The organism is Roseibium limicola (genome assembly GCF_017313085.1).
GTDB lineage: Bacteria > Pseudomonadota > Alphaproteobacteria > Rhizobiales > Stappiaceae > Roseibium > Roseibium limicola.
This window is the reverse complement of record NZ_JAFLNF010000007.1, coordinates 1-111,770: the sequence shown is the minus strand read 5'-3', so window position 1 is coordinate 111,770 and position 111,770 is coordinate 1. Positions and strand designations below refer to the sequence as shown.

The following is a 111,770-nucleotide window of genomic DNA, read 5'->3' as shown; positions in this document are numbered from 1 at the left end:
CGGCGGTCCTGCCGGCCGGTGCGGCCTTTGCCGAATACCCCGAAAAGCCGGTGACCATGTACATCGGGTTCAATCCAGGTGGTGCCGTTGATACAACGGCGCGACTGATCCAGAAGAACCTGGAAGAAGCCCTTGGTGTCCCGGTGATTGCTGTTCAAAAGCCGGGTGGCGGCGGAACCGTCATGGCAACCACCATGATGCACGCCAAGCCGGATGGCTACACGATCGGCATGGGCGCCAGTGCAGCCTATGTTTTGGCTCCGCTTCTGAATTCAGACATTCAGTACACGCTCGACGGCTTCGATCACATCGCCACCGTTTCCTATCCGCAGGATGCCTTGGTCGTGAAGGCCGATGCGCCTTGGGACACCTATGCCGACCTGATCAAGGACGCCAAGGAAAACGGCAAGTCGCTCTCCCTGTCTTCTCAGGTGTCCGTCTCCCGCCTGATGGCGATTGCCATTGAGGAGAAGGAAGACATCAAGATCAACGTTGTTCCAGTCAAAGGCGGGTCTGAAGGCATCAAGAATGTACTCGGTGGTCACACCGACATGACCTGGGGCGCCTCCGGATGGCACGCACAGGTGAAGGCGGGCGAGATGAAGCCGATCCTGTCCCTGGGCTACAAGCGCAACGAAGACTTCACCGACGTGCCGACCATGCACGAGCTCGGCATCGACTATGCCTTCGTCGACACCTTCATGCTGTCCGCGCCAAAAGGGCTTCCGGCTGATGTGAAGGCCAAGCTCGAGGCTGCAGTCATGGCAGCCATCACGCCTGAGTTGGCTAAGGAGCTGCGCGAGAAAATGTATCTCACGGCCGATTATCGCGGCTCGGTCGATACGTTGGAATACCTCGAGATGCAGCGTGAGGAAGTGCTGCCTTTCGTCGAAAAGATGCTGGCCGAATAAAACCGGCCTGACACCATGCAGTGCGGAGGGAGGGAATCTTGCGCAAGAGCGATATCATCAGCGGAATTCTGCTGACCTTGTTCGGGCTGGTCAGTCTCTGGGTGATCATCCCGGATCAGATCAGCGGTCATTCCGATTACGGCCTGGCCCCGGACTTCTTCCCTCGCGCACTCATGTGGATGTTCACGGTGCTGTCGGCGTGTCTCGCCGGCAGCCGGTTGAAGCAGGTTCTCCAGAATGCCGGAGCGACCTATTTTGACGAACGGCCGCCGATGGTGTGGGCCGACTGGATGTTCATTGCCGGTGCTGCCGCAGCACTCTGCATTGCCTATAACCTGATGGACCGGTTTGGTTTTCTGTGGGGCGGTGGCTTTGTCATCCTCTGCGCCGGCGCTGCGATGGGCAATCTGAAGGGGCATCCGATCCGTCAGGTGGCGATGACCTTGGTCGCACCTTTCGTGATCTATTACCTATTCCGCCATCTCTTTCTTGTTTTTCTGCCGCTTTGAGCGCTGAGGACCCATCATGGATACCGTTCTCGCTGGCGTTTCAGACGCTTTCACTCTCATCAACATCACCTACATCGCCATGGGCGTGTTCATGGGCATCATGGTCGGGGCGATCCCCGGGCTGAATGGCCCGATGGCGATCGCGGTCGCCGTGCCTCTCACCTATTACATGAGCCCGCTTGGCTCGATTGCCTTCCTCATCGGCATCAACAAGGGCGGGACATACGGCGGATCTGTTGCTGCGATCCTGTTGAACACACCAGGCTCGCCTGAATCCACCTCCACCGCTTTCGACGGCTACCCTCTGGTCAAAAAAGGCAAGGGTCTCAAAGCGCTGAAGATGGCGCTCTATGCCTCGATCACCGGCGACATCTTTTCCGATATCGTGCTGTTCACCGTGGCTGCTCCGCTTGCCATTGTAGCGCTGCGGATGGGGCCGCCGGAAATGGCCGCGGTCTTCGCGTTCTCCCTGACAATCATTGCCGGCTTGAGCGGCAAGTCGATCCTGCGCGGGCTTCTGGCTGCGATCTTGGGGGCGTACATCTCGTGTGTCGGCCTGGATATCGAAACCGCCCAGCCGCGCCTGACGATGGGCCTGAGCGACCTGATCGAAGGGGTGCCGATCATCCCGATGACCATCGGTTTGCTGGCGCTGTCTGAAATCCTCATCCAGATTGAGACGACGCTCCTGGGACGTCAAACCGACAGCGGTCAGTACCGGGTGTTCGGCAAGGATATCCCGAAGGAAGACAGGACAGTTTCCTGGGTGGAATACAAAAGCTGCTTGAGAACAATCGTCCGCTCGGCGCTGATCGGCACGGGTGTCGGTGCGATCCCCGGGATCGGGGCCATCGTCGCGGGGTTTCTCGGCTATGGAGCTGCCAAACGGGCCTCGAAAAACCCGGAAGAATTCGGCACAGGCAAGCTGGAAGGTGTTGCGGCAACAGAAGCCGCGAACTCGGCTGTGGTCGGCGCCAACCTGATCCCGCTCTTGGCGCTGGGCATTCCAGGCAGCTTATCGGCGGCAATCCTGATCGGTGCATTTTTGATGCATGGGGTCGATCCGGGGCCGTTGATCTTCCAGGAGCACGGTCAGCTGATCTACGGCATCTTCGCTGCCATGTTCATGGCCAACTGGATCAACTTCGGCATCGCCAATCTCGGGCTGCGGTTGTTCGCCATGGTGGTTAGCGTTCCGAAGGGCATCATCCATCCGATCGTTGTGGTGCTGTGTATTGCCGGGGCCTTTGCCAATGGCAACGCGATGTTCTCGGTCGCTGTGATGATGGTCTTCGCAGTGCTTGGCTACTTCATGCGCAAACTGGACTTCTCGTTTGCCACCTTCATCATCGGTTTTGCCTTGGGCGGCACGTTTGAACAGTCCGTCCGGCAATCGGTGATCCTGTTCAAGGACTCTCCCTGGACGCTCCTGACGCACCCGATCGTTATGCTGTTTGTTGCCCTGACCATCTTCGCGGTCTGGCGCATCCTCAACGGGCAGATGTCGGTCAAAAAAGTCGTGGCCGTTGCGCCGGATAGTCCTTCTGTTTCGGAGACCAAGTCATGACCGTTTCCCCACCTTTGCCTGTGACGCTGCCGGAAAAACGCGGGCTGTTTTACGGCGGTGACTGGCACGCGGCAAAGTCGGGGAGCGTCCAGGAGTGCGTCAGCCCTGCCACGGGCGAGAGTTTCGGCTCGGTTGCTTTCGGACAACCGGAAGATATGGTCGCGGCGATCGAAGCGGCTCATGTGGCCTTCCCGGCCTGGCGCGACACAGCGCCTCTGCAACGCGCCGGATATCTGAAAAAGATCGCCACTGTAATGCGGGCACACAAGCAGGAGCTGGCGCTGGTTGATGCAGCCGACAGCGGCAATCCGGTCGCTGCCATGTTGAAGGACATCGACATTGCGACAGGTCAGCTCGACTTCTTTGCCGGACTGGTGACGGAAATGAAGGGCGACAGCATTCCCATGGGTCCGGATGCTGTGAATTTCACCGTTCGCGAGCCCCTGGGTGTGGTGGGACGTATCGTGGCGTTCAATCACCCGCTGATGTTCTGTGCCGGCAAGATGGCGGCACCAATTGCAGCAGGCAACACCGTGGTGATCAAACCGGCGGAGCAGGCGCCCTTGTCGGTTTTGCGGTTTTTGGAATTGGTCGGCGATATTCTGCCGCCGGGGGTCTTGAATGTGGTCCACGGTGGGCCTGAGGCAGGCGCGGTTCTTGCCGGCCATCCGCTGGTGGCCAAGGTCGGCCTGATTGGCTCCGTGCCGACAGGCCGGGCCGTGATGCGGGCCGCCTCTGACACGGTGAAGGATGTGATGCTGGAGCTGGGTGGCAAGAACGCCTTGATTGCCTGTGCCGATGCGGACATCGAAAAAACCGCGCGCGGTATCATTGCAGGCATGAACTTCGCCTGGTGCGGCCAGTCGTGCGGTTCGACCAGTCGGGCCTTTTTGCATAGCGACATTCACGACGCGGTTCTGGCGCGGGTGCTGGAACTGGTCGCCGATTTCAAGCCGGGCAATCCGACTGCCATGTCCACGACCATGGGGGCCCTGATCAACGCCCGACAGAAGGCAAGAGTGCTGGCCTATATCGACACGGCAAAGGCCGAGGGCGCACGTCTCGTCTGTGGCGGCAAGGCGCCGGAAGGGGAGGGCATGTCGAATGGCAATTTTGTTGAACCGACGATCTTTGCCGATGTCACGCCGACCATGACCATTGCCCGCGAGGAAATCTTCGGGCCGCTTCTGGCTGTCTTGCGCTGGGACGAAGAAGCCGACGTCATGCGGCAGGCCAATGCGGTGGATTATGGGCTGACATGCTCCATATGGACACGCGATCTCAGCCGCGCCCACCGGATGGCACGGCAGGCGGAGGCGGGCTTTGTCTGGGTCAACAAGTCCGCAGCGCACTTCCTCGGCGCACCGTTTGGCGGCATCAAGCAGTCCGGCATCGGACGCGAGGAATGCATCGGAGAAATGATCGCCTTCACCCGCGAGAAAAACATCCATATCGCACTGGACTAATGCACTTTCCGGGCTGCCTTGATCCTCGGCAGGGCGACTTGTCGAGGGTTATCTGAGAACGGCACCTGCCAATAGAAGACTATGGTGAGCCTAGGGCTGACATGGAAGTTGGTGGATCTTGTTGGCAAGAGTGTTAGTTTAATTTTTAGGCTCGCTTTTTGTGAGGCATGCGCCATATTTTTTGATTGTTTTTCAAATGGTTGTCCAATTTTTGGAACTTTGACTGCTCAAATTCAGGTCAAAATCTTAACAAGCTATGCGTTAGGCGCATGTCTGATGTTGCAACTGCACAATTGTTCTATGTGCGTCGCAGCATTATTGTTTGTTTCAGAGAGAATGCTCAAGACCAGAGGAAATGAGACAATGTTCAAGCAATTGCAGAAACTGCGCCGCGCCTTTCACGTTCCAAGCCAGCAGGAACGTGCCAACAACTACCTGAACCAGGCGACTGACCGGATCGACCTTGAATACCGCATGCGTCAGGTTGACCGTGGTGTATTCCTTTAAGTGGTTCTGACGACCGGGGCTTTCATGATAGAAGCCCCTTGCAGCGAAAGCTGGCTTAATAGAAAGGCGTTCCGGGTTTGACCGGGACGCCTTCTGTCGTTTGCGGGCTAGGTGTGGTCTGAAGGCAGGTTTTGGAGCGAAAGTCGGCAATGCGGATATGCTCGAAAGCGCAGATGCGCAAACAGGTGATACAGCGCCTGGGCGATCTGATACGCGATGGGCAGCCGCAGCAGGCGCGCCAGGGCTTTCCAGCCGGGAAACTGGTCCCACAGGGCAATGAAAGCGTCCACGCCGCTGTGCACGGTGCCTGTGTCATCGCGCACACGCATGAACAGGAGGGCTTCGGACTGGCTCAGACCTGTTCCTCCAAGGGCCGCGGGAGTGTGGGCGATATCGTGCCAGACAATGTTCTGGGTGTTCTGGCGTTTTTGGAAATGGGCGATCTCGCGGCTACATAGACCGCATTTTCCGTCGTAAAAGACCGTAAGCATGTCGCTCCTCTTGCATTCGCCTTGATAGATGGCGGTGTGAGGGCGCAGGTCAAGCGGAGCCGATGCTGCGTCGGTTTTCTGATCGCGGGAAGCCAACCGTTCTGGTTCAAGGTTCAGTCCTCGAGCAGATCTCGTTTGATGGCGAGAAAGACTTCCTGATAGATTTCTTCGGCCAACGCAGCTGATGTCCCGCCCTGTCGGTGCAACTCGGCCAACCCCGGTGCGCTGTTGATTTCCAGAATATGGAATGGCGCATCGACGTGTTCGGGAACCTGAGCGATGAGATCGACGGCATAGTAACGCAGGCCGAATGTCCGCCCGGCACTCAGGCAGGCTTCTTTCAAGGAAATGGAGAGCTTGTCCGGGTGAAGCAGTGTCGCGGTTCCCCCGGCAGACAGATTGGTCAGCGGAAGAAGCGTTACGTCTTCCCCGGCCTCAGGACATTCGGTGAGGGCACGCCCCGTCGACATCAGATGGCGCTCGATGCGCGCTAGATCTGCATCTGTCCGCTTCTTCTGCTGCACCAGGGTGCGTAAATCAGTAACGCCGTCTCCTGTCAATGTGGCAGGCTGGCGCAGAAGTGCGCAAAGGATCCGTCCATCAAGGCAGACGAGACGCAGATCCGCGCCGGTCACCGCCTGCTGAAGGAGCAGCGTTTCATGGGTTTCGGAAAGCCGGGCGAGGGCCAATGACAAGGCGCTGCTGTTGTCGACCCGTTCCACATCCTTGCCGCCGCTGCCGGTGTTGGGCTTCAGATAGAGCGGAAAGCCGGTTTTCGTGGCAAAGGCTTCGGCCATATCCGGACCCTGATAAGCCCCGGCGAGATACTCCGGACGGGCGCGATACAGACGGTCCCGGTAGGCAGCAGCGAGTAGCAAGGTATCGTCAGGGGTGGGAAGTCCGTTACGACGCAGGAACTCGGCGGTATAAGCCTTGTCTTTCACCAGCTCGCTGGCGCCCATCGGGTTGAGATCGAAGCGGGTGCCGATGAAGCAGCTGCGACGCCCGTTTGGGGCCTCGATGTACCCGGCATGACCGAGGCCAGCGTCAAGCTGGAGCGCCAGGCCGTGGTCATGGCAGAAGCCGGACAGAAGGCGCGCCACCAGGGGCAATGAGGAACCTGACATGGCGCTCCAGTCGGCTGCTGGGCCGGATCAGTTCGGGCCTTTGCGAGAATTTTCGCGGTAGTCGATCTTGAACCAGTCGGGATCCGTCGCGCCATTCCGGTTGACGTTATAGATGGCGACGGTCGTGTCGTAGCCTTGGGTGTCGGTGACGGTCCATTGCTTCAACTCGTGGGAGGTTGCGTCGAAGATCAGGGTCAGAATGCCGGAATTGAAAGCGGTCTCGTCCGAGATTGTGACGGTAATCAGATCGGGTTCGACGCTGATGCCGGTGACTTTGGTATCGCGGCGCAGGTCCAGATCGTCGGCCAGCAGGAAGCGAAGCGGCGTCTGGCTCAGGGGCCAGATGTCCTGTGTGGCGAGCTTGCGGTCGCGTACGGACACCGATTTTCCGTCGGCGATGATGTCGAGCCGGGCCGGGGCCGCATAGTGGAAGCGCACCTTGCCCGGGCGGGCCATGAAGAACTTTCCCTCGGCCTGGCTGCCGTCCGGTCCGAACTGGATGAAGTCCCCATCCATGGTTTTGATCGAACTGAAGTACTTGTTCACACTGGCCAGAGATTCCGCTTCGTCCATGGTCATTGGCACGGTTTCGGCATGCGCCTGGGTCGAGCCCCCCGGCAGAAGTGTCATGGATACACCAAGAGATAGACCTAGGGTCATCCCAAGCGTCAGGCCGGTCGTGGCCAGTGCGGACATCAGTTTCTTCATCACCATCGGTGCGTCTGCTCCTGTTGGACCTTCAACGAATACATCACGTAGGCATCTCTTGTGGCAAACCTGTGATGCGGTCTTCAGATTTCGTCGTCATTGCCGTTCTGCACAAGGATTTCGCGTTTGCCAGCGTGGTTGGCGGCGCTGATCAGGCCTTCCTGCTCCATCCGTTCGATGAGTGAGGCGGCTCGGTTGTAGCCGATGGACAGACGGCGCTGGACGTAGGATGTCGAGGCTTTCTTGTCCCTCAGAACAATGGCAACGGCTCGGTCATAAAGATCGTTCCCTTCATCGCCGCTGCCGCCTGCACCGCCGGCGTCATAGGGACTGTCGGGGGCCTCATCTTCTTCCGTAACGGATTCCAGATATTGAGGTGTGCCCTGGACCTTCAGATGGGAGACGATTTCTTCGACCTCTTCGTCGGCGACGAACGGTCCGTGGACACGCTGGATACGGCCGCCACCGGCCATGAACAACATGTCACCCATGCCCAGAAGCTGCTCGGCACCCATCTCGCCAAGGATTGTCCGGCTGTCGATTTTCGATGTTACCTGGAAGGAAATACGGGTCGGGAAGTTGGCCTTGATCGTTCCGGTGATCACGTCCACCGAAGGACGCTGGGTTGCCATGATCAAGTGAATGCCGGCGGCACGCGCCATCTGGGCCAGACGCTGGATGGCGCCTTCGATGTCCTTGCCGGCGACCATCATCAGATCTGCCATCTCGTCGACCACGACGACGATATAGGGCATCTTTTCCAACGGCATTTCTTCTTCTTCGTAGATCGGCTGACCGGTCTCGCGATCGAAACCTGTCTGTACGGTTCGGGAGAAGCTCTCGCCTTTTTCCAACGCCTGCTTGATGCGGGTGTTGTAGCCGTCGATATTTCGGACGCCCATCTTGGACATCTTCTTGTAGCGCTCTTCCATCTCGCGGACGGTCCATTTGAGCGCTACCACGGCCTTCTTCGGATCGGTGACGACCGGGGTCAGAAGATGGGGAATGCCGTCATAAATGGAGAGCTCGAGCATTTTCGGATCGATCATGATCATTTTGCATTCGTCCGGCGTAAGCCGGTAGAGCAGCGACAGGATCATGGTGTTGATCGCCACCGACTTACCCGAACCGGTGGTCCCGGCGACAAGCAGGTGTGGCATGCGGGCCAGATCGGCGACAACGCTTTCGCCGTTGATGGTCTTGCCCAGACCCAGTGCCAGCTTGGACTTGGATTTTTCAAAGTCCTGTGAGGCCAACAACTCGCGCAGGTAAACCGTTTCGCGGCGTGCGTTCGGCAGTTCGATACCGATGGCGTTCTTGCCGGGAATAACGGCCACACGGGCAGAGATGGCGCTCATGGAACGGGCGATATCATCTGCGAGGCCGATCACACGGGAGGATTTGATCCCCGGCGCGGGCTCCAGCTCATACAGGGTCACGACCGGACCGGGACGCACTTCGATGATTTCGCCGCGCACGCCAAAGTCTTCCAGGACGCCTTCGAGAATGCGGGCGTTCTGTTCCAGGGCGTCGGCCGACAGGCCCGGCAGCTTGCCGGCGACTTTAGGTTCAGACAGCAGACGCAGCGGCGGCAACTCGTAGTCATCTCCGGCTCCAAGCAGGGAAGGCTGGCTTTCCTCCTGGGCGCGCTTGCTTTCCTTGGCGCGCGGGGCCGGCGGAATGACGCGACCTGCGGGCGTGGCCTGCCTGCCGATATGGGCAGCGGGGCCGGCACTTGGCGCGGCAATGCCAACAGGCTGGCGGGCCAGACGGGTCTCACCCTTGGAACTCATCAGCTCTTCAGGAGCGAAGCTTTCGCCATCATCCTCATAGGGGTCTTCATCCACCTCGAAGGGAGGCTCCTCGTCGCCGTATGACACCTCATCGGCGTATTCCGCCTGGTCATCTTCCTCATGAGCAACCGGCTGACGCTCGCCCTTGTCGTAGAAGTCGGACAGGCCGTCGTCATCCTCGGGCATCAGGCGGCGGGCCAGGGTGCGGCGGAAGGACTTCAGCGCTGAATGATGCTTGTCATCTTCTGGCTCATAGGCTTCGTCATCTTCTTCCCAAACTTCCTCGTCTGCCCGCTTGCCGCCAAGGCAGGTGGCCCGGCGCAGCAGGGACAGGCCCATCAGGGTGCAATGGCCGGCAAGGCCGAGCGTCGAGCTGACCATAAGACCGAGGCGGCTTTCACTCTCGTCATCGCCGTAGTCATCGTCCTCATCCGCTGCATGTCCATGTCCGGCGGGCATCGGCCGGGTCTGGGCATTAAGAGATTCGACGGCTTCCATGTCTCTGGCTTTGCTCAGGATCCCGGTTGCGGCCACCAGGCAGACGATGGCGGGAAGGCCAAGACCCAACGCGCCCAGGAACATTGCTGCCCCTTCGGTCAGATTGCCGGTGATCATGGCAGGAACGGCATGAACCGCATCGCCGATAAATCCGCCAAGGCCTGTCGGCAGAGGCCAGCTTTCCGGTATGGGAAGGGCGGCGAGGGCTCCGGCTGCAAGCATTGAGCCTACAAGCCAGAACATCAGCCGCTTGCGCTGGATGCGCAGAGCCTGCCCGGACAGAAGGCGCCAGCCCCACAGTACCACCGGGACCAGAAAGACGGATGTTGCCAGTCCGATGGACTGCATCAGAACGTCGGCGATGGCCGCGCCTGGCCAGCCAAGTGCGTTGCGCGCCGGCTCCGCCGTGGCGTGGTTGAAGCTTGGGTCGGATACCGACCATGTTGCCAGACTGGCGGCGAGTGCTGCGGCGATCGCAATCACCCCCAGACCGCCAAGACCCACCAGATTGCGCCGCAAGAAGCGCTTCAGGGGACTTTGGGTGTCGAGGAGATCGACCGAGTTGCGGCGGTTGCTGTTGTGCACGACAGATGCCCGTCTCATGCGGATTCTCCCAACCAGGTGGCCAAACGATCGAGGGCCGTTTCCGTTGTTTCTTTGGGGGCGCACAGGCCAACGCGGATATAGGCCGCGCCGGGATTGCCGCCGTCAGATTGTGATGATGCCAGATAGGCACCAGGCAGAACCTTCACGCCGGTCTCGGTGAACAGCGCTTTCGCAACCTCTTCCGAGGTGCCCCAGCGGCTGATGTCGAGCCAGAGGAAGAAGCCTGCTGGCGGCGTGACCGATCCGAGAACCGGAGAAAGCAGACGCTCTGCGATCGCGTATTTCTCATTATAGAGGCGGCGGTTTTCTTCGACATGGGTCTCGTCTGAATAAGCGCGCGCGGCGACAGCCTGATGCGGAACCGGCACCTGTGGGGCGGCCAGCCCGCGAAAGCGTGTCCAGGCGCTCAGGAAAGCCGGGTCACCCGCCGCGAAACCGCATCGCAAACCAGCCAGGTTTGATCGCTTGGAAAGTGAGTTCAGTACCACGACCTTGTCGAAGGCAGTTGTCTTGTCGCCTCCCAGCGCCTTGGCAGCTTCAAGGATGCCGGGCGGAGGTGTGTCGCGGTAGATCTCGGAGTAACATTCGTCGGCGAAGATCATGAAGTTGTGCTTGCGGGCCAGGTTGATCAGCGCTTGCCAATAGTCGAGGGACGCGATCGAGCCTTCCGGATTGGAGGGCGAGGCCACATAGAAGGCGACCGTGCGCGTCAGAAGATCTGGGTCGAGCGCCTCAAGCCGTGGCAGAAAATTGCCGTCTTCCCGAGCGTCGAGCAGCACCGGCTCGGCATCAGCGATGTGCGCTGCTGCAGCATAGGTCTGGTAAAACGGATTGGGCAGGATCACGACCGGCTTCAGCTCGTGCGGCTTGAGCTGGTCACGGGCGGCGATGGCGCCAAATGACAGGCCTTCGCGTGAGCCATTCAGTGGCAGTACGCCCTTGTCCACATCGATCAGTCCATCAAGTCCATAGCGCTTTTCAAGCCAGGCGGCGACGCTGGCGCGAAACTCGGGCGTCCCGTTGATCGGCGGATAGCGACGGAAGTCGGCGAGATTGGCGACGAGCACATCTTGCAGAAAGTCCGGAAGCGCATGCTGCGGTTCGCCGATCGTCATGGCAATCGCATCTTGTGCGGGGCTGATCCCGTCGAGCAATTGCGCCAGACGCTGAAAGGGATTTGAGCTCGGCAAAGCGCTGCCGCGTGTGAAGTCAGGTTGGCCAGTCATGGGTGTCCCGGGGACTCAATACAAAAGTTTGGACATGTTCTGTCCGCAGACTAGCGTGGCCTTGGTAAAGCGGCTGTTAACCAGAAGAGCATCGTGTTCATTTCATCGGGTGAATGCTGGGGTTGCTCCGGGCAAAAAACGGGTTTTGCCTTGGCCTCGTGTTGGGAAGGATTTATGACTTTTAAAAACGTGTCAGCCGAATGAGGACCAGAATGAGCCTGCCACATGCGCCACTCTCCGTCGTTTGTTTCGGTGATAGTCTGACCTGGGGGTTCAATCCGATCGACCGCAGTCGTTATGACCATGGTGTGCGATGGACGCGATTGATGCAGGAAGAGCTCGGGCCAGAGTTCTATGTGGTTGAAGAAGGCCTTAATAGCCGAACCACGGTCTTCGAAGATCCAGTGATGGGGGACAAGAACGGTCTTGCTCATCTGGCGACAGTTCTGGAAAGTCACAAGCCGATCGATATTCTGGTGATCATGCTCGGCACCAACAATCTGAAGCGCCGCTTCAACATGAGTGCGGTGGAAATTGCCTTGTCGATGGAGCGGTTGATCGCTCTGGCGCTTGCCTCGGGTTCCGGCCCTCGAGGTGCGGCGCCGAAGATCCTGTTGATGTCGCCACCGCCAGCCAATGATTTCTCCGGTACTGCCTTTGAAGAACAGTTTCTGGGCGAGGTGACGCAAGAAATCTCGCGGCGGCTGGCACCGCTTTATGCAAGCATGGCCGAGACTTACAGCATTGGCTTTTTTGAAACCGGCTCTGTGGTGAAGACCAGCGCCGTTGACGCCATTCATCTGGACCCGGACACCCAGCCGGTCCTCGCCAGGGTCATTGCCGGCAAGGTACGAGAACTGGCTGGCTAAATGAGTGGCTTAGCCGCGTCCGCGGTAGTTGGCCACACCTTGGTCGGGGATCCAGACATCGGCTGGTTGCGGGCCGGTCTGCCAGAAGACATCAATCGGAATGCCGCCGCGCGGATACCAGTAACCGCCGATGCGCAGCCAGGTTGGTTCCAGAAGATCGGCGATGCGTTTGCCAATGGAAACGGTACAATCCTCATGAAATGCCCCGTGATTGCGGAAGGCGCCGAGGAATAGTTTCAGCGACTTGCTTTCCACCAGCCATTGGTTGGGCACATAGTCGATCATCAGGTGTGCGAAATCCGGTGCGCCGGTGATCGGGCAGAGCGAAGTGAATTCCGGCGCAGTGAAACGCACCAGATAACCGGTGCCGGCCTGTGGATTGGGAACGCGCTCCAGAACGGCGTCTTCCGGCGTCTGGGGAAGCTCGGTGCTGGCGCCCAGCTGAGTCAGGTTTTCATAAATGCTTTTGTCACTCATGGGTGTCTCCAAGGTGTGCCGGGGGCATTGAGAGGTGCTGGGGCATTGCGCAGGGCTTAAACGCCGCGCAAGTTGCCCCATAAAAGGGTGTGCAGTTGAGGCAGGACAGTCGCGGAATGCCAGCCGTCCCTGACGGTTCGGTCCACCAGCCAGCGCATGCGCTCGAGGATGCCTTGCATATCTATCTCCGCCGCGGCTTTGCCAGTCTCGCTGGCGGGTGGGGGCGTGTGATTGCCGGGCTGCAGATACACCGGCAGGTCCATGAAAAGGCGACCTGCCATCTGAGCGTATTGATAGTCTGCCTCGTCGAAGACGACGATTTTCAGGATGATGAGCGGGCTTTGCCCCGGACCGGATCGTGCCGCTTCAACGCACTCCTTGAGAGTGTTCCAGTCTGTTTCCATGCCACTGGACGGCGGTTTCGGGCTCAAGGTCAGGACGTTGAGCTTGGAAAACCAATCCTTGGCGATGGACCCTTGGGTCTCCAGGCAAAACTGATAGCCTGCGGCGTTCCCGAGCTCGATAAGCGACTGCATTGGCTGGATGGCAGGGTTGCCGCCTGACAGAGAGACTGTGAGGGGAATTCCGCCGGACAGGTGTTGAACCTCCTGCAGGATCTGCTCAGGTGTCATCTGGGTCCAGTCGGCGCGGTGCATGCTGTCGACGGCATACAGCGTGTCGCACCAGGAGCAGCGGTAGTCGCAGCCACCGGTGCGCACGAAAACGGTCGGCCTGCCGATCAGGGCGCCTTCACCCTGGATGGTCGGACCGAAGATTTCGCTGATGCGGATCAGCTCCTGATGCTGGGTATCGTGGCTCATGTCGCGTTTCCGATCACCGCAGGCGCCGGGCGATACTCGGCGCAGGTCTTCGGCGTTTCCTTGACTCGTACAGCGCCAACCTCCGGCCAGCGGGCCTTGCACCACTCATAGAAATGCCGGGCCAGACGCTCGGCGGTGACACCGTCGTCACCAAGAATATCGTTGAGGTGGCGATGGTCGAGCTGATCATCGACATAGGATTTGAAAGCGCTCAGGTCGCGATAGTCCCGAACGAAGCCGGTGGGGTCGAGATCCTTTGCCTGAAGCTCGACCTCAACGACGTAATTGTGGCCATGCAGCCGCGCACAGGGATGATCTTCTGCCAGTCCGAACAACTGATGAGAGGCGGAGAAGTGGAATTCTTTCCAGATCCTATACATCGCAAGCTGCCTTCCAGAACTCTGCGTCTTCATAGGACGTCGGATCGGTCACGTTGGCAAGGTGGAAGGCTTCCCGGCGTTCGACGCAGGTTCCGCAGCGTCCGCAATGATTGTTGCCACCCTTGTAGCAGGACCAGGTGGTGCGGGCGTCGACGCCAAGCCGGCCCGCTTCCGTTGCAATATCCGCCTTTGAGTCGTGTACGAACGGCGTGTAGAAGCGAATGTCGCCCATGCCGTCAAGCGCGTGTTGCTGCATCGTCTGGAAAGCGTCGACAAAACCGGGACGGCAATCGGGATAGATGAAGTGATCGCCACCGTGGACGGCCGCTGCAACGGCCTCTGCCCCACGGGAGGAGGCAATTCCGAAGGCGATGCTGAGCATAATCGCGTTGCGGTTGGGCACAACGGTGACCTTCATGCTTTCTTCGGCATAGTGGCCGTCGGGCACGTCAATGTCGTCTGTCAGGGCGGAGCCTGACAGCAGGCGCCCGACATTGGAAATGTCGATGAGCGTGTGTTCGGTGTCGAGGGCATCGGCACAGGCCTTGGCATAAGCCAGCTCCTTCTTGTGCCGTTGGCCATAGTCGAAGGAGACGAGGCCTATCAGTTGATGCGCGCGCGCGACCTTGTGCGCAAGCGTGACGGAATCCAGTCCGCCGGAGCAGATGACAAGTGTTTTCATGTTTGACCCTTGTTTTCGCGTGAGCCGCAGAGGTGATCCCCTTCGACTGCCACCGGGTAGGCTGCGACCGGTGTCTTGCCTGTTGAAGCAAGTGCGGGCCTTCTAGACAGTCATCCATGAAAAGAAAAGGGGGTAATTGGATAGCGCCTTGCCAGGGTAAAGACTGGTGAGCGTGGGGGCAGGCGCATGGCAGTTCGCGTTGGCTGCACATGGAGCAAAGGTTCTTGACGTTTGATCGCATTGCGCTGCAGCAATCGAGGGTCTAGTCTCCGGGCCTTCAAGATCATCGGTGCGACATTCACGAATGCTACAGCCAGCCGCGAGCCACGAAGTCCTGACCTCAACGTTTCAGTGGCAGATCCCTACGACCTATAACATCGCCACAAGCGTTTCCGACCAATGGGCCGACCGCACCCCGGATGCCTTGGCGATCCGTCATGTTCATCTGGACGGTAATGTGAGCGACTGGTCGCATCTGCGTTTGAACCGGGCGGCGAACCGGTTGGCGAATGGCCTGATTGCAAAGGGCGTGGAGCCGGGCGACCGGGTGGCGTTGCTTTTGCCCCAGTCGCCGCAGACCGCCATTGCCCATCTGGCGGTCTACAAGATCGGGGCTATCGCCGTCCCGCTTGCTGCGCTTTTTGGACTGGAAGCCCTGCGCTACCGGCTGACGGATTCCGGCGCGAAGGCACTGGTCTGTGATGTGGCGGGCTTTGGAAAACTCCAGGATATCGGGTTTGAAAACACCGATCTGATGCAAGTGATCGTAGCGGGAGATGTGCGCGAGGGATCGGGGGTGTCCAGTCTCGACCGGCTGTGCGACCAGGCTTCGGATCAGTTTGAAACCCGCATGAGCAGGCCAGATGATCCGGCTTTGATGATTTACACCTCAGGTACCACCGGCAATCCGAAGGGCGTACTGCACGGTCATCGGGTGCTGCTTGGGCATTTGCCCGGCATCCAGATGTCGCAGGATTTCATGCCGCAGAGCGGGGACCTGCTGTGGACACCGTCCGACTGGGCCTGGGCTGGCGGGCTTCTCAATGCGTTGTTTCCCGCCTTGCACTGCGGTGTTCCGGTGCTTTCCAGCGATGCGCAGAAGTTCGATCCGGAATGGGCGTTTCGATTTTTGGCACAGCATGGGGTTCGCAATGCCTTCATTCCGCCAACCGCTTTGAAGATGATGCGCTCCGTGCCAGACCCCGTCCGACATTTCGGCCTGTCGTGGCGCAGCGTCGGCTCGGCAGGTGAGATGCTGGGGCGCGAGACCTACGATTGGTTTTCCGAGGAATTCGGCTTTTCGGTCAATGAGTTCTACGGACAGACAGAGTGTAATGCGGTGTTGGGCTCGTGCCGCGCGGCCGGGATAAGTCGGGCTGGGGCCATCGGTCGGGCAGTTCCCGGTCATGAGGTCGCTATCATCGATGCTGACGGAGGACGGCTTGGACCGGGAGAGCAGGGCCAGATTGCTGTGAAACGCCCGGATCCGGTGATGTTTCTGGAGTATTGGGGCCGCCCGGACGCAACGGCGGAGAAGTTCGTAGGCGGCTGGATGACCACAGGTGATCAGGGCGTGATGGACGAAGACGGCTATGTCTTTTTTGTCGGGCGGGATGATGATGTGATTACCTCGGCTGGCTACCGCATCGGACCTGGCGAGATCGAGGATTGCCTGTTGACTCATCCGGCGGTGGCCTTGGCTGCTGTTATCGGTAAGCCGGACAAATTACGGACCGAAATCGTCAAGGCCTATCTGGTAGCTTCGCCGGGATTGGTTGCAAATGATACCTTGCGCGAGGACATCAAGGCTTTCGTGCGAACGCGGCTTTCTGCTCATGAATATCCGCGAGAGATCGAGTTCGTCGACAGCCTGCCTTTGACCACCAGCGGCAAGGTGATCCGGCGTGAGTTGAGGGCGCGGGCGGAGCAGGACTTGGACTGAGCTGCTGGTCAGGCGCCGCGACGCAGCAGTCGTTTGGCCGTGCTGCGCAAATTTCGGTTGAGCGTCTGGTCTATCCGCAGGAGTTTGCCGAAGCTTCGGTCCAGCGGTGAACTGGCAAGCTGGGCATGGGCGTAAGCCATGCGCCCACGCCAGAGCGGATCGATCATGCTATGGCCGGGAACGGCCAGACTGTCGGCGCTGGTCAGCAAAGGGTTGGCCAGATTGCGCTCAAACGAAAACAGCGCAAGATGAGCCCCCGGTGAGAACCGGGCGAAGGCCTCGTCGTATGCGATCTTCCATGAAAATGCTGCATTGCGTTCGATCAGCAACACCAGCATGGCAAGCGGCTTTGCGTCGAGGCTGATGCTGTCGATGCGGATGCCGCCGGTACGGGTGCGATTTTCCACCATGGTACGGGCAAAGCGGGCGGTTTCAGCCGAGCTGAGAAGAGCGCTGCCCTGATGACCCTTCCAACCGGAAGCCTCCAGTTGCAGGTAGGCTTCAAAATGCGGCAGGACGTCTTCGCCCTGATAACTGTCGAATTTGACGCTCCCCAAGTCGCCGAGGCGCCGCAGCAATCGGTTGAACTCCTTGCGGCGCTTGCCGCGAAAGGCTGCGGAGAACTGAGCTTCGCCTTCTTCGCCACTGGCGTGACATGCCCGCTCCTGATGCAGGCTGGTGTACAAAGTCCAGCCGGGAGCCTGCCGGAGCAGCTGACAGGCGCGGCTTTCCAACGGTAGATAAGGCAGGGTCAGGTGGGAGAAGGAGCCTGCTCCTTGGCGGATGGCCTGCAGAAAGGTCGCCGCCGTATCAGCCGTTGCCACGGGCGAGGTCAGTGGCGTGCCGCAAGGGCCGTATTCGGTCGCAAGGCCAGTCAGGCTCTTGAGCGCCAGCCCCAGCTTGCGGGGCGCAGCTGGTGCGGCCATCAGCCAGCGATCTTCCGCATCGGTTGCGATGAAAAGCCGTGTGCCTGCCGGTGCCATGTCCGGCAAAAGTGCTTGAACGAAGCTCGGCGAGAAGAACGGGTTCGGGTCGACGGCTTCGTCGGCGAGAGCTTGCCAGGCGTCCCTTTGCGCAGGCGTCAAGGCAGCCGGGTCGAGCACCAGAGGCGTGTTCGTTTCCGTTGCGTTGAGAGGCTGCGCGAGTGTCATCAGGCCGCCGCCCCTTTCTTTTGCAGCATCAGCGCGAAAACAAAGGTGCTCACGCCGAGACGACGGCGGGCAACGGTCGACAGGCAGATGGCTTCAAACACGATGGAGAGTGCGGTGGCGAGTGCGGCCCCGACGAGCCCTAGGCGCGGGATCAGGATGAGATTGCAGACGACGTTGACAACGAATGTGCCCGCATAGATCCAGGCACAGCTTTTCTGATGCCCGCTCATCGTCAGCAGGGCGTCGACTGGCCCGACAGAAGCTCGGGCGAGAACGCCGATGATCAGAACGGCAAGCACCGGATAGCCGGAGGCGAAATCTGAGCCGAACAGACGCAGCAGCAGCGGTGCGACAAGCAACAGACCGAGCGCCACGGCGAGAGACGGCCAGAAAGTCCAGTGACTGGTTTGGCGGACATAGGCAGCGAGCTTGGCAGTGTCGTTGCCATGAACATAAGCGGCATAGCGGTGGGCCGAGGCGGACCGCACGGCAAAATAGACGAAATGCACCAGAGCCAGTGTCTTGGAAGCGGCAAAGTAGATGCCGACATCGTGAGGGTCATGCCAGAAGCTGACCATGATCACATCGGCGCTGGTGATTAGCTGCAGAATGCCTTCCACCATCAGCATGGGGAAGGAGACGGCCATCCAGAGCTTGAAGTGACTGCGGTGCGGAACCTGACCGAGGCGCGGCTTCAAACGCTTGCGGATGGCATAAAGCTGGTACAGCGCGACGAGCCAGGTGGCTGCGACCGCTGCAGTGGCGACATGCAGGGCTGTGGGAGAAAATCCGGCCAGGAGGAGCATTCCGGCAAACAGCAGAATAAGCAGGGGGCGCCAGATGTAGGTCGGGAGCATGGCCAGTCCGGACCAGTCGTAGCTGCGGGCCACGCCGTCCAGAGTGTTGCCGAGGGAGAAAAACGGCAGTGCCACCATGATCAACATCAGGGGGGCGACATAATAGGGTTCGATCCAGGGCTGGGCGATCCAGATGACCGCAATGCCGATGGCCGTGATCAACGCGCCGATGCCGAGTGCCGTCCATTGCGACATCCTGAGGAAGCCCCGCAAGCCGGCCATGTCGCCTGCCTTGTCGTACTCTGGGATGAAGCGGTTGGCGGAGCTGGAAAACCCGGCCGAGGCAATGATCCCGAGCACGATGATCCAGGTCCAGGCAAGGGAATAGATACCGTAGTCGTGGGCGCCCATCCAGCGTGCCAGAAGGATCTGCGAGAGATAAGCCAATGCGGCACCGCCAACGCGCACCCCGAATGTCAGGAGCGCCATGCGTGGTGCGCCACCGTCCGGGTCGTCATCGCTGGCCTTGCCCAACTTGGCGCGGGCCGTCGCAATGAGCTCGCGGAGCGGTGCATTTTCTCCGGCATGAAGGCTCCGGAAATTCTGGGTCCAGGTGAAGGCGGTGAGACGCACGAATGAGATCCTGATCGAGATACCCGGTATTAATGACATGTCCGACCTTAAAAAACTGTCGATTTTTTAAAAGTCGAGCATCGCTCCGACGGAAGATTTCTGTTGTAGGAATAGTCCCTTAGTGGCGCTTCATCGCTGACGTCTCATGAGGCCTCGGCGTCGAAAGTCGAAATGCCGCTTGACTCTTGAGTGAAACTTAGGAATCTATGAGAACAAATAAAGAACATGCTTTATTTTCTGCCGTTTTTCTCACATAAGGGATGGGCAGAATACATCAGGGGCTTATGCGGAAAGCAGGCGGTCCTGGTGTGTTTTTTTGGCCTGAGACGAGGGATCAAGATCGCGTTCAAACGGCCGGGGCCCGGAAGTTTCGGGCAAGAAAAGGAAGCTTTTCACAAGGAGTTGATCTGCCCGTTTGACGCCAGCCGGTCAGATCTCGATGCGCTGCGCCACTGAATGATGGCCCGGGGAGGATGCCTCCCTTCCCATGGCTTGTGGTGGCGCTGCCTGCCCCGGCCCCTGCATCCGCCAATCCCATGCAGGGGCCGGCTTTTTGCCGGAGGCGCGATTGCATTCAAGGGCTAAGCGGGGGGCATTGGGGGCCGCGGGGAGGGGTTACTCCTCCAAGGCTTCAACATAAAACCAGCGTCCGGCTTTCTTGCGGAAACGGCTTTTCTCCCGGTGCGTCTGCAACATCCCACCAGAGAGGTATTTGGCTTCAAACAGCACGGTCCCTTCCCGGTCGGCGGTGTCGCCTTTTTCCTTTGCCAGGACGCGCAACCCGGTCCAGTGGCTCTCTGCAGCCCATCTGGCTGTTGCGGCAAAGCCAAAACCGGGCTGGTGCTTCGGCCATAGCGTCCCCTTCAGATAGTCAATGTTCTCGGTAACATAGGCAGAATAGCGCGAGCGCATGAGCGCTTCGGCGGTTGGTGGAACGCTGTCACCGTTCAGGTATGGCAAGCAACAGGAGTCATAAGCCTGTCCGGAGCCACAAACGCAGACGGGGGAAGGCGAGGACGTCATCGTGTAGAAACCACTGGCAAAAAAAGCTGGAGCAGTCTTCTAGGGGCAGCTGTGGCAATCATCAAGGCGCGGGCTGGAAAATGTCGGCCTGAGCAGGAGGACGCTGAACAGCAGAAAGCCTGATCTGTAGAATTAAAGGGGCGAAAAACCAAAAAAGCCGACGATCCGGAGATCATCGGCTTTCATCGCCTTGCGGCGAAATTTGGAGCGGGCGAAGGGATTCGAACCCTCGACCCCAACCTTGGCAAGGTTGTGCTCTACCCCTGAGCTACGCCCGCGTTTCGCGATTTCGCTTTCTGCCCTTGCAGGACAGATGAGCGCCAGTGGGTGCCGGCAGCTCTCCGAAATCACAAAAAAGCCGACGATTAAATCATCGGCATGTATCGTCAAAATTTGACGAAAGAATTGCCTTACGGCGGAAATTGGAGCGGGCGAAGGGATTCGAACCCTCGACCCCAACCTTGGCAAGGTTGTGCTCTACCCCTGAGCTACGCCCGCATTTTGCTGAACCACGAAGGACCCGAAAGCTCTCTGTGTCAGCGAGGTGCGCAGTATATGGACCATGCAGAAGAGGATTGCAACAGGCTTTTTTGGCAAACAAGATTTACCCTCTTCTTGTGGATATTCGGGAGCGACATGATCCAGAAACGTAAGCGTTTCTGTGATGTTTTCATCTGCAAGTGCGCTTGGCGAGAGGTGGAAAACACGCTACGAGCTGCCGTATAATGTGTCGCTTTGAACAAGTGGGAGAAAGCGGGATGCCTGCAACACGCAGCGAGTTGATGAACTTCCTCGAAAATCTCGGGATCCCGGTCCAGACGACCGAACATGAGCCGGTCTTTACCGTGGCCGAGAGCGGCGACTTGCACCAGCGCATAGCGGGCGGGCATACGAAGAACCTCTTTCTGAAGGACAAGAAGGGGCGGCTGTTTCTGGTGGTGGCCCTGCATGATGCGACGATTGACCTGAAAACCATTCATCAGGTGATTGGCGCTCAGGGGCGCGTGTCTTTCGGCAAGGCGGACCTTTTGATGGAGGTTCTTGGTGTGGCGCCTGGTTCTGTCACACCACTCGCGCTGATCAACGACAGGCAGGAACAGCGTATCACGCCGATTTTCGACGCTCAGATGATGGCCCACGAAACGCTGAATTATCATCCGCTTTTGAACAATGCGACGACCTCCATAGCTCGCGATGATCTGGTGAGTTTTGCAAAAGCGTGTGGTCATACACCGCAAATTCTCGCTGTCAGCGCGGAAGCGCAGGAAAGCAATTTGTAATTCGGCGTGGCGAACGCCATGTTAGGGCCAAACAGGGTCGCTGTAGCGGCTGGCCAGATATTCCAAGTTTCGAGGCAACAAATATGAGCAACGGCGACTTTTCCATGGGCGACTCCATCGGAGCCGGGTTCGGCGGTAGCATGGGCGGCGGCAATGCCGGCGGCGGAAATGATGCAGGCGATGGTCTGGTCTTTGACGTCACGACCCAGACTTTTATGCAGGACGTGATGGAAGCCTCGCGCGGCCAGACGATTCTCGTCGACTTTTGGGCACCCTGGTGCGAGCCCTGCAAGCAGCTGACCCCGATTATTGAAGCTGCGGTGAAAGCGGCTGGCGGTACGGTGAAGCTGGCCAAGATGAACATTGACGAAAACCCGGAAGTGCCAGGTCAGATGGGCATTCAGTCCATTCCGGCAGTGGTTGCTTTCAAGGACGGCCAACCGGTCGACGGGTTCATGGGGGTGCAGCCGGAAAGCCAGATCAAGGCTTTCATCGAAAAGGTCGGCGGCCCGGTGCCTGTCAGCCAGATAGATCAGCTGCTGGAGCAGGGTGAAGCGCTGGTCGTGGCGCAGGACTTCGGTCAGGCGTCAGAGTTCTTCGGTGCGGCGATGCAGATCGAGCAGGACAACCCTCGTGCGCTCGTCGGCTACGCCCAGTGCTTCCTCGGGGCAAAGGATGTGGTCAAGGCGCGTGAAGTGCTGGATATGGTTCCCGAGGATCAACGGGATGGCGAACATTATCTGGCGGCGAGTGCGGCGTTGAAGCTGGCGGAGCAAGCCGAAGCCTTGGGCGATCTCGGTGAATTCGAAGAGCGGATTGCGGCTAACCCGAATGATCTGCAGGCTCGTCTGGATCTGGCACTTGGGCTGGCGGCTGCCGGTGACAAGCAGACAGCCGTCGATCAGCTGATCGAGATTGTCCGCCGCGACCGCGCGTGGAACGAAGATGGTGGCCGCAAGCAGCTGCTGGAATTCTTCGAGGCCTGGGGCTTCAAGGATCCCGCTAGTGCTTATGGACGCCGCAAACTGTCATCAGTCCTGTTTTCTTGACGGCAGCGCGCTGCGCGACAAATACACTCCCAATGGATCTCGGGGCTGAGGTCCATGTGAACCAGAGATTGGAGAACCATGCAGGCGGGAAATGCCATTTACGAGATGATCGCGGATTTGCCGCCGGTCTTGCCCGTGTTTCCGCTTGCCGGTGCCTTGCTTCTGCCGCGCACGCAGTTGCCGCTGAATATCTTTGAGCCGCGTTACATTGACATGGTGGATGCGGCCTTGGCGGGCAACCGGCTGATCGGGATGATTCAGCCGCAAAGCGAGCGGAATATGCTGGAAACGGATACGCCCGTCTTGGCGCCAGTGGGATGTGCCGGCCGGGTGACGAGTTTTCAGGAAACCGGCGATGGTCGCTATCTCGTGACCTTGCAAGGGGTAACGCGATTTGCTGTGGCGCGGGAATTGGACACCATAACGGCGTTTCGCCAGGTGGAGTGTGATTTTTCCGCGTTTTCTCATGACCTCACGTCGGGTCTGGGTGAGGAAGATGTGGACCGGGATGGGTTGTTGCGAACACTGCGCAGCTATCTCGATGCCAACAGCCTGGAGGCTGATTGGCAAAGCGTGACGGAAGCGGAAACCGAGGTTCTCGTCAACGCGCTTTGCATGATGTGTCCTTATGGGGCGCCGGAAAAGCAGGCTCTTCTGGAAGCCAGAGACTTGCGCACCCGGGCGGAAACGCTCATTGCCATTACGGAAATGGATCTTGCCCGCAGTGACAACGGTGATGGTGGCACCACCTTGCAATAGTTGCGCGGATGACTGTGAAGGACGAGACGATGGAAGAGGCAGTGGCCAACACCCGCCAGATTGATCGGAAGCTGCTGGAGCTTTTGGTTTGCCCGGTGACCAAGACCACTCTGGAGTATGATGCGAAAAATCAGGATTTGATCTCCCGTGCCGCCAAGCTGGTCTATCCGATCCGCAACGGCATTCCGATCATGCTGCCGGAAGAAGCCCGGCCCCTGGAAGATTGAGATCAGGCTTTGTCAGGAAGAACGAAAAAGGACGGCGCGAGCCGTCCTTTTTAATGTGGTGGGCGTGGCGCCGGCGCTTAAAAGACGTTCGGGTAGATGTAGCGCACGATAATGTTCTGAAGCAGGAATATTCCGAGGATCAGCACAATCGGCGAGAGATCGACACCGCCGAGGCTCGGAAGGCGCCGGCGGATCGGTCGCAGTACCGGTTCTGTTAGATTGTAAAGGGTTTGGCCAATCGTGGCGATGACCTGATTGCTGGAATTCACGATGTTGAACGCGTAGAGCCATGAGAAAATGGCGCTGGCGATGATGACATAGGTGTAGAGCTGAAGAATCAGCAGAACGATATCGAGAATTGCTCGCATGAGACCCTATCCGATGGTGAAGCTGTTCATTTGTTGCTTCATGTAGCTTTCAGGGGGCTCTGACGCAAGAATTCCGACGACGATTGCGAAAAATCTATCGAATTCGTGGCTTTTCCGTCCGCAGCAATGACGGTATTGCGCAAATGCAACATCTGCGAAAAACTCTTTTACGGAGAGGAAGATGCAAGGCGAGTGTGGTAGGTTCTGCGCAATTGAAGTGTAACCTGATCTCGAAAACCGGGAAATTAGTACAATGGGTCTGACAACACGACTGGCGGCTATGCCGCTTTGCGCGGTTCTGGCATCGGCGCTGGTGGCAAGCGTTGCAGTCCCGGCACTGGCGCAGGAAACCGCAATCACGGCAGAGCGGAAGCAGTATGAGCTAGAGCTCGGAATCGGAGCTGCCTTCTCGCCGAAATACGAAGCGGCGGACAGCTATACGGTCAAGCCCTTCCCGATCCTGGCAATCGGCCGGTTTTATCTTCCGGTCTTCGGTCAGGTGGTCGACGGGGAGAAGAAGACTGGTGTCTTTCTGTTTCCATCCTTCGGCTTTCAGGGCGAGCGCAAAGCGTCTGACGACTCGGATCTGACTGGCACGAAGACAGTCGACTGGGCCTTGGAGCTTGGTGTTGGCGCCGGGTTCCAGACAGATCATTTCCGCGCTTTCGCACAGGTACGTCAGGGGATCAACGGCCACACGGGCCAGGTTGGAGAGCTTGGCTTTGACGGGATTTTCTATCCGGTCGATCGTGTCGAAGTCAGTGTCGGACCGCGCGCCAGCCTCGGCAGCGACGAGTATATGGACACGTATTTCGGCGTGACGTCGGCTGAGGCCGCCGCAAGTGGTGGGCAGCTGACAGCCTATAACCCGTCTGGTGGGTTCAAGTCTGTCGGGCTTTCGTCGCGTGTCAGCTATGACTGGAGCGATACGACCCGGCTGCATCTTCAGGCAGGTTATGACCGGTTGATTGGCGATGCGGCGGACAGCCCGATCGTTGACGCTGGATCGAAGGACCAGTTTAACGTCGGTATCGGGGTCAGCTACAAGTTTTCATTCGACCTGTTCCGCTAAGGCGCTTCACGCCGTCAGTTCGTTAAACCTCATGATCGGCGACCACAGCTCAGGCTGCGGTCGCCGAAATGCTTTCTGGCCGGGTGCTGCCTACTCGCAGGTGGCCAGCTTGATACGGTCATCGATGATTGTCTTGTCGTCGCCGCAGGAGCCGATAACGCGTTTCGGGTCAAGCCCTTTGGCACCGCTCAGATCTGCTCCACCCAGATGAACGTGGCGCAGCAGGGCGCCTGAAAAATCCACATTGCGCAGGTTGGCACCGGTCAGATTGGCGCTCGACAGAAGGACTTGAGACAGGTCGGCCCCTTCGAAGTTGGCGCCGACTGCTGAGATGCGGTCCAGATCCGAATTGCGCAGACGGGCATTCTCGAAGATGGCGCCATCTGCCTTGGCGCGCTCAAGATCGATGGCATCCATCTTGGCTCTGGTGAAATCAGCTCCGTTCAGGTCGCTGCGAATGAACGAGGCATCTCGCATGTCGGCCTTGGCAAACTTGCTGTTGGTCAGAACGGTTTCGTTGAAATCGGTGTTGCGCAGGTCCGCGCCGGAAAAGTCGCTGTCGGTCGCATGGGTCTTTTCCAGGTCGGCGCCGCGCATGGAGGCGTTGACGAAATTGCTGCCGTCGAGCTGGCTGCGTTCAAGTTCGGCGCGGCGCAGGTCAGCTTCACCGAAGTTGCTTTTTAGCAGGATGATTTCCTTCATATCGGCCTCGCGCAGAATGGCCTCGCTGAAGTCGGCGCCCGTGAGTTCCAGCCCGCGTAATTGCTGTAGTCGCAAATCGCAGGATGGGCAGCCGTTGCTTTCAACGATGCGAGGAAGAAGCGCGTAGCCGTCGGCGAATGCGGGAAGGCTCAGGCCCTGGGCAAAGGCGAGAGACAGGCAGGCCAAAGAAAACTGAAACCGCTTACGCGTGCTGCACGTCATTCCAACGACCTCCTGAAAGGGCTTTAAAGTCCCGTTGCTCCTATACGAACATATGTGTCACGCAACCTGCTTTGCAAAGGGCAGCGTTCCAAGCTCGACGAACGGGGAGCCTATCAGCAAGACGTTACTATTAAATGGCGATGGGGGATGGACCGGCGCGGGCTGGGAGAATCATTGTTAGCAAAAGCTTGCCATGCGGTCGTTTCACGAGCGCCAGATGTGTGGAGGGGAAGGAGCAGACGGGGTCGCAAGTGTCCACCCCTTCCATCCACAAACGTTGACGACGCAAAACCTAACAATCAACGTGCCATGTTTATCGCAAGTCTCTTGCCAGTTTGGTTTTGCATCGCTCGCCACCAGAGATAGACAGGCATCAGGTACCCTCCGCAAGATATTGAAGATCTTCAGAATTTGGTAACCATGGGCGCAATGCATTCTGCAAGGCGCGCTGCGAAAGAGGGTTAGCCAGAGGTTAAGGCGGACTTGGCCTTTGGGGTTGATCGTTGTGGCTGGATCTCTTCGAATGTCACTCCAGCGTGCTGCGCAGATCGATGGTGTTGCGCTTGCCGAGGTCTTGCTGGTGCGTGTCGATCCAGGTCTGGGCCGAGCGTCGCCCGATCTCTTTCAGCTCCGTCAGGAACGCCCATTCCGCATTGGCCTTGGAGGAGGAGGTCAGAGGTTTCAGCTCGTCGCCGGCGATGCGGTGCATGTAAATCCGCTTGTACTGGTCCTCCGACAGTTTGTTTTCTTCCAGCAGGCGCGTGACAAACTGGATGGCACGTAGCTCTCTCAACAAAGTGGAGTTGAAAGTGATTTCATTTTGGCGGTTGAGGATCTCACGCGCCGTCTTGGGTACCTCGCGCCGTTCCACAGGGTTGATCTGCACCAGAAGGATGTCGCGCGCCTTGGTGCTGTAGAAGAGGGGATAGAGAGGCGGATTGCCCATGTAGCCGCCGTCCCAATAGGGCTCGCCGTCAATTTCTACGGCCTGGAAGATATGCGGCAGGCAGGCAGATGCCATCACCGCGTCGAGGGTGACTTCCTTCTCGCGGAAAATCCGGATCTTGCCGGTGAAAACGTTGGTTGCCGCGACAAAAAGCTTGAGGTTGTCGCAGGCTTGTACGCGTTCAAAGTCGACTACGGCCTCCACGACTTCCCGCAGCGGGTTGATGTTGAGCGGATTGAATTCGTAGGGAGATGAAAAGCGGGAGATCAGGTCGAAGGCCAGATAACTGGGGGAGAAGTCCAGGCTCCATTGGCCAAGCGCCATGTCGAGCGGCGATCGCTTGATCGGGCTGAAGGCCGCACTTTCGCTGACGGCCTTCCAGAACTCTTCCAGCTTCTCACGGGCGCCGTCGCGGCCGCCTTGCTGAAACCCGGCCGCCAGCACCACGGCATTCATGGCGCCGGCAGACGTTCCGGTTACGCCCTCAATCCACAATCGGTCATCTTCGAGGAGTCGATCCAGAACCCCCCAGGTGAAGGCGCCATGTGCGCCGCCGCCCTGCAAGGCCAGATTCACCGGCTTTGGCGTCGTGCTGTTTGTTGCCTGTGCCATGAGCCGTCCTGTCGTTGGGAATGTGGGAGGGAAGCGAAGTTATTGGGCGGTCCAGCCTCCGTCCATCGGAAGCACCGTGCCGGTCATTGGCGAGGCTGCGTCGGAGCACAGGAACACAGCCAGGGCTGCAACTTGCTCAACCGTAACAAATTCCTTTGTTGGCTGGGCCTTAAGGAGAACGTCCTGCTTGACCTGCTCTTCGGTCATGTTGCGCGCTTCCATCGTGGCGGGGATCTGAGCCTCGACCAGCGGAGTCCAGACATAGCCCGGGCAAATGGCGTTGACGGTGACACCGTGCTCAGCCACTTCAAGGGCCACAGTCTTCGTCAGTCCAGCAATGCCGTGCTTGGCCGCTACATAGGCAGATTTGTACGGGGAGGCCACGAGCGCATGGGCGGAGGCCGTGTTGATGATCCGGCCCCAGCCGCGCTTCTTCATGCCGGGAACGGCTGCGCGGATGGCATGGAAGGCAGACGAAAGGTTGATGGCGATGATCGCATCCCATTTCTCAATGGGGAACTCTTCAACCGGCGCGACATGCTGGATGCCGGCGTTGTTGATCAAAATGTCGAGGCTGTCGAACTCGTTTTCTGCGTTGGCCACCATGGTGGCAATCTCGTCCGCCTTCAGCATGTTGGCTGCGGAATAGACGCAGCGCACGCCGAAATCGTTTTCCACGGCTGCGCGGGTGGCTTCAATCTCGTCCGCATCACCAAGGCCGTTGATCACGACGTTGGCCCCCTGTTCGGCCAGAGCGCGGGCATAGGCGAGGCCGATACCTGAGGTGGAACCGGTGATCAGGGCAGTCTTATTCTTCAACATGAGGGCCTCCTCCTGGCAAAACTGTCAGGCTACTTCATAGGGAACGGGCAGTCAGCGCAAGTGAAGTTTCAAACACGCGTTGGCTCAAAATCAAGGAGGGCACAGGAAGTGTCCTCCTTCAATCTAGGGAGCCGGTGGTCCGGCTTCCAGTGCATTTCAAAAATGTAAGGGTTCGAGCGTCTCAGAACTCCCTACGCTCAGGATGCTGCTCATTCATGCGGGTGTTCCGACTGGTTCTCCAGAGCAATTCTGTAGGCGCTGGTGATAACGGAAATTCCAAGGACCGTGGTAATCACCTGAAGGAGCATGCTCAGGATAAGCGATTTGATCTGCATGCCCAGGCCGGGCGCTCCATCGGTGCCCAGGTTTGCGATCAGATCGATGACGACGCCGACAAGCATGACGGGAAGCGACAGGCACACAATCGCGACCACCATGCGCCACCCCAACCCCTGGGCAAAAGTGAAGGCTGTGGCCAGTTTCATCGGGCGTTCAATCGCGGTCGCAGGCAGGGCAATATTGAAACGCATGCAAAGGGAAGAAAGCCAGAGCAAAGGTACCAAAGTAAGCGCAAAGGCGAGTTCTGGCGCGGCAGTCCCGGATACCAGCAATGTAAAGAAGGCAAAAACCGGGATCATGGCGGCTATCATTATCAAGCCGATCAGCAGCATCTTGCCCATGAAGTTGATCTCCACTTTTCCGACATGCAGGTGGATCAATGTTGGATGGTCACCGAGGAGCGCAAAACGGTGCCAGGCGACGGCAATCGATGACGATGAAAGCAAGGTAAGGGCGATAGAGACAATCGCCAGCAACGGATTGCTGGCCATCGCGTCTTCGCCGCCACCACCACCCGTGACGATCGTCAGGCAGAGCAGGAAGACGAATTGCAAGGAAAACCAGGCGCCGCAGACCTTGAAGACAGCGTCGAGATTATTGAAAACCAGAAAAAAGCTTTCGGACAGAATGCGTTTGAGCACGGGGCACCTTATGTATTTGTTTGACTGATACTAATAATCACACCCTTGAGAAGTGTGTCGAGGCCTGGGACTTCAGGAAGGTCGCAGGCGTGACGTTTGGCACCAGCACCGAATCGGCTTGCCCCATTGCCCTTTGGCTTTCGGCGCACTAATCAAGCAGAGAGAAACAAAGGGCCCGTCATGCGTTGTTCGGGCTCGGGATCGCCAGCGGATCGAAAGACCCAATGATCGACAATTTTGCTAAGCAACTGCCGCGCCGCGTTTCCGTGCCCGTGAAGGTCGGATCCGTTACGGTTGGCGGCAACGCCCCCGTCGTCGTCCAGTCCATGACCAATACGGATACGGCCGACGCGGATGCCACCGTGGCCCAGGTCGCAGCTCTGGCGCGCGCCGGTTCGGAGATCGTTCGGATCACCGTCGACAGGCCGGAAGCCGCTGCTCAAGTGGCGCGTATTCGTGACCGGCTGGATCGCATCGGCCTTGATGTGCCGCTGGTGGGGGACTTCCACTACATCGGCCACAAGCTGCTGACGGACTATCCGGAATGTGCGGCTGCCCTGGCCAAATACCGTATCAACCCGGGCAACGTTGGCTTCAAGGCCAAGCGGGACACGCAGTTTTCCCAGATCATCGATCTGGCGCTGAAGCATGACAAACCGGTGCGCATCGGCGTTAACTGGGGTTCGCTTGATCAGGAGCTTCTGACCAAGCTGATGGACGAGAATTCCGCCAGTGCCACACCGGTTTCTGCCGGTGCGGTCATGCGTGAGGCGATTATTCAGTCCGGGTTGCTTTCAGCGCAACGGGCGGAAGATCTCGGCATGGGGCGTGACAAGATCATCTTGTCGGCCAAGGTCAGTCAGGTGCAGGACCTGATCGCAGTCTATGCGGATCTGGCGCGACGCTGCGATTATGCGCTGCATCTGGGCCTCACTGAAGCTGGCATGGGCACCAAGGGGATCGTCTCGTCTGCTGCCTCCATGGGCATTCTTTTGCAGCAAGGTATTGGCGACACGATTCGTGTCTCGCTGACGCCCGAGCCTGGCGGCGATCGAACCCGTGAAGTCCAGGTGGCTCAGGAGCTGTTGCAGGTGATGGGTTTCCGGGCATTTGTGCCGGTGGTTGCCGCCTGCCCTGGCTGCGGGCGGACCACATCGACCGTCTTCCAGGAACTTGCGAGCGATATCCAGAACCATATTCGCGACAGCATGCCTGCCTGGCGTGAGCAATATCCGGGCGTAGAAGCGATGAATGTCGCCGTGATGGGCTGCATCGTCAACGGGCCGGGCGAATCCAAGCATGCGGATATCGGCATCTCCTTGCCGGGCACCGGTGAAACTCCGTCTGCCCCCGTCTTCGTGGACGGCGAGAAGGTCACCACCTTGCGTGGCGACGGGATTGCGGACGAGTTCAAGCAGATGGTGCTGGATTACATTGAAAATCGGTTTGGCAAGGGTGCTTCGAAAGAGGCATCCTCCAGCTCAACCACCGAGCCGGCCTGACTGCGGCCAGTGGCGCCTGCCCGTCCAGGGAAATTTGCGAAGATGACAACGAATCCCGGTTCTCCGGCACCTGCCAAGCGCGCCATTCTGGTGATTACATCTCAAGTGGTTCGCGGTGGCATCAGTGGTCGCGGGCTGACGTTTGCGCTGGAGCGACTTGGGCACCCTGTCTGGTTCTTGCCGACGATCCTGTTGCCATGGCATCCGGGGCAGGGACCCGGAACGCGGATGACGGCGGATATGGCGACGTTTTCAGCGCTGGTGGCGGATTTGATCGCCTCGCCGAAATTGTCGGAGATCGGCGGGATCGTAACGGGCTATCTGGGAAATCCTGCGCAGGCGCCAGAAATCGCCAAGCTTGTCAAAGCAGTGAAGGCCGCCTCTCCCGACGCTCTGTATGTGTGTGACCCGGTCATGGGCGACACACTGGGGGAGGAGGGCCGTCTCTATGTGCCTGAGCCGACAGCTGAAGCCATTCGCGATCATCTGGTGCCGCTGGCGGATGTGGTGACCCCCAACTGCTTCGAGCTTGGCTGGCTGACACAGCGTGAGATTGGCAGCGAATTGCAGGCGCTGGCCGCAGCGCGCAGTCTCGGGGTCGAGCGGGTGCTTGTCACCTCATCACCGGCGATGCGGCGCAATTCCATCTCCAACCTTCTGGTGACGCCAACCGGAGCTCTTGCTGCAGAGCATGTGACGGTTGCGGATCCGCCAAACGGCACGGGTGACGTGATTTCCGGTCTGTTGCTGGCCTGGCTGATGGCGGGTGCCAGTGACGAGACAGCCCTCATGCGGGCAGCCGCAAGCACTTTCGAGCTTGTGGCGCGCAGCGTGAAAAAAGGCGCAGACGAGTTGTTGCTTGCCGAAGAACAGGCCTCGGTGGCCAAGCCGATGGCCCTGATTTCCAGTCGGCGGGTGATGGAAGCCCGGGGCCGTGCCTGAAGGCGCGCGAGACCGCTTGTCTGGTGCTGCTCAGGCAGCGCCGCTGGTGGCTGGAGTTGATGGCTGCAAAGGCGGCTGGGTGGCGGTCTATTTTCCCAATCGGCATCCCGGGGAGGCAAAGCTCCTGAAGGTGACGCAATTCGCTGATCTGCTAGCCCCTGATCCGGATCTGAAGGTTTTAGCCGTTGATATGCCGATGGGTCTGCCGGCGCATATCGGTCCTGACGGGCGTGGGCCGGAAAAGGCGGTGCGCAAGTTGCTGGGGGAGCGCCAGTCGTCGGTGTTCTCCGTTCCTTCACGCGCTGCGGTTTTCTGTACGGACTATCGCGAGGCTTGCGATGTGGCGCAGCAGACCTCGGAGCCGGCCCGAAAAGTTTCCAAGCAATGCTTTTATCTGTTTCCCAAAATCCGGGAGGTCGATGCTGTTCTGACACCGCGGAGCGAGAATCGGATTTTCGAGGTTCACCCGGAAGTCGCCTTCTGGCGTTTGAATGATGGTGCACCGATGAGTTTGCCGAAGAAGGTCAAGAGCCGGGCAAACGGCCCGGGGTTGGACCAGCGTCAGGCTTTGCTGCAGAAATACGGTTTCACATCGGCGTTTCTCGAGCAGAAGCGTCCTGCCGGTGTGGGGCGGGATGATCTTCTGGACGCTGCCGTCAACAGCCTTATTGCCATGCGCATCCTGTCTGGTGAGGCGCGCGCCTTTCCGACGGATTTTGTTCGCGACGGGAAGGGCCTGAGAATGGCGATCTGGGCCTAAGGCGCCTGAAGGCTTATTCCGGCTTTGCCGCCGGGATGGTTTCCGGTGCTGCCCCGGTCATCGCCTGATTGGTCTCGCCGTCGACTACTGAGGTTGTCTGCGGCGTTTCCTCATTGCCGAAGCCAAACGGAATGAAACGCTTCAGAAAGCCGCCCGTGCCATCATTGTTGGTCGGCTGCGGAGATGGTGCCGGTGCAAAGGCAGTGGCAATCGGCGATCCGTTGGGTTGGCGGATTGGCGACTGAGCAGGTGAACCTGTGGGCGCTGCAATTTGTCCGGGTGCCGTCGCCATTGCGGGGACTTCTGCCGTTGCATCTGTCGCGGTTTCGCTGACCGTGCCGCCGCTGACGAAGCCGGCGATGGTGGTCTGGCGCTCTTTCCAGCGCTTGTCACGCTCTTCGCGAGCTTCAAGCTTGGCAACGATTTGCTCGAACTTCTGGTCATCCTCACGCTGCTTCTTGTCGACCAGCTGGGCGAGGCGCGGAGGCACCTCATAGGCGGGGCATTGGGCGGTGGCGCGGAACGGCACACCGTCGATCACAGGCGTTGCATCAAAAACGTATTTCTTCTCGCAGACGTCAACCTTCGGCGGGACATGGGTCAGTTCAAAGTGGTCATAGCCGGTCTTCAGCATACGCCAAAAATCAATGTGCTCACTGTCATGGTGCTTGGCCATGTTTTCGGCCGTCATCTTGAATGGGAAGGCCTGAACCTGGAACGAACGTTGGCCACCCTTGAAGCTGTCACGGGCGAGCGCATAGATATCCTGCACCTGAGCATCGGTCATGGCATAGCAGCCGCGTGAAGAGCAGGCGCCGTGGACCATCAGGTGTGACCCGGTGCGTCCGTGCGACCGGTCATAGCTGTTGGGGTATCCCAGATTGAACGACAGGTGATAGCTGGAGTTCGGGTTCATCAGGCCGGGCGTGATCTCGTAAAACCCTTCGGGAGCCTGACGGTCGCCTTCCTTGAATTTCGGGCCAAGCTCGCCCGACCATTTGCAGATGTCGAAGTCCTCGAGAATCTCGAAGCGGCCGTTGCGCTTCTGCTTCCAGACTTCCAGCTTGGATTCTTCCTTGAAAATCCGGATCAGGATGGGCGACTTGGCCGGCATGTCTTGCGCCTGCATCTTGCGTGCAACGCTCTGGGACACCGGCCGCTGGGCCTTGGGTCCATATCCCAGTTCATCCGCCTGGCAGCCAGCCAGGAAGACAGCGACGGTGAGGGCTCCCCCCAGCCGGCGAAAGGTTTTGCTCGAAAACACGCGCAGTTGCCTCATGTCGTCCGAAATTCTCCGAAACCCGGCCTGTCTCGACGTTGCCGGGTTTTGCTATGCTGTCGGCTTCAATTTGCCGCGAACCCTGCTCGGGTGGGCTATTCGAGCCTAGTGGCAATATGGTTGATGCGAAGTTACCGCAAGGGGCGTCCTGGATTCAAGAAGCGGCTCCTGATGTGGGCGTGAGAGCTGGATTTTGACCTCAGACTTCGCCTATCGATTTGCTCCTTGCGCCCTGATTGGGGCTAAACAGGGGCATTGGTCACAACGACTTCGTGAGTGGTTGGCTTAGTGCCGTCTAGTGCGTCACATTCGGCCAAAACGAAAAAAGGGCCGGCGCTTGATGGCGGCCGGCCCTTTCGAAAAACAGATCTGGTGCTGGCTCAACCGAGCGTGCGGCCGATCTGCAGGAATTTTTCGCGACGCTGCTTGCGCAGGCCGGCTGCATCCAGCTTGCTGAGCTCCGCAAGAGCGGCTTCGACGGCATCGCCAGCTCGGGAGATGACAGTCTCCTTCGCGCGGTGCGCACCGCCAACGGGTTCCTCGACGATTCCGTCGATGACACCGAGCTGTTGCAGATCCTGTGCGGTGATCTTCATGTTGGTTGCTGCATCCTGCGAACGCGTGCTGTCGCGCCAAAGAATGGAAGCAGCGCCTTCCGGCGAGATCACCGAATAGACGGCATGCTGAAGCATCAGCACCTTATTGGCTGTGGCAATGGCAATCGCGCCACCGGATCCACCTTCACCGATGACCAGCGAGACATTCGGCGTCGCGAGGCCGAGGCCTGCGTCCGTGGAACGTGCGATGGCTTCCGACTGGCCGCGTTCTTCCGCACCCTTGCCCGGATAGGCACCAGCGGTGTCGACCAGCGTCAGGACCGGCAGGGAGAAGCGTTCTGCCATCTCCATGATGCGGACAGCCTTGCGATAGCCTTCAGGACGGACCATGCCGAAGTTGTGCTTCAGACGGCTTTGGGTGTTGTGACCCTTTTCCTGTGCCAAAACAGCGACTGACTGTCCCCGGAAGCGGCCGAGGCCGGCAATCAGTGCATGATCTTCGGCAAACTTGCGGTCGCCGGAAAGCGGTGTGAAATCTTCGATTAGGCCGGAAATGTAATCCAGTGCATGGGGACGATCCGGATGGCGGGCAACCTGTGTCTTCTGCCAGGGGGTCAGCTTTGCGTAGATGTCTTTCAACGTCTGAGAGGATTTGACCTTCAGTCGCTCGATTTCATCTTCGACGTCGACGGTTTCTCCACCCGAGGCGAGCGCCCGGAGTTCCTGGATCTTGCCTTCGATGTCGGCGACGGGTTTTTCAAAATCCAAATAGCTGTGCATGTACTCGTAAACCTGGAACAGGCCGCGTCCGGTGTGGCCGGGGAGGATGAAAGGACGGGGCTAAACACGCGCGCCGACCATGGGCAGGATGTTGCGGCGCAGAACCTGCCTGGAAGGGCTCTACCAAGAGACGGCAGTCCACGCAAGGGCGAGGTTTTTTGCCGACGAGGTGAATCCTGCCCGCTAGATGCGCCAATCAGCGGGCAGCGCGGTCGTTGTCCGTGCCATCGATATTTAATTTCTTGGCTTCCAGCACCAGCCGTCCTGTCTTGGTCTGGATGGAGATGCGGTAAGGAATGAGGACATCCTCTCGGCCTGCAGGGGCTAGCCAGGTCTCCATTTCAGCATTTGCCATGTATTTGACGGAGTCCTTGGAAGGTCGATGTCCTGCCACCGGTTTCCAACGGGCCTTGCAGACCACGACAGGGCCATCATAGCCGTTTCCGGACACAGTCTCCATGCCCTTGTAGCTCAGTTTGATGTCGAATCGGGTCCAGCCATCGAAGATCGGCAATGTCCGCTTGCAGGCCTCTGCGCTCAGGCCCTTCTTGCCGATGCGCACGGGCATCAAGGCGGCGCTCAAGGGATCCATCGCGTTGTTGCGGTGGCGACTGGTGACCTTGATCCGTTCCTCATTGGGGCGGAACTGCGGGGCAACCTCAAAGGAGCGAATGTGGCCGGATCCCTGCTTCAGAGCAACGAAGAAGTCGATATCGGCCGCGTGGGATGCCATCTGGTATTTGGATGGGACCACCTTGTTGCCGACCAGCCAGCCAGACGCTTCCGCGCCGCCCTTGCCGGTAGAAAACAAGGTGCCTATGCCGGAGGGCTCAAGTCCCACCTTGGCGGAATAGGCGTTACCCTGAAGGACCAGGGACAAACTGGCCTTGCCGATGGTGAAGCCAGCGAGCGATATATTATACAATCCACCGACATTGGCCTTGGCCGCTTGCGCTGGGGCTGTCATGCCGCCTGCCAATGAGCCGCCGGCGATGGCCAGACAAGCGAGGGGCGCCGTCAGGCGTTTGCCGATCGTTTTTAATCCAGACACGATTACCTTCCTCCAGGCTGCCAGTCACATGACTTGGCCCTTTGCGCCCCCGCGCTGCACGTTTTAAACGTTTGCCCGCTTGAAAAATAAACCTTTTGCAGTCAGATTGCCGGTCCGATGCGGTCTCTACTGAACGACCGATGCAGCAAATCACTCCGCGAACTCTACGCGATTGTTTGCTGCTATGGTAACTCAGTGGTTAACGTTGAGGCCTGCTTGCGTGAAAAACATGGAATCGCATTCCATGAGGCAACAAGCCTTGACGTGAGCCGTGGTGGTCAGTATAGCAAGCCAACTTTTCCGTACAAAAGCCGGAGATGCCGTAGCTGGGCCTTGGTCCGCTCCCTTCCGGTTGTAACTGCTGACCCCGCAATGGGCCGGTTAAAAAGACAAAAGGTGATAAAATGGCACGCCGTTGCGAACTCTCCGGTAAAGATGTGATGACGGGTAACAACGTCTCGCACGCGAACAACCGCTCCCGTCGTCGTTTCCTGCCGAACCTCTGTGTGGTTTCTCTGATGAGCGACGCGCTGGGTTCGACTTTTCAGATGCGCATCTCCGCACATGCTTTGCGTTCCGTTGAGCACCGTGGCGGCCTCGACGCCTACCTGATGAAGGCTTCCGACGACACGCTGTCTCAGAAGGCTCGCCAGATCAAGGCAAGCATCAAGAAGCAGCAGGCTGCAGCGGCCGCTTAAGGCTCTGCTGGCTCAAAGGCTTGAAAATATGAACGGTTCTCGGAATATTTCCGTGGCCAGACTCGCCATCGCGATCCTCGCGATGGCGTCTGTCGTTGTGGCCTCCAATTATCTCGTGCAGTTTCCGGTGCACGGCAGTCTGGCAGGTATCAACCTGGCGGATCTGCTGACCTATGGCGCCTTCACCTATCCGGCAGCGTTTCTGGTCACCGATCTGACCAATCGTCGATTTGGTGTGAATGCGGCCCGTATGGTGGTGATTGCCGGTTTTGTCGTGGCCGTGGTTCTGTCCATCTGGTTGGCGACACCGCGCATTGCGATTGCATCCGGCTCAGCCTTCCTTGTCGCTCAGTTGCTCGATGTCACCATCTTTGATCGTCTGCGGCGGGCAAGTTGGTGGAAGGCACCGATCGTCTCTTCGATGATCGGTTCTGTGGTCGACACGGTGCTGTTTTTCGGGCTTGCCTTTGCTGCAGTGTTTTCCACACTTCTTGGCTTTCATGATGACTTCGCTGTGGAAGTTGCGCCGCTGTTCGGCGTCTTCTCGGCTGAAGTTCCACGCTGGGTTTCCTGGGCGCTGGGTGATTTTGCGGTAAAAGTGCTGGTGTCTCTGGCTCTGCTGGCGCCCTATCGTATCCTGATGGCACTGATCGCACCGCAATCTGCTGCCCGCACGGCCTGACAGTTGGTCTAAGATATTAATTCAAGAAAAAGGCGCCTCATTGGGCGCCTTTTTTGCGACTCCCGTCATCTTCGTCAAATAATGCGCGTTGTCAGAAGCTTGATGCCGACAAGACCGAACAGCAGGGCGAAAGCGCCGTTGAACCACCGGGATGTACGCCCGTAAACGCTACGAACCTTCGGAATTGAAAACAGCCAGCCGTATCCAATGAAGATCGTGAAGCTGGTGGCTGCGAGCGAGGCCATGACCGTGGCCAGTTGTTGCGGGGTCGTGTCTGTTGGCAAGCCGATGGAATAGACCGAGCCATAAAACAGGATCGCCTTGGGATTGGTGATGTGCAGGGCCAGACCGTTGCGAAAGGCTTTCCAGGGAGAAGAGATGCTGATGGGTGTGGCTGTGCGGGCCTCATTGCAGGACCATGCGGCTTTGGCCGACCACACCGCCAAGTACAGGAGATAGGCTGCCCCAATGTAGCGCATGACCTCAAATACCCAGGCATGGGCAAGCATCACGGCCGCAAGGCCGAAAGCTGCGGCAAAGGACCAGGTCACCGATCCGCAGAAAACGCCGAGGCCGAGGGTCATGCCCATTCTGCGACCGGAGGCCATCGAGGTGCCGGCGATGGCCATGGTGGCCGGGCCCGGACTTGCGGCGGCAACGAACAGCGCACCGAGGATCAACGGCAGGTGCACATCGCTCATGTTGTGGTTTCCTTGGATTGCGGCCCACAGGTCGGCAGGTTTTAGCGGTTCAGACGAAATTCCAACAGCAGCGTGCGCTGAAATATGGAGAAGTTATCGTCTGAAATGAGTGTCAGGATGGTCTCGCCGGAAGGTGACTGGTGAATGTCCAAGCCTTCCATATTGTCGATGTCATAGGCGCTGTTGGCCTCCAGGAGTATTTCTCCGGGGACCGGCTTTGCGTTGGTTGCCATGAGATCTTCCACTGCGAACCTGCGCAACCGCATGCCGAGGAGGTCCCGCAGGTTGAACCGGCGTTCCAACAGGATCAGGTCGCCATTCGGCAGAAAATCGGCATCGGTTGCGTCATAGCGGTCACTGCGCATAAGCCTGAAGTTTCGCCACTCGTTATTGAGCCAATAGGCGCCGGGCAGGCTGTTGGGATCGCGCGAGTCCTGTTCGCCGATGGCAAGGAGAGCTCCGGCAATTGGTGCACCTTCAGGCGCCAGTGCCAGAGCTTCGAGGCCCTGATTGTATCCAAGCGATCGTATGTTCTGCGGCAGTGGCAGCGGCTCTTGAACGATGGGCGCTATGGCTGGGTCGTGGACCTTCGTCTGCCAGCTGAGCGGCATGATGGAGTGATTGCGCTCGGATGAGATAAAGGCCCGACTGCCTGAAATTGCCAGACCTTCGACGTCCTGATGGTTGTTTCGCGACAGCGTATTGCCCTTGGCGTCGCGCAATTTGGTGAGGCGGGCCTTGCGCAGGCCGATCAGTTTGCCTGTGCCGTCGCGCTCAACCTCGGCGGAGAGGAAAAAGCCTCGGTCGGTTGCCGCGAAAAGTGTGCTGCCCTGTTCGCTTAGATGAAGGCTCGAGAGCCCACCGAAGTCCGGTGCGGCAGCGCGCAGAACACACCCGCCGATGAACGTCAGGGGGCCGACTGCCTTGTCGTCACTCGGACTGAAGGATTTGATCGGCGAGCAAGTTACTTGCTCATACTGGCTGGGTTTGGCGGCGGGGCGCGGAGCAACTTCGTCGGCCTGCAGTCTGCCGGAAAGGACAAGAGCAGCGCAGGCGAAAGCCACAGCCAGCGCTGTCTTTTGTCTCAAGGCCATGCGTCGTTAACGGCGCTTGCCGGCGCGGCGACCACCACGGCTGGCATAGGCGGCTTGCACCTCGTCATCGAACAGATCAGCAAGCTGGTCAGTCATCGCGCCTGCCAGTTCCTCGGCGTCGACGATCGTCACGGCGCGGCGATAGTAGCGCGTCACATCATGGCCAATGCCGATGGCGATCAGTTCCACGGGCGAGCGGGTCTCGATGTCCTCGATCACATACCGCAGATGACGCTCCAGATAGTTGCCAGGATTGACCGACAGGGTGCAGTCATCGACCGGGGCGCCATCGGAGATCATCATCAGGATGCGCCGCTGTTCGGGCCGCGCAAGCAGGCGTTCGTGCGCCCAAGCCAGTGCTTCGCCGTCGATGTTTTCCTTCAACAGGCCCTCGCGCATCATCAGGCCGAGATTACGGCGGGCGCGGCGCCAAGGTGCGTCGGCGGATTTGTAGATGATGTGGCGCAGGTCGTTGAGGCGACCGGGAGACGACGGCTTGTCATCCGCCAGCCACGCTTCGCGAGATTGGCCGCCCTTCCAGGCCTTGGTGGTAAAGCCGAGAATCTCGACCTTCACGCCGCAGCGTTCCAGTGTGCGCGCCAGAATGTCGGCACAGGTGGCGGCAACCGTGATCGGACGGCCGCGCATCGAGCCGGAATTGTCCAGAAGCAGCGTCACGACGGTGTCGCGGAAGTTGGTGTCCTGCTCCTGCTTGAAAGCAAGCGGGGTCATTGGATCCGTGATGGCACGGGTCAACCGAGCCGAATCCAGAATTCCTTCTTCCAGATCGAAGTCCCAGGAGCGGTTCTGTTGAGCCATCAGTTTGCGTTGCAGCCGGTTGGCAAGGCGGGCCACAGCGCCGCCCAAATGGTTCAACTGCTTGTCGAGGAAGCCGCGCAGTCGCTCCAGCTCGGCGGCATCGCACAGATCTTCAGCGGAAACGGTCTCATCAAACTTGTCGGTGAAAACGCGGTAATCAGGGCCGGCTGGTCGATTGGACAGAGGCATTTCCTGGCGATCCATCTCGCCGGTTTCCTCGGATCCGTCGGCCATGTCTTCATCGGCCATGTCGTCCATGTCGCTGTCGGCACCGTCCTGCTCGCCAGCGTCTTGTTCTTCGCCGGACATGTCCATGTCCTGAGGCGAGGCTTCCTGTTCGCCCTCGGAATCCTCGTTATCGGCACCTGTCTCGGATTCGTCGTTGTTGCCGTTGTCGTCGCTTTCGTCCTCGTCGTCGCTGTCATCCTGGTTGCCGATTTCGTCAGCCATGTCGAGCGACGTCAACAGTTGATGCAACTGCTTGGCGAAAGCATCCTGGTCTTCGACGCGTGGGATCAGCCGGTCTAGATCTTCGCCGGCCTTTTCCTCGATCCAGTCGCGCCAGAGGTCGACCATCTTTGTGGCGGCTTCGGGCGGAGGAGCGCCAGTAAGGCGCTCGCGTACCATCAGGGCGATTGCATCCTGCAGGGGAGCTTCTTCGCGACTGACCACCGTGGATGCGTTGGCCTTAAGGTATTTGTCCTCGAGCATCGCCGTCAGATTCTGACCGACACCCTGCATCCGAAGTGCTCCGACTGCTTCGCAGCGGGCTTGTTCAACAGCTTCGAAAATGACGCGGGCTTCCGGTCCGGAGGGCGCGCGGCGGGCGTGTATCTTGGCGTCGTGACAAGCTTTGCGCAGCGCCATGCTGTCGCCGAGACCCCGTGTGATGGCAACTTCGCGAGAGTTGATCTTGCGGGACGGCTCAGGCAGGCGCACCGTGTTGCCGGACAGACCGGGACGATCGCCGGAGAAGATGATCTCCAGCTCGGGATCCCCGGCAATGGCGCGTATGGTGCCGCCGACCGACTGCTTGAACGGTTCGTTCGGTGGCGAATTGCGTCCGCTCGGATTGGAGTTGCTGCCCGGCCCGGCCATCCTGATTCCTTCTTGAATGCTCTCGGTGTGCTGGCATCTGATGCGAGACCACCGGCGCAGGGCCTGGCCCTGCCGACTGGCAAATGACACGTTTCCCCGGAGTCTTTCGGGCAGATTGGCAGCTGTCCGATTTGCTCCCGGTTCCGTCGTGGCCATGAGAGGCTGCCCTGAGCGGGGCCGTCAGACCCGCCGCCCAGGGCATCTCATCAGCTCACGACGACATTAGCGGCAGATTCCGGCAGATCTTCGCCGAAGCAACGCTGATAGAACTCGGCGACCAGCGCCTGTTCCATGTCATCGCACTTGTTCAGGAAGGTCAAACGGAACGAGAAGCCGACGTCGCCGAAGATCTCCGAGTTTTCCGCCCAGGTGATGACTGTACGTGGGCTCATTACGGTGGACAGGTCGCCATTGATGAACGCATTTCGGGTCATGTCGGCGAGACGAACCATCTTGGAGATGATCGCACGGCCTTCCGCGCCCTGATAATGCTTGGCTTTTGAGGCAACGATATCGACTTCATTGTCGTGCGGCAGGTAGTTCAAGGTGGTGACGATGGACCAGCGATCCATCTGAGCCTGGTTGATCTGCTGAGTGCCGTGGTACAGTCCGGAGGTGTCGCCGAGGCCGACCGTGTTGGCAGTGGCGAACAGGCGGAAGGCCGGATGGGGGCGGATGACGCGGGACTGATCCAACAGTGTCAAACGACCGGAGCTTTCCAGAATACGCTGGATCACGAACATCACGTCTGGGCGGCCGGCATCGTACTCATCAAACACCAGCGCGACGTTGTTCTGATAGGCCCACGGCAGAATGCCATCACGGAATTCGGTGACCTGCTTGCCATCTTTCAGGACAATCGCGTCCTTGCCGACGAGATCGATACGGGACACGTGGCTGTCCAGGTTGATACGGATACAGGGCCAGTTCAGACGCGAGGCGACTTGTTCGATGTGGGTCGACTTGCCGGTGCCGTGGTAACCGGTCACCATGACGCGACGGTTGTGGGCGAAGCCGGCGAGAATGGCGAGCGTGGTGGTGCGGTCGAACAGATAGTCCGGGTCAGCTTCCGGCACATTCTCGGACGGCGCTGAGAAGGCGGGGACCATGAGGTCCGTCTTGAAGCCAAACACTTTTTCTACGGAAACTTTGGTATCAGGCATACTCACAGCCGCGTACGTCATCTCAGTCATCAATCCTCCGCTGCCTCGGGCGCGGGCCCTTGGAACGTAAATGGGGAATGTCCGCAAAGAAAATGCGGACTAACAGAAACCGGCTTTTTTCAGGACATTATAGGCCTGAATGATTTCCCGCAGACGGTCCTCGAAAGAGCGATCGCCGCCATTGGCATCCGGATGGTTTAATTTCACGAGCTCTTTGTAGCGCGCCTTGATGTCGGCGGCACGTGCTGTCTCGGGTAGATTGAGCACATCTAGGGAGCGTTTTTCAAGCGCTAGAACTTTTCGCTGTCTCGGACGGCGCGTCGTGGTCTTGCGTGCGTGGGTGGCCTGACGTGCGCTTTCACGCGGATCATGGCCATCGGGGCCTTCAGATGCCTGCTTGTTGACCCCCATTTTCCAGGTGGGACGATGACCTGTCAGCGAGTCCTTCTGGTAGGTGCGCACATCGTCGTCGCCCATGCCGGAAAAGTAATTGTAGGACTTGTTGTACTCGCGGACGTGGTCGACGCAGAAGCGGAAGTACTGGCCTTCGCGGTCACGACCTTTCGGCGCCCGGTGGGGCGCAGGACGGTCACACCCAGGGTGGTCGCATGTCGGATGCAGGTCTTCCTCGACCTTTTCCTTCTTGCGCTTCACGCGAATGCTATCGAAGATTTTTGAGTCCAGTTTCATGGCGCCAATTATGGTCGGTCAGGTGCGCGGGAACAAGAGATGCACCTGTGCAAATTGTGGGTCCAGAGGTGCTAATTTTCCAACGCGGCTTTTTCGTGTCGTCTTCGAGGATGTCGTGCGGTTGTCGGGGACCGATTGCTTGACGTTTTGCGCGTCTGGGGCCAAAACCATGCCATGAACACGAAGACAATTATCGAAAACAAAATCAATGCCACGTTCTCTCCGCTTGCGCTTGAGGTGATCGACGAATCCGACAAGCACAAGGGGCATGGCGGATGGCGTGAAGGTGGCGAAACGCATTTTCGCGTCCGAATCGTTGCGGCTTCCTTCTCGGGCATGAGCCGGGTCAATCGGCACCGCGCGGTCAACGACCTTCTGGCGGAAGAGCTCGAGAACGGCGTGCACGCACTTGCCATTGAGGCGCGCTCACCGGAAGAGCCAGACCCGCGTGCGGCCCGGGTTTCCGGTCAGGCCTGATGCAATCCTCCTGAGACCATGGCAATTTGCCAGGCTCAGGGCGGCGATCAGCTGGAAGAGGGCGCCCGGTTGGAGGTGACGGTCGGATGGGGTGCTGCTGACAGCCGCGCTGCTGCCGCATCGATCTGGCTGAGCGGCATGATCCGCAAGCGCGTTATGCGGTTGCGCTCGCGCCGCATCACGGTGAAGCGGAAGTTGTGAAAGGTGAAGATTTGCCGCTCTTCCGGGATCATCCGTGCTTCATGGATGACCAGTCCGGCAATTGTCGTTGCCTCATCGTCCGGCAGGTTCCAGTCGGTGGCGCGGTTGAGATCCCGAATCGGCACCGAGCCGTCGACAATGACGGACCCATCTGCCTGTGGGCGCACGCCCTCCAGTTCCACGTCGTGCTCATCGGCGATCTCACCGACGATTTCTTCCAGAATATCTTCCAGGGTCACCAGACCCATAACCTCGCCGTATTCGTCCACAACCAGGGCGAAATGGGCCTTGTGCCTGAGAAACGCATTCAGCTGATCCTGCAGGGTCGTTGTGTCGGGTACAAACCACGGCGGGGAGATGATGTCTTCGATCTTCAGCTTTTCACTGTCGCCGCCAGCTGCATTGAGCGCGCGCAGAAGATCCTTTGCGTGCAGAACTCCGACGAAATTGTCGCTCTCCCCGCGCCACAAAGGCAGGCGCGTGTAAGGGGAGGCGAGGGCTGCATCGACCAGTTTGACGAGATCCTCATCCGCATTCAGCGCCACCATGTTGGTTCGGTGAACCATGACGTCGGAGACCTCCAGCTCTGCCAGATCGAGAAGTCCGCCAATCCGGTCTCGTTCGCCCTTGGCAAGGCCGCCTTCCATATGCTGCAGATCGACGGCACCGCGCAGCTCTTCATGCGCTGAGAGGCCTGAGGTGTCGTCATCGACATTGACCCCGACCATACGCAGGAGCAGCCGCACGAGGATTTCCACGGCAGCTGTGATCGGACCGAACAGCGCCACGATGACGCGGACGATGGGGGCGACGACCAGAGCGAATCGTTCCGGGTTGGAGATCGCCCAGGTCTTCGGCAGCACTTCGGAGAATACCAGAACAAGTGCTGTCATCACTAGCGTGGCCAAGGCCACACCCGCATCACCGAACAGGTTGAGGAAGACGGTGGTGGCAAGGGCGGAGGCCAGAATGTTGACCAGGTTGTTGCCGAGAAGCAGCGCGCCGATCAGCCGTTCGCGCGCCGAAATCAGCTCGGCCACCAGAATGGCGCGCTTGTCGCCGTTCTTTTCCATGTGGTGCATACGGGCACGTGAGGCTGCCGTCAGCGCGGTTTCCGATCCCGAAAAGAAGCCCGAGAGAATAAGCAGGATGATGATAGCGGCAATGGCCAGCCCGAGGGTTGTCATGGTCATGCGTCGAGTTTCTCCTTCAAGAACTCTTGCACCTGGGCACGGTCGACGCCCTTTTCAACGAAGGATTCGCCGATTTTCCGGGTCAGAATGAACGTCAGTTCGCCCCGGCTGACCTTTTTGTCCTGGGCAATGATGTCCAGCAAGGTGTCGGCGGGTGGCATTTGTCCGGGAATATCCTGGATGCGGATTGGCAGACCAACTTCCAGGAGGTGACGTTTGACACGCGCAACGTCGTCCTCTGAGAGGAGGCCGAGCTTTTGTGAGAACTCATGCGCCAGCATCATGCCGATGGAGACGCCTTCGCCATGCACCAGCCGTTCCGTTGCATAGGCGACGGCTGATTCCAGCGCATGGCCGAATGTGTGGCCAAGGTTGAGCAGGGCACGACGGCCCCCTTCAAACTCATCGGCGGCGACGACATCGGCCTTGGCTTGGCAGGAGCGGGCGACGGCTTCGTCGCGCTCCGGACCGCCAGCGAACACGGCCTGCCAGTTTGCTTCCAGCCAGGCGAAAAACGGTTCATCTCCAAGGAGCCCGTATTTGGCGACTTCCGCGTATCCGGCACGGAAATCGCGCAGCGGCAAGGTGTCGAGCACTGCTGTATCGGCCAGAACGAGAGCTGGCTGATAAAACGCGCCGACCAGGTTCTTGCCGTGCCGGGAGTTGATGCCGGTCTTGCCACCGACAGAGCTGTCGACCTGTGCCAGAAGCGTGGTCGGGATCTGGATGAACTTCATGCCCCGGCGTACGGATGCGGCAACAAAGCCTGACAGGTCGCCGACAACACCGCCGCCAAGCGCGACAATCGCGTCGCCACGCTCAAGTCTTGCGCCGAGAACGTCATCACACAGCCGATCAAACAGCTCGAAGCGCTTGCTGCTTTCTCCCGCCGGGATGGTGAAGCTGACGTGATCGACGTCGGCAGCGTCGAGGCTGGCTTGCAGGGCCTGGAGATGCAGGCCGGCAACGGTTTCATCGGTGATGATGGCAACCCGCGCCTTTGGCAGCAGATTGGCGATCTTCTCTCCGGCTTGGTACAGGAGGCCTCGGCCGATTGCGATATCGTAGCTGCGCGTGCCCAGCTCCACCCGCACAGTTTGCTGTGCGTTGGTGTCGGTCTGTGGCGAGGTCATCGTGTCGGTCATGTCGGTCGAAAAGCCCAATGCGGATCGTTGGCCGTTAAATCGGCGGGTCAGTCAGCAACCGGGACTTCCAGGTCGCGGGTGCCGTTGCTTGCGGAGGTCGACAGCAGATACTGGCTCAGTCCGATCATGATGTCTTCGGCGACGGTTTCATGCGGTACATCACGGGAGTGAATTTCCACATCGGCCTTCGCATAGATGGGGTAGCGGTCTGCCATCAGCTGACGCATCGTCCCTTCCGGGTCGGGCGTTTGCAGCAGGGGGCGGCTTGTGCGCTTGCGGACACGCGCCATCACCGTCTCGAAATCGGCGTTGAGCCAAATCGAAATGCCGGCTTCGGCAATCGCTTCCCGCGTGCTGCCGCTCATGTAGGCGCCACCGCCAGTCGCCAGAACCTGAGGCCCTTCCTGGAGCAGCCGGGCAATAACCCGCTCTTCCCCACTACGGAAATAGGCCTCGCCATGGCTGGCGAAAATCTCAGGAATGGTCATATTGGCCGCTTCCTGGATCGCATTGTCCGCATCGACGAATTTGAGACCCATGCGATGAGCCAGTCGGCGGCCAACCGTGGATTTTCCGGAGCCCATGATGCCAATCAGCACGATGGACCGTTGCCCCAAAAGGTCGACCAATTGGGCCCGCGGCAGAAACCCATCCCGGGCTTCGTCCTGTGCAAGGGCCGCCTGCTCATTGGCGGAGTGGTTTTGATTTTCCCTCTTCATGGCGGCTTTGTACCATATTCCTTTCAAAAGGCACTCACCCGAGGCGGAAAGTTTGAAGGTTTTCAAGAGGACACCACTTGCCACGGTCAAGGCGATCTGGCTGGTGAGGTCTGCTCCCGGCTTGCGTGTTTTGATTTCTGACGGAACACTATCGCCTTCTGATTCTTTATTCTCAAGAGAGCGCGTCCGTTGCCAACCCTGACCAGATTGATCGTGGTGCTTGTTGTGCTCGCTGGCCTGGGCTTCGGAGCGTTGTTTTCTCTCGCAAATCTCGTGGATCCCGGTGAGCGGGAAATCACGGTGCGGGTGAAAAAGGAAGGATTTGGCCGCTAGCTGCTCGATGCTGGTGGGCAGGCGGAGGATATTGATATGCCGGACCACACGGTAGAAACCTTTTTGGAGATGATAGCGGCAGAGCGTGGTGCGGCGGAAAACACACTGTCGAGCTATCGCCGCGACCTTGAGGATTTTTCCCAGTTCCTCGGCCGGGCCCTGCCTTCCAAAGCGGTACAGGCAGATATTTCCAGCTATATGTCCGATCTGACTGCACGCGGGTTCGCCGCCACGTCTCAGGCGCGGCGTCTGTCCGCGCTGAAGCAGTATTTCAAGTTCCTCTATGCCGATGGGATGCGTGAAGACGATCCGACCCGGACGATATCATCGCCCAAGAAGCGCCAGTCCCTTCCTAAGATCCTCAGCCTCGCGGAAGTCGATCGGCTGATCGGTCAGGCCGAGGCTGCAACGCGCGCGGCGCACAAGTCACCGGCGGCAGCGCTGCGGGCGCAGCGGATCTACACGTTGCTGGAGGTGCTTTACGCCACCGGTTTGCGGGTATCGGAGCTGGTGGCATTGCCGGTTTCCGCCTCGCAGCGGGATCAGCGGCTGATCGAAATCCTCGGCAAGGGCAACAAGGAGCGCCTGGTGCCTTTGTCGGATACAGCACAAAAAGCCATGCGCAGCTATGTCGCCCTGCGCGCCAGGGAGAATTCCTTTGCCAAGAGCCCGTGGCTGTTTCCCTCGCACGGTGCCAGCGGTCACTTCACCCGGCAAGCGTTTGGGCGTGACCTGAAGGACCTGGCAATCTCGGCGGAGATCGATCCCGGCAAGGTCTCGCCGCATGTGCTGCGCCATGCCTTCGCCTCGCATCTTTTGCAGAACGGTGCCGACCTGCGGGTGGTTCAGCAGCTGCTCGGCCACGCGGATATTTCGACGACGCAGATCTACACCCACGTACTGGATGAGCGGCTGTCACAGCTGGTGGAAAGCGCCCACCCCCTGGCGAAGCGCTAGCTCTCCTCATTTCGGCATCAGGGCCCAATAGTCGAAGTCGAGAATGACGTCCGGCTGGTATTTTCCCTCCGTATCCTTCAGCGGGAAACCGGCGCAGGGGCGGTTCTTGGTCGCCACCAGCCGCAGGCGCAGCGCCCCCACATCCCGGCGACCTTCGATTTCCGCCGTGTCCAGCACCTCCGACCAGGCGTAAACCGTATCGCCTGCAAACAACGGCGCCACGTGTCGACCGCCATTGATGGCCGCGATATGAAAGGCATTGGCCAGCCCGTTGTAGGAGAGGGCGCGGGCCAGCGAAATCACGTGGCCGCCATAGATCAGCCGCGCGCCGAAGCGGCCCTGGCCCTCGGTGTGCTGGTTGAAGTGGACTTTCGCTGTGTTCTGATAAAGCCGTGTCGCCAGCTGATGCTCGGCTTCTTCCACGGTCATGCCGTCGACATGGTCGATCTTCTCGCCCTTGGCATAGTCCGAAAAGCGGAAGTGACTGCCGGCGAGGTCATCGTCCCAAGCGCTCTGGTTGAGCAGCGGCACAGCATTGCCCAATGAGATCGGGTCGAGGCTTTCGGGCAATTCCGGCACCACGGGTATTGGCGCGGGCGAGGTCTCGTCGCGCTTGCGAACCATCACCCAGCGAACATAATCCAGCACCTCGGTGCCTTCTGCGGTGTAGCCGGTGGAGCGAACGTAGACGACGCCGGTCTTGCCGTTGGAATTTTCCTTCTTGCCGATGATTTCCGACACGGCGCTCAGGGTGTCACCGGGATAGACCGGCGAGAGAAAGCGTCCGCCCGCATAACCCAGGTTGGCCACCGCATTGAGCGAGATGTCCGGCACGGTCTTGCCGAAGACGATGTGAAAGGTCAGCAGATCATCGATCGGCGCCCGGTCATAGCCGAGGCCCTCGGCAAAGGCGTCCGATGACTGCACGGCAAAGCGGGAGCCGTAAAGCGCTGTGTAAAGCGCCACATCGCCGGTGGTCACGGTGCGCGGCGTCGCATGGCGGATCACCTGGCCGATTTCGAAGTCTTCGAAGAAATTGCCTGAAGTGGTTTTCGTCACGCTCTGCTCCTGCCTGCTTTCCCGGGGCGCGCGGCTGCGCCGACCTTGCCTTCGCACCGATTAAGCCCGCTGCACTGCACAGGCGCAAGGCCGACGTTTGGGGAGGAGGAGGGTGCTCACCAGGCCCGGTGTTCCACAACCGTCTCGTCGCTACACTCCCTGCCGTCACCCCGTGGCTAGAGCACTTTTGTTCGGGGAGGATCCATGCCGATAGATTTCGGCGATGGAAGGACTTTGCGCGTGGCGATGTCACGGCATGGATTGCAGGATCAAGTCCTGCAATGACGGAGAGGGGAGATTTTGAATTATATGAACCTTGTCATGTCTTGACCGAGGAAGGCAGGGTGTTTTCTATTCGACTATGGAACGACGTTTCTGGGTGTACATGCTCGCCGGGCAAAAGAACGGCACGCTTTATACAGGCGTGACGAATGATCTGGTCCGGCGTCTGCATCAACATCAAACAGGGACCGGATCGCATTTTGCGCGACGGTACAAGGTTGAACGGCTCGTTTGGTACGAGGATCACCCAACTGCGCCTCAGGCAATTGCTCGCGAAAAGGCGATCAAGACCTGGCGGAGGGCCTGGAAAATCGAGCTGATCGAGGCAATGAACCCCGAATGGATCGACCTGGGGAAGTCGCTGAACTGGTAGGACTGATCGCGTGGCGAGGTCACGGCATGGATTGCAGGATCAAGTCCTGCAATGACGGGGGTGGGGGCTTTTCTCTTAAATTGGAAGGCTGTTGCGTTTTCCCATTTCATCCCCTCTAGCGTCATCCCATGGTTAGACCATGGGATCCATGCCGTTACGTTTCGGCGATGGAAGGACTGCGCGCGTGGCGATGTCACGGCATGGATTGCAGGATCAAGTCCTGCAATGACGGAGGGGAGGGGGCGATCTGGCCCACTCATCTCTGACGGAGAGAGGGGGCAGCCCATCTCGTCGACCGGTTCACACCTAAGCTGCCTTTTCCGCACGGGTAGAAACGATTTTGACGACGTCGGCCATGATGTCGGTGAGCTGGAAATCCTTGGGGGTGTAGACGGCGGCGACGCCCATGGCTTTCAGGGCGATGGCGTCTTCTTCGGGGATGATGCCGCCGACGACGACGGGGATGTCATCCGCACCATCCCTGCGCAGGCGGTCCATCACGTCGCGCACCAGCGCCAGGTGGGAGCCGGAGAGGATCGACAGGCCGATGACGTGGACGTCTTCCTCGATCCCGGCGTTGACGATCTGGGCGGGGGTGAGGCGAATGCCTTCATAGACGACCTCCATGCCGCAGTCGCGGGCGCGCACGGCGATCTGCTCGGCGCCATTGGAATGACCGTCGAGGCCCGGTTTGCCAACGAGAAACTTCAGGCGACGCCCGAGCCTGGCGGAGACTGCCTCGACGTCGGCGCGGATGGCGGCGAGATCACCGGCCCCATCGCGGACCGATTGTCCGACGCCGGTCGGCGCACGGTACTCGCCGAAGACGCGGCGCAGGGTGGCGCCCCATTCGCCGGTGGTGACGCCGGCTCTGGCTGCGGCAATCGACGGTTCCATGATGTTGCTGCCATCGCGGGCGGCGGCTTCCAGATCTTTCAGCGCTGTGGCAATTGCCTCCTGATCGCGCTGCGAACGCCAGGTCGTCAGCCGGTCGATGGCCTCCTGCTCCACATGCTCGGGAACTGTGAGAATGCCGCCGTCTTCGCCGGTGGCCAGCGGTGAAGGCTCGCTCTCGGTCCATTTGTTGACGCCGACGACGATCTGCTCGCCGCTTTCAATGCCTGAAAGACGTGCCGAGTTGGCCTCCACCAGCTTGGCCTTCATGTAGCTGCTGTCGACGGCGGCGACCGCGCCGCCCATGGCATCAATGCGGGCAAGTTCTTCGCGGGCCTGGGTTTTCAGCTCTTCGACCTTGGCGGTGATCTCTGTGGAGCCTTCGAAAATATCACCGAAGTCCAGCAGGTCGGTTTCATAGGCGAGGATCTGCTGCATGCGCAGGGACCATTGCTGGTCGAATGGACGTGGCAGGCCGAGGGCCTCGTTCCAGGCCGGCAGCTGGACAGCGCGGGCGCGGGCATTCTTTGACAAAACCACGGCCAGCATCTCGATCAGGATGCGGTAAACGTTGTTCTCCGGCTGCGGCTCGGTCAGGCCGAGCGAGTTGACCTGCACGCCATAGCGGAAGCGGCGGTATTTCTCCTCTTCGACGCCATAGCGCTCGCGGCAGATCTCGTCCCACAGCTCGGTGAAAGCGCGCATCTTGCACATCTCGGTGATGAACTTCAGCCCGGCGTTGACGAAGAACGAGATGCGCCCGACCACCCGGGGGAAGTCTTCTTGCGGGATCGCGCCACTGTCCTTCAGCCCATCGAGAATGGCGACGGCGGTGGCGAGCGCGAAGGAGAGCTCCTGCACCGGCGTCGCGCCGGCCTCCTGCAGGTGGTAGGAACACACGTTCATCGGGTTCCATTTTGGCATGTTGGTGTAGGTCCAGGCAATGACATCCGTGGTCAGGCGCAGGCTGGGGGCCGGGGGGAAGACGTAGGTGCCGCGCGACAGATATTCCTTGATGATGTCGTTCTGGGTGGTGCCGCTCAGGGTCAGGCGGTCGGCGCCCTGTTCGTCGGCGGCCGCTATATACAGCGCCAGAAGCCAGGGGGCGGTGGCGTTGATCGTCATCGACGTGTTCATGCGTTCCAGCGGAATATCCCGGAACAGACTGCGCATGTCGCCGAGGTGCGAGACGGGAACGCCGACCTTGCCGACTTCCCCCTTGGCCAGCGCATCATCCGGGTCATAGCCGGTCTGGGTCGGCAGGTCGAAGGCGACGGAAAGGCCGGTCTGACCTTTGTCCAGATTGGAGCGGTAGAGCGCGTTGGAGGCACTCGCGGTGGAATGGCCGGCATAGGTCCGGAAAATCCAGGGTTTGTCGGGTCCACTCATCGGCGTCTCTCCTCTGTCCGGCCAAGCGCCTGCATCCTCCCGCAGGTGTCTTCCAGAATGCTGCCGTTTTATCATTCCGGCAAAAGCTTTTTATATGCGATGCAAAATGCAGATGGCCTTCGAAGGCAAGTTAAGCAATAGTCGTATAGGAAATTGGATTTTTTCGCAGGATAGTTGCGTGAGAGCGAGAAAAAGCCCGGAAAGTGTTTTGCAATGCGATATCAAGCACTTGACGTTAACGGCAGGAGAGTTTCGCCCAAGGGAGGAGTAAATGACCATGTCTGCGGACACGGCCGCTCAGGTTGAGACCGATACAGAAGCGGCGGAGACGGCGTCGATGAAAGATCTTTACGAACTGGGTGAAATTCCCCCGCTCGGCCATGTGCCGAAGACCATGTATGCCTGGACCATCCGGCGTGAGCGCCATGGGCCGCCGGAAGACGCCATGCAGCTGGAGGTGGTTCCGACCTGGAGCCTCGACAGCAACGAGGTGCTGGTGCTGGTGATGGCCGCCGGCGTAAATTACAATGGCATCTGGGCCGGATTGGGTGAGCCGATCAGCCCGTTCGATGGCCATGGTGCCGCGTTTCATGTGGCCGGATCCGATGCCTCGGGCATTGTCTGGGCCGTCGGCGACAAGGTGAAGCGCTGGAAGGTCGGCGACGAGGTCGTGGTTCACTGCAATCAGGACGATGGCGACGACGAAGAGTGTAACGGCGGCGATCCGATGTTTTCGCCGACCCAGCGGATCTGGGGCTATGAAACTCCGGACGGATCCTTCTCGCAGTTTACCAGGGTGCAGGCGCAGCAGCTGATGCCACGGCCGAAGCATCTGACCTGGGAAGAGAGCGCCTGCTACACGCTGACGCTGGCAACCGCCTATCGCATGCTGTTTGGCCATCATCCGCATGAGCTGAAGCCGGGGCAGAATGTTCTGGTCTGGGGCGCATCCGGCGGGTTGGGGTCTTATGCCATCCAGCTGATCACGACTGCTGGTGCCAACGCGATTGGCGTGATTTCCGATGAGGACAAGCGCGACTTCGTCATGGGGTTGGGTGCCAAGGGCGTGATCAACCGCAAGGACTTCAAGTGCTGGGGTCAGCTGCCGAAGGTCAACACGCCGGAGTACAAGGAGTGGTTCTCTGAGGCGCGGAAGTTCGGCAAGGCGATCTGGGACATCACTGGCAAGGGCAATAACGTCGACATTGTCTTCGAGCATCCGGGCGAGGCGACTTTCCCGGTTTCCACGCTGGTTTGCAAGAAGGGCGGTATGGTGGTGATCTGTGCCGGCACGTCAGGCTTCAACTGCACGTTCGATGTGCGCTACATGTGGATGCATCAGAAGCGGCTGCAGGGCTCGCATTTTGCCCACCTGAAGCAGGCGTCGGCGGCCAACAAGCTGATGATCGAGCGGCGGATCGATCCGTATATGTCCGAAGTCTTTCCTTGGGATCAGATCCCCAAGGCCCATACAAAGATGTGGAAGAACCAGCATGCGCCGGGCAACATGTCGGTGCTGGTCAACGCACCGGTGACCGGCTTGCGGACACTGGAAGACGTGATTGCGGCCGGCAAGCGCTAGGCCTCTGATCCACGGTGCGCTTCAAAGTCCCCCGAAAGCTCTGATTTTCAGAGCTTGATGAGAGATCCGGCCCTCCTCAAAGGCCGGATCTTTTTTTGTGCCCTTGGCCCGGCTGCCTCACTTTTACCGGGATCTGAGCTGATGGCTTGAGGCAAGAAGGAAACACGCTGCGATTCCTCGCGTGGGGACAAGGGACATCAATATGACATTTCAAACAGGCGCAGGCCGGACTGGTCCCTGGCGATTGGCCGCTCTCGCAGCGGCTGGCACGTCTCTGGTTCTGCTTCTTGCAGCTTGTGTTTCCGAGCCGCAGACAACGCCGGGGTTCTACCGGGATCTGGCGCGGGTCGATGCGGTTGTCGATGCCCCTTCAGCGGCGAACATGATCTCCCACTACCGTGCCAACAACGGGCTTGGTCCTGTGCGGATGGATCCGGCATTGACGCGGCAAGCGGAGGCTCAGGCCCGGGCGATGGCTCAGGCGGGCAACGTCAATGCCTCGCTGAACAGTGGAAACCGGTTGCAGGATCTGATGGCGGCCATTGGTCAAGAGGCAGCGCCGGCAAGCAACAACGTCAGTGGGGGCTATCGCACCCTGGCAGAGGCGTTCTCTGGCTGGCGTGAGAGCCCCAAGCATAACGCGGTGATGCTGGACAAGCAGGCCAACCGCTTTGGTCTGGCCACGGCCTATGCTCCCAGTGCCAAGCACAAGGTGTTCTGGTCGCTGATCATGGCCGGCCCTCAGGTTGCGCCTGCAGGATCTGCCGGGACTTCAACCACGACCGCAGGGCGGACACCTGTCCCGAGCCCAGCATCACGCTGAACAGCACGATCGCCATTCCGAGCAATTGAAGCGCATTCAGCGCCTCGCCGTTGATTGCCCATCCCAGCAGCACCGCGCTGGTGGGGCTGAGAAAGCTCAAGGGCGCGGCGATGTGCGCGCCGAGTTTGCCAATGCCGCGAAACCACAGCGTATAGGTGATTACGCCACCGACTAGGCTCAACCAGACAAGCCCGGCCAGGCTGTCGGCCGTCGCTGGTGGCAGGGGCGCGCCGGAGATCAGCACCACCGGGATCAGCAACACGCCCCCGGCGGTCAATTGCCAGGCGGTAAAGGTCAAAGCTGAGACCGGCGGTTGCCATTTGCGCGTCAGGACTATGCCGCATGCCATGGAGCCTGCTCCAAGCAGCCCGGCGAGCAATCCCCAGGGATCAAGCTCGGCGCTGGGCGACAGCACCAGCATGGCCACGCCGACAATGCCGAGCAGCGCCGCGAAATACTGCAGCAGCCGGACGGGCGCACCGAGGAACGCGGCGGCCAGAACAATGACGAGCAACGGCTGCACGGCGCCGACAATTGCCGCAATTCCACCGGGTAACAGATAGGCGGCGATGAACAGGCAGATGAAGAACAGCGAGAAATTCAGAAAGCCGAGAAGGGCCACCCGCAACCACCAGATGCCGCTGGGCAACTGACGTGTCACAAGCAGCAGCAACAGACCGGCTGGCAGAGCGCGCAGCAGTGATACCATGATTGGGTCGGCATCCGGCAGAAACGTTGTCGCCGTGATGTAGGAGCTGCCCCAGACTGCCGGAGCAAGGGCGGTCAGCAGCAGGTCGGGGGACTTTTTCATCGGAAGCGATCCTGAAAATTATCTTGACCTCAAGATAGATATATAAATCTTGACGTCAAGATAAATTCGCGCATTGTTTCTCAACATGGATGCAATCGATCACATTCTGAAGCAATGGGCCCGTGAGCGGCCGGACCTGGACACGGGACCAATGGGTCTGATTGGGCGCCTGACCCGGTTGCGCGCGCATCTGTCACGCGAGATGGAGAAAACCTTCTCACGGTTCGGGCTCAACTCGGCCAGCTTTGATCTTCTGGCAACGCTGTACCGCTCGGGCGAGCCCTATGCCCTGCAGCCAGGAATGCTGGCGCAAACCATGCTGATCACCTCGGGCACGATGACAAACCGGATCGATCAGCTGGTCAAGACGGGATTGGTCGAGCGGCGCAGAAGTGAAGAAGATCGGCGCAGCGTGGCGATCTGTCTAACGGAGGCGGGCAAAGCCCTGATTTCTGAGGCCGTCGAGGCGCATGTGGCGACCCAGCACACCCTGGTCGCCGGCCTTTCTGAAAAGGACCGGGACCAGTTGACGGCCTTGCTGGGGACCTATCTGGCGATGTTCGAAGCCGATCAGGCCTGAGATTACCACAAGCAAAGGATCCGGGGCAGCGGCCCGCCCCGGATGTCTGGGCAGACTTACCGCCCGAGCGGTTTGCCACGCAGCCAGTCCTGAAACTGGGAGCGCGCACCGAAGAAGGTGTTGCGGTCGACATTTCCCTTGATGCCAGGAACGCGGCCTTCTGCGGTATACTGCCAGAAGTACCAGTCGCCGCGCTGTTCGTAGACGCGGCCCGGATGGGCTGCGACCGAGCGTAGCCAAAGCTGCTCGTCGCCCAACTCGCCGACCAGACGGTCGCGGTGGAAGTCGACGGAGGAGTAAATCACCGGGCGCTTGCCGTAGTGTTTTTCTATTTCGTCGAGAAAATAAGTCATGTCCCGCAGGATCTGCTGCTTTTCCGGCCGCAGTCGACAGGTCTTGGAATGGGCGTTCCATTCCATGTCGAGCACGAGGGGCAGGGCATCGGGATCTTTCGGAACGATCTGTTTGACCCAGGAGACCTGCTCCTCAACCGGGCGGCAGAAGTAATAAAAATGATAGGCGCCGCGCGGCACTCCGGCGAGCTTGGCGCCGTACCAATTGGTCAGGAAGCGTTCATCAAAGTGGTCGCCGCCCTCGGTGGCCTTGATCCAGGCAAAGGACACACCTCCCTTTCGGGCAGCGTCCCAGTCGATGTCGCCCTGGTATTTGGAGACATCGATGCCGTGAATGGCAAAATCCTCCGGGGTCGGATCGGGGAAATCATAGGCAGAACAGGCGGAGATCAGGATCAGTCCAGCCATGGAACAGACTTGGCGGATCAATTCTAACAAGGCAGAGCTCGCTTGGTTAAAGGATGGCTAAAACGTCAGTGCAAATTGCAGGAAGAATCCTAACGCTTCGTGGAGATTTACGAATCGTGAATGGGAATTGTTCAATCGGCCGTCGGGTTTCAAACGGCACCCTGGCCGGAAGGTTGCTTGCTGGTGCCGCCAATTTCGCCCGTGGCGGGCTGGTGTCCGAAGGTGAGAGACGTTAAGGAGGTGGCTTGCGATGTCCGGGGCGGATCACCTGTCTGCTGCGGGATTGACTGCCTGTTTTTTATCCGCGCCATAGGTTATCCATGTCTGATCGTCTGACCCTTGCCACCTGGAACATCAACTCCGTGCGCTTGCGCATGCCGATCGTCGAGAGGTTTCTGGAAGAGGTGCAGCCGGATGTGCTGTGCCTGCAGGAAACCAAGTGCCCGGATGCGAACTTCCCGTTCAACCCGTTGCGCCGGGCTGGCTACGAGCACATCGAGATCCACGGTCAGAAGGGCTATCACGGTGTGGCCACGGTCTCGAAGCGACCGCTGACGAATGTCGAAAAGCGCGGTTTCTGCGAGATGGGCGACAGCCGCCACGTCGCCGTGGATCTGGAGTTCAATGGTGCGCCTTTGCGCCTGCATAACTTCTATGTGCCGGCCGGTGGCGATGAGCCGGATGTGACGATCAATCCGAAGTTCAAGCACAAGATCGACTTCTTCAATGAAATGAAAGCCTGGTTGCAGGGCGAAGAGACCGCAAAACCCGCCGTTCTCGTTGGCGACCTGAATGTTGCGCCGTATGAACATGACGTCTGGTCGCACAAGAAGCTGCTGAAAGTGGTGTCCCACACGCCGCTTGAGTGCGACCTGTTTGAAGGCGTGCGGGAAAGCGGTGGCTGGATCGACATGATGCGGGAATTTCTGCCGATGGACGAAAAGCTCTACACCTGGTGGAGCTACCGGGCCAAGGACTGGTCCGCCGCCGACAAGGGGCGTCGACTGGATCACGTCTGGGTGTCACAGGCGCTCAAGGGCGCGATGCAGTCCACCTCGGTTCTGCGCGATGCCCGCGGCTGGGAAAAACCCTCCGACCACGCCCCCGTGCTGGCCGTGTTCGAGGCCTGATTTTTCTCACTCTCTCCTTTCTCGCTCCCCCTCTCCGCGTCATGCCATGGCTTGATCATGGCATCCATGCCGTTGCTTTTCAGAGTGGCAGGGCAGTGCGTGGGGTGTGGTCACGGCGTGGATTGCAGGATCAAATCCTGCAATGACGTTAGGGGGATGCGGGTTTTGTGCCTGCGTGGGCTGCGCTGTTGTGGCGATGTTCGATCTCCTCCCCCTCCGCGTCATGCCATGGCTTGATCATGGCATCCATGCCGTTGCTTTTCAGAGTGGCAGGGCAGTGCGTGAGGTGAGGTCACGGCGTGGATTGCAGGATCAGGTCCTGCAATGACGGTAGTGGGCTCACATGGTGAGGATGACCTTGCCGCGTGCCTTGCGGTCGGAGATTTCCTGCAGGGCCGCCGGGATCTGTTCCAGCGGGTAGGTGGCGTGAATGTGCGGTTTGAGCCTGCCTTCCTCGACCCAGGAGAGGATCTGCTCCATGTTCTCCCGGTGGCCGTCCGGATCCCGGACGATGGATTCGCCCCAGAAGACACCCCGGACGTCGCAGCCCTTCAGCATCACGATGTTCAGCGGGATCCTGGGGATATCACCAGCCGCAAATCCGATGACCAGATAGCGGCCGAGCCAGCCTGTTGCCCGGAGGGCCTGCTCTGAATACTGGCCACCAATCGGATCATAGACCACGTCGACGCCCTCGCCATTGGTCAGTGCCTTGAGGGTCTGCTTCAGGTCCTGGGTGGAATAGTCGATGGTGTGATGGGCGCCGAGAGCCTTGGCGAATTCCAGCTTGTCCGGCGAGGAGGCGCAGGCGATTACTTCCGCGCCCATCAGGATGGCGATCTCGACAGCGGCCTGTCCGACGCCGCCGGTGGCTCCAAGTACGGCAATCTTCTCCCCCTTGACCAGCTCACCCCTGTCCCGCAGGGCGTGCAAGGTGGTGCCGTAGACAACGGTCAGGCCGGCGGCGACTTCAAACCCCAGTCCGGGCGGCAAGTCGATGAGACTGTCTTCTTCGGCGATGACGATTTCGCGGGCCGCGCCAAAGGGCATGTACCCCATGACCCGGTCGCCGGGCTGAACGCTTTCCACGCCGTCGCCGACAGCTTCAACGATACCGGAGAATTCTCCACCAGGGGAGAATGGGGGCTCGGGTCGATGCTGGTATTTTCCGGCAATGAGCAGCGTGTCGGAGAAATTCAAGGAGACTGCCCGGACGCGGACAGCGACTTCCCCCGGGCCGGGCGTCGGATCGGGCAGGGTCTGGATCGTCAGATCGGAGCCCGATCCGTAAGTCGTGCAAATGCAAGCCTTCAAAGCAAGTCCCACCTTTATTCAAGCGTGAACAGCTGATGCGAATGGCGCAGTGGTAGCACGCTGCGGATCGGCGGAAAAGAACGAGGTTAACCTTGTGAGACGATGGCGCTGCCGGGCCCGGGACTTGCCCGCAGCAACGCTTGCGCTTAAGGAAACGCCAAAGTTTGACTTGGTGGCTAGAGGAGCAGGGAAGACCATGCGCGGGTATTTTGCCGTGGGGGCGGAAGGTCTGTCCAAAAAGATCAACCTGGGAGGCTTGATGCGCTCGGCGCACGCGTTTGGAGCGAATTTTTTCTTTACCGTCGATGCCGACAAGACCCTGGGCCGCTCTCCAGCGTCCGACACGTCGAAAAGCCCTGGGCATCTTCCGCTGTTTTCATGGCCGTCGGTGGATGACATGGAGCTTCCGAGGGGCTGTCAGCTGGTTGGGGTGGAATTGACGGAGGATGCCATCGATCTACCGAGCTTCGGTCATCCGTTGCAGGCGGCTTACGTGCTGGGCCCGGAGCGGGGCTCCTTGTCGCCGCAGATGCTGGCGCGCTGCGATCACGTGGTGAAGATCCCAACGAAGTTCTGCATCAACGTCGCCACAGCCGGTGCCATCATTCTGTATGACCGTCATCGCGCGCTTGGGCGATACGACGACCGGTCTCTGACGGCGGGTGGCCCGGCCCTCAAACGCCAAAAGCACGTCCAGGGTGGACCGATTTCACGAACGGGACGAATCGTGCCGGGCAACGGTCAGGATTGAATTGGGCGTTCAGGCGGGCGGGCTAATCCACATCCACTGCGGAGTCGGCTTCCAGAGCGCTGCGGAGGCGCGAGAAGGCGAGCCGAATGCGGGATTTCACCGTGCCGAGCGGCAATTCTATCCGGTCGGCAATCTCGCTGTGGGAGAGGCCGGTGAAAAACGCCAGCCGCACCACGGCTTCCTGCTCTGGTGGAAGGGCTTTCAGCGCCAGGCGGACGCGGCTTTCGCGCAGCCTTGCATCCATTGCCGTTGAGACATCCGGGGGAGCTTCTGGCTGCAAGGAGGGATCGTCGGTGTCCATATCGGAGGATTTGTCCCGGCGCAGAAGATCAATCCGCCGGTTGCGGGCCACCCGATAAAGCCAGGTGCTGGCCGAGGATTTTTGCGGATCGAACATATGGGCTTTGCGCCAAAGGGTCGTCATGACGTCCTGAACAACCTCTTCAGCCTGGGCTGCATCGGCGCCCTTCTGCATGAGATAGCCCTTGAGTCGAGGCGCGAAATGATCGAACAAGTCGGCAAAAGCAGCCTTGTCGCGGGTCTCCGCCACCTTGACGATCAGCTCTGAATGATACTGCGACACCAGTGCGCGACTCCGTCCTTCTTCCACCTTCTTAGCAGCTTGATCGAAATTCGAAAGGGTGGATGCCACACTCTTGTCGAATTTATAGCTTCAGCGTGACATCCAACTTATGGGCGTCGCCAATCTGGCGAATTTTGCGTTTTCAGCATAAACAATGGCTGGTCTCAACGTTTTCGTAACCGGCGCCCAGTAACCTTAAAGCAAGGTTTATATGCCGGATGGCATGTGATTAGAATGTGCAAGACATTCGCAACCATAGACGGTGTGGAGATGATTGAAGCAAAAACGCTGATGGCCGGCCTTTTGGGCCTGGTAGTATCGAGTGCGGCGGCTTTCGCTCAAGATGCGAAGCTATTGGAAAAACATTCGGACTGGTTCGCATATTCTCATGCCGGGAGTAGCGGCAAGGTTTGTTATGCGTTGTCCGTTCCGACCCAAATGCGTCCTGGTGACCGCAATCACGGAGATGTCTTCTTCTTCATCTCCACGCGTCCGGGCGAAGGCGTGAAGGACGAGCCAAGCTTCCTGGTCGGATATCCGTTCAAGGACGGTATCTCCGTTGTAGTTGATGTGGATGGTAACAAGTTCAACATGTTCACCAAGAACGACGGTGCCTGGGTGGACAATGCGGCAACGGAAGCTCAGCTGGTTGCGGCGATGAAGGCCGGCCGTCAGATGTCCGTGGAAGGCGAAAGCGCCCGCGGAACCAAGACGAGCTACAGCTTCTCCTTGTCTGGTGTGACTGCGGCGATCTCGACTGCCAGCAACGCCTGCAAGTAAGCGGGCGCGGCGGTCCTGACCGGAACATTATCCGGTTCGTGGTCCGGCACTGCAAATTCGAATATGGCTTCATGGCTGGTATGCAGCGCGAAAACTTGATTTTTCGCGCTGCATATGGTTTTGAAGCCGCTTGAACTCATGCCGGCTTGTGCCGGATGTCTGCTTTCAGCGGCGGCACCTTGTCCGCCGGCTTCTGCTCAAGTGTTTCGGGAGACCGGAGCCGCCTGAGATTCAGGCGTGCAGAAGGCAGGCGCAGGACGCGAAAAATGCCGGCGCGAAGACCTTAACCTAAAGACAAGGCCCGCCGCAAAACCGGATCTGACAGACATGGCCACGACGCTCGACATCGCGCGGGAAAATGCCAACGCGCAAACCATTCTTGCTTCCGCCCCGCAGGTCGTACAGCCTGTGCCGCAGGCAGAGGAAGACAAGCCGACCCTGATCGGGCTGAACCGTGAAGAACTGGCAATGGCGTTGGCCGAAGTCGGTGTTCCGGAGAAGCAGCGCCGTATGCGGGCCTCGCAGCTGTGGTACTGGCTCTACGTTCGCGGTGTTGCCGATTTCTCCTTGATGACGAATGTCGCGAAGGACCTGCGGGCCAAGCTGGCCGTGGCCTATACAATCGCCCGGCCTGAAATCGTTGACGAGCAGATTTCCGTCGATGGCACGCGCAAGTGGCTGTTCCGCTTTCCACCACGCGGTGCCGGTCGTCCGGTCGAGGTGGAAACTGTCTATATTCCAGAAGAAGGTCGTGGAACGCTCTGCGTCTCTTCACAGGTTGGCTGCACGCTGACTTGCACCTTCTGCCACACCGGCACACAGAAGCTGGTGCGCAATCTGACGGCGGAAGAGATCCTGTCGCAGATCCTGATCGCACGGGATCGGCTGGGGGATTTCCCTGATGCGACCACGCCGCAAGGGGTGATGGTGCCGAGTGAAGGGCGCCTTGTGACCAACATCGTGATGATGGGCATGGGCGAACCGCTGTACAACTTCGAGAACGTCAAGAAAGCGCTGCTGATTGCGTCTGACGGTGATGGTTTGGCGCTTTCCAAGCGCCGCATCACCTTGTCTACCTCGGGCGTCGTGCCGGAAATCTTCCGTACAGGCGATGAAATCGGCTGCATGCTGGCGATCTCGCTGCATGCCGTGCGCGATGAAGACCGGGATATTCTGGTTCCGATCAACAAGAAGTGGAACCTCGAAGCTCTGCTGGATGCCTGCCGCAATTATCCGGGCTTGTCGAATGCCAAACGCATCACCTTCGAGTATGTGATGCTGAAAGACATCAACGACAGCAACAAGGACGCGCTGGAGTTGGTGCGTCTTCTGAAAGGCATTCCGGCGAAGATCAACCTGATTCCGTTCAACCCCTGGCCGGGCTCGCAATATGGCTGTTCGGACTGGGACCGGATCGAGGAGTTCGCCGACATCGTCAACCGGGCCGGCTATGCATCGCCGATCCGGACTCCGCGTGGCCGTGATATCTTTGCAGCCTGTGGTCAGCTGAAGTCGGCTTCCGAGCGTATGCGCAAGAAGGACCGAGACGCCCTCGCCAGCTAGAGGGTCACTGAAACGGTCGTTGAATTGTCAGCGCCCTGCAGCGGTCGCGGCTTCTTGCCGGGAACGTGAGCAGGGCGTTCGCTTTTGTCGATAATTCGTGATTTGTGCGGAGGCGGTTTCCGCTCATAACTTTCGGGAAATTCCAAACCAGCGAATCCTGTTTCGACTTTGCAAGCCGCTGCCACTTTTCGGAGAAGTTCCATCTTGTCGACTGAGCGCACTGCTGCCACGTCTTCTGTGTTGCCTCCTTTGCTGCTGTCCACGCTGGTGACGGCTGTTCTTGCCGGACTGGCTGCCGATATCACTTGGGAGGTCTGGGCAAGGGTCTTCACGCCTCTTTGGGTCGGCGGACCTTTGCAGCCGGCTGCCCTGGTGCAATCCGTTTTCGGCTTCAAGAACCTGCTGCTAGCAGAGGCCATTCATGCCTGTGTCGGCATTGTTGCCTATCCTTTGGCATATCTTTTTGTGGCGCGGCCTATCGCGCGGATCGTGACGCCGTTTCTGCCCTGGTGGTGCGTGGGCATCGGGTTTGGCATTGGTCTCTGGGTGTTTGCGCTCTACGTCATGGCGCATATTTTCGCCGGGTTGCCGCCGTTTCTGGGGTTTGGCCAACTGGCCTGGGCCTCTCTGGTCGGCCACATGGGCTTTGGTGTGGTGTGCGCCGCCGTTGTTAAATGGCGGGAACGCAACTGATTGGTTTACTGCACTGCAGTATTTGCCAATGAAACAATCGCAGCCGGTGAGTATTCCCGCCGGCTGTTTTTTAGTTGGTTGGGATTAGGTAGAATCGTCAGGAGTACGCAACGTCGGCAAGGGCTTGTGGTGGAGCGAATTTGGATCGCTACTCTGTTGCAAATGCTTATGAAAGCCCGTCAACTTTATATTTGTATCAATTTGCTGTTTTGTAGGATTCGTGTAGGGTATGCTTTGTTCGCGCAGGCGGGCTGCATGAATAACGTCTATGCGACCGGAACGATTTTGTTGCGAGAGCGTAGACTAACTAGTTTACTTGAGTGAGATCCTCTTTCAAACGGACATCGAAACCGAGCAAATGGCACTGGCAGAACAGAAAAACAGACAAATCCTTGATGCAGCTATCGCTGAATTCAAGGAAAAAGGCTTCGCCGGAGCAAGCATGGACCGTATTTCAGAGCGGGCCCAGGTTTCCAAGCGGACTGTTTACAACCATTTCGAAAGCAAGGAAGCGCTGTTTCAGGCGATTAATCAGTGCTTGTTCGACAAGGTTCAGGCCAAGCTGCAGATCACCTACAATCCAGAAGCTTCGATCAAGGAAGAGCTTGTGCGCCTTGGCTGGGCGCAGAGCCAGGTTTTGTTGAATCCGGAACTCTTCGGCATGGTCCGCATGCTGCTGGGAGAATTGTTGCGGGCGCCCGAGCTGACTGCCAATTTGAACCGGCGCATGGATCTGGTCCGGATCGTGGCGCGGTTTCTCGAAGATGCCGTGAAGGATGGAAAACTCTCCATTCCCAATACCTACGTCGCCGCCGAGCAATATCTTGGGCTGGTGAAGGAACGCGCGTTCTATCCGCAGATCTTCGGGGAGCGTGTCGTCTCCGAAACCGAGTTCGCCGCGATCCTGGAAGACACGGTGAATTGCTTCCTGTCCTGCTATGGCACCAAGTCTGCCGTTTCCGCCTGACTTCTTGACACTGCCGCCCCTGCTTATGTGATCGCTGGCTCGGACCTCAGCCGGATACGATGTGCTGCGCGGCCTCCTGGTGACCAAGATTGTCTCGAAATGGCAATGATTCCGCCTTTTCTCCCCTTGCGCCTGCCGATGATGCCGCTAAATTGCGGCGGACTTCATGAGAGGCCGTAAACCGGCTCACAACAGACCCATAAATGGACCGAATTCCCATGGCGCATGGTGACATCAAAAAGGTCGTGCTTGCCTATTCCGGCGGCCTCGACACCTCCATCATCCTGAAATGGCTGCAGACTGAATACGGCTGTGAAGTGGTGACTTTCACCGCTGATCTGGGCCAGGGCGAGGAGCTGGAGCCGGCTCGCAAGAAGGCCGAGCTGCTGGGCATCAAGGAAATCTACATTGATGACCTGCGCGAAGAGTTCATCAGCGATTTTGTCTTCCCGATGTTCCGTGCGAACGCGGTTTATGAAGGCGTCTATCTCCTCGGCACGTCGATCGCGCGGCCGCTGATTTCCAAACGTCTCATCGAGATTGCAGAAGAAACCGGTGCTGATGCCATCGCGCATGGTGCCACGGGCAAGGGCAATGATCAGGTTCGCTTCGAGCTGTCGGCTTATGCGCTGAACCCTGACATCAAGGTGATTGCTCCTTGGCGTGACTGGACGTTCAAGTCCCGTACGGACCTGATCCAGTTTGCCGAAGAGCACCAGATTCCGGTCGCCAAGGACAAACGCGGTGAATCGCCATTCTCCGTTGATGCCAACATGTTGCATTCGTCTTCCGAAGGAAAAGTTCTGGAAGATCCGAATGTCGAGGCACCAGAGTATGTCTTCCAGCGCACGGTCGACCCGACCGAGGCACCGGACGTTGTGACTGAAATTGAAATCGGCTTTGAAAAGGGCGATGCGGTTTCGATCAATGGCGAGAAGCTGTCTCCTGCCACGCTGTTTGCCCAGCTGAACGATCTGGGTCGTGACAATGGCATTGGGCGTCTTGACCTGGTCGAGAACCGCTTTGTCGGCATGAAGAGCCGCGGCATCTACGAAACACCGGGCGGAACAATCCTGCTGACGGCGCACCGGGCGATGGAATCCATCACTCTGGATCGCGGTGCGGGCCACCTGAAGGATGAGCTGATGCCGCGCTATGCGGAGCTGATCTACAACGGCTTCTGGTTCTCGCCAGAGCGTGAAATGCTGCAGGCGCTGATCGACAAGAGTCAGGAGCATGTCACTGGCACGGTCAAACTGAAGCTCTACAAGGGCAACACCATCGTCGTTGGCCGCGCGTCGCCTTACTCGCTGTACGCGGAAGAGTTGGTGACGTTTGAAGACGACCACGGGGCTTACGACCAGAAGGACGCAGCTGGCTTCATCAAACTGAATGCCTTGCGTTTGCGGACCCTGGCGAAGCGCAACCGTATCGGGTGATCCTGATCTTTCGTTCTAATGCTTTTAAAGGGCGCCTTCGGGCGCCCTTTTTGTTGCCAGTCACGGTTCTTCTGGTGGTGCAGGGGGGCTTTGTCGGGGCAAGTGGCCAAGGCTCCGGACTGACCTATATGGCTGATTATTGGAACTTCGGCTGTTTACGGACCGTTGTTCCTTGAGAAGTTCACAAGCGGAGAAACGTAATGGGAAAGAGCCTGGGCCTTCTTGGCTTTCTGGTGCTCGTCGTCGGCGGCGGCTTGTTGATTGGCTACTCGTTCATGCCGGGCGTCTGGTATCAAGAGCTGGCAAAGCCTGTGTTCACTCCGCCAAACTGGCTGTTCGCCCCGGCCTGGACAACGATCTATGTGTTGATCGCGATTGCTGGTTGGCGGACATGGCAGCGCGAAGGCCTTGAAAACGGAATGTGGCTCTGGTTGCCTCAGATGGCGCTGAATTTTGCCTGGAGCCCGGTGGTCTTCGGCGCGCATAGCCTGACCCTCGGATTGATCATCATCGCTTTGATGTGGTGCAATATCGTCTTGTTCATCCGCAACCGCTGGGCCATCGACAGGCTTTCAGCTCTGCTCTTTCTGCCCTATCTGGCCTGGGTGAGCTTCGCGACTTACCTGAATGCCAGCCTGGTTGTGCTGAACTAGAACTTTGGCGTGAGCAGGAGCCATGGAACCTGGTCTGCCGTGAAGGCGTCTCGGCCCTTGCGGGTCCAAAGCGGCGGTGCGTGGTCCCCGACCAAAAGGATCTTTGTGGGCTTCAGCTCCGGGTTGCTTGCGATTTTTGCGATCCGATCAAATATCTCCATCCACATTTCGCTCATGTGGCACACGGTTTGATCGTCAAACAGCGCGCTGTCAGCGCAGCTCAGTCGGGGGGCGACATCGGCAGGGTCAAAGGGGACATGGGTGTTGAGGGTGAGCCAGTAGGTGAGCCTGGGCGCCTCTGAGGGCGAGGTCAGGTAGCTCTCGATGGTATCGGCCAGATCCATGTCGCACAGGCCGGTGAAGGTCTTGCCGCAGGTCCGGAATTCCCTGTCGGCCGGAACGAGGTCTTCCATGAAACTGGAGGTCTCGAAGCCGATGTTTGGATACCATTCGTCCCGACTGAAGAACTCCGCCGGGAAGGCATGAAAAGAGGCCGTCTTATAGCCAGCATCACGGTAGCTCGCTGGCAAGCATTCCGGATGTGGGCCATCGAGATAGGCTGCAAAGTCGTTCCAGTCGCCGCAGAGTTCACGTGTTTCGCCGGCAGTTGTCGAGCCCTTGTAGGCGGTCGTACCGGTTGAAACATCGTAGCGCGCAGCGATTTCAGGTGTGCGGAAGCTGTCCCAGATCACATTCATCTGGCGTGGGTCGTCGAGGGCGCCAAGGCTTTCGACCAAGACAAGCAGCACATCCTGTTGGCGCGTCCCTTGAGGGATCTCTGTCAGGCCGGTCTGAGCGGTGGCCGAGCTGAATGCGGGGGGCGATTGCAGGATGTAGAGCGTTCCTGCAGTCTTGCTGCCGTTGACGGCCGTGTCGAAGATGATCATCAGCATTGCAGCCAGCACGGCAGGGATCAGGCTTGCGGTCTGAAAGCGTCGCTTGAAGCGATGCAGAAGCCAGACAAACAGCGCAAGCATCGCCATCAGTCCTGCCCCGACTGCGAGATAGGTGACAGACGCCGTGACATCGAGTGTCAGCATGTACTGAAGGGAACTCAGCAAGAGCCTTGGTGCCAGACGGAACAGGGTCGAAATTCCGATGGCAATATCGAGCATGCAGACTGCTATCGCCAGCCCGGCGGTTGCGACGAGCGGAAGACGTCTGGCTGCGACCGCGACGGCGAGGTAGAGCAAGATCCCCAAAGGGCGCTGCGGGCAAATGAACAGCGAGAGAACAAGGAACGGCATGTTGGATACGCCAACCGCGACGGCAGCGAAAACCCATGAGTCTCTGGAAAAATGATGCTCGAAAAATCCAGAGCCCTTCCGGGTGGAAGGGTCCTGGCCAGTTTGAACGTTTGTCACCGCGTCCCCCGCTTGCGACCGCTTGGAAGGTTGGAGTATGGCGGTGGAGAGTTAAGGTCGGCTTGAAGCTAATGAATTTTCCGGAGGTGGTTTTCCGGCGAGAGCTGGCGCTCCGTGGCTAGTCGTCCAGCCTGATGATTTCGTCCTGACCTTCACAGGTTCGAAGCGCTTCGGCGGCGGTTTGGTTGCCTCCAATGGGGGCGTCCGGCCAGATTTCGCTGAGCGGAACCAGCACGAAGGCGCGCTCGGCCATGCGCGGGTGGGGCAGGGTCAGGTTGTCCTCGTCGACCACCGCATCACCATAGATCAGCACGTCGATATCAATGATGCGCGGGCCCCAGCGGATATCGCGGATACGGCCAAGATCTTTTTCCACTTGAAGGCAGCGTTCCAGCAGGGCGCGCGGGGAAAGCTCCGTCTCGATGACGGCGCAGCAATTGCGGTAATCATCCTGCGGCACCGGGCCCCAGGGTGGGGTGCGGTAGTCGGAGGATCGGCTGATCAGGCGCAGGCCGGGTGTTTCGTCCAGTTTCGCCAAGGCGGCATCAATGTTGGCTTTTGTCTCGCCGAGATTGGAGCCGAGCCCGAGTGCGGCACGCACGGTGGTGGTCATTTTGTGATTTTCTCCTGCACCATGGCAGCGACTATTTTGGCGGCGTCCGCATGCGGCCGCACATCATGGACACGGACCAGCCCTGCGCCCTTCTGCATCGCCAGCAGGTGGAAGGCGAGGGAGCCGTACAGGCGTTCACTAGTTTCCGCGTTCAGGGCGGCGCCGATCATGCGTTTGCGCGAGGCGCCGGCGAGAATTGGCAGACCGTGTTTCTGCAGCTCGTCCTGGCGGTTCAGGATGAGGAAGTTCTGGTCCATCGTCTTGCCGAAACCGTAGCCGGGATCGAGGATCTGCTTATCTCGGGGAATGCCGGCCCTGTCGGCCAGATCCATGGATTTCTCAAGGAAACGGTCGATGTCGGAGAGAATGTCGAGGCTTGCGTCCACCTCAAGACGATTGTGCATCATGATCACATGCGCGCCGGTTTCTGCGACTACGTCCGGCATCGCGGGGTCTTTCTGCAGGCCCCAGACATCGTTGATGATCACGGCACCGGCGGCGCAGGCGCGCCTCGCGATCTCGGCCTTGTAGGTGTCGATGGAGACAGGCAGTCCAAGTGCTGCAACCGGGCTGATGATCTGTTCAAGCCGGGCCCATTCATCTTGTTGGGAGACTGGGGCAGCACCAGGCCGCGTGCTTTCCGCGCCGATGTCGATGATATCGGCACCTTCTTCGACGAGCTGGCGCGCATGGGCCAGAGCCGCGTCTCGCGTGGCATGCTGTCCACCATCGGAGAAGCTGTCCGGGGTCACGTTGAGGATGCCCATGACATGGGGTTTTGCACCAGGCAGTCGATAAGCCGCGCAAGGGGTCATCCGGATCTCCTGTCGGAACGCTCACGCTGCGCCTCATGACCGGTTTGATGGCGCCGGTCAAGATAGTGTTGCGAACGTCTCGGGTCGCGCTGTCAGCCGGCAGAGCCGGGAAGCGGAGGCTTCTTTGGTGAAAACACAAGATAGCAGGCAATGCCGAAGGCCGGCAGGATGGCAGTCACGGTTGTGATGCCGAGAATCGGATCTCCGAGAGCGGCGATAATCAGGCTGCCGACAATGCCGCTACCGAACTGGAAGAAACCCATCAGAGATGAGGCAGCTCCGGCAATATGCGGGAAGTCACGCATGGCGGTGGTGAAGGTCGCCGGCATCAACATGGCGATGAAGAAGACATAGAGCGCGCAAGGCCCCATGACGAGAATGTAAGAGGGCTCAAACACCCGCAGCAGCGTCGCCATCAGCAGGCTGGCAACCAGGATGCCAATGATGCCGGGGACGATCAGATGCGTCGCGTCGTGTCGCTTCAAAAGACGCCCCGTGACCAGTGTTCCCGCAATGAAGCTGGCGGACTGCAGGACCATGCCGAAGCCATATTCGGAGGGGGACATGCCCACGGTCTGGATCAGCACAAAGGCCTGAACGGTGGCCAGAGCGTAGATGTTGCCCAGGCCGCAGCCAACCACCAGGCTGGGCGCGAGAAAGCGGCGGTCGGTCAAAAGGGTCCAGTAGTTGCCGATAAAGCGGCTCGGGCGGATGTTGTCCCGGTTCTTGAAGGTATTGGTTTCTTCCTGGAGGAAAATGACCGAAACCATCAGGACCGCACCGTAGATCACCATTGCATAGAAGATCTCGTGCCAGCCGAAAAACTCCAGGATCAAGCCGCCGATTGTCGGTGAAACCGCAGGGGCGAGCGCCAGCATTGTGCCGATGGTGTTCATGATCTGCGCCGAGGTCTGGCCGGTGTATTGATCTCGCACAATGGCGCGCGACACCGTGATGCCGACGGCTGCGCCAATGCCCTGCAGCACGCGTGCAGTGATCAGCCACTCAACGCTCGGGGCGACCGTTGCCAGCACAGAGGAGGCGAGATACAGGCCGAGAAAGATCAGCGTGACTGGCTTGCGCCCAAAGGCGTCCGTCAACGGCCCGGCAACCAACTGCGTCAGCGCGAAACCGGCGAAGTAGGCGGTCAAGGTCAGCTTGATCAGCGCGTCTGTGGTGTGCAGCTCGGTTGCCAGCGTGGGCATTGCCGGGGTGTAGAGCGCCATCGTCAATGGGCCGATGGCGACAAGCGCCGCGCCGAGCAGAGTTGTTCGTCGCGCGCTCATCAGCTGCGGCAGCGGAATTGCTGTTTCGCTCATTCTTCAGGCTCGGGAGCGCAGAGGTTGTCCCTGATGGTTTCCAGCATATGGGTCAGCAAGGCGTGTTGTTCTTCAGGGATGCCGACCAGGGCATCTGCGCGGACGGCGAAGATGACTTCGGCGATCTGACGCACGACCGGGTCGGCCTCGAGGGTCAGGTTGACCAGCTTGGCCCTTCTGTCTGACGGGTCGGTGGTGCGTGTGACGTAGCCGGCGCGTTCCAGGCCGTCGAGATAGCCGACGACGGTCATCGGCTCGACGCCCATGCGTTCTGCAAGGGCGGTCTGGCGAAGGTTCGGGTTGCGCCAGACAAAGGCCAGGGCGCGTGCCTCGGCAACGGTCAGGCCGGTATCGATCCGGACGAGGCGTTGCTCAAACCGGCGTCGCAGCAGCCGCGCGATGTCGACCATGGTCAGCGTGAAGGTGTTGATAGCTTCTCTTTCGGGCATGGGAGACCATAAAGTAAGGTTTCCTTATCTCTTATGTCTGTCCCCTAACCATGTCAAGGAAACCACACCCCACTGCATTGCACAAATAGACTTGCGCGCGTATAAGGGCGCAAATTCCGGCTCTTTGATTGTGCATTTTCATTCTGGGCCGACCTCTAATCGCAAAAATGCCGAGGCATACCCCCCGGGTTTCTTCAAGAAGATACCCGTGCATGCCTTTTGGAGCCTGACCTTATGAAACTGCGCAATATCGCCATTATCGCTCACGTTGACCATGGCAAAACGACCCTCATCGACGTTCTGTTGAAACAATCCGGTGCTTTCCGCGACAATCAGCGCACGGAAGAGCGCATGATGGATAGCAACGACATCGAGCGCGAACGTGGGATTACAATTCTTGCGAAGGTGACTTCCCTTGAGTGGAAAGACACCCGCATCAACATCGTTGATACTCCAGGCCACGCCGACTTCGGCGGTGAAGTCGAGCGTATCCTTCACATGGTTGATGGCGTGATCCTGCTGGTCGACGCAGCTGAAGGCCCGATGCCGCAGACCAAGTTCGTTCTTGGCAAGGCGCTGAAGCTCGGCCTGAAGCCGATCGTTGCGATCAACAAGATCGACAAGCCGGAACAGCGCGCCGACGAAGTTCTGGACGAAGTGTTCGATCTCTTCGCATCTCTCGATGCCAATGAAGATCAGCTCGACTTCCCGGTTCTCTATGGTTCAGCCAAGCAGGAATGGATGTCCACCGAGCCGGAAGGGCCGAAGGAAAACATGGACGCGCTTCTGGACATGGTTCTCGACAAAGTCGCAGAGCCGGTTTCGGAAGAAGGTTCGTTCAAGATGCTGGCGACCACCATTCAGTCCGATCCGTTCCTGGGCCGTATTCTGACTGGTCGTATCGCTGCTGGTACTGCTATCCCGAACATGGCCGTAAAGGCCCTGTCGCGTGATGGCAAGCAGGTCGAAACAGGTCGGATCTCCAAGATCCAGGCTTTCCGCGGTCTTGAGCGTACGTCCATCGAGCAGGGTGAAGCTGGGGACATCGTTTCGATCGCCGGTCTGACCAAGGCAACCGTTGCCGACACCATCTGTTCGCCGGACGTGACCGACCCGATCCAGGCACAGCCGATTGATCCGCCCACGCTGTCGATGACCTTCCGCGTCAACAACAGCCCGCTGGCTGGTAACGAAGGCTCCAAGGTTCAGTCCCGCGTTATCCGTGAGCGCCTGATGAAGGAAGCCGAAGGCAACGTTGCGCTGAAGATCGAAGAAACCGAAGAGCCGGATGCGTTCATCGTTTCGGGTCGTGGCGAATTGCTGCTGGCCATTCTGATCGAAAACATGCGTCGCGAAGGCTTTGAGCTGGGCGTCGGTCGCCCGCGCGTCGTTTTCCAGAATGATGAAAACGGCAAGCTGATGGAGCCAATCGAAGAAGTCATCATCGACGTTGATGAAGAGTTCTCCGGTGCCGTGGTTCAGAAGCTGCAGGAACGTAAAGCCGAACTGCTGGAAATGCGCTCTTCGGGCGCAAACCGCAGCCGTCTTGTCTTCCTGGCTCCGACCCGTGGCCTCATCGGCTACCAGGCCGAGCTGATGTCAGACACACGCGGTTCCGCGATCTTCAACCGTCTGTTCCACGGCTATGCGCCGCACAAGGGCCCGATCCAGGGACGTCACACTGGTGTTCTTCTGTCGAATGCCAGCGGTGAAGCAGTGGCTTTCGCTCTGTACAACCTGGAAGACCGTGGCCCGATGATGATCGAGCCGGGCACCAAGGTGTATCAGGGCATGATCGTCGGCGAACATACCCGCGGCAACGATCTGGAAGTCAACGTGTTGAAAGGCAAGCAGCTGACCAACATGCGGTCGTCCGGCAAGGATGATGCTGTCAAGCTGACCACGCCGATCAAGCTCAGCCTGGAAGCGGCCTTGTCTTACATTGCCGATGACGAGCTGGTTGAAGTGACGCCGGAATCGATCCGTCTGCGCAAGTTCCTGTTGGACCCGAACGACCGCAAGCGCGTTAGCCGTGCGGCCACCAAGGCCAACACCTGAGGCATCGTTGCCTTTTGAAGATTTTGAAAAAGCGGGCCTCGGTGCCCGCTTTTTTGTTTTCAGACAAGCTTTTACGGCAATCTGCCGGCCTGGCGTCTTCGGCTGAGGGTTTCGCAATTTGCGAAAGTCTTAACGCTGACTTATGTTTCCTAAGGTTTCTTTAAGGTTTTGAGCTCAGCCTGATGATGGGTGTCCAGAAAAAGATGCCCTCCTATGTTCAGGCCAGGAGGCCATTATGCCAGCGACAATCGAACGGCCCCCAGCGGCCAATGTCGTGGCGCATGCAACGGAATACCCGCCTGACCGGCAACGGCAGGGTCACCGGGGTTCCGAAGAGGATCGTAGAGAGTCCCGAGCAGAGCGCCAGGACGACCATGCCCCCAAACTCTCCGGCAGCGCCGATGCGGTGGTCATCGTGCATGTCGAGGAAGACCATCGTCTTGATGGTGTGAGCGCCTACACCCATCTGGGCGAGCAGGCACGCCTTGCCTTGAACCAGAGGGCGGCGACCACATCGCGATCAGGTCAATCGACGACATCTCCAGAGCCGCATACGCCTGGTGAAATCCGCGAAGCCTATGAAGAGCATGGCGGAGAACTGGAACACCATGAGGTGAATGTGGCGACCTGAGTCGGTATTTCGAGCGGTGAGCGCCAAGAATTCCGCGACGTGGGCCTTTCTCTGCTTCGGGAGAGTACCTATAAACCGGACGAGACAACAATCGCCGGAGAAGAAGTCCCATGTCCGATCTGTTCCCGAGCAACCTGATTGCGGGTTATGGCCGCTATTTGCAAAAGGGGTTCGTCCGCTTCAAGGAAACGCACGAACGTCTGGCCATTTATGGCCAGAAGCCTGAGGTCATGGTGATTTCCTGTTGCGACAGCCGGGTGACGCCGGAAGGGATTTTCCACGCCGGACCGGGCGAGCTGTTCGTTCTGAGAAACGTCGCCAACCTTGTGCCGCCGTGTGAAGACGATGCCAGTCTGCATGGCACCAGCGCGGCCATCGAATATGCGGTGCGCGCGCTGCAGGTAAAGCACATCGTGGTGATGGGCCATGCCAAGTGTGGCGGTGTTCAGGCGTTCCGCGAGAATGCCAATGTGCCGACGTTGAAGGGTGATTTCATCGGCCGCTGGATCAAGCTGCTGGAGCCTGCTGCCATCTCGATGGCCTGCATGCCGGTCGACAAGCTGGATGATCCGCAGCTGGCAATGGAATATGCCGGCGTACGTCAGTCCCTGAAAAACCTGATGACCTTCTCCTTCGTGCGTGAGCCGGTGGAAAAGGGCGGTGTGACCCTGCATGGCGCCTGGTTCGATATCGGCTCAGGCGAACTGCGGGTGATGGATCCGCATACGGAGCAGTTCAAGACGGCGGCGGACGGAAAAGTGGCGGCCGTTTCGACAGCGGACTGATCTTCTCGTCAGCAGAACAATCGAACAGGGCGGCTCAGGAAGCCGCCCATACAGCATCGAAGAAGGACACTTCGAGACGGCACATCTCCTGAAAGTGCTGGGCAACTTGCTGTTGTTGCGCTTCGGTCAAGCTGCTGCCGACCTCGTCCATCTCCTCGCGGAGCCAGTTCACAAAATCCTGGAAGCCCTGGACGGCGTGAAGGTCGATCCATTCGGCCAGGTAAAAGGCCTTGGGACGCGGCTTTTTTGCTTCGCGCAGCCCCCATGTCAGGTAGACCCATTCGGCACAAAGCAGACAGGCAAGGCCTTCAGCGTAGGTGCCTTTGCCGGAGCTCTCCAGCAGCAGCCGCGAGAACTCTCGGGTCACCGGACCCTGGGCAGCGGCTCGATAGACTGTCTCGGGGACATCCAGAGCTGCAAACGAACGCTCGAAATAATTGTTTTCTTCGGACGTGAGCAAAGCCAGAAATGCGCTGAGCCGCGACTTGGACCGCATGGTTGGGGCTTTGGCGACCAGATAGCCGATGGTCGAGGCCAGGTCGGTGATGAAGGTATAGTCTTCAATCAGATACCGCACATAGGCAGCATCCGGCATGGCGTCGTCGCCGATGGCCCTGGTGAACGCGTGCTCGGTGGCGGCGGCCCAGGAGGAGCCCGTACACGAAACGAGCCAGTCACTAAACCGGGCTGAGGGCGTCTGGAGACGGTGGTCCTGGAAGGTGAGCGTCGGGGCGAGCGCCATGGACGACGTCTTTCATCTGGCTTCGAAGATCATAGGGTCAAGCGTGTATCGAAACGCGCTTGACCCTATGGGTGTTTAGGCAGCAGCCTTTTTCGGCTGGATCAGGCCACGGTTGACCAGAACTTCGGCGATCTGCACCGTGTTGAGCGCTGCTCCCTTGCGCAGATTGTCGGAAACAACCCACAGGTTGAGGCCGTTTTCGACGGTCGCATCTTCGCGAATACGGGAAATGTAGGTCGCATCTTCGCCCGCACTTTCGTAGGGCGTGATGTAGCCGCCGTCTTCCTGCTTGTCGATGACAAGACAACCCGGAGCTTCGCGCAGGATGCTGCGCGCTTCGTCAGCCGTGATCTCGTTTTCAAACTCGATGTTGACGCTTTCGGCATGGCCGATGAAGACCGGCACACGAACAGCGGTGCAGGTGAGCTTGATCTTCGGATCGAGCATCTTCTTGGTTTCGGCCAGCACCTTCCACTCTTCCTTGGTGTAGCCGTCTTCCATGAAGCTGTCGATGTGCGGGATGACGTTGAAAGCAATCCGCTTGGTGAACTTTTGCGGCTCGATCGGATCGTTGACGAAAATTGCCCGGGTCTGATTGAACAGCTCTTCCATGGCGTCCTTGCCGCCGCCCGAAACCGACTGATAGGTGGAAACAACGACGCGCTTGATCTTCGCCTTGTCGTGCAGCGGCTTCAGAGCCACGACGAGCTGGGCGGTCGAACAGTTCGGGTTGGCAATGATGTTCTTCTTGGAGAAGCCGACGATGGCGTCCGCATTCACTTCCGGCACGATCAAGGGCACATCCGCGTCGTAACGCCATGCGGAAGAGTTGTCGATGACCACACATCCCTTGGCGGCGATTCTTGGAGACCATTCCTTGGAAACAGTACCGCCAGCGGACATCAGGCAGATGTCAGTGTCGGAGAAGTCGTAGTTCTCCATGGCCTGGACCTTCAGCGTCTTGTCGCCGAAGGAAACTTCAGTGCCCTGGGAGCGGCGGGAGGCAAGGGCGACGACTTCGTCTGCCGGAAAGCCACGCTCGGCCAGAATGTCGAGCATTTCACGGCCAACGTTGCCGGTCGCGCCCGCGATTGCGATCTTGTAACCCATTTCAGAAATTCCTCATCCGTCTCCCCGCTCAAGCCCGGCTGAAGGTCATTGGACCTGCGGGCTTCAGGCACCCCCCATCCCCGGGGAGTGCGGGATGAGCGGCACCGTTAAGCGGTGGTGGTGGTAGTCGGTTTGACGGTGGTTGTTGGAGTAGGGGTCGGGCGTGCGAAAGCGGCGCCGGATTTCACCGTCGTCTGCTTCATCGCGATGTCGGCAGAATACCGAGCCATGCCTGTTGCTCCAAGTCGTACAAAACGAAGGTTCTTTTTGCCCGGATGTTGGCCCTTGTCAACAAAAGAGGCGCGCGGTGACTTGTTTTCAATCTCAAGCGATCTGTGAGGTTAGCTCACAAGTGCCTGCTCTGGGGTGCACTTTGGAAGAGGCAAGCAAAGCCTTGGGAACGGTATCCTGCAAAACAGACCCTGTCGCTGCCTTCGGACTTCGGGCTTAGAGATCTCTAGTCTTTCTCAGATCCAGCGTCACAAAAACTTCAATGAACTGTCGTGGGTGCTCCATCAAATCCGCCTAGCGTCCGGCCAAATTTCCCGCGACCCGGTGACCCTCAACCTGGCCGCAAAAATCTTGGGGCATCAAGCAATGACACTTCGCAAACAATTCCTGGCTGGCGTCAGCCTGGCGATCACACTGGGTGTTGCCGGTCAGGCGCAGGCCGGTTCGTTCTTCGAGCGCATCAACACCTATCCGGTCTACAAGACCCTGGGTGAAGGGGTTGACCCAGCGACACAGACATCGGCTGAAATCATCTCCGCCACCAAGGACGGCAACACGCTGGTCTTCAGCGACAGTCCGGCTGAAGCGGTTGTCTTCGTTGATGTAAGCGACGCCACTGCTCCGGCACCGAAGGGGCGTGTTGCCCTGGATGGCGAGCCGACGTCCGTTTCCGTTGGTGCTTCCTTCGCCTACGCTGGTGTCAACACCAGCGCAGACTACGTCAACCCGACCGGTCATCTGGCCGTCATCGCCCTGAGCGACATGGGGATCACCGCCAAGTGCGACGTGAAGGGCCAGCCTGACAGCGTAGCGACATCGCCAGACGGAAAATTTGTCGTCATTGCCATCGAAAACGAGCGTGACGAAGACCTCAACGACGGCGTCATCCCGCAGATGCCTGCCGGACATCTGGCGATTTTCGATCTGGACGAGAACGGCGCACCGACCAACTGCGACAATGTTCGCATTGTTGACATGACCGGTTTTGCTGAGGTAGCTCCGACCGATCCGGAGCCGGAATTCGTTTCCATCAACTCCAGGAACCAGGCTGTTGTGACCCTGCAGGAAAACAACCACCTGGCCATCGTTGATCTGGCGACGGGCGAAGTGACGGCCAACTTCTCCGCCGGCAAGGTCACGGTTGAAAACATCCCGGTGAAGAAAGACCGCATGAGCGATGCCAGCGGTTCCATTGTCGATGTTCCGCGTGAGCCGGATGCTGTTGCCTGGCTCGATGACGAGCGCTTTGTCACTGCCAACGAAGGCGACTACAAGGGCGGTTCGCGTGGCTTCACCATCTGGAACGTCACGGGCGATGTGCTCTTCGACAGCGGTGCCCAAATGGAGCACCTTGGCATGGAGACAGGTCACTATCCGGCCAAGCGCGCTTCCAAGAAGGGCACGGAGCCGGAAGGCGTCGCCGTCGGCACCTTTGGGGGCGAGACCTACATCTTCGTCAACTCCGAGCGCGGTAACTTCGTCGCAGTTTACAAGGACACAGGCGCCGAGCCGGAATACGTCCAGATCCTGCCGACCCATGTCGGCCCGGAAGGCTCCATCGCCCTGCCGTCGCGCAATCTCTTCGTTGTCGCCAACGAGGTTGATGAAGATGGCGTGCGTGCCCAGGTTTCGCTTTATGAATTCGGTGCCGAAGAAGCTTCCTACCCGATGGTTGTCTCCGCAAAGGACGCTGAAACTGGCGCTCCGATCGGCTGGGGCGCTCTGTCCGGTCTGGCAGCGGATCCGGAAGATGCCAACAAGCTCTTCGCAGTGACCGACAGCTTCTACGACAAGTCGAAGATCCTGACGCTCGACATCTCCTCCAAGCCGGCCCAGATCACCTCTGCTGTGATCCTGCAGGGTACCGATACGCCGAAGTACGACCTGGAAGGCATCGCGGTCGCCAAGGCCGGCGGTTTCTGGGTGGCGTCTGAAGGCAACCTGGAAAAGGAGATGAACCATCTTCTGCTGAAGGTTGCTGCTGACGGCACAGTCGAGGAAGAAATCACTCTGCCGGAAGATCTGGTCGCACAGTCGAAGCGCCACTCCTTCGAAGGCGTGGCCGAGTTTGAACGCGATGGCCAGACGCTCGTCGCCGTGGCTGTACAGCGTGAATGGAAGGACGATCCGAAGGGCATGGTCAAGCTGGCCATCTACAACCCTTCGGACAAGTCCTGGGGCTTCGTGCATTACCCGCTCGATGCACCGACAAGTGCGGCTGGCGGCTGGGTTGGCCTGTCGGAGATCGTCTCTCTGGGTGGTGAAGACTTCCTGATCCTGGAGCGTGACAACCAGGGCGGTGAATTCGCCACCATCAAACAGATCACCAAGGTCTCCCTCAGCGGCGTGACCCCGGTGGCCTATGGCTCCGAGTTGCCGGTTGTTACCAAGACCAAGGTCAAGGACATCCTGCCGGAACTGCAGGCGTCCCACGGCTGGGTTCTCGACAAGCCGGAAGGTCTGACCGTGACGGCTGCGGGCGAAGTGATCCTGGTGACCGACAACGACGGTGTTGACGATGCTCCGGGCGCAACCGAGCTGTTCAACCTCGGCCCGGTTTCCGACCTGAAGTAAGCCTTTTCAAGCATCGGTTCCCTTCAAGACCGAAAGCCAGCGCCCGGAGGAGCAATCCCCCGGGCGTTTTTTGGTGTTCGGAATTGTGCCCGTTTCAGGAACCGGAGTAGGTGATCCGATAGATCAGCCCCTCGGAATCGTCCGAGACCAGCAGCGAGCCATCGGGCAGTTCCTCGATATCGACCGGGCGGCCATAGACGGTTTCGTCGGAGGCGAGCCAACCGTCGGCGAAGACTTCCTTCCCGGTGGCGTTGCCCTGATCGTCAAAGCGGATACGCATCAACTGGTAACCGACGGGTGTCGAGCGGTTCCAGGATCCGTGCTGGGCGACAATGGCATCATTGCGATATTCTGCCGGCAGCATGTCGCCTTCGTAGAAGTCGATGCCGAGATTGGCAGAGTGGGCCTGGAAATCGAGGGCGGCGGGCGTCGTCTCGACCGGCGGCTTGGTATCTTCATAGCCGGTCAGCGGGATGCCCTGACCACCTTCATAGGGGTAGCCGAAGTGTTGGGCGGCCCGGGTCACCCGGTTCAGCTCGTCGGGTGGAATGTCGTCGCCCATGCGGTCGGCGCCATTGTCGGTGAACCAGAGTTCACCCGATGTCGGGTGCCAGTCGAAGCCAACGGAATTGCGGGTGCCGTCGGCGATGACGTCCCAAGAGCTGCCGTCATCTGCAAGGCGAACGATCTTGCCGGTGTTGTCTTCCAACTCGCAAATGTTGCAGGGCGCGCCGAGCGCGACATAAAATTTTCCGTCCGGGCCGAAGGCACTGTAGCGCCAACCGTGATGGGGACTGGTGTTGAAGCCGCCTGCGACTGTCTGCAGGTCAGATAGCTGTCCGGTGCCATCATAGTCTTGCGGTATCTGCCAGGATACGACCTGATCGTTAAGGGCGATGAAGAGCTTGCCGTCTTTCAGGCCGATGCCGTTGGGTACATTCAGCCCGGAGCCGATCTGGGTGACGGTGTCTGCAACGCCATCGTCGTCCTTGTCGACGACAGCGTGGATCATATCGCTTCTGGAGCTGACGAAAACGACGCCGGTTGTCGGATCATGCAGAAGTGTTCTGGCTCCGGGCACTTCGGCAAAGACAGAAATTTCAAATCCGTCGGGCAGATTGATCCTGGAGAGGATGTCCTCGTACTCAGCATGAGCGGTGACGGGCAGAAGGAAAGCAGCGGCAGTGCTGAGGAGCAGGGGTGTTCGGCGCATATCTTGTCTCCGGTCGGTTTCGGATACAACTTAAGCTGGTTTTTCTCGCAGCGAAGACAAGCCGTCTGAGGGCAATTAATCGTGATGCCGTTGGGTATAACACCCCCGGCAGCGCTGATGCCTGCCGGGGGTCGGGTGCCGCATCTCCTGTTGCAGAGACGCTAAAGGTCAGGTGTGATGGCCGGGGTTATCATGGTTGCAGGGGCTTCCAGGTCGGTGATGCAGACCTGAGGTCTCTTGTGGGAAGCCGATGCGTCGGCCGCCTGAAGTTCTCCCGTTGCCACTGATAATCCGAAGATCAACATGGTCAGGCCGGTGGAGTAGAGACGAATGGCAGCACCAGGCAAGCGGAATGCATGCGGCTTTTGTTCGCTCGGCGGTTTTTCTTGCTGCGGGGTCGAGGCGGCCGCCGAAACGCTGCTGGCGGTTTCCTTGTCATGTTCCTGCAGAAACAACGGATGAATATCAGAGCCTGTCGGCTTGAGATCAGCTGATTTTGCCGCGGCAGATCGCGCGCTGGATTTCTTAATTGTCATAGGAAATCCGGTGTACGACGGCGGCGCAGTCAGCGGATGCCAGCAGGGATCCGTTCAACGGCGTGATCTTGTTCAGAGCAGCAGATAGGTCGGTTTCGGCCTGCGCGGCGGCCATAAGACCGAGCGCCAGGTTCGCGGCGGCGCCGCAAGGCAGTTTCGTCAGCATATCGCCCTCCCAAACGACCGGACCCACCTCCTGGGTCCGAAGCTTCCCCAACTTAGGTGCGGTTTGGGAGAATTCTCAAGAGAAGTGACAGGGGGCGGGCCGAGAAAGGCCCGGTTTCTGTGCACTTTGCAGCGATACTCGCTTTCGTGCCGATGAATGGCACGCTTGATGGCGTGCTGCTTACTGAGCCCGGCGGTAGACCGTCACATTGGTGAAACTGTCGACATCGACGAGGTGCACGGTCTGGGTGACCGTCAGGGTGGTGCCGTCCTGGGATAGCTCGCGGTCGGCCTTCATGATCGTCAGTTGCCCCTTGCGGGCGTCCGAAACCAGATTGCGATCGCCTTCAAAGCGAAGCGACATGGCATCGACCAGGCCGCTCTTGCCGAGCTTGATTTCAGGGCCATCAGGCACTGCCTCGAAGGTGTCATTGGTGACAAGCCCTTCGACGTCAATCTGGTTCATGGTGAAGATCACCATGCCGAAGTTGTCTTCAATTTTCAGGCTGGCGCTCTTGGGCGGTTCGCCCTGTTCGAATTCGCTGGCGGAAGTGTCCAGGATCCAGGTGCCGAGAAAGGGGCCGATCTTGTCGCTCATTGCCGTGTCCTGACTAAGGTAGGAGGAATTGCGGGCCTTATAACGGAAAAAGACCGCCAGGGGGCAAGCCCCTGACGGTCTTTTCTCAAATTCATTCGTGTCAGGCGCTCAGCGCGTCCAGTTCGGCGAGGATCGCATCGCCCATTTCGGCGGTGGAGATCACGGTGTCGCCTTCGGCCGAGATATCACGGGTGCGCAGGCCCTTGTCGAGGGTGTTGGCGATTGCCTTTTCCACCAGGTCGGCTTCTGCGACCAGCTCGAAGGAGTAGCGCAGGGCCATGGCGAAGGAGGCGATCATGGCGATCGGGTTGGCCGCACCCGTGCCGGCGATGTCCGGTGCGGAGCCGTGTACCGGTTCATACATGGCCTTGCGGCGGCCGGTCTTGGGATCAGGCGCCCCAAGCGAGGCGGACGGCAGCATGCCGAGCGAGCCGGTCAGCATGGCAGCGACATCCGACAGCATGTCGCCGAACAGGTTGTCGGTGACGATGACATCGAACTGCTTGGGCCAGCGAACCAGCTGCATGCCGCCAGCATCGGCCAGCATGTGATCGAGCTGCACGTCTTCGTAGCCGGCCTTGTGGGTCTGGGTGACGACTTCGTTCCAGAGCACGCCGGACTTCATGACGTTGCGCTTTTCCATCGAGGTGACCCTGCCACCACGGGTACGGGCCAGCTCGAAGGCGGCCTTGGCGATGCGTTCGATCTCGTAGGTGTCGTAGACCTGCGTATCGATGCCGCGCTTCTGGCCGTTGCCGAGGTCCTTGATTTCCTTCGGCTCACCGAAGTAGACGCCGCCGGTCAGCTCACGCACGATCAGGATGTCGAGGCCTTCAATGACGTCCTTGCGCAGCGACGAGGCATCGGCCAGGGCCGGATAGCAGATCGCCGGGCGCAGGTTGGCAAACAGCTCCATGTCCTTGCGCAGGCGCAGCAGGCCAGCTTCCGGGCGCACTTCGTAAGGGACGGCATCCCACTTCGGGCCGCCAACAGCGCCGAAGATCACGGCGTCGGCGTCCATGGCCTTGGCCATGTCTTCCTCGGAGATAGCCTGACCGTGGGCGTCGTATGCAGCGCCGCCGACAAGTCCCTCATCGGTTTCGAAAGTTTCTTTGCCCTGGGTGTTGAGCCAGGCAATGATCTTCTTCACTTCGACCATGATTTCCGGGCCAATGCCGTCGCCCGGAAGCAGAAGGAGCTTGTGTGTCGCCATGGGAGTGTCCGCCCTTGATGTTATGTTGGTTTTTGTCACTGTTGGTTACCGTCTTGTGGCGAGGCTGACAAGCGCTGCCAGGGCCTGGCTGACGGTATGAGAGTTCAAAAGATTTCAACTGTCCCGTCGGTCCGCTCAACTTTGAGCATTTCGGTGGTGTTTCCGCGCCCTGATGTTACGCCATGAGGCGGCTGGTGCCTTGCCACAGCAGGTTGAGCGCCAACAGGGTCATGACAATCTTGAACCCGACGCGGAAGGTGCTTTCCTTCATCCGACCCAACAGCTGGCTGCCGACCAGCGTCCCGGCGAAGCCACTGATGATCATGAGGATGATCAGGCCTGCCCAGGGAGCAAAGGCAAAGCCCAGGACACCGAAGGCAATGACCTTGAAGACATGCATGATCAGAGCTGTCGCCGCCTGATTGGCAACAAATTGATGGCGGGTCAGGCCGAGTGTGGACAAGACGCTGGCGCCGATGGGGCCGGCAGCGCCAAAGAACATCGACATCAACGTCCCGAGAAAACCGGCAAAGCCCATTGCCTGCTTGGCGAACTGGCCGAGCTTCAGGGGCTTGCCCCAAACCACCCAGAGCACGAAACAGCCAATGCCGAGGCGCAGCCATGCATCGGGCAGATTGACGGCGATGGCGCCACCGACGGCGGCCCCAAAGACTGCGCCAATGGCGAACCACAGCACGATGCTCCAGTCGACATGGCGGACCTGGACAAGCGCTCTGCCGGCGTTCGAGCCGAGCTGCACAACCCCATGGACAGGAACGAGAGCTGCGGCGGGCATGAGATTGGCCATGACGGCAATCAAGGCCAGTCCACCGCCGAGGCCGACAGCTGCGGTCAGGGCAGACGTCACGAAGCTGACGACGATCATGATGAGCGTAACGGCGAGTGAAAGCTGGTCCGGAAAGAACCAGTCGAGGAGTGAGGACATGCAATGGTCTCCTGCATTGCGCCCTTTATCCTTAGTTGGGCAATGCGCCGCAAGGCCATTCTTGGTGAATTAGAGTACCGCCTTACTTGGCTTGAAATTCTGACCGAATGTGGTCGTCGCCAGTCCGTCAGCGCTTTCTTTGGCCTGTTGTTTCATCAGGGCGATCTGGCGCCACAAGATGTCCTGATCATCGACCCGCAAGCCTTTGGGGAGATGTACCACGGCAATGGAGCAGGTCAGCAGAGAGAACTTGCGGTCGATGCCGGCGCGATCCTTCGACAGGATATATCCGTCTTCCCGGTGCTTCGCATCGTAGAAGCTTTCAGCTTGATGTCTGAACTCGTTGCGCAGATCGATCAGGACTTGTTGCACCTTGCCAAAATCCTGCTTCTTGAAGCCGATGAAGAAGTCGTCGCCACCAATGTGGCCGATGAAATCTTCCTGATCTGCCACACAGCGCCGTGCCAATTCGGAGAAAAGCAGGAGAGCGCGGTCTCCGGTTCTGAAGCCGTAGGCATCGTTGAACGGCTTGAAGTGGTCGAAGTCGATGTAGCAGAAACTACGCTCGGTATCGGAGCGGGTTGCTTCCTCCACCACGAATGAAGTCACGCTGCCGTTGCCAGGCAACTTTGAGAGAGGGTTCTGATCTTCTGCGGCGCGCATGCGGATTTCATTGGCGATCTTCAGCAGCGAGCTGGTGGTCAGGAAGCCATAATATTTGCCGTTCTTGGTGACGATCACGCCGCCGCTCTGATCATCCTCATTGGCGATCAGCCCGATCAGCTGATCCAGCTTGGAGTGCAGATCGGCGATGGGGCAGCGGTGGAGAAAGCTCTTCACCCGGTTGTTGACGGCTTTGTTGCGCAACAGATCTTGCCCGAAAGGCATGTAGATCAGTTCCTTGATGTCGGCTTCCTTGATCAGCCCTCGGGGTTCGTCTGCGGCATTGATAACGGGAATGAACGGATAGGCGCGGCCCGCACGCAGCATGGTCAGGACTTCGTCCATCCTGGCATCGTCGCGCAGGGCGATGAGCGGCTTGATCTCTCGCTTCAGCAAATCTTCAAAGGGGTTGGAGATGCCGTCCGGGGTGGCAGTGGCCGTTGTCGTGGCGGAGGTGTCGATGGCTTGCGGATAGCGATCGAGAATGTCGTCGCTGCGTGTGGTGGGATGAGAAATCAGATAGCCCTGGATGAGATCGCAGCCGATTTCGCGGCAGGTGAGGAATTCCGCACGGGTCTCGACACCTTCGGCTACGACCCGCATGCCCAGAACATGGGCCAGTTCCACCGCCGATGAGACGAGGAGGCGCTTGCGGGCATCGCTCTGGATCGACTGTACGAAGAAGCGGTCGATCTTGATGATTTCAGGCTCGAAGTCGTAGAGGCTCTTGAGCTGGGAAAAGCCCTTGCCGAAGTCGTCGATCGCGATGGAGAAATCCAGTCGGCGGGCTTCTGCGATGAAATGTTTCGTCTGACCGGCTGAGGAAATGTCCTTTGCCTCGGAAAGCTCCAGGCAGATGATCGCCGGTGTAAAGCCGTACTCGCTAAGCAATTCGGCCGTCTTGGCGGTCAGGTCGTTCTCAGTCTCGAGCAGACGGGCATCGACGTTGAGAAACAGGCGGGTGTTGCGCGGCAGGCGGGCGCTGGCAAGCTTGGCAATTGCCTTGCGGCGCAGGATCAGTTCCAGCTCAACGAGGCAATTGAGCTCGTAGGCCTTGTCGAAGACGTCGCTGGGATAGGTGCAATCCAGCTGCTCGACGTTTCTCAGCAGCGCCTCGATGCCATAAAGGTCACCGGTATGACTGTCGACGATGGGCTGCAGCGCATATTCCAAAACGGAGGCTGCATTGGTCAGGAACATCTGTGGGTTTATCGTGAAACGAAATGTTGCGGGATGTACTGGCTGGATCGTCATAGGGCTTGGTCCAAGCTGGTAAAATGAAGCTTGAGACCATAATTGCCTGTTTTTTATAGGTATTTGTTACTATGAGGCGGCTAACAGATTGATATGGTAAGGCAAACGTTAAAACGCACCGGCAAAGAGTATCCAACTCTCCACCGATGCGCTTTAATTTTGCGTTTTTAGAGACTTAGGCTGCGGCGCGCAGGGAGGTCTCGACCAGTTTGATCCAGTACGAACTGCCGTAAAGGATGGCGTCGTCGTTGAAATCATACATCGGGTGGTGGAGGCCGGCGCTGTCGCCATTTCCAGTATAAATGAAGGCGCCTGGACGTTCTTCAAGCATGTAGGCGAAGTCTTCTCCACCCATCATTGGTGGGAGGTCGCGATTGACCTTGCCTGTGCCAGCAACGTCTTCGGCAACATCTGCGGCGAAGTAGGTCTGGTCTTCGTGGTTGACGACAACCGGATAGCCGAGGATGTAGTCGATCTCGGCGACGGCGCCGAACGCCGTGGCGGTGTTTTCCACGATGGCCTTGAAACGTTCTTCAGCCAGCTCACGAACGCCTGCATCCAGGGTGCGGACCGTGCCGCGCAAAAGAACTTCCTGAGGGATGACGTTGAAAGCGTTGCCTGCCTGGAAAATCGTTACTGAAACCACGACAGACTTTAACGGATCGAGGTTGCGGCTGGCGATTGTCTGCAGGGAGGTGACGACCTGGGCGGCGCAGACAACCGGATCAATTGTTTCGTGTGGCTTTGCTGCATGACCGCCGCGGCCCTTGATAGTGACGGCGAATTCATCGGTCGCGGCCATCATCGCGCCCGGACGAATGGCAAATTCGCCAACCGGCAGACCCGGATAATTGTGCATGCCGTAGACTTCGTCGATGTGCCAGCGGGTCATCAGTCCGTCGTCGATCATCGCCTTGGCGCCAGCGCCACCTTCTTCGGCAGGCTGGAAGATGACGACAACGGTGCCATCGAAGTTTCTGGTTTCCGCCAGATACTTGGCCGCACCCAGCAGCATGGCGGTGTGGCCGTCGTGGCCACAGGCATGCATCTTTCCCGGAACTTTCGAGGCATAGGGCTTGCCGGTGATTTCGTCGATCGGCAGGGCGTCCATGTCGGCGCGCAGGCCCAGCGTCTTGCCGGAGCCCCCGTTGCGGCCCTTGATGACGGCGACCACGCCGGTCTGACCAATGCCGGTGACCACTTCGTCCGCGCCAAACCCTTTCAACAGCTCCGCAACCTTTTCGCCGGTGCGAACGGTTTCATAGAGGATTTCAGGGTTCTCGTGAAAATCGCGCCGCCATGCGGTGATCTCTTCATGAAGCTCTGCGAGGCGATTGACGATAGGCATGCGGATGGCTCCTTGGGACGCAATGCTGGGAAGGGGTGTGAACTGGCGAATGCCGAGGCCACATGCTAGCGAAAATTTTTCAAAGTTGAAGAGGTTGTGCCGACTTTATTGCCTTGTGCAAATTTAAGGCGCTTTTGCCGCAGCGGGTTCCAACAGCTTAAACACGCTGGTTTTTTTAATGGTGGCATCCTCAAGATTGGCAATCACCTCGATCTCGTAGGTGGCCAGAAGCTCCAACCGCTCCCTTGGCAGATAGCTGCGGCCGGGATCACCGACAAAAACGCTAATTCCCGCAGTCAAAGCTCTGTCGATGAAAGGCAGGATCTTTTCTGCCATCGGTTGTTCGTAAAACACATCACCGCAGAAGATGACGTCGACCGGCGGCGGGCCATCCCCGGTGATGTCACGGTCCACCACGTCGAGCATGACATTGTTCAGGGCTGCGTTGGCTCTGGCTGCGTGGGCGGCAAAGGGATCGATGTCGACTGCCTGGCAGTGAGCTGCCCCGGCCAGCATAGCGGCGATGCCGACAACGCCTGATCCGCTGGCGAGATCGAGGATCTGCTTGCCGGCGACAATATCGGGATTGTCGAGAATATAGCGGGCGAGGGCTTGACCTCCCGCCCAGGCGAAGGCCCAGAAGGGAGGTGGAAGGCCCAGGGCCTCCAGCTCCTCTTCGGTTTTTTGCCACAGGTCCATGGCCTCGTCGGCCACGTGCAGCCGGATCTCCTGAGCATGGGGAACGCGGCGAACCACGGTCTCTGCATGAATGAATTTCATCGGATCATTCAGTGCGTCCATTGGGTCTCCGGGCTTACGCTGGGCCGTCCAGTCCACCCATCTCGCAGACGATGGACCATTCTCTCTCGGTCACAGGCTGCACCGAAAGGCGCATGCTTGTCACCAAAGACATTTCCTCAAGCCGCGGCTCTGCCTTCACCTGGGCCAGGGTGACCGGCTTTGGAATGTCACAAACCGCTTTGAAATCAACGCATTCCCAGCGCGGATCATCGGTTTTCGGGTCCGGGTGAATTCCACTGCAAACTTCCACAACGCCAACAACTTCCTTGCCGATGTTGGAATGGTAGAAGAACGCCTTGTCGCCGATTTTCATGGCACGCATGTTGTTGCGGGCCTGATAATTGCGAATGCCGTCCCAGGGTTCGCCTTCGTCGCCCTTGGCTTTCTGCTGCTCCCAGGACCACTTGTCGGGTTCGGATTTGATCAACCAGTATTGCACTTAGATGGTCTCCGGGTTCTTCACAGCCCAGTTCCACGGGCGAATGTCGACGCTCTCGAACAGGCCGGCCTTGGCATAGGGATCGGCCGCGGCCAGTGCTTCGACAGCGGACTTGTCGGAGGCTTCGATGAGAACGAGAGAGCCGTTCATCTCGCCTGCCTCACTGAGAAATGGCCCGGCGCCTTTGAGCTGGTCACCCAGACCCTTGAGAAACTCGATGTGAGCCGGGCGGTTGTCGAGGCGAACCTGCAGGGCGCCGGGCTTGTCTGTACAAATCAGGGCAAAAAGCATCTGTGCTTCCTTGTGTGACTTTGTGGGTAAACGCCAGCGGATCAGGCTGGCGGTGTTTCTGATTTCAACGGGCGCGTCATGAGCGCGGTAATGGCTTCTTCGATCGGAAGATCTTCTTCCACCATACGTGCGACAATCTTGCAAATAGGCAGGTCGACATTCAGCCGGTCGCCAAGCGTCACGGCAATCCGGGCCGAGTGGGCGCCTTCGGCCAGTTTGCCGCCTGAGGCCTTCAAGTCGGAAGCCAAAAGACCCTTGCCGAGCTTGAGGCCGAATGAAAAGTTGCGCGACTGAGTGGAGGAGCAGGTGAGCACCAGATCACCGAGACCGGACAGGCCGGTCAGCGTTTCGTGGCGGGCGCCAAGAGCTTGGGCCAGCCGGGTCAATTCGGCAAAGCCGCGAGCCGTCAGGGCCGCCTGTGCGCTGGCGCCGAGCTTGCGGCCGACCACGGCGCCACAGGCGATGGCCAACACGTTTTTCAAGGCCCCACCGATCTGGGCGCCAATGACATCCGTCGATGCATAGGGGCGGAAGGCGGGGGCGGCGAGTGCCTGGCTGAGCCCTTGCGCGGTTGCGTCGGTCTCTGCTGCAATGGTCACGGCGGTTGGCAGGCCACGAGCCACGTCGTCCGCAAAGCTCGGGCCGGAAAGAACGGCAGCTTCCGCCTGCCGCGCTTCCTCCTTCAGCACCTCGGACAGCATTTGCCCGGTGCCGCGTTCTATGCCCTTGGCACACAGCACGACCGGCACAGTGAGCTTGGCTTCATTTTGCAGAACCCGCAAAATGTCCCGTGTGGTCTGGGCCGGGGTGACGAGCAGGATGGCGTCGGCCTTGCTGCAGTCCGACAGCCGATCCGTGAACGTCAGATCCTCATCAAAGGTGATGCCCGGCAGGTAGCGGCTGTTCTGATTGCGGCTCCGCATCTCGGTAATCAGGCTCTGGTCCCGCGCCCACAGGGTGACGGATCGTCCGGCACGGGCCGCGGTCAGGGCCAGGGCAGTGCCCCAGGCGCCGCCGCCGATGACGACAATTTTCTGAAAGCGTTGAGCAGATGCAGTGGGCAATCGGGTCTCCTTCAGAAGCGGGTGCGCAGGGCGTCGAGCGGTTCGCCGAAGCCGGCGAAAAACATATTTGGGTTCTGGGCGGCCGGGCCGAACAGGTCGATCCAGTGCAAGCGGAACCGAATCGGTGGGCCGCCATTGCTCGGGGTCATTTCGTAATGTTCCCATTCTTCCGCTGGCCGGCTCGGGATCCGGACGTGGTAGTGTTTGCGCAGGTGTCGTCCCTTCAGCGGCCGGTCCGGCGGTGCCTGGTGCTTGCCTTGGGCCACCAGCGTTTCAAACGGCAGATCCTGATCTGCAAAATGCTCGAAGGCGGCATCGAGTTGCAGGCCAGTCTCTTCCTGAAACTCCCGCCGTGCGCCAATCAGATAGCTTTCACCCGGATCAATCGTGCCGCCCGGCACCTGAAGGCCCAGCTGCGGCGTATCCGGCTCGTTGAAAACCAGCAACTGCGTCCCGCAGGTCAGATAGACGTAGGCCTTGTGAAAAATCTGCATCAAAAATGGTGCCCGAGGAGGTTCGAATAAGGATCAGGGCTTCACTCGTATCAAGTTCACAGCATCAGGGGAACCGGCTGACTGCGATTGCCTGAGCCTAAACCTTCGCGCCTTTTTTGCCGGAACCCAGAACGCCGCTGGCGTCCTGATCCAAAGGCCAGCGCGGGCGCGGGCTGACGGCCATGTCATCCACCGGCCCCAGACGCAGGCGCTCGATGCCGGCCCAGGCGATCATTGCTGCGTTGTCGGTGCAAAGGGCCATCGGCGGTGCGATGAAACGCGCATCAACACGCTTGGCAGCCTCCAGAAGGGCGCTGCGAATCTCCGCATTGGCGGCCACCCCCCCAGCCACAACGATCGTTGGCTGCACATCGGGAAAGCGATCCTTGAACAGACCCAGAGCCCGGCTGGTGCGTGTGGCCAGTACATCGGAGACGGCGCGCTGAAACCCGGCGCAGAGGTCAGCGACGGTCTGATCGTCGATGGGTTCGAGTTTTTTGGCCTGGGTGCGCAGAGCCGTCTTCAGTCCGGCAAAGGACATGTCGAGGCCGGGCCGGTCGAGCAGGGGGCGCGGCAGCTTGAAGCGGTTGACGTCACCTTCGCGGGCCAGACGCTCGACGTTGGGGCCGCCGGGATAGGGGAGGCCAAGCAGCTTGGCGGTCTTGTCGAAGGCCTCGCCAATCGCATCATCGATGGTGGTGCCGAGACGCTCATAGTCGCCAACGCCTTTCACCAGCAGAAACTGACTGTGACCGCCGGAGACGAGCAGCAGCAGGAACGGGAATTCCAGATCATCTGTCAGACGGGCCGTCAGGGCGTGGCCTTCCAGGTGATTGACGGCGATCAGGGGTTTAGCAGCGGCCATGGCGATGGCTTTGGCTGTCAGAAAGCCGACGATCACGCCGCCGATCAGGCCGGGGCCCGCAGTCGCAGCGACGGCATCAATGTCATCGAAGCTGCAGCCAGCCTCATCCATCGCCTGCTGGACGATCTTGTCCAGCACCTCGATATGGGCGCGGGCAGCAATTTCGGGCACCACGCCGCCGAAGGCCTTGTGTTCATCGAACTGTGAGCGGATTACATTGGACAGGATCTGCCGATCTGCCGGACCGCGCACGACCGCCGCCGCGGTTTCATCGCAGCTGGTTTCGATGCCCAAAACGGTCAGCGACCCCGTGTCGCAATCGGAAAAATCGGTTTTCATGGTTGCAGTTTCATTGGCCAATGGTAGTCAACGGCCTATCATTCATCGACGCTCATGTCGTTTCAAATCTGCCCGAGAGGGCCCTAACATCGGGATAGTGATCCTTGCAAACGAAACCTTTGCGGATAGGAACCCGCGGTAGCGCTCTGGCTCTGGCGCAAGCTCATGAGACGCGCTCCCGCTTGATGATCGCACATAACATGCCGGAAGAGGCATTCGAAATCGTCGTCATCAAGACGTCCGGCGACAAGATTCAGGACCGGCCGTTGTCTGAAGTCGGCGGCAAGGGGCTTTTCACCAAGGAAATCGAAGAGGGGCTTCTCGACGGGTCTCTGGATCTGGCTGTGCATTCCTCCAAGGACATGCCAACAGTGCTGCCCGACGGTCTGGCACTGACAGCCTTCCTGCCGCGTGAAGATGTGCGCGATGCCTTCATCTCGCCCAAGGCGGAAACGCTTCTCGATCTGCCGCAGAATGCGGTTGTTGGCTCCAGCTCGCTCCGGCGCCAGGCGATGATCAAGCATTTGCGCCCCGATATCGAGGTGGTGATGTACCGGGGCAACGTTCAAACCCGCTTGAGAAAGCTGGAAGAAGGCCAGGTCGATGCGACGCTGCTGGCCTATGCAGGCTTGAAGCGTCTGGGCCTGGGTGATGTGGTGACCAGCGTTTTGGAACCCGATCAGTTTCTGCCGGCCGTCGGTCAGGGGGCGATCTGTATCGAGAGTCGCGCCAGGGATACGGCCACCCTCGACATGTTGTCTGCGATCCATGATGAAGAAACAGAGCGTCGGCTGACGGCGGAGCGGGCGTATCTTGCTGTGCTTGATGGTTCCTGTCGGACGCCGATTGGCGGATTGGCAGAGATCTCCGGAGAAACCCTGATCCTGCGCGGAGTGGTTCTGAAGCCGGATGGGTCGCAGATGCATTCCATCGAGCGGGCGGGTCCGGTGACTGACGCCGAACGCATCGGTCAGGAAGCCGGTGAGGCCTTGAAAGAACTGATGGGGCCTGGCTTTTTGAGTACCTGATGGGACTTGAGGGGAGGGGATCTTGCGCTTTCTGGTGACGCGTCCTGAGCCGCAATGCTCGCTGAGTGCTCAACGGCTTGCAGGCTTGGGGCATGAGGTGCTGACCGTGCCGCTGATGCAGCAGCTGACGGTTGGATTGCCGTTGCTGCCCGACGCGGGGTATGCAGCGATTGCTGTGACCAGTGCCCGTGTCGCAGAGGTTCTGGCGCAAGATTCCCAAGCCGATGTCTTGAAGCGCCTTCCGGTGTTCGCTGTCGGTGACCGGTCTGCCACCGCCATGCGCCAGGCCGGATGGTCGCAGGTGATGTCGGCGAAGGGGGCGGGAGCCGATCTGGCGCAGCTGATTCTTCAGGCGGGCGTGAAGGGCCGGTTGCTTTATCCGGCAGCTGCAGATCGGGCCTTTGATCTGGCTGCTGCATTGCAATTGGCAGGGATCACCGTCGACACGCAAGTGGTCTACCGGATGGAAGTCCTGGGATATTTGCCCAACACGATTGAGCAAGCGCTGGCCGAGCGTCAGCTGGACGGGACGTTGCTGTATTCCCGACGCAGCGCCGAGATTTTCACGACATTGGTAGCGGCTGCGTCCGGACTGGAACTATTGCGCAATCAACGCGTTATAGTGATGTCGCACGGGGTTGCCTCATCCTTGCCCGAGTTTGTAGAAACAGTTATCGCCACCGCCCCAAATGAAGAAGCGCTGTTTAAAGCGGCGTTAAGACTGTCTTAACCCGAGCCGTTCTGACTGTGTTTCCGCAGCGCGGAAAAGACTTTGGCATGCCGCTACCGCTTGCTCTCAGGGCGTGTATAGTATGTGAGAAACCCCGTTCCTTCGGGGATTTAAGGTGAGGACCTAGCAGATGCCGACGGACAAAGATCCTTCCAGCAAGACCCCATCTTCAGGTGACAAGCCCTCGTCTGCGCAATCCGGCGCAAAGCAAGGGTCGACGACGTCTGAGGGGCAAACGGCGAGCAGCGCAAAGAGCAGTGCGATCCCGCCGAAATCCAAACGGCCGGTGACGATTGATCTCGAAGCCAAGCCGATCGCCGGCAAGCCAGCGGGCGAAACCGGCAAGCCGGATGCTGCCAGAACGCCTGCCGCTTCGTCAGCTGCCCCGAGCGCTAGCGGTGCAAAATCCGGCACGTCTGGGGTTTCTGGCTCTTCTGGCGCAGCAAGCAGCAAGCCATCCACTGCGACATCTCCACACAGTTCGGCTGCCAGCTCTGCGTCGTCGGGATCTGCGTCTTCCACTGCCTCGAAGCCCGGCTCCACAGGGTCAAGTGCGGTCGGATCCTCTTCAGTGCCTGCGTCGGGGTCGGCTGCAGGAGCTTCCAGCTCAAGCGATGCCGATCGGCGATCGAAATCCTTTACGCCGCCTCCACAGGCCGAGAGCCATGGCGTCGGCGTTGCCGGGCTGGTGTTTGCTGCCGTCTTTGGCGGTGCTGTCGTTCTGTCAGGTGCCTACGGTCTGCATGTGGCCGGGATGCTGCCGATTGCCTCAATGCCTGAAGAAGGCGGCGAAACGCTTGATAACCGGGTGTCTGCACTGGAAGCGCAGGTTCAGGCAGGGTCGACTGCTTCCGCAGAGGGCTCTGATGTTTCAGAGCGTTTGAGTGCGCTGGAAACCAAGGTCGAGACAGCGTCCTCCGCAGAGGGGGCAAGCACAGATCCTGCCGCGCTTGATGCGCTGCGCCAGGACATCGCCGCATTGAGCGCGCGGGTTGAGGCCGGTGCGGCGAATGGTGCCGGGACTGATGCTGCGCAGGTTGATCTCTCCGGCATCACGTCGGAGATCGAAGGGCTCAAGTCCAGTCTTTCTTCCGTTGAAGACGAGATCAAAACCGCAGATGCGCTCAGCGCCAATCTGCAGGAGCTGCAATCCACTGTGTCGGGGTTGAGCGACCAGGTGGACAGTGTCGAGGCGACTGCCAAGGCAGCCCAGTCTGCCGTGTCGACGTCTGATGTGTCCCTGAAGACGCTTGCCGACAGTCAGTCGCGCTCCAGCGAAAGCCTGGCTGCCTTGTCAGGGGATATCCAGACGTTGTCCGGACGGGTCGCGGCCAATCAGACAGCCATCAAGGAACAACTGGACACCATGTCGAAGCGCCTGGCTGCCGTCGAGGCGACCATGGGCGATGCGACAGCCCGTGAGCTGGCCGCCCGTGCCCTGTCGATTGCCGCGTTGAAGTCGGCGATTGATTCTGGCCGGCCGTATCAGGCGGAACTGGCGGCGGTGCGCGCCGGACTGCCCGCCGATATGGATCTTTCGGCTTTGACGGCTCATGCCGATAAAGGCGTGTCTCCGACGCCAACCCTGATTGCCGAGTTCCCGGCAACGGCGCGGGCGATGTTTGCTGCCATCACCAAGCCGGGACGGGACGGCGACGTTTTCGACAGCCTGCTGTCGGGAGCGCGTTCACTGATTGCGGTGCGCGGCCCTGGCGATGTCTCGGGCGAAGGTCCGGAGGCCGAGCTGCGCCGCATGGAGCGGGCCGTGGGGCAAGCTGATCTGGAAACAGCTCTGGCTGCCTACGACAAGCTGCCGGACCCGGCGAAGGACGTCGGTGCCGAATGGGCCGAGCGGGCCCGGGCACGGGTGGCCGTTGACACACTGACGCGGCAGACCTCCGACGAGGTGCTTCGGGCGCTGGGCGCACGGGACAGCTGACACGACGTTTCTTCGAGGTCTCCTCCACATCACGATGGGTGGGGATGGCGTCGAGCGATTTTCATGAGGACCGGCTGAGCCGGTGATTTGGGAGCCTGCGGAATGATCCGTGTCTTGATCTTTTTCGCCTTTCTCTTTCTGGTAACCCTCGGGGTTGCCTGGTTGTCGGATTTGCCGGGGGTGATCTCCATTACCTGGCAGGGATACGTCTGGGAACAGCCACCGGTCGTGGTCGTGCTGATGGCGGGCCTTGGGTTGCTGGCGATCTTGCTGGCGCTGTGGCTGGTGATGTCGATTCTGCGCTCGCCCAAGCTGGCCAGCCGCTTCTTCCGCCGTCGCCGTCGGGAAAAGGGCTATCGGTCGCTGTCGCAGGGTCTGCTGGCTCTCGGGGCCGGCAATCCCAAGCTGGCGCGCAAGTATGGTGTTGATGCTGACAAGCTGTTGCGGCATGAGCCTGCGACGAAGTTGCTGCTGGCTCAGACGGCGCAGTTGGCTGGAAAGCATGAAGAAGCACGTGATCGCTACGAAGCGATGCTTGAGGACGACGAAACAAAGTCGGTGGGCCTGCATGGTCTCTTTATCGAGGCAGAGCGGGAAGGTGAACCTGTCGCCGCACGTCACTATGCCGAAGAGGCATCTCAGGCGACACCAGGGCTCGAATGGGCCGGTAAGGCGGTTCTTGGCTATCAGGCCGTGTCTCACGACTGGGAAAAGGCTCTGGCAACGCTGGAGCGTAACTACACATCGAAGCTTCTCGACAAGAAAACCTATCGCCGTCAACGGGCCGTCATTCTGACGGCCCTGGCGCAGGATCTTGAGCAGGGTGAGCCGGATCGGGCTTATTCGCTGGCGCGTGAGGCGCATGGGCTGGCGCTGGATCTGGTCCCGGCGACGGTTCTGGCCGCGCGCCTTGCCACCCGGAAAGCCGAAATCCGCAAGGCCTCGAAGCTTATCGAGAGCACGTGGCGTGTCTCGCCACATCCGGATCTTGCGGAAGCCTATGCCCATGTGCGCAGCGGCGACAGCGCCGTTGATCGTCTGAAGCGGGTCAAGTCGCTCGCCGGGCAGAAGGCCAATTCTTCGGTTGGCGAACTGGCTGTCGCCCGTGCTGCGATTGAAGCCCGAGAATTCGACGAGGCCCGCGAAGCTCTGAAGAAGGTACTGCGCTCGGAAACCTCGCGCTCTGCCTTCGTGATGATGGCGGAACTGGAAGAAGCCGAACATGGCGATCGTGGCCGCATGCGCGAATGGCTGGCACGCGCCGTCCGGGCTCCGCAGGACAAGGCATGGATTGCCGATGGGATCGTGTCACGCGAATGGCAGCCGGTGTCTCCGGTGACCGGGAAACTGGATGCGTTCGAATGGGCGACACCCGCCGGAATGAGCGATGAAAGCGAGTTGCTTGAAGATGCGGCCTTCGATCAACCCGGACTGCCGGTTCTGACGCCGAATGAGGCTGTGGGAACGGCAGCAGCAGCCGTCGTGGTTTCTGATGATGATGCTCCGGTCGTGGAAGCGACGCCCGTTGTGGACGTGGAAGCGGCACCTGTCTCGACACAGCCGACAGCCGAGGGCGCAAAAGCGCCGGCGATGCCGGCAGGCACTAAGCCGTCTGAGGCCGCTGTGGCGATAGAGCCGACGCCTGTTGCCTCGAAGCCCACCGGTGTGGAAGGCACGACGGATGATGTGCGCGAAATGAAGCGCCCGCATGATCTGCTGGTCGACCCGAAAGCCGCTCCTGCGGCCCAAGCTGCAGCCCAAACTCCGGCCAGTGCTTCGGCCTCTCCTGCCAAGGCAGCGGATGATGCTTCCCATGGCAGCGAACCGGTACCGACTGCTGCGGACAAGAATCCAACCGCGGGGACTGCTGCTGTGGCGGGTGAGACGTCAAAAGAGTCTTCGACATCGACCAGTAGCAAGGGCAAGGATGGCCTGAACCAGAGGATCGAATTCCCGCTGGAACGGATGCCCGACGATCCGGGTCTGGATGATGACCCTGAAGAAGATGGCTTTGCCCGCCCCCCACGCTCGCGGTTTTTCAACTAGGCAGCTTCTCGCTGTCTAGACAGTCATCAACAGACGTCAGATGCCTCTTGCATCTGGCGTCCTGCTCCGGTATTTAGCGGCGCATTCGGTTTCGACCGATGTGCACCCGTCTGATTTTATCCGGATGCAGAGCCGCTTTAGCTCAGTTGGTAGAGCACATCATTCGTAATGATGGGGTCACGTGTTCGAGTCACGTAAGCGGCACCAGTTCTCTAAACTACTTAGTTGAATCAATTTGATTTTTTGAGGCCCGGTCGCACATAGAGATTGACCCGATCATCCTTTTGTTTTGATGCCCATGACTTCCCAACTTGCATAAAACCGTGCCGTTCAAATAATCGGCGAGATGAAAGGTTCTTCGTCTGGATAGTAGCGAAGAGCCCTTCATTCCTAACTGCCGCGAGTGTTCCAAGGATGAGGAGATCGCCCAGCCCCGCGCTCCTATGGTCCTTCTCAACGTGCAAGTAGCCGACCTCACCAAAAAAGTCAGTGTCCGGGAGCTTAACAGCAGATTTTTCTTCAAGTGTCCGCTGATAGGGTTTGTTGTTCTTGATCGCGTTCGTACCGACTAGTATCCCTTCGATGAAAAGAAAGGCTAGAAAATGCGCTTCCTTTACAAAATTCGATAGAGTTTTGTTGTTGACCTGTGAATCGTTCTTAACAAGTTCTTCAAATATTTTTCTCCGGGATTGTTCTACGTCTTTTCCTGGCTTTACTTCTAGTTGAAGAAACATGTGAAAACTCCTAGTTTGTAAAATTCATTTCCGACGAAAATGTTTAGCCCAAGCCGTAATATTAAATTTCGTATCCGTCTCAACTGCTCTAGACACTAAACTCCACCTTATCACTGGAAAAATACAACTCTTAATAGAATTTATTTGGCATATGCTAGTGGCTATCGTTTCGCGCGAATGTGCCCAAACTGATAATTCAACCCGCTTCGTCCTGGGTCTGGTTCTCTGGGAATGCTTCTGCCGATAGATAGCGAACAGTTTTGCCATGACCTTTCGGCACCCAGTACGGAATAAACCGTGACTGCGGCCATTCCTGAGCCTCTGCCCAAACCGCCAACTTGACCGCCATGACGTTTCGGATTCTCATGGGCGAATCACGATTGTTTACGGCGTTTGAGGCAAGGCTTCGGGAGGCGGCATGGGGCGCGCGGCTAAACTGGAACTCCTACGACGATTGCTGGCCCTTGGGCTCGGCATCCTCGGGCTCTGGGGCGGTTTGACGTTTCTCACGCCACTGAGCAGTGGGTTGTGCTTTGCCGCTGCGGTTGCAATCTATTTCGCTATTCCGCGCCCGCGTCCCTCGCCGGGAGCCGTGCGCCCGGATGCGGTGCCCAATATCTGGATCAGCGACTGCATCGGCTTCCTGATCGGCGTGCCGTTGTTTTCCGCAGCCTTTACCGGGGCTGCCACCGGCGGACAGGGCAGCGGGGTGTTCTTCCTGCTGTTGCTGCTGCCGGCCAGCATGTGCGTTCCGGTGTTTCTGGTGGTGGCCCGCCAGGAAACCTCCTGGGTTCGCTTCTTCAACAACGGCTTTGAGATCACCCAAATGGGCCTGACCGCCCGGGTGCGCTTCAGCGAGCTGCTGGAAGTCGATCTGAAGCACCTGAAGGCCACCGGGGGCGGTGCCTGGATGATGGGGCTGAGGGGCGGCGACAGTCGACGCAGGGTCGCCCTGCTCAGTGCGGCGAAGGAAACAAAGACACTGATCTTCAAGGCAGCCAATGGCGATGAGTTCTCCATCTCCTGCGAGGTCATTCCGGACCTCAACCGGGTGCTTGTCGGTCTCGACAAGGAGGGCGTCGCCTTGCCACGCGGATTTGCGGAGCGACAAAAGAAACGGACGCGACGCCTGAAGGAGAAGATCTACGGCAAGACGCTGTCGGTCGATGCGCAAAAGAGTGTGGAGAAGCTGGACGCGGAGCGAATCGCCGAAACCATCCGCCGCTATCGGCAGCGCAAATTGGCATCCGGATGAGCTTTTGGGCGTTGCGGACAGCCAAAGCGGCGCTTCTTTCGCCTCTGCTTGCAGATTCTCCGGTTTTGTCAAAAAACCGTAACACACCCTCGCTTCACACTGGGTAGAACTGCTTTGCGTCCGCCCTGCGCCGGGCGGAGCCTGACCCGTTTCTTGACTACGAGGACCCCTTCATGACCGATGACAGCGCCCGGACCTGGGTGGAGGCCGAATGGCTTGATAGCCTGGACGAAGAGCTGGAAATGGAGATCGACGATCTGTTGATCTCGAAGGAGCTGGCCTTCATCTCTCGGCACGAGCACGCGCAAGGCGCGGAACTGGATCGCAAGGTCTATTTCCATGAGCTGCTGCGGATGCAGGCCGAACTGGTAAAGCTGCAGGATTGGGTGCAAGCCGAAGGCAAGAAGGTGGTCGTCATCTTTGAAGGGCGTGATGCGGCCGGCAAGGGCGGTGTCATCAAGCGCATTACCCAGCGGCTCAATCCACGGGTTGCCCGTGTGGTGGCGCTGCCTGCACCGTCGGAGCGCGAGAAGAGCCAATGGTACTTCCAGCGGTATGTGCCGCATCTGCCGGCCGCCGGCGAAATGGTTCTCTTCGACCGCTCCTGGTATAACCGCTCGGGTGTTGAGCGGGTGATGGGGTTTGCCAGCGAAGATCAGGTTGAGGAGTTCTTCAACGATGTGCCCGAGTTCGAGCGCATGCTGGTGCGCTCCGGCATCACCTTGATCAAATACTGGTTCTCGATCACCGATCAGGAACAGCAGCTGCGCTTCTTGATGCGGATCCACGATCCCCTGAAGCAGTGGAAGCTGAGCCCGATGGACCTGGAATCGCGCAAGCGCTGGGAAGACTATACCAAGGCCAAGGAAGAGACCTTCGAGCGTACCAATATTCCGGAAGCGCCGTGGTTCATCGTGGAAGGCAATGACAAGAAGCGGGCGCGGTTGAACTGCATCAGCCATCTCCTGTCGAAACTGCCATACGCCGAAGTTCCGCATGAAACGATCCATCTTCCGGAACGCGTCTTCAATCCCGATTACGAGCGCAAGGTGCTGCCGGACGAGCTTTACGTGCCAGAACGGTTTTAGCGAACCGGTCGATTTCCCGGTGGCCCTTCCGGCTCAACAGTGGACGGTTTGCCCCTGTGGGCGCCTTGCCAAAGGCGGGGATCATTGTCATGACTGCGGAGAATTTGAGTTACGTTGCTCAAGGCTCTGATCAACCAAAAGCACATGGGGGAGGTTACGTCATGGCGGACCACAGACAATCCATTCGCTGGGGCATACTGTCTACTGCAAAGATCGGCATGGAGAAGGTCATTCCCGGTATTGGCCGCTCCACCACCGGCAAGGCCATGGCCATCGCCTCGCGGTCTGAGGACAACGCGCGGGCGGCGGCCGACGCGCTGGGGATCGAGAAAGCCTATGGCTCCTACGAGGCGCTGCTGGCTGATCCGGACATCGATGCCATTTACAATCCGTTGCCAAACCACCTGCATGTCCCTCTGACGATCCAGGCCGTGGAAGCAGGCAAGCATGTGCTGTGTGAGAAGCCGATTGCGCTGAATGCAGAGGAAGCCCGCCTGCTTTTGAAGCTGCCAAAGGACAAGCTGGTCGCCGAGGGCTTCATGGTCCGCGCACACCCGCAGTGGATCAAGGCTCGGGAGATCGTGCGATCCGGCGAGCTTGGCGAGCTGCGCGCGATCCAGTCGTTCTTTTCCTACTTCAACGCGGATCCGGCCAACATCCGCAACAACCCGGAAATCGGCGGCGGAGCCTTGCTGGACATCGGCTGCTATCCGATGGTGGCGGGACGCTATTTCTTCGAGGCGGAGCCGCAGCGGCTGGTATCGATGATCGATCGGGACCCGACGTTCAAGACCGACACGCTGTCCAGTGCGCTCCTCGACTTTGGTGGCGGGCGCCGCCTGGACTTCACGGTGTCGACCCAGCTGACGCCATATCAGCGGCTGCATCTGTGCGGCACCAAGAAGCGTCTGGAGATTCTGATCCCTTACAACGCACCGCAGGCCGAGGCGACGACGTTGCGGATCGATGACGGCAACGGCTTTGTCGAAGTCAATGCGCGTTCCGAGACCGTCGCGCCTTCCGATCAATATGCGGAGCTGGTGGATGTCTTCGGTCAGGCCATTCGCGGTGAGATCGATCTGCCCTATGGTTCGGCTGATGCGGTGCAGAACATGGCGATCCTCGATGCGATGTTTGAATCCGAGAAAACCAACGGCTGGGTGGGGCTCTAGGCTCCGCTCTTCTCCGTGTCATGCGGAGGCGATCTTGTGCGAAAACCAAAAAACCCCGCCATTGGCGGGGTTTTTTATAACGGTCAGGCGCATGTAAAATACGCGCTTATTTGATTGGCGAAAGAACCATCACCATCTGGCGGCCTTCAAGGCGGGGGTTGGATTCGACCTTTGCGATCTCTTCCGTCTCCAAACGCACCTTGTTCAGCAGCTTCATGCCAAGATCCTGGTGCGCCATTTCACGACCGCGGAAGCGGAGCGTCACCTTGACCTTGTCTCCATCCCCGAAGAACCGCAGCATGTTGCGCATCTTCACCTCATAATCATGGGTGTCGATGTTCGGCCGCATCTTGATCTCTTTGATCTCGACGGTCTTCTGTTTCTTCCGCGTTTCTGCTGCCTTCTTCTGGGACTGGTACTTGTACCGGCCGTAATCCAGAATTTTGCACACAGGGGGTTGGGCGTTGGGCTGAATCTCTACAAGATCCAGTCCGGCTCCCACAGCGATGTCCATAGCTTCTTCGGTGAGCACAATACCCCGGTTGGAGCCTTCGTGATCGATCAACTGGACTTCGCGGACGCGAATTTCTTGGTTAGTGCGCGGGCCTTCCTTTGTGGTAGGCGGGGCGCGGAATGGACGGCGAATGGTCGCGATCTCCTCTGTTGTTTCGGGTCAAGAGGTGCGGGACATGCTGATTTTGCCCGGTGGCCTCTAGCTGTTCGCTCTGTGGGATGCGCCAAATCCCTCACGTGGTTAGCCGCGAGGCGGGCATCGACTTCATCGCAGGAACAGAGCGGAAAAATCCAGCGAAAGCGGCGAAAAGTCAACTGAAATCCGCAGTGAGCAGGATATTGCCGCTTTATTCTGCTGCGGATGGCTCACCAAGGTTGGTGCGCTTCCCTTGTTCATGGCCATCGTCTAAACGTGGTGGCCTCGAAAAAGTTCCCGGATTTTATCAATGGTCGATGGCGGAAAGTTCCTTGTTCAATTGCTGCGCTGTGCAATTGGCTTCATCGCAGGCGTTGTCTGTTGCGGCCTTTTTCTGGCCTGGGGGTTCTTCACCGGAGGGCAGGAGCCGCAGGATGCGGGGGTATTTGCCCTGGTCATCGGATCGGGATTGGTGTCAGCCAGCGTTGTCGGAGCCTCTGTGTTCGTGCCGGCGCTGGTATTGGTCGCACTTGCGGAAGTGGCTGCGATCCGCAGCTTTGTCTACCACCTCGGCGCTGGAGGCCTACTGGCCTTTGCCCTGTGGAGCATTGGTGACGTCGAGGGTGTTCAATCCGGAGCAGATCTGTCGCTTCGGCCTGGAACGGCGATTGCTCTGGCGGCCGGGTTTCTGGGTGGCTTCGTCTACTGGCTGCTGGCAGGCCGTCTGTCGGGCTGCTGGAAGACCGTCAAGGATGATCCGGCAAGCCGCTGAATACCGATGAAACGGTGATCATGCGGCGATACTCATGCAGGGTGGCTGAACGGATCTGGCATGCCTGCCCCGGACATGGAGTTGGTGTCAGCCGCAGCTTCGTTATCATCAAGCCTATCGCTCTCAAGCGCCCTCTTGGCGGCTTCCCGGTGCTCGGGCCGAATATGACTGCGCACCATGGACAGCGCTGCCAGAAGCACGGCCGTATCGTCTCCAAAGCCGATCAGGAGCAAAACGTCGGGTACTGCGTCCAACGGCAGGACAAAATATGCCAGCGCGGCCGTCATGGTCAGTTTGACCTTGGCCGGTGTCCGGGGATCGCGCGTGCAATAGTAGCTGGCCAGAACCTCATCCATGAACGGGATCTGGCGGGCCGCCCTGCGGGCTGTCTTGAGCAACCGGTCACGGACATTGCGAAGCTGCTGGGCGCGAGATCCCAGGCGGGATTCGTCGAACTCCAGATCTTCAAACAGGTCGTCTGTCGGGTTGGTCTTGTCTTTTGTCATAGGGCAAATGTGGGGAGGTTGGCCTGAAAGTTCAAGTTTGCCTCCCCTTTGCCAGTGTGAGCGCTACTGCAAGCCGCGGGTTTCCAGAACACGTCGTGCAATGACCTGGGCCTGGATCTCGCCGGCGCCTTCGAAGATGTTGAGGATCCGGGCATCGCAGAGAACCCGGGAGATCTGGTATTCAAGGGCAAAGCCGTTGCCACCATGGATCTGCAGGGCGTTGTCGGCAGCGGTCCAGGCCACACGGGCGCCGAGCAGTTTTGCCATACCTGCCTCCAGATCACAGCGCTGGCCGGAATCCTTTTCTCGGGCGGAGAAATAGGTCAGCTGCCGGGCGACCATGATTTCCATTGCCATCAGGGCCAGCTTGTCTGCCACTCTTGGAAACTGGATCAGGGGTTTGCCGAACTGGATGCGCTCTTCTGCGTAACGCAGGCCGAGGTCGAGGGCATTCTGGGCAACGCCAAGGGCGCGGGCTGCCGTCTGGATGCGGGCGCCCTCGAAAGTTTGCATAAGCTGCTTGAAGCCTTGACCCTCTTCACCGCCGAGCAGGTTTTCCGCCTTGACCTCGAAACCGTCAAAGCTGATTTCGTATTCCTTCATGCCGCGATAGCCGAGAACCTCGATTTCGCCGCCGTTCATGCCCTCTGCCGGGAAGGGCTCCACGTCGGAACCGCGCGGCTTTTCCGCCAGAAACATGGACAGTCCCCGGTAACCGGGTTCCTCCGGATTGGTGCGGACGAGCAGTGTCATCACATCGGCACGGACTGGATGGGTGATCCAGGTCTTGTTGCCGGTGACTTTCCACGTGTCCCCATCGCGGATGGCGCGGGTTTTCAAGGAAGCCAGATCAGACCCGGTGTTGGGCTCGGTGAAGACGGCGGTAGGCAGGATTTCGCCAGAGGCGATCATCGGCAACCACTTTTCCTTCTGCGCCTGGGTGCCGCCGCAGAGGATCAGTTCGGCAGCGATCTCCGAGCGGGTGCCAAGAGAGCCGACGCCGATGTAAGCACGCGACAGCTCCTCGGAAACAACGCACATGGATTCCTTGCCGAGCCCAAGTCCGCCGAATTCTTCCGGGATGGTCAGGCCGAAAACGCCGAGTTCTGCCATCTGCTCAACCACGTCCATCGGGATATAGTCGTTCTTCAGGTGCCACTCATGGGCATGCGGGGTGACCTTGGCCTCTGCGAATTTGCGCATTTCCTCACGGATTTGCTCATACGTGTCGTCGATGGCGCTGTCGCCGATGGTGGAGCGGCCAGCCTGGTGGCGGATCAGCTCTGCCAGGTTGTGGCGCAATCTGGCAGTCGAGCCGGCGGTGATCAGGCTGTCGATCACTGGTGTGCGGGCGCGGGCGACGTCTTCAGCGGTGAGGCCGAGATCATGCGGCCTGACGAATTCGCCCTGGTTCATCGGAATGCCGCCAAAGATCTGGGCGAGATATTCCGCAAATGCCAGTCGGATCAGCCCGTCTTCCAGGGCACCGCCCTTGCCGTCCACTTTCAGGCGCGTGGCATAGTCCGCCATCTGGCGCAGGGCTTCCACATAGGTCGCGAGCCAGGCGAGCCCGTGGGTGGCGCGCTGATGTTCTTCCATCGCAGCGGAGGACAGGCGCCCCTCATGGGCCACCTGCTGCCGGACACGGCTGGCTGCCAGATCGAGTAATCCGTCCAGGGACTCCAGCGCCGAGGTGGTTGCTGACCCAAGCTCGGGTTGCGTGAAATCTTCAGTTGTTTCTGCCAGGGACACCGTGACGCGCTCCTCAAGGTCTCAGTTTCCGTAAACGGCACTCATGGTGCGTCGCAGCAGTCGTTTTGTCGAGTGGCTTGTTGTTGGTCTTTCGGATGGGCTTCGGGGGAAGGGGACCGCGAGGTCGTGCGTTTGCGCATTTTTGCAGAAAGCTTCTCTCTTGATTTTTCCCGACGGGCCGGGTCTGATCCTGGCATGATAGGCCAGACCAGATTTCGTGCATCTTATCAGGTGCTTCGCGATGCCCTCGGACATTTTACGCGCGACGATGGCTTTGCCATGGCAAGCCACGTGGCCTTGTCCGGATTGCTGGCCTTGTTTCCGTTGCTGATTTTCATCGCAGCTCTGGCCGGTTTCCTCGGGCTGGAAGGCATGGCGGATGAGGTGTCGGATATTCTGTTCGATGCCTGGCCGGATAATGTTGCAGCGCCGGTGGTGCGCGAGATCCATCAGGTTCTGACCGTTCCGCGAACCGACTTGCTGACCTTTGGTGTGGTTGCCGCCATCTGGTTTGCATCCAACGGACTGGAAGCGATGCGCACGGCGCTCAACCGGGCCTATCGCCGGCGCGAAAGCCGCTCGATCATTGTGCTGCGATTGCAGTCGCTTGCCCTGGTGGTGCTGGGGGCGGTCGTGGTGCTGGGCTATACGGTCCTGGTGGTGCTGGCGCCGCTGGTGATCACGGCCATCGCCAACCGGTTCCCGACACTTGAGACAGCGCTGCAGTCCCTTGATGTGGCGCGCTATATGGTGGCTGGCGGATTGCTGCAGATCGGGCTTTTCTTCACTCATCTGCTGCTGCCTGCCGGGCGTCGACGGTTTCTTGAAATCCTGCCGGGTGTCATTGCGACCATGGCGATGTGGCTGGTGGCGGGCAGCGCCTTCGGAGCCTATCTGGCCAACTTTGCCAATTACGTCTCCACCTATGGTGGACTGGGCGGCATCATGTCCGCGCTGGTGTTTCTCTATATCTGCTCAATGGCGTTCATCCTGGGGGGGGAGCTGAACGCCGCGTTGATCCGCCAGAGGGTGATTGCGCGGGCTGTCTAGACCCGGGCTTTTCGCCGGATGAGGACAACGGCCAGGGCGACGAGAATCATGCCGCCAATCTGGGACAGCACAAGCGTTTCGCCAAACAGGAAATAACTCTCGATGCTGGTTGCCACGGGCACCAGATAAAACAGCGATGCGACCTCCGAAACGGCGCCTTTGCGGATCAGGAACATCAGCAGAAGAATTGCACCGATTGACAGAACGAGCACCAGCCAGCCCAGGGCGAAGATGAATTCACCGCTCCACTCAACGGAGCGCGTTTCCAGAAAGGTGAGGGGCAGAGTGACCAGCACCGCGCCGACATATTGCCAGGTGGTTGCCGGAAGAAGATCGGTCTCATGCACAAATCTCTTCTGGTAGACGGTCCCGAAGCTGATGGCTGTGACGGCAAGAGCTACGGCGGCGATGGTGGCCACTTGAACACCAGGTTGCGAGAAGTCGGCGCCAGGCGCCAGAACGAGAAACACCCCAACCAATCCCAACAGCAGTCCGGACACATGCCGCATGCCGATGCTTTCACGCAGCAAAAGAGCTGCGAAAAGAGCGCTGATGACCGGTTGAAGCCCGACGACGACAGCGCTCATCCCGGCTGGCATGCCGTTGTCGATGGCCCAGAAGACACAGCCGAGGTAGACGCCATGGATCAGGGCGCCGATCACGATGCAATGGAAGATCATGGCTTTTGATTTCGGCCACCGGCCTTTCATTGCCAGCGCGATCATGGCGATCAATGGCAGGACAATGAGAAACCGCAGCGTCAGGAACATCATCGGAGGGGCGTAGGGCGCACCAAGCTTGGAGCCGATGAAGCCGGTAGACCAGAGAAGCACAAACAGCAGCGGGGTGGCGGAAAGAAGAGAGCGTGGCAAGATCTTACTTTGATTTTGAGGGCGGTTGTTGTGATTTAAAATTGTTCAACGCGATGAATATTAGTGCATTTTACTGATATCCTGCGTTTTAACTGTCGATATTTTTTTAACTTATTTGAAAGAGTATTAGATCGGATTAGCTCGGTAATGGGGACCGCGGTTGTTATGAAAATTAAAGGTTTTTCGGCTCTTTCCACGATCGAGCGCTTTTCGGTGAAGGTCCGAATTCTCTCGCTTAGTTTGATTACAGCCATCGGGCTGGTCGTTATTGGCGGGGCCTTCTTCTGGAGCCAGAAGCAGGTGGATGCCGCAGTCGAAGGCCAGGGCCATGGTGTGCGGCTCTTGCAGTCCGTTGCCTCGGTCGCGGAAATTGGCGATCAGCTGCATATTCTGGAAAAAGGATATCTCGCGCGGCCTGATCCGCAAGTGGAAAAGCAGTTTGCCGAAACTCTGGCTGCCTCAACGGGCGCGTTGGACAGCATTCGCCAGCAGCCGTTGGCGGGGGGGCTGAAAGCCGAGATCGAGGACGTTCAGGATACGCTGGAAGGTGTCGAGGGTGCCTTTGCCACGCTTAATGAAATTCAGGCAAAAATTGGGTTTGATTCCGAAACCGGCCTGCGTGCAGAGCTGGCGGAGACGGCTGGTGGAGCGTCGCAGATCATTCTCAAGGAGATGAACTTCGGCGGCGGGCCGGACTTTGAAAAGCTGGCACGTGCAGTTGCTTTTTTGCAGCTGGCAGAGAAGGAATTTATCCTCGAGGGCAACGATCTTGCACTGGGAAATTTCGAAGTTGCCTTTGCCGGTTATGACAAGCTGATCAAAAAGGCCTATCTGCCGAATCAGATCAAGGCGGATATCGAGAAGCAGATGGCGAGCTATCGCACCGCTTTCGATGCCTACACGGTGCAGTTGGTCGAGAAAGCCAAATCCGTCGAATTGCTGGAGGATCTGTTCGATCTGGTGCCGCCGCATCTACATGCCCTGAACGAGGCGGCGCGCACCCGGGTGGCGGCGACCGAACAGGAGCTGCAGATGGTCAAGACCTTCTCCTTCACGGTGATGGGCACAGTCATCCTGTCGATGCTGATCGGGCTTCCGCTCTTGGCGACGGTAATCGGGCGTTCGATTTCCGCGCCTCTGTCCAATCTAAACGCCGCCATGCAGAAGCTGGCAAATGGCGAGACCGATGTGGCATTGCCAATGGTGCGCGGCCGGAATGAAATTGCCAGCATGGTGCAGTCGGTTTCGGTCTTCCGGGACAATGCGATCGAACGCCGAAAGCTGGAAAGCGCTTCGGAAGTTGATAACCGGGAGCGTGATGCCCGGGTCAGCCGCCTGGAAGGTTTGATTTCCAGTTTTGAGGGGACCGTGAATGAGGCTCTCGCCAGCCTGGACAGAGCTACGGGTGAACTGACCCAGACGTCGGTGGCCGTGGAAGCTGCTGCGGACGATGTGACCGAGCAGGCCGAGCACGCCAGCAATGCGGTCCGGGTGGCCTCGGAAAATGTAAATTCCGCAGCCTCCGCCACGGAAGAGCTGGTGGCGTCGATCAACGAAATCGCCGGCCAGGCGAACAAGTCGACAGATGTGGCACAGCAAGCCGTGGCCAGTGCGGGAGAAACAACACGGACGATGGATGAGCTGTCGCAAGCAGCAGATCGCATCGGCGAAGTGATGAAGCTCATCCGCGATATTGCCGACCAGACAAACCTTCTTGCACTGAACGCCACCATCGAGGCGGCCCGTGCCGGCGAAGCAGGCAAAGGCTTCGCAATCGTTGCGGCAGAAGTGAAGCAGCTTGCTGATCAGACTTCCAAGGCGACGGGTGACATCGCCAATCAGGTACTGGCCATTCAGGGTTCTTCGGGCCAGGCCATGGCGGCGATTGAGCAGGTGAATGCGATCATCAAGGAAATGGAGGGGCTTGCCTTCAGCGTTGCCTCCGCAGTGGAGCAACAGGATGTCGCGGTGCAATCCATTGCCCGCAATGTCAATGATGCGTCCAATCGGTCGAGCGAGGGCGCTGAGCGAATGACGGCGGTTGGTGAGGCCACCCAGCATGCCCGCCAGACCGGCGGAGAAGTCGAGCTTCTGGCTGGTTCCCTGAGAGAACAGGCAGCGCTTATCCGCTCGGAAATCGCAAGTTTCCTGGAAGGTGTGCGCGCAGCCTGATTGCTGTCGTTTCGAACACCTGATTTACAACTGAAAAGCGTTTCAGGACGCCGCGCTATATCAGCGCGGCGTCTTTGTCTTGTCTGGCCTCAAGCGGTCAGACCATGCTAGGCAAGGCGCGAAATGATTTGCATGAAGATGGGTGTTGCGATGCAGAAGGCAGTGGTGATCGTCGGGGCCGGTCAGGCAGGGGCACAAGTTGCTCAATCCCTCCGCCAAGGTGGGTTCGAAGGTCCGATCCGCATGATCGGGGACGAGGCTTATCCGCCCTATCAGCGACCGCCGCTGTCGAAAAAGTATCTTCTGGGCGAGATGGCTGAAGATGGCCTGTTCCTGCGCCCCTCCGCCTTTTATGAAGCACAGTCTATCGACCTGATCCCCGGTGTTCGGGTCAGCGGCATCAACCGCAGTGCCAAGCGCCTGACCCTGCAGAATGGCGATACTCTGGACTATGGGAAGCTTGTGCTGGCGACAGGTACGCGTGCCCGTCCTCTGCCCCTGCCTGGGGCGGATCTGGAGGGTGTGCTCAGCCTGCGGTCGATCGGCGATGTGCAGTCGATCCGGCAAAAACTGGCCGATGCCAAGCGGCTGGTCATCGTCGGTGCTGGCTACATTGGACTGGAAGTGGCTGCTGTCGCCCAGACCCTTGGCGTTGAGGTGACTGTTCTGGAAGCCGCCGATCGGCCGCTGAAGCGTGTCGTTTCGCCGATCATCTCCGCCTTTTATACCCAGCTGCATACGCTGAAGGGCGTGACCCTGCGCCTGGAAACGGGCGTGCAGGCGATTGAAGGTGACGCGGGCAAGGTCTCAGGCGTGCGGGTGAGCGATGCTGAGGTTGTTGCCGCCGATCTGGTTCTGGTGGCGATTGGCGCGCTGCCGAACGATGATCTGGCCGAGGCTGCCGGGCTTGATGTCGACAATGGCATTCTTGTCGATGGCGCCGGGCAGACGTCGGATGAAGACATTTACGCCTGTGGCGATTGCACCCGGTTCTTTTCTACCCGCTATGAGCGCTCGGTCCGGATGGAGAGTGTTCAAAACGCGATTGATCAGGCCAAGATTGTGGCGCAGTCGCTCATCGGAGTGGAGGTCGACTATGACCCGCTGCCGTGGTTCTGGTCGGATCAGTATCACACAAAGCTGCAGATTGCCGGGCTCTCTGAAGGCTATGATGACACCAAGCTCGTCGGAGATCCCGGAGACGACAAGTTCTATGTTGCCTATCTGTTCAAGAACAAACTGATTGCAGTGGACAGCGTCAACACGCCACGTTCCCATATGATGGCCCGGCGGGTCATCGGAGAGCAATGGCGGGACGGTCTCCTGCCGGCTGTCTAAGCGTCAGCTTTTTGCATGCCGAATGCTGCGTTCAGATGCGCCTGCAAGTCGGGGTGCCGGTCGGTGTGATGTACCACTGCAAAGGGATGTCCTGAGCGGGTCATGACCACCCCGTCGTGCACTTCGGGCAAGGTCTCAGGGTCTGCATAAAATCCCTCGCTCTCACTTGGCAGCAAGGTGGTGCAGGCGTGCAGGGTCCACGGAGTTGTCCAATCGGTGATCAGGGTTCTGCGCCGCCAGGCGTCGAAGCTGAGCAGCTGGTTCATGGCGACCTGATCGCCGATGCGCTTGCTTTGGTCGACGTAGTAGTTGGCCAGCATCAATTCGAGCATCGGCTGGAAGCGTCCCGCGAAATATCCGCAGCAAATGACAGGCTGGTTCTCCACCCGGGCGAGGGCGTGCTTGCCGAAGGCCTTGATCATCATCCGGCGGTTCCAGGCGTCGCGATGGTCGATGCCCTCAACTGCCACGGCAATGTCCTTGTCTGCCGGCAAGGCGGTTTCCAGCCAGTCGAACGGGTTGGCCTGGAAGGCGACGTCACGGGCGTCTGAAAAGGCGAGGAATCGATAACTTTCACCGGTCTGGGCGCAGTGCCGTGCCAGCAGCTGGCTGGCATGGAAAAAACGCCGGTCATGGATCTTGTCCTTGAACCGCAGGATACGGCGGAGCCAGGTCCAGCGGCTGTCGACGCGCAACTTTCCGTCGTCCATGTGGTCTTCCAGCTCCTCGGCGAGCTGGGAGTAGCTGTATTTTCCCTTCGCCGCGTCATGCTCGAAGGTGAAGACGGTTGCGCCTTGTGCCTCGAGATAGTGCACCAGATCTTCGCTGACCTCATAGGCGATGGCAAAGACCCGGCCTGTGAAGGAGGTGGCCTTCAGCGAATTGAACCAGACAGCCAGATCTTTCGGCTGGTAGTGGGACACAGCGATGACAATGGCATCCTGTGGCTGGTCGGCAGTCTGGTTCTGCATATGGGCTCCCGAATGAGGTTGCAGCGGTCAGTGAGCATGGGTCGGTGCCTATCTTATGGGGCGCGGGTGCAGTGGCAAATGAAAAGAAGCGCCAGCGAAGGATCCGCTGGCGCTTCTCAGACTGCTGACAAACCCGTCGATTTCCGGCGGGTTTGTTTTTTAAGCTTTTGCTTTGTGGCGATTGTCCGCGTTTATGGGTTTGTTTTTTGCGGGCTTGCCTGTGTCACGCGGGGGCTTGTTCGTGGGCTTTGGTGAGGGCCATAGCGATCTTCTTGATGTTTTGGG

General features: G+C 59.1%; 110 protein-coding genes and 3 tRNA genes (1 of these 113 running past the window's edge). 47 read left to right on the top strand and 66 right to left on the bottom strand.

From position 1 onward, the window contains the following. The 5 genes from J0X15_RS15670 to J0X15_RS15650 form a co-directional block, all read left to right on the top strand. Positions 1–911: the 3' portion of a tripartite tricarboxylate transporter substrate binding protein gene (locus tag J0X15_RS15670; protein WP_206942699.1), read on the top strand. The gene continues 49 nt to the left of window position 1, outside the view; 911 of the gene's 960 nt are visible here — the last part of the coding sequence; the start codon falls outside the window, past its left edge; its stop codon occupies positions 909–911. Positions 912–949: 38 nt separating this feature from the next. Further along, positions 950–1,420, top strand: coding sequence for a tripartite tricarboxylate transporter TctB family protein (locus tag J0X15_RS15665; protein ID WP_206942697.1), 471 nt, complete (start codon positions 950–952; stop codon positions 1,418–1,420). A gap of 16 nt (positions 1,421–1,436) precedes the next feature. Next, on the top strand, positions 1,437–2,987 hold the full coding sequence (locus J0X15_RS15660; protein ID WP_206942695.1) for a tripartite tricarboxylate transporter permease: 1,551 nt from the start codon (positions 1,437–1,439) through the stop codon (positions 2,985–2,987). Next, on the top strand, positions 2,984–4,453 hold the full coding sequence (locus tag J0X15_RS15655; protein WP_206942692.1) for an aldehyde dehydrogenase family protein: 1,470 nt from the start codon (positions 2,984–2,986) through the stop codon (positions 4,451–4,453). The genes J0X15_RS15660 and J0X15_RS15655 overlap by 4 nt, the downstream gene beginning before the upstream one ends. 363 nt (positions 4,454–4,816) lie before the next feature. Next, on the top strand, positions 4,817–4,960 hold the full coding sequence (locus J0X15_RS15650) for a DUF3563 family protein (protein WP_206942690.1): 144 nt from the start codon (positions 4,817–4,819) through the stop codon (positions 4,958–4,960). A gap of 107 nt (positions 4,961–5,067) precedes the next feature. Here J0X15_RS15650 and J0X15_RS15645 read toward each other — a convergent pair whose 3' ends face one another. From J0X15_RS15645 to J0X15_RS15625, 5 genes are all read right to left on the bottom strand, one after another. Further along, positions 5,068–5,451 carry a thiol-disulfide oxidoreductase DCC family protein gene (locus tag J0X15_RS15645; RefSeq protein ID WP_206942688.1) on the bottom strand — a complete coding sequence of 128 codons (384 nt, stop codon included), beginning with the start codon at positions 5,449–5,451 and terminating at the stop codon, positions 5,068–5,070. A 113-nt stretch (positions 5,452–5,564) separates the two neighbouring features. Continuing rightward, on the bottom strand, positions 5,565–6,578 hold the full coding sequence (locus tag J0X15_RS15640) for an ATP-grasp domain-containing protein (RefSeq protein ID WP_206942686.1): 1,014 nt from the start codon (positions 6,576–6,578) through the stop codon (positions 5,565–5,567). A gap of 27 nt (positions 6,579–6,605) precedes the next feature. Further along, positions 6,606–7,292 carry an outer membrane lipoprotein carrier protein LolA gene (locus J0X15_RS15635; RefSeq protein ID WP_209015388.1) on the bottom strand — a complete coding sequence of 229 codons (687 nt, stop codon included), beginning with the start codon at positions 7,290–7,292 and terminating at the stop codon, positions 6,606–6,608. 77 nt (positions 7,293–7,369) lie between these two features. Next, positions 7,370–10,180 (bottom strand): FtsK/SpoIIIE family DNA translocase, encoded by a 2,811-nt coding sequence (locus J0X15_RS15630; RefSeq protein WP_206942684.1) that lies wholly within the window; start codon positions 10,178–10,180, stop codon positions 7,370–7,372. After that, on the bottom strand, positions 10,177–11,409 hold the full coding sequence (locus J0X15_RS15625) for an aminotransferase class I/II-fold pyridoxal phosphate-dependent enzyme (RefSeq protein WP_206942682.1): 1,233 nt from the start codon (positions 11,407–11,409) through the stop codon (positions 10,177–10,179). The genes J0X15_RS15630 and J0X15_RS15625 overlap by 4 nt, the downstream gene beginning before the upstream one ends. A 212-nt stretch (positions 11,410–11,621) precedes the next feature. On the opposite strand from J0X15_RS15625, the gene J0X15_RS15620 reads away from it, so the two are divergent. Beyond that, positions 11,622–12,278 (top strand): SGNH/GDSL hydrolase family protein, encoded by a 657-nt coding sequence (locus tag J0X15_RS15620; RefSeq protein ID WP_206942680.1) that lies wholly within the window; start codon positions 11,622–11,624, stop codon positions 12,276–12,278. 9 nt (positions 12,279–12,287) lie between these two features. Here the strand turns inward: J0X15_RS15620 and queF are convergent, their stop codons facing one another. The 4 genes from queF to queC are packed head-to-tail and all read right to left on the bottom strand — an operon-like array spanning position 12,288 to position 14,638. Next, complete coding sequence (gene queF, locus J0X15_RS15615) at positions 12,288–12,755, bottom strand: preQ(1) synthase (RefSeq protein WP_206942678.1); 468 nt, start codon at positions 12,753–12,755, stop codon at positions 12,288–12,290. Between the two features lie 56 nt (positions 12,756–12,811). Beyond that, the gene (queE, locus tag J0X15_RS15610; RefSeq protein WP_206942676.1) at positions 12,812–13,576 is read right to left on the bottom strand and encodes a 7-carboxy-7-deazaguanine synthase QueE; all 765 of its coding nucleotides are present in this window, start codon (positions 13,574–13,576) and stop codon (positions 12,812–12,814) included. After that, complete coding sequence (queD, locus tag J0X15_RS15605; RefSeq protein ID WP_206942674.1) at positions 13,573–13,956, bottom strand: 6-carboxytetrahydropterin synthase QueD; 384 nt, start codon at positions 13,954–13,956, stop codon at positions 13,573–13,575. Before queD ends, queE begins: the two co-directional genes overlap by 4 nt. Then, positions 13,949–14,638, bottom strand: a complete 690-nt coding sequence (gene queC, locus J0X15_RS15600; RefSeq protein WP_206942672.1) for a 7-cyano-7-deazaguanine synthase QueC — start codon at positions 14,636–14,638, stop codon at positions 13,949–13,951. Before queC ends, queD begins: the two co-directional genes overlap by 8 nt. A gap of 304 nt (positions 14,639–14,942) precedes the next feature. On the opposite strand from queC, the gene J0X15_RS15595 reads away from it, so the two are divergent. Further along, positions 14,943–16,580: an AMP-binding protein gene (locus J0X15_RS15595; RefSeq protein ID WP_206942662.1), complete on the top strand. Its 1,638-nt coding sequence runs from the start codon at positions 14,943–14,945 to the stop codon at positions 16,578–16,580. 8 nt (positions 16,581–16,588) lie between these two features. Here the strand turns inward: J0X15_RS15595 and J0X15_RS15590 are convergent, their stop codons facing one another. From J0X15_RS15590 to J0X15_RS15570, 5 genes are all read right to left on the bottom strand, one after another. Then, positions 16,589–17,731 carry a GNAT family N-acetyltransferase gene (locus J0X15_RS15590; protein WP_206942660.1) on the bottom strand — a complete coding sequence of 381 codons (1,143 nt, stop codon included), beginning with the start codon at positions 17,729–17,731 and terminating at the stop codon, positions 16,589–16,591. Beyond that, positions 17,731–19,161, bottom strand: coding sequence for a lipopolysaccharide biosynthesis protein (locus J0X15_RS15585; protein ID WP_209015387.1), 1,431 nt, complete (start codon positions 19,159–19,161; stop codon positions 17,731–17,733). The genes J0X15_RS15590 and J0X15_RS15585 overlap by 1 nt, the downstream gene beginning before the upstream one ends. A gap of 615 nt (positions 19,162–19,776) precedes the next feature. Next, positions 19,777–20,121 carry a YchJ family protein gene (locus tag J0X15_RS15580; protein ID WP_209015386.1) on the bottom strand — a complete coding sequence of 115 codons (345 nt, stop codon included), beginning with the start codon at positions 20,119–20,121 and terminating at the stop codon, positions 19,777–19,779. 266 nt (positions 20,122–20,387) lie between these two features. Continuing rightward, a tRNA-Gly gene (locus J0X15_RS15575) sits at positions 20,388–20,462 on the bottom strand. A 145-nt stretch (positions 20,463–20,607) separates the two neighbouring features. Beyond that, positions 20,608–20,682 (bottom strand) — tRNA-Gly (locus tag J0X15_RS15570). Positions 20,683–20,942: 260 nt separating this feature from the next. Between J0X15_RS15570 and J0X15_RS15565 the strand changes: the two genes are divergently transcribed. The 4 genes from J0X15_RS15565 to J0X15_RS15550 all read left to right on the top strand — a co-directional run bounded on the left by J0X15_RS15565 (position 20,943) and on the right by J0X15_RS15550 (position 23,499). Next, on the top strand, positions 20,943–21,464 hold the full coding sequence (locus J0X15_RS15565) for a prolyl-tRNA synthetase associated domain-containing protein (protein ID WP_206942655.1): 522 nt from the start codon (positions 20,943–20,945) through the stop codon (positions 21,462–21,464). 83 nt (positions 21,465–21,547) lie between these two features. Beyond that, complete coding sequence (gene trxA / locus J0X15_RS15560; RefSeq protein WP_206942654.1) at positions 21,548–22,513, top strand: thioredoxin; 966 nt, start codon at positions 21,548–21,550, stop codon at positions 22,511–22,513. A gap of 78 nt (positions 22,514–22,591) precedes the next feature. Further along, the gene (locus J0X15_RS15555) at positions 22,592–23,272 is read left to right on the top strand and encodes an LON peptidase substrate-binding domain-containing protein (protein ID WP_206942651.1); all 681 of its coding nucleotides are present in this window, start codon (positions 22,592–22,594) and stop codon (positions 23,270–23,272) included. A gap of 29 nt (positions 23,273–23,301) precedes the next feature. Then, positions 23,302–23,499 (top strand): Trm112 family protein, encoded by a 198-nt coding sequence (locus J0X15_RS15550; protein WP_206942649.1) that lies wholly within the window; start codon positions 23,302–23,304, stop codon positions 23,497–23,499. Positions 23,500–23,576: 77 nt separating this feature from the next. Here the strand turns inward: J0X15_RS15550 and J0X15_RS15545 are convergent, their stop codons facing one another. Then, complete coding sequence (locus J0X15_RS15545) at positions 23,577–23,867, bottom strand: YggT family protein (RefSeq protein ID WP_206942647.1); 291 nt, start codon at positions 23,865–23,867, stop codon at positions 23,577–23,579. A 253-nt stretch (positions 23,868–24,120) separates the two neighbouring features. Between J0X15_RS15545 and J0X15_RS15540 the strand changes: the two genes are divergently transcribed. Further along, the gene (locus tag J0X15_RS15540; RefSeq protein ID WP_206942645.1) at positions 24,121–24,939 is read left to right on the top strand and encodes a MipA/OmpV family protein; all 819 of its coding nucleotides are present in this window, start codon (positions 24,121–24,123) and stop codon (positions 24,937–24,939) included. 90 nt (positions 24,940–25,029) lie between these two features. Here J0X15_RS15540 and J0X15_RS15535 read toward each other — a convergent pair whose 3' ends face one another. The 4 genes from J0X15_RS15535 to J0X15_RS15520 form a co-directional block, all read right to left on the bottom strand. Continuing rightward, the gene (locus J0X15_RS15535) at positions 25,030–25,863 is read right to left on the bottom strand and encodes a pentapeptide repeat-containing protein (protein WP_206942643.1); all 834 of its coding nucleotides are present in this window, start codon (positions 25,861–25,863) and stop codon (positions 25,030–25,032) included. A gap of 526 nt (positions 25,864–26,389) precedes the next feature. After that, entirely contained in the window at positions 26,390–27,421 is a 1,032-nt protein-coding gene (locus J0X15_RS15530; protein WP_206942641.1) for a patatin-like phospholipase family protein, read from the bottom strand. Between the two features lie 39 nt (positions 27,422–27,460). Next, on the bottom strand, positions 27,461–28,243 hold the full coding sequence (locus J0X15_RS15525) for a 3-hydroxybutyrate dehydrogenase (protein WP_206942638.1): 783 nt from the start codon (positions 28,241–28,243) through the stop codon (positions 27,461–27,463). A gap of 209 nt (positions 28,244–28,452) precedes the next feature. Continuing rightward, entirely contained in the window at positions 28,453–29,223 is a 771-nt protein-coding gene (locus tag J0X15_RS15520; RefSeq protein ID WP_206942636.1) for a hypothetical protein, read from the bottom strand. Between the two features lie 224 nt (positions 29,224–29,447). On the opposite strand from J0X15_RS15520, the gene ispG reads away from it, so the two are divergent. From ispG to J0X15_RS15505, 3 genes are read left to right on the top strand one after another with little or no spacing between them, the layout of a single operon-like run. Further along, the gene (ispG, locus tag J0X15_RS15515; RefSeq protein ID WP_206942632.1) at positions 29,448–30,725 is read left to right on the top strand and encodes a flavodoxin-dependent (E)-4-hydroxy-3-methylbut-2-enyl-diphosphate synthase; all 1,278 of its coding nucleotides are present in this window, start codon (positions 29,448–29,450) and stop codon (positions 30,723–30,725) included. Between the two features lie 42 nt (positions 30,726–30,767). Continuing rightward, positions 30,768–31,667 (top strand): pyridoxal kinase, encoded by a 900-nt coding sequence (gene pdxY / locus J0X15_RS15510; protein WP_206942630.1) that lies wholly within the window; start codon positions 30,768–30,770, stop codon positions 31,665–31,667. Further along, complete coding sequence (locus tag J0X15_RS15505; protein ID WP_331461926.1) at positions 31,660–32,427, top strand: DUF429 domain-containing protein; 768 nt, start codon at positions 31,660–31,662, stop codon at positions 32,425–32,427. Before pdxY ends, J0X15_RS15505 begins: the two co-directional genes overlap by 8 nt. A gap of 13 nt (positions 32,428–32,440) precedes the next feature. Here J0X15_RS15505 and J0X15_RS15500 read toward each other — a convergent pair whose 3' ends face one another. The 3 genes from J0X15_RS15500 to J0X15_RS15490 form a co-directional block, all read right to left on the bottom strand. Beyond that, positions 32,441–33,691 carry a L,D-transpeptidase family protein gene (locus J0X15_RS15500; RefSeq protein ID WP_209015384.1) on the bottom strand — a complete coding sequence of 417 codons (1,251 nt, stop codon included), beginning with the start codon at positions 33,689–33,691 and terminating at the stop codon, positions 32,441–32,443. Between the two features lie 395 nt (positions 33,692–34,086). Beyond that, the gene (locus J0X15_RS15495) at positions 34,087–35,043 is read right to left on the bottom strand and encodes an acetyl-CoA carboxylase carboxyltransferase subunit alpha (RefSeq protein WP_206942628.1); all 957 of its coding nucleotides are present in this window, start codon (positions 35,041–35,043) and stop codon (positions 34,087–34,089) included. 196 nt (positions 35,044–35,239) lie between these two features. After that, positions 35,240–36,094, bottom strand: a complete 855-nt coding sequence (locus J0X15_RS15490) for a DUF3108 domain-containing protein (protein WP_209015383.1) — start codon at positions 36,092–36,094, stop codon at positions 35,240–35,242. 404 nt (positions 36,095–36,498) lie between these two features. On the opposite strand from J0X15_RS15490, the gene rpmB reads away from it, so the two are divergent. After that, a complete protein-coding gene (gene rpmB, locus J0X15_RS15485) occupies positions 36,499–36,792 on the top strand; it encodes a 50S ribosomal protein L28 (RefSeq protein WP_206942626.1) in 294 nt (97 codons plus the stop codon). Positions 36,793–36,838: 46 nt separating this feature from the next. Continuing rightward, the gene (locus J0X15_RS15480; RefSeq protein WP_408015351.1) at positions 36,839–37,474 is read left to right on the top strand and encodes a VUT family protein; all 636 of its coding nucleotides are present in this window, start codon (positions 36,839–36,841) and stop codon (positions 37,472–37,474) included. Positions 37,475–37,548: 74 nt separating this feature from the next. On the opposite strand, the gene J0X15_RS15475 is transcribed toward J0X15_RS15480, so the two are convergent. The 5 genes from J0X15_RS15475 to J0X15_RS15455 all read right to left on the bottom strand — a co-directional run bounded on the left by J0X15_RS15475 (position 37,549) and on the right by J0X15_RS15455 (position 43,039). Continuing rightward, complete coding sequence (locus J0X15_RS15475) at positions 37,549–38,175, bottom strand: LysE family translocator (protein WP_206942622.1); 627 nt, start codon at positions 38,173–38,175, stop codon at positions 37,549–37,551. A gap of 41 nt (positions 38,176–38,216) precedes the next feature. Continuing rightward, the gene (locus tag J0X15_RS15470) at positions 38,217–39,269 is read right to left on the bottom strand and encodes an esterase-like activity of phytase family protein (protein ID WP_206942620.1); all 1,053 of its coding nucleotides are present in this window, start codon (positions 39,267–39,269) and stop codon (positions 38,217–38,219) included. Between the two features lie 6 nt (positions 39,270–39,275). Next, positions 39,276–41,186, bottom strand: a complete 1,911-nt coding sequence (gene cobT, locus J0X15_RS15465) for a cobaltochelatase subunit CobT (RefSeq protein ID WP_206942618.1) — start codon at positions 41,184–41,186, stop codon at positions 39,276–39,278. A 206-nt stretch (positions 41,187–41,392) separates the two neighbouring features. Beyond that, complete coding sequence (gene cobS, locus J0X15_RS15460) at positions 41,393–42,379, bottom strand: cobaltochelatase subunit CobS (protein WP_206942610.1); 987 nt, start codon at positions 42,377–42,379, stop codon at positions 41,393–41,395. Between the two features lie 69 nt (positions 42,380–42,448). Further along, the gene (locus J0X15_RS15455; RefSeq protein WP_206942600.1) at positions 42,449–43,039 is read right to left on the bottom strand and encodes a DnaJ domain-containing protein; all 591 of its coding nucleotides are present in this window, start codon (positions 43,037–43,039) and stop codon (positions 42,449–42,451) included. Between the two features lie 174 nt (positions 43,040–43,213). On the opposite strand from J0X15_RS15455, the gene J0X15_RS15450 reads away from it, so the two are divergent. Further along, on the top strand, positions 43,214–43,516 hold the full coding sequence (locus J0X15_RS15450) for a BolA family protein (RefSeq protein WP_206942598.1): 303 nt from the start codon (positions 43,214–43,216) through the stop codon (positions 43,514–43,516). 47 nt (positions 43,517–43,563) lie between these two features. On the opposite strand, the gene J0X15_RS15445 is transcribed toward J0X15_RS15450, so the two are convergent. The 3 genes from J0X15_RS15445 to J0X15_RS15435 are packed head-to-tail and all read right to left on the bottom strand — an operon-like array spanning position 43,564 to position 46,774. Continuing rightward, entirely contained in the window at positions 43,564–44,910 is a 1,347-nt protein-coding gene (locus tag J0X15_RS15445; protein WP_206942596.1) for an HlyC/CorC family transporter, read from the bottom strand. Continuing rightward, positions 44,907–46,055: a 3-dehydroquinate synthase gene (gene aroB, locus J0X15_RS15440; protein ID WP_231710449.1), complete on the bottom strand. Its 1,149-nt coding sequence runs from the start codon at positions 46,053–46,055 to the stop codon at positions 44,907–44,909. Before aroB ends, J0X15_RS15445 begins: the two co-directional genes overlap by 4 nt. A 47-nt stretch (positions 46,056–46,102) precedes the next feature. Continuing rightward, positions 46,103–46,774, bottom strand: a complete 672-nt coding sequence (locus J0X15_RS15435; RefSeq protein ID WP_206942594.1) for a shikimate kinase — start codon at positions 46,772–46,774, stop codon at positions 46,103–46,105. Positions 46,775–47,143: 369 nt separating this feature from the next. On the opposite strand from J0X15_RS15435, the gene J0X15_RS15430 reads away from it, so the two are divergent. Then, positions 47,144–48,064 (top strand): site-specific tyrosine recombinase XerD, encoded by a 921-nt coding sequence (locus tag J0X15_RS15430; RefSeq protein ID WP_206942592.1) that lies wholly within the window; start codon positions 47,144–47,146, stop codon positions 48,062–48,064. 6 nt (positions 48,065–48,070) lie between these two features. Here J0X15_RS15430 and J0X15_RS15425 read toward each other — a convergent pair whose 3' ends face one another. Continuing rightward, positions 48,071–49,123 (bottom strand): MaoC family dehydratase, encoded by a 1,053-nt coding sequence (locus J0X15_RS15425; RefSeq protein ID WP_206942590.1) that lies wholly within the window; start codon positions 49,121–49,123, stop codon positions 48,071–48,073. 361 nt (positions 49,124–49,484) lie between these two features. Between J0X15_RS15425 and J0X15_RS15420 the strand changes: the two genes are divergently transcribed. After that, a complete protein-coding gene (locus J0X15_RS15420) occupies positions 49,485–49,778 on the top strand; it encodes a GIY-YIG nuclease family protein (protein ID WP_206942588.1) in 294 nt (97 codons plus the stop codon). 306 nt (positions 49,779–50,084) lie between these two features. Here J0X15_RS15420 and J0X15_RS15415 read toward each other — a convergent pair whose 3' ends face one another. After that, entirely contained in the window at positions 50,085–52,136 is a 2,052-nt protein-coding gene (locus tag J0X15_RS15415; RefSeq protein ID WP_206942587.1) for a protein meaA, read from the bottom strand. 202 nt (positions 52,137–52,338) lie between these two features. Here J0X15_RS15415 and ccrA point away from each other — a divergent pair, with 202 nt between their 5' ends. After that, a complete protein-coding gene (gene ccrA / locus J0X15_RS15410) occupies positions 52,339–53,643 on the top strand; it encodes a crotonyl-CoA carboxylase/reductase (RefSeq protein ID WP_209015402.1) in 1,305 nt (434 codons plus the stop codon). 202 nt (positions 53,644–53,845) lie between these two features. Further along, on the top strand, positions 53,846–54,466 hold the full coding sequence (locus J0X15_RS15405; protein ID WP_206942586.1) for a CAP domain-containing protein: 621 nt from the start codon (positions 53,846–53,848) through the stop codon (positions 54,464–54,466). Here J0X15_RS15405 and J0X15_RS15400 read toward each other — a convergent pair. Then, a complete protein-coding gene (locus J0X15_RS15400) occupies positions 54,372–55,277 on the bottom strand; it encodes a DMT family transporter (protein WP_206942585.1) in 906 nt (301 codons plus the stop codon). The two genes, J0X15_RS15405 and J0X15_RS15400, sit on opposite strands and share 95 nt — an antisense overlap. 85 nt (positions 55,278–55,362) lie before the next feature. Here J0X15_RS15400 and J0X15_RS15395 point away from each other — a divergent pair, with 85 nt between their 5' ends. Beyond that, positions 55,363–55,857, top strand: a complete 495-nt coding sequence (locus J0X15_RS15395; RefSeq protein WP_206942584.1) for a MarR family winged helix-turn-helix transcriptional regulator — start codon at positions 55,363–55,365, stop codon at positions 55,855–55,857. Positions 55,858–55,913: 56 nt separating this feature from the next. Here the strand turns inward: J0X15_RS15395 and J0X15_RS15390 are convergent, their stop codons facing one another. Further along, the gene (locus J0X15_RS15390) at positions 55,914–56,618 is read right to left on the bottom strand and encodes a glycoside hydrolase family 25 protein (protein WP_206942583.1); all 705 of its coding nucleotides are present in this window, start codon (positions 56,616–56,618) and stop codon (positions 55,914–55,916) included. Between the two features lie 320 nt (positions 56,619–56,938). Between J0X15_RS15390 and xth the strand changes: the two genes are divergently transcribed. Continuing rightward, on the top strand, positions 56,939–57,748 hold the full coding sequence (gene xth / locus J0X15_RS15385; RefSeq protein ID WP_206942582.1) for an exodeoxyribonuclease III: 810 nt from the start codon (positions 56,939–56,941) through the stop codon (positions 57,746–57,748). Positions 57,749–58,087: 339 nt separating this feature from the next. Here xth and J0X15_RS15380 read toward each other — a convergent pair whose 3' ends face one another. Then, entirely contained in the window at positions 58,088–59,062 is a 975-nt protein-coding gene (locus J0X15_RS15380) for an NADPH:quinone oxidoreductase family protein (RefSeq protein WP_206942581.1), read from the bottom strand. Positions 59,063–59,258: 196 nt separating this feature from the next. On the opposite strand from J0X15_RS15380, the gene J0X15_RS15375 reads away from it, so the two are divergent. Beyond that, entirely contained in the window at positions 59,259–59,813 is a 555-nt protein-coding gene (locus J0X15_RS15375) for an RNA methyltransferase (RefSeq protein WP_206942579.1), read from the top strand. A 22-nt stretch (positions 59,814–59,835) separates the two neighbouring features. On the opposite strand, the gene J0X15_RS15370 is transcribed toward J0X15_RS15375, so the two are convergent. Beyond that, a complete protein-coding gene (locus J0X15_RS15370) occupies positions 59,836–60,399 on the bottom strand; it encodes a sigma-70 family RNA polymerase sigma factor (RefSeq protein ID WP_206943012.1) in 564 nt (187 codons plus the stop codon). Between the two features lie 231 nt (positions 60,400–60,630). On the opposite strand from J0X15_RS15370, the gene J0X15_RS15365 reads away from it, so the two are divergent. The 6 genes from J0X15_RS15365 (at position 60,631) to J0X15_RS15340 (ending at position 66,491) form a co-directional block, all read left to right on the top strand. Then, positions 60,631–61,176, top strand: a complete 546-nt coding sequence (locus tag J0X15_RS15365; RefSeq protein ID WP_231710447.1) for an invasion associated locus B family protein — start codon at positions 60,631–60,633, stop codon at positions 61,174–61,176. A gap of 327 nt (positions 61,177–61,503) precedes the next feature. Beyond that, positions 61,504–62,739, top strand: a complete 1,236-nt coding sequence (rlmN, locus tag J0X15_RS15360; protein ID WP_206942577.1) for a 23S rRNA (adenine(2503)-C(2))-methyltransferase RlmN — start codon at positions 61,504–61,506, stop codon at positions 62,737–62,739. Positions 62,740–62,943: 204 nt separating this feature from the next. Then, the gene (locus tag J0X15_RS15355) at positions 62,944–63,432 is read left to right on the top strand and encodes a hypothetical protein (RefSeq protein WP_209015382.1); all 489 of its coding nucleotides are present in this window, start codon (positions 62,944–62,946) and stop codon (positions 63,430–63,432) included. A gap of 316 nt (positions 63,433–63,748) precedes the next feature. Next, positions 63,749–64,399 (top strand): TetR/AcrR family transcriptional regulator, encoded by a 651-nt coding sequence (locus J0X15_RS15350; RefSeq protein ID WP_209015381.1) that lies wholly within the window; start codon positions 63,749–63,751, stop codon positions 64,397–64,399. 218 nt (positions 64,400–64,617) lie between these two features. Then, a complete protein-coding gene (locus tag J0X15_RS15345) occupies positions 64,618–65,838 on the top strand; it encodes an argininosuccinate synthase (protein WP_206943003.1) in 1,221 nt (406 codons plus the stop codon). Between the two features lie 200 nt (positions 65,839–66,038). Next, positions 66,039–66,491, top strand: a complete 453-nt coding sequence (locus J0X15_RS15340; protein WP_206942568.1) for a TspO/MBR family protein — start codon at positions 66,039–66,041, stop codon at positions 66,489–66,491. Here J0X15_RS15340 and J0X15_RS15335 read toward each other — a convergent pair. The 5 genes from J0X15_RS15335 to J0X15_RS15315 form a co-directional block, all read right to left on the bottom strand. Beyond that, on the bottom strand, positions 66,488–67,738 hold the full coding sequence (locus tag J0X15_RS15335; RefSeq protein WP_206942566.1) for a sulfatase-like hydrolase/transferase: 1,251 nt from the start codon (positions 67,736–67,738) through the stop codon (positions 66,488–66,490). The two genes, J0X15_RS15340 and J0X15_RS15335, sit on opposite strands and share 4 nt — an antisense overlap. A 235-nt stretch (positions 67,739–67,973) precedes the next feature. Beyond that, complete coding sequence (gene folK / locus J0X15_RS15330) at positions 67,974–68,468, bottom strand: 2-amino-4-hydroxy-6-hydroxymethyldihydropteridine diphosphokinase (RefSeq protein WP_206942564.1); 495 nt, start codon at positions 68,466–68,468, stop codon at positions 67,974–67,976. Continuing rightward, positions 68,465–69,283: a dihydropteroate synthase gene (folP, locus tag J0X15_RS15325; RefSeq protein ID WP_209015380.1), complete on the bottom strand. Its 819-nt coding sequence runs from the start codon at positions 69,281–69,283 to the stop codon at positions 68,465–68,467. The genes folK and folP overlap by 4 nt, the downstream gene beginning before the upstream one ends. 92 nt (positions 69,284–69,375) lie before the next feature. Next, on the bottom strand, positions 69,376–70,602 hold the full coding sequence (locus J0X15_RS15320) for a multidrug effflux MFS transporter (RefSeq protein ID WP_206942562.1): 1,227 nt from the start codon (positions 70,600–70,602) through the stop codon (positions 69,376–69,378). Continuing rightward, complete coding sequence (locus J0X15_RS15315) at positions 70,599–71,051, bottom strand: MarR family winged helix-turn-helix transcriptional regulator (protein ID WP_206942560.1); 453 nt, start codon at positions 71,049–71,051, stop codon at positions 70,599–70,601. The genes J0X15_RS15320 and J0X15_RS15315 overlap by 4 nt, the downstream gene beginning before the upstream one ends. Before the next feature lie 234 nt (positions 71,052–71,285). Here J0X15_RS15315 and typA point away from each other — a divergent pair, with 234 nt between their 5' ends. The 3 genes from typA (at position 71,286) to J0X15_RS15300 (ending at position 74,525) form a co-directional block, all read left to right on the top strand. Continuing rightward, positions 71,286–73,109: a translational GTPase TypA gene (gene typA / locus J0X15_RS15310; RefSeq protein WP_206942558.1), complete on the top strand. Its 1,824-nt coding sequence runs from the start codon at positions 71,286–71,288 to the stop codon at positions 73,107–73,109. 235 nt (positions 73,110–73,344) lie between these two features. Further along, positions 73,345–73,740 (top strand): hypothetical protein, encoded by a 396-nt coding sequence (locus tag J0X15_RS15305; protein WP_206942547.1) that lies wholly within the window; start codon positions 73,345–73,347, stop codon positions 73,738–73,740. 110 nt (positions 73,741–73,850) lie between these two features. Further along, positions 73,851–74,525: a carbonic anhydrase gene (locus J0X15_RS15300; protein WP_206942545.1), complete on the top strand. Its 675-nt coding sequence runs from the start codon at positions 73,851–73,853 to the stop codon at positions 74,523–74,525. A 34-nt stretch (positions 74,526–74,559) separates the two neighbouring features. Here the strand turns inward: J0X15_RS15300 and J0X15_RS15295 are convergent, their stop codons facing one another. The 3 genes from J0X15_RS15295 to J0X15_RS20310 form a co-directional block, all read right to left on the bottom strand. Then, positions 74,560–75,267, bottom strand: coding sequence for a TenA family protein (locus tag J0X15_RS15295; protein WP_206942543.1), 708 nt, complete (start codon positions 75,265–75,267; stop codon positions 74,560–74,562). A 75-nt stretch (positions 75,268–75,342) separates the two neighbouring features. Beyond that, positions 75,343–76,377, bottom strand: a complete 1,035-nt coding sequence (locus J0X15_RS15290; RefSeq protein ID WP_206942542.1) for an aspartate-semialdehyde dehydrogenase — start codon at positions 76,375–76,377, stop codon at positions 75,343–75,345. Between the two features lie 107 nt (positions 76,378–76,484). Continuing rightward, entirely contained in the window at positions 76,485–76,607 is a 123-nt protein-coding gene (locus J0X15_RS20310; RefSeq protein ID WP_269439423.1) for a hypothetical protein, read from the bottom strand. A 367-nt stretch (positions 76,608–76,974) separates the two neighbouring features. On the opposite strand from J0X15_RS20310, the gene J0X15_RS15285 reads away from it, so the two are divergent. Further along, positions 76,975–79,182 carry an esterase-like activity of phytase family protein gene (locus J0X15_RS15285; RefSeq protein WP_206942533.1) on the top strand — a complete coding sequence of 736 codons (2,208 nt, stop codon included), beginning with the start codon at positions 76,975–76,977 and terminating at the stop codon, positions 79,180–79,182. A 94-nt stretch (positions 79,183–79,276) separates the two neighbouring features. On the opposite strand, the gene J0X15_RS15280 is transcribed toward J0X15_RS15285, so the two are convergent. The 14 genes from J0X15_RS15280 to tsaD form a co-directional block, all read right to left on the bottom strand. Then, positions 79,277–80,395 (bottom strand): PQQ-dependent sugar dehydrogenase, encoded by a 1,119-nt coding sequence (locus tag J0X15_RS15280; RefSeq protein ID WP_206942531.1) that lies wholly within the window; start codon positions 80,393–80,395, stop codon positions 79,277–79,279. Positions 80,396–80,556: 161 nt separating this feature from the next. Beyond that, on the bottom strand, positions 80,557–80,931 hold the full coding sequence (locus J0X15_RS15275; RefSeq protein ID WP_206942529.1) for a hypothetical protein: 375 nt from the start codon (positions 80,929–80,931) through the stop codon (positions 80,557–80,559). Further along, a complete protein-coding gene (locus J0X15_RS15270; protein ID WP_206942527.1) occupies positions 80,921–81,097 on the bottom strand; it encodes a hypothetical protein in 177 nt (58 codons plus the stop codon). Before J0X15_RS15270 ends, J0X15_RS15275 begins: the two co-directional genes overlap by 11 nt. 180 nt (positions 81,098–81,277) lie before the next feature. Beyond that, positions 81,278–81,694 (bottom strand): hypothetical protein, encoded by a 417-nt coding sequence (locus J0X15_RS15265; RefSeq protein ID WP_206942524.1) that lies wholly within the window; start codon positions 81,692–81,694, stop codon positions 81,278–81,280. A gap of 100 nt (positions 81,695–81,794) precedes the next feature. Beyond that, positions 81,795–82,907, bottom strand: a complete 1,113-nt coding sequence (gene leuB, locus J0X15_RS15260) for a 3-isopropylmalate dehydrogenase (protein ID WP_206942522.1) — start codon at positions 82,905–82,907, stop codon at positions 81,795–81,797. Positions 82,908–83,082: 175 nt separating this feature from the next. Then, positions 83,083–83,853 (bottom strand): sulfite exporter TauE/SafE family protein, encoded by a 771-nt coding sequence (locus tag J0X15_RS15255; RefSeq protein WP_206942520.1) that lies wholly within the window; start codon positions 83,851–83,853, stop codon positions 83,083–83,085. Between the two features lie 69 nt (positions 83,854–83,922). Next, the gene (locus tag J0X15_RS15250; protein ID WP_209015379.1) at positions 83,923–85,716 is read right to left on the bottom strand and encodes a GGDEF domain-containing protein; all 1,794 of its coding nucleotides are present in this window, start codon (positions 85,714–85,716) and stop codon (positions 83,923–83,925) included. Between the two features lie 229 nt (positions 85,717–85,945). Beyond that, positions 85,946–87,118: a M20 aminoacylase family protein gene (locus J0X15_RS15245; RefSeq protein ID WP_206942516.1), complete on the bottom strand. Its 1,173-nt coding sequence runs from the start codon at positions 87,116–87,118 to the stop codon at positions 85,946–85,948. A 123-nt stretch (positions 87,119–87,241) separates the two neighbouring features. Beyond that, positions 87,242–87,919 (bottom strand): class I SAM-dependent methyltransferase, encoded by a 678-nt coding sequence (locus tag J0X15_RS15240; protein ID WP_206942514.1) that lies wholly within the window; start codon positions 87,917–87,919, stop codon positions 87,242–87,244. Positions 87,920–87,932: 13 nt separating this feature from the next. Continuing rightward, positions 87,933–88,358, bottom strand: a complete 426-nt coding sequence (locus tag J0X15_RS15235; protein WP_206942511.1) for an EVE domain-containing protein — start codon at positions 88,356–88,358, stop codon at positions 87,933–87,935. After that, a complete protein-coding gene (locus J0X15_RS15230) occupies positions 88,359–88,649 on the bottom strand; it encodes a YciI-like protein (RefSeq protein ID WP_206942502.1) in 291 nt (96 codons plus the stop codon). A 41-nt stretch (positions 88,650–88,690) separates the two neighbouring features. After that, positions 88,691–89,713 (bottom strand): NAD(P)H-dependent glycerol-3-phosphate dehydrogenase, encoded by a 1,023-nt coding sequence (locus J0X15_RS15225; RefSeq protein ID WP_206942500.1) that lies wholly within the window; start codon positions 89,711–89,713, stop codon positions 88,691–88,693. Between the two features lie 11 nt (positions 89,714–89,724). Next, complete coding sequence (locus tag J0X15_RS20225) at positions 89,725–90,207, bottom strand: NUDIX hydrolase (RefSeq protein ID WP_206942498.1); 483 nt, start codon at positions 90,205–90,207, stop codon at positions 89,725–89,727. Positions 90,208–90,304: 97 nt separating this feature from the next. Then, positions 90,305–91,375 carry a tRNA (adenosine(37)-N6)-threonylcarbamoyltransferase complex transferase subunit TsaD gene (gene tsaD, locus J0X15_RS15215; RefSeq protein WP_209015400.1) on the bottom strand — a complete coding sequence of 357 codons (1,071 nt, stop codon included), beginning with the start codon at positions 91,373–91,375 and terminating at the stop codon, positions 90,305–90,307. A gap of 140 nt (positions 91,376–91,515) precedes the next feature. Between tsaD and hemC the strand changes: the two genes are divergently transcribed. Together hemC and J0X15_RS15205 are read left to right on the top strand one after the other, a co-directional pair. Then, the gene (gene hemC, locus J0X15_RS15210) at positions 91,516–92,439 is read left to right on the top strand and encodes a hydroxymethylbilane synthase (RefSeq protein WP_206942487.1); all 924 of its coding nucleotides are present in this window, start codon (positions 91,516–91,518) and stop codon (positions 92,437–92,439) included. Positions 92,440–92,461: 22 nt separating this feature from the next. After that, positions 92,462–93,169 carry a uroporphyrinogen-III synthase gene (locus J0X15_RS15205; protein WP_206942480.1) on the top strand — a complete coding sequence of 236 codons (708 nt, stop codon included), beginning with the start codon at positions 92,462–92,464 and terminating at the stop codon, positions 93,167–93,169. Between the two features lie 123 nt (positions 93,170–93,292). Here J0X15_RS15205 and J0X15_RS15200 read toward each other — a convergent pair whose 3' ends face one another. Continuing rightward, a complete protein-coding gene (locus J0X15_RS15200; RefSeq protein ID WP_206942478.1) occupies positions 93,293–93,691 on the bottom strand; it encodes a hypothetical protein in 399 nt (132 codons plus the stop codon). Positions 93,692–93,740: 49 nt separating this feature from the next. Here J0X15_RS15200 and J0X15_RS15195 point away from each other — a divergent pair, with 49 nt between their 5' ends. The 3 genes from J0X15_RS15195 to J0X15_RS15185 all read left to right on the top strand — a co-directional run bounded on the left by J0X15_RS15195 (position 93,741) and on the right by J0X15_RS15185 (position 97,361). Then, the gene (locus tag J0X15_RS15195; protein WP_209015377.1) at positions 93,741–95,108 is read left to right on the top strand and encodes a COG4223 family protein; all 1,368 of its coding nucleotides are present in this window, start codon (positions 93,741–93,743) and stop codon (positions 95,106–95,108) included. A 102-nt stretch (positions 95,109–95,210) separates the two neighbouring features. Then, complete coding sequence (locus tag J0X15_RS15190; protein WP_206942477.1) at positions 95,211–97,154, top strand: heme biosynthesis protein HemY; 1,944 nt, start codon at positions 95,211–95,213, stop codon at positions 97,152–97,154. A 131-nt stretch (positions 97,155–97,285) separates the two neighbouring features. Then, positions 97,286–97,361: transfer RNA gene (locus tag J0X15_RS15185), tRNA-Thr, on the top strand. 23 nt (positions 97,362–97,384) lie between these two features. Here J0X15_RS15185 and J0X15_RS15180 read toward each other — a convergent pair. Together J0X15_RS15180 and J0X15_RS15175 are read right to left on the bottom strand one after the other, a co-directional pair. Beyond that, positions 97,385–97,888: a GNAT family N-acetyltransferase gene (locus tag J0X15_RS15180; RefSeq protein WP_206942476.1), complete on the bottom strand. Its 504-nt coding sequence runs from the start codon at positions 97,886–97,888 to the stop codon at positions 97,385–97,387. Positions 97,889–98,084: 196 nt separating this feature from the next. Continuing rightward, complete coding sequence (locus J0X15_RS15175) at positions 98,085–98,255, bottom strand: hypothetical protein (RefSeq protein ID WP_206942475.1); 171 nt, start codon at positions 98,253–98,255, stop codon at positions 98,085–98,087. Between the two features lie 51 nt (positions 98,256–98,306). Here J0X15_RS15175 and J0X15_RS15170 point away from each other — a divergent pair, with 51 nt between their 5' ends. The 3 genes from J0X15_RS15170 (at position 98,307) to J0X15_RS15160 (ending at position 101,403) form a co-directional block, all read left to right on the top strand. Next, on the top strand, positions 98,307–99,143 hold the full coding sequence (locus J0X15_RS15170; protein ID WP_206942474.1) for a hypothetical protein: 837 nt from the start codon (positions 98,307–98,309) through the stop codon (positions 99,141–99,143). Between the two features lie 173 nt (positions 99,144–99,316). Further along, complete coding sequence (ppk2, locus tag J0X15_RS15165; protein WP_206942473.1) at positions 99,317–100,231, top strand: polyphosphate kinase 2; 915 nt, start codon at positions 99,317–99,319, stop codon at positions 100,229–100,231. 161 nt (positions 100,232–100,392) lie between these two features. Further along, positions 100,393–101,403 (top strand): Gfo/Idh/MocA family protein, encoded by a 1,011-nt coding sequence (locus J0X15_RS15160; RefSeq protein ID WP_206942472.1) that lies wholly within the window; start codon positions 100,393–100,395, stop codon positions 101,401–101,403. 106 nt (positions 101,404–101,509) lie between these two features. Here J0X15_RS15160 and infC read toward each other — a convergent pair whose 3' ends face one another. Beyond that, on the bottom strand, positions 101,510–102,049 hold the full coding sequence (infC, locus tag J0X15_RS15155) for a translation initiation factor IF-3 (protein WP_206942997.1): 540 nt from the start codon (positions 102,047–102,049) through the stop codon (positions 101,510–101,512). 313 nt (positions 102,050–102,362) lie between these two features. Between infC and J0X15_RS15150 the strand changes: the two genes are divergently transcribed. Then, positions 102,363–102,824 carry a translation initiation factor IF-3 gene (locus J0X15_RS15150; RefSeq protein WP_206942471.1) on the top strand — a complete coding sequence of 154 codons (462 nt, stop codon included), beginning with the start codon at positions 102,363–102,365 and terminating at the stop codon, positions 102,822–102,824. A gap of 32 nt (positions 102,825–102,856) precedes the next feature. Here J0X15_RS15150 and J0X15_RS15145 read toward each other — a convergent pair whose 3' ends face one another. Together J0X15_RS15145 and J0X15_RS15140 are read right to left on the bottom strand one after the other, a co-directional pair. Next, positions 102,857–103,330 (bottom strand): YkvA family protein, encoded by a 474-nt coding sequence (locus tag J0X15_RS15145; RefSeq protein ID WP_206942470.1) that lies wholly within the window; start codon positions 103,328–103,330, stop codon positions 102,857–102,859. 63 nt (positions 103,331–103,393) lie between these two features. Then, a complete protein-coding gene (locus J0X15_RS15140) occupies positions 103,394–105,082 on the bottom strand; it encodes an acyl-CoA dehydrogenase family protein (RefSeq protein WP_206942469.1) in 1,689 nt (562 codons plus the stop codon). A gap of 195 nt (positions 105,083–105,277) precedes the next feature. Between J0X15_RS15140 and J0X15_RS15135 the strand changes: the two genes are divergently transcribed. Next, positions 105,278–106,132: a YihY/virulence factor BrkB family protein gene (locus J0X15_RS15135; RefSeq protein WP_206942993.1), complete on the top strand. Its 855-nt coding sequence runs from the start codon at positions 105,278–105,280 to the stop codon at positions 106,130–106,132. On the opposite strand, the gene J0X15_RS15130 is transcribed toward J0X15_RS15135, so the two are convergent. Beyond that, the gene (locus tag J0X15_RS15130) at positions 106,129–107,004 is read right to left on the bottom strand and encodes a DMT family transporter (RefSeq protein WP_231710445.1); all 876 of its coding nucleotides are present in this window, start codon (positions 107,002–107,004) and stop codon (positions 106,129–106,131) included. The two genes, J0X15_RS15135 and J0X15_RS15130, sit on opposite strands and share 4 nt — an antisense overlap. Before the next feature lie 165 nt (positions 107,005–107,169). Here J0X15_RS15130 and J0X15_RS15125 point away from each other — a divergent pair, with 165 nt between their 5' ends. Beyond that, complete coding sequence (locus tag J0X15_RS15125) at positions 107,170–109,176, top strand: methyl-accepting chemotaxis protein (protein ID WP_206942467.1); 2,007 nt, start codon at positions 107,170–107,172, stop codon at positions 109,174–109,176. Positions 109,177–109,326: 150 nt separating this feature from the next. Continuing rightward, positions 109,327–110,514, top strand: coding sequence for an NAD(P)/FAD-dependent oxidoreductase (locus tag J0X15_RS15120; protein ID WP_206942991.1), 1,188 nt, complete (start codon positions 109,327–109,329; stop codon positions 110,512–110,514). On the opposite strand, the gene J0X15_RS15115 is transcribed toward J0X15_RS15120, so the two are convergent. Then, positions 110,511–111,485 carry a hypothetical protein gene (locus J0X15_RS15115; RefSeq protein ID WP_206942464.1) on the bottom strand — a complete coding sequence of 325 codons (975 nt, stop codon included), beginning with the start codon at positions 111,483–111,485 and terminating at the stop codon, positions 110,511–110,513. The two genes, J0X15_RS15120 and J0X15_RS15115, sit on opposite strands and share 4 nt — an antisense overlap. Positions 111,486–111,770: the final 285 nt, after the last annotated feature.

Coding starts and splice junctions, on each gene's coding strand:
- trxA (WP_206942654.1), top strand. CDS start 21,548: ATGAGCAACGGCGACTTTTCCATGGGCGACTCCATCGGAGCCGGGTTC.
- J0X15_RS15475 (WP_206942622.1), bottom strand. CDS start 38,175: ATGAGCGATGTGCACCTGCCGTTGATCCTCGGTGCGCTGTTCGTTGCC.
- J0X15_RS15590 (WP_206942660.1), bottom strand. CDS start 17,731: ATGACACTCGCGCAGCCTCTCAACGCAACGGAAACGAACACGCCTCTG.
- J0X15_RS15170 (WP_206942474.1), top strand. CDS start 98,307: ATGGGGCGCGCGGCTAAACTGGAACTCCTACGACGATTGCTGGCCCTT.
- folP (WP_209015380.1), bottom strand. CDS start 69,283: ATGACCCCTTGCGCGGCTTATCGACTGCCTGGTGCAAAACCCCATGTC.
- ccrA (WP_209015402.1), top strand. CDS start 52,339: ATGTCTGCGGACACGGCCGCTCAGGTTGAGACCGATACAGAAGCGGCG.
- J0X15_RS15435 (WP_206942594.1), bottom strand. CDS start 46,774: ATGAAGAGGGAAAATCAAAACCACTCCGCCAATGAGCAGGCGGCCCTT.
- rpmB (WP_206942626.1), top strand. CDS start 36,499: ATGGCACGCCGTTGCGAACTCTCCGGTAAAGATGTGATGACGGGTAAC.
- cobS (WP_206942610.1), bottom strand. CDS start 42,379: ATGACTGAGATGACGTACGCGGCTGTGAGTATGCCTGATACCAAAGTT.
- cobT (WP_206942618.1), bottom strand. CDS start 41,186: ATGGCCGGGCCGGGCAGCAACTCCAATCCGAGCGGACGCAATTCGCCA.
- J0X15_RS15285 (WP_206942533.1), top strand. CDS start 76,975: ATGACACTTCGCAAACAATTCCTGGCTGGCGTCAGCCTGGCGATCACA.
- J0X15_RS15640 (WP_206942686.1), bottom strand. CDS start 6,578: ATGTCAGGTTCCTCATTGCCCCTGGTGGCGCGCCTTCTGTCCGGCTTC.
- J0X15_RS15290 (WP_206942542.1), bottom strand. CDS start 76,377: ATGGGTTACAAGATCGCAATCGCGGGCGCGACCGGCAACGTTGGCCGT.
- J0X15_RS15390 (WP_206942583.1), bottom strand. CDS start 56,618: ATGGCTGGACTGATCCTGATCTCCGCCTGTTCTGCCTATGATTTCCCC.
- J0X15_RS15375 (WP_206942579.1), top strand. CDS start 59,259: ATGCGCGGGTATTTTGCCGTGGGGGCGGAAGGTCTGTCCAAAAAGATC.
- J0X15_RS15650 (WP_206942690.1), top strand. CDS start 4,817: ATGTTCAAGCAATTGCAGAAACTGCGCCGCGCCTTTCACGTTCCAAGC.
- J0X15_RS15120 (WP_206942991.1), top strand. CDS start 109,327: ATGCAGAAGGCAGTGGTGATCGTCGGGGCCGGTCAGGCAGGGGCACAA.
- J0X15_RS15455 (WP_206942600.1), bottom strand. CDS start 43,039: ATGAAACTGGACTCAAAAATCTTCGATAGCATTCGCGTGAAGCGCAAG.
- J0X15_RS15240 (WP_206942514.1), bottom strand. CDS start 87,919: ATGGACGCACTGAATGATCCGATGAAATTCATTCATGCAGAGACCGTG.
- J0X15_RS15635 (WP_209015388.1), bottom strand. CDS start 7,292: ATGGTGATGAAGAAACTGATGTCCGCACTGGCCACGACCGGCCTGACG.
- rlmN (WP_206942577.1), top strand. CDS start 61,504: ATGGCCACGACGCTCGACATCGCGCGGGAAAATGCCAACGCGCAAACC.
- J0X15_RS15545 (WP_206942647.1), bottom strand. CDS start 23,867: ATGCGAGCAATTCTCGATATCGTTCTGCTGATTCTTCAGCTCTACACC.
- J0X15_RS15450 (WP_206942598.1), top strand. CDS start 43,214: ATGAACACGAAGACAATTATCGAAAACAAAATCAATGCCACGTTCTCT.
- J0X15_RS15190 (WP_206942477.1), top strand. CDS start 95,211: ATGATCCGTGTCTTGATCTTTTTCGCCTTTCTCTTTCTGGTAACCCTC.
- J0X15_RS15630 (WP_206942684.1), bottom strand. CDS start 10,180: ATGAGACGGGCATCTGTCGTGCACAACAGCAACCGCCGCAACTCGGTC.
- J0X15_RS15315 (WP_206942560.1), bottom strand. CDS start 71,051: ATGCCCGAAAGAGAAGCTATCAACACCTTCACGCTGACCATGGTCGAC.
- J0X15_RS15540 (WP_206942645.1), top strand. CDS start 24,121: ATGGGTCTGACAACACGACTGGCGGCTATGCCGCTTTGCGCGGTTCTG.
- J0X15_RS15535 (WP_206942643.1), bottom strand. CDS start 25,863: ATGACGTGCAGCACGCGTAAGCGGTTTCAGTTTTCTTTGGCCTGCCTG.
- aroB (WP_231710449.1), bottom strand. CDS start 46,055: ATGACCGACACGATGACCTCGCCACAGACCGACACCAACGCACAGCAA.
- J0X15_RS15495 (WP_206942628.1), bottom strand. CDS start 35,043: ATGCACAGCTATTTGGATTTTGAAAAACCCGTCGCCGACATCGAAGGC.
- J0X15_RS15305 (WP_206942547.1), top strand. CDS start 73,345: ATGCCAGCGACAATCGAACGGCCCCCAGCGGCCAATGTCGTGGCGCAT.
- J0X15_RS15525 (WP_206942638.1), bottom strand. CDS start 28,243: ATGTTGAAGAATAAGACTGCCCTGATCACCGGTTCCACCTCAGGTATC.
- J0X15_RS15655 (WP_206942692.1), top strand. CDS start 2,984: ATGACCGTTTCCCCACCTTTGCCTGTGACGCTGCCGGAAAAACGCGGG.
- queE (WP_206942676.1), bottom strand. CDS start 13,576: ATGAGCCACGATACCCAGCATCAGGAGCTGATCCGCATCAGCGAAATC.
- leuB (WP_206942522.1), bottom strand. CDS start 82,907: ATGGCGACACACAAGCTCCTTCTGCTTCCGGGCGACGGCATTGGCCCG.
- J0X15_RS15265 (WP_206942524.1), bottom strand. CDS start 81,694: ATGAGCGACAAGATCGGCCCCTTTCTCGGCACCTGGATCCTGGACACT.
- xth (WP_206942582.1), top strand. CDS start 56,939: ATGTCTGATCGTCTGACCCTTGCCACCTGGAACATCAACTCCGTGCGC.
- J0X15_RS15175 (WP_206942475.1), bottom strand. CDS start 98,255: ATGAGAATCCGAAACGTCATGGCGGTCAAGTTGGCGGTTTGGGCAGAG.
- J0X15_RS15270 (WP_206942527.1), bottom strand. CDS start 81,097: ATGCTGACGAAACTGCCTTGCGGCGCCGCCGCGAACCTGGCGCTCGGT.
- J0X15_RS15400 (WP_206942585.1), bottom strand. CDS start 55,277: ATGAAAAAGTCCCCCGACCTGCTGCTGACCGCCCTTGCTCCGGCAGTC.
- J0X15_RS15415 (WP_206942587.1), bottom strand. CDS start 52,136: ATGATAAAACGGCAGCATTCTGGAAGACACCTGCGGGAGGATGCAGGC.
- J0X15_RS15255 (WP_206942520.1), bottom strand. CDS start 83,853: ATGTCCTCACTCCTCGACTGGTTCTTTCCGGACCAGCTTTCACTCGCC.
- J0X15_RS15625 (WP_206942682.1), bottom strand. CDS start 11,409: ATGACTGGCCAACCTGACTTCACACGCGGCAGCGCTTTGCCGAGCTCA.
- J0X15_RS15145 (WP_206942470.1), bottom strand. CDS start 103,330: ATGACAAAAGACAAGACCAACCCGACAGACGACCTGTTTGAAGATCTG.
- ppk2 (WP_206942473.1), top strand. CDS start 99,317: ATGACCGATGACAGCGCCCGGACCTGGGTGGAGGCCGAATGGCTTGAT.
- J0X15_RS15395 (WP_206942584.1), top strand. CDS start 55,363: ATGGATGCAATCGATCACATTCTGAAGCAATGGGCCCGTGAGCGGCCG.
- J0X15_RS15420 (WP_206942588.1), top strand. CDS start 49,485: ATGGAACGACGTTTCTGGGTGTACATGCTCGCCGGGCAAAAGAACGGC.
- J0X15_RS15445 (WP_206942596.1), bottom strand. CDS start 44,910: ATGACCATGACAACCCTCGGGCTGGCCATTGCCGCTATCATCATCCTG.
- J0X15_RS15230 (WP_206942502.1), bottom strand. CDS start 88,649: ATGCTTTTTGCCCTGATTTGTACAGACAAGCCCGGCGCCCTGCAGGTT.
- J0X15_RS15135 (WP_206942993.1), top strand. CDS start 105,278: ATGATAGGCCAGACCAGATTTCGTGCATCTTATCAGGTGCTTCGCGAT.
- J0X15_RS15595 (WP_206942662.1), top strand. CDS start 14,943: ATGCTACAGCCAGCCGCGAGCCACGAAGTCCTGACCTCAACGTTTCAG.
- J0X15_RS15660 (WP_206942695.1), top strand. CDS start 1,437: ATGGATACCGTTCTCGCTGGCGTTTCAGACGCTTTCACTCTCATCAAC.
- J0X15_RS15405 (WP_206942586.1), top strand. CDS start 53,846: ATGACATTTCAAACAGGCGCAGGCCGGACTGGTCCCTGGCGATTGGCC.
- J0X15_RS15320 (WP_206942562.1), bottom strand. CDS start 70,602: ATGAGCGAAACAGCAATTCCGCTGCCGCAGCTGATGAGCGCGCGACGA.
- pdxY (WP_206942630.1), top strand. CDS start 30,768: ATGACAACGAATCCCGGTTCTCCGGCACCTGCCAAGCGCGCCATTCTG.
- queF (WP_206942678.1), bottom strand. CDS start 12,755: ATGAGTGACAAAAGCATTTATGAAAACCTGACTCAGCTGGGCGCCAGC.
- J0X15_RS15345 (WP_206943003.1), top strand. CDS start 64,618: ATGGCGCATGGTGACATCAAAAAGGTCGTGCTTGCCTATTCCGGCGGC.
- J0X15_RS15115 (WP_206942464.1), bottom strand. CDS start 111,485: ATGCAGAACCAGACTGCCGACCAGCCACAGGATGCCATTGTCATCGCT.
- J0X15_RS15150 (WP_206942471.1), top strand. CDS start 102,363: ATGGTCGATGGCGGAAAGTTCCTTGTTCAATTGCTGCGCTGTGCAATT.
- J0X15_RS20225 (WP_206942498.1), bottom strand. CDS start 90,207: ATGCAGATTTTTCACAAGGCCTACGTCTATCTGACCTGCGGGACGCAG.
- J0X15_RS15530 (WP_206942641.1), bottom strand. CDS start 27,421: ATGGCACAGGCAACAAACAGCACGACGCCAAAGCCGGTGAATCTGGCC.
- typA (WP_206942558.1), top strand. CDS start 71,286: ATGAAACTGCGCAATATCGCCATTATCGCTCACGTTGACCATGGCAAA.
- J0X15_RS15125 (WP_206942467.1), top strand. CDS start 107,170: ATGAAAATTAAAGGTTTTTCGGCTCTTTCCACGATCGAGCGCTTTTCG.
- J0X15_RS15430 (WP_206942592.1), top strand. CDS start 47,144: ATGCCGGACCACACGGTAGAAACCTTTTTGGAGATGATAGCGGCAGAG.
- J0X15_RS15335 (WP_206942566.1), bottom strand. CDS start 67,738: ATGCCGTTCCTTGTTCTCTCGCTGTTCATTTGCCCGCAGCGCCCTTTG.
- J0X15_RS15280 (WP_206942531.1), bottom strand. CDS start 80,395: ATGCGCCGAACACCCCTGCTCCTCAGCACTGCCGCTGCTTTCCTTCTG.
- J0X15_RS15180 (WP_206942476.1), bottom strand. CDS start 97,888: ATGTTTCTTCAACTAGAAGTAAAGCCAGGAAAAGACGTAGAACAATCC.
- J0X15_RS15620 (WP_206942680.1), top strand. CDS start 11,622: ATGAGCCTGCCACATGCGCCACTCTCCGTCGTTTGTTTCGGTGATAGT.
- J0X15_RS15550 (WP_206942649.1), top strand. CDS start 23,302: ATGGAAGAGGCAGTGGCCAACACCCGCCAGATTGATCGGAAGCTGCTG.
- J0X15_RS15645 (WP_206942688.1), bottom strand. CDS start 5,451: ATGCTTACGGTCTTTTACGACGGAAAATGCGGTCTATGTAGCCGCGAG.
- queC (WP_206942672.1), bottom strand. CDS start 14,638: ATGAAAACACTTGTCATCTGCTCCGGCGGACTGGATTCCGTCACGCTT.
- J0X15_RS20310 (WP_269439423.1), bottom strand. CDS start 76,607: ATGGCTCGGTATTCTGCCGACATCGCGATGAAGCAGACGACGGTGAAA.
- J0X15_RS15275 (WP_206942529.1), bottom strand. CDS start 80,931: ATGACAATTAAGAAATCCAGCGCGCGATCTGCCGCGGCAAAATCAGCT.
- queD (WP_206942674.1), bottom strand. CDS start 13,956: ATGTATAGGATCTGGAAAGAATTCCACTTCTCCGCCTCTCATCAGTTG.
- J0X15_RS15250 (WP_209015379.1), bottom strand. CDS start 85,716: ATGTTCCTGACCAATGCAGCCTCCGTTTTGGAATATGCGCTGCAGCCC.
- folK (WP_206942564.1), bottom strand. CDS start 68,468: ATGACCACCACCGTGCGTGCCGCACTCGGGCTCGGCTCCAATCTCGGC.
- ispG (WP_206942632.1), top strand. CDS start 29,448: ATGATCGACAATTTTGCTAAGCAACTGCCGCGCCGCGTTTCCGTGCCC.
- J0X15_RS15160 (WP_206942472.1), top strand. CDS start 100,393: ATGGCGGACCACAGACAATCCATTCGCTGGGGCATACTGTCTACTGCA.
- J0X15_RS15295 (WP_206942543.1), bottom strand. CDS start 75,267: ATGGCGCTCGCCCCGACGCTCACCTTCCAGGACCACCGTCTCCAGACG.
- J0X15_RS15470 (WP_206942620.1), bottom strand. CDS start 39,269: ATGGCCTTGAGACAAAAGACAGCGCTGGCTGTGGCTTTCGCCTGCGCT.
- J0X15_RS15565 (WP_206942655.1), top strand. CDS start 20,943: ATGCCTGCAACACGCAGCGAGTTGATGAACTTCCTCGAAAATCTCGGG.
- J0X15_RS15340 (WP_206942568.1), top strand. CDS start 66,039: ATGGGAAAGAGCCTGGGCCTTCTTGGCTTTCTGGTGCTCGTCGTCGGC.
- J0X15_RS15555 (WP_206942651.1), top strand. CDS start 22,592: ATGCAGGCGGGAAATGCCATTTACGAGATGATCGCGGATTTGCCGCCG.
- J0X15_RS15365 (WP_231710447.1), top strand. CDS start 60,631: ATGTGCAAGACATTCGCAACCATAGACGGTGTGGAGATGATTGAAGCA.
- J0X15_RS15300 (WP_206942545.1), top strand. CDS start 73,851: ATGTCCGATCTGTTCCCGAGCAACCTGATTGCGGGTTATGGCCGCTAT.
- J0X15_RS15245 (WP_206942516.1), bottom strand. CDS start 87,118: ATGCCTATCGTCAATCGCCTCGCAGAGCTTCATGAAGAGATCACCGCA.